General features: G+C 41.7%; 82 protein-coding genes, 2 rRNA genes and 11 pseudogenes. 47 read left to right on the forward strand and 48 right to left on the reverse strand.

Translation table 11 applies throughout. The features are described 5' to 3' along the window. The 3 genes from AAC155_RS13355 to AAC155_RS13365 form a co-directional block, all read left to right on the forward strand. A 23S ribosomal RNA gene (locus AAC155_RS13355) occupies positions 1-168 on the forward strand; the annotation flags it as partial. Positions 169-317: 149 nt separating this feature from the next. After that, positions 318-433, forward strand: a 5S ribosomal RNA gene (gene rrf / locus AAC155_RS13360). 123 nt (positions 434-556) lie between these two features. Next, the gene (locus AAC155_RS13365; RefSeq protein WP_229015627.1) at positions 557-706 is read left to right on the forward strand and encodes a hypothetical protein; all 150 of its coding nucleotides are present in this window, start codon (positions 557-559) and stop codon (positions 704-706) included. Positions 707-739: 33 nt separating this feature from the next. Here the strand turns inward: AAC155_RS13365 and AAC155_RS13370 are convergent, their stop codons facing one another. The 4 genes from AAC155_RS13370 to acs form a co-directional block, all read right to left on the reverse strand. Beyond that, positions 740-1,054, reverse strand: a complete 315-nt coding sequence (locus tag AAC155_RS13370) for a sulfatase-like hydrolase/transferase (protein ID WP_229015626.1) — start codon at positions 1,052-1,054, stop codon at positions 740-742. 205 nt (positions 1,055-1,259) lie between these two features. After that, positions 1,260-2,909, reverse strand: coding sequence for a cation/acetate symporter ActP (actP, locus tag AAC155_RS13375; protein WP_113042724.1), 1,650 nt, complete (start codon positions 2,907-2,909; stop codon positions 1,260-1,262). Next, entirely contained in the window at positions 2,906-3,217 is a 312-nt protein-coding gene (locus tag AAC155_RS13380; protein ID WP_112878428.1) for a DUF485 domain-containing protein, read from the reverse strand. The genes actP and AAC155_RS13380 overlap by 4 nt, the downstream gene beginning before the upstream one ends. A 63-nt stretch (positions 3,218-3,280) precedes the next feature. Beyond that, a complete protein-coding gene (gene acs / locus AAC155_RS13385) occupies positions 3,281-5,236 on the reverse strand; it encodes an acetate--CoA ligase (protein WP_113042726.1) in 1,956 nt (651 codons plus the stop codon). A gap of 373 nt (positions 5,237-5,609) precedes the next feature. On the opposite strand from acs, the gene sodA reads away from it, so the two are divergent. Together sodA and yiiM are read left to right on the forward strand one after the other, a co-directional pair. Next, positions 5,610-6,236 carry a superoxide dismutase [Mn] gene (gene sodA, locus AAC155_RS13390; RefSeq protein WP_112878426.1) on the forward strand — a complete coding sequence of 209 codons (627 nt, stop codon included), beginning with the start codon at positions 5,610-5,612 and terminating at the stop codon, positions 6,234-6,236. A gap of 118 nt (positions 6,237-6,354) precedes the next feature. Then, a complete protein-coding gene (yiiM, locus tag AAC155_RS13395) occupies positions 6,355-7,026 on the forward strand; it encodes a 6-hydroxyaminopurine reductase (RefSeq protein ID WP_112878425.1) in 672 nt (223 codons plus the stop codon). Positions 7,027-7,085: 59 nt separating this feature from the next. Here the strand turns inward: yiiM and AAC155_RS13400 are convergent. Beyond that, a pseudogene (locus tag AAC155_RS13400) lies at positions 7,086-7,286 on the reverse strand (recombinase family protein); the annotation flags it as partial. 191 nt (positions 7,287-7,477) lie between these two features. Here AAC155_RS13400 and AAC155_RS13405 point away from each other — a divergent pair. Together AAC155_RS13405 and AAC155_RS13410 are read left to right on the forward strand one after the other, a co-directional pair. Beyond that, a complete protein-coding gene (locus tag AAC155_RS13405) occupies positions 7,478-8,059 on the forward strand; it encodes an RNA polymerase factor sigma-70 (protein WP_113042729.1) in 582 nt (193 codons plus the stop codon). A gap of 1 nt (position 8,060) precedes the next feature. Then, positions 8,061-8,261 carry a hypothetical protein gene (locus AAC155_RS13410; RefSeq protein ID WP_112878422.1) on the forward strand — a complete coding sequence of 67 codons (201 nt, stop codon included), beginning with the start codon at positions 8,061-8,063 and terminating at the stop codon, positions 8,259-8,261. A 6-nt stretch (positions 8,262-8,267) separates the two neighbouring features. Here the strand turns inward: AAC155_RS13410 and AAC155_RS13415 are convergent, their stop codons facing one another. From AAC155_RS13415 to AAC155_RS13430, 4 genes are read right to left on the reverse strand one after another with little or no spacing between them, the layout of a single operon-like run. Further along, entirely contained in the window at positions 8,268-8,747 is a 480-nt protein-coding gene (locus AAC155_RS13415) for a DoxX family protein (RefSeq protein WP_112878431.1), read from the reverse strand. A gap of 1 nt (position 8,748) precedes the next feature. Continuing rightward, positions 8,749-9,498, reverse strand: a complete 750-nt coding sequence (locus AAC155_RS13420) for an HvfC/BufC N-terminal domain-containing protein (RefSeq protein WP_113042731.1) — start codon at positions 9,496-9,498, stop codon at positions 8,749-8,751. Beyond that, entirely contained in the window at positions 9,467-10,390 is a 924-nt protein-coding gene (gene bufB, locus AAC155_RS13425; protein WP_113042733.1) for an MNIO family bufferin maturase, read from the reverse strand. The genes AAC155_RS13420 and bufB overlap by 32 nt, the downstream gene beginning before the upstream one ends. A gap of 27 nt (positions 10,391-10,417) precedes the next feature. Then, positions 10,418-10,711, reverse strand: coding sequence for a BufA1 family periplasmic bufferin-type metallophore (locus AAC155_RS13430; RefSeq protein ID WP_113042734.1), 294 nt, complete (start codon positions 10,709-10,711; stop codon positions 10,418-10,420). Positions 10,712-11,177: 466 nt separating this feature from the next. Here AAC155_RS13430 and AAC155_RS24510 point away from each other — a divergent pair. The 5 genes and pseudogenes from AAC155_RS24510 to AAC155_RS13450 all read left to right on the forward strand — a co-directional run. Then, positions 11,178-11,333, forward strand: a pseudogene (locus AAC155_RS24510) (SUMF1/EgtB/PvdO family nonheme iron enzyme); the annotation flags it as partial. A gap of 61 nt (positions 11,334-11,394) precedes the next feature. Next, positions 11,395-11,760 (forward strand): formylglycine-generating enzyme family protein, encoded by a 366-nt coding sequence (locus tag AAC155_RS13435; RefSeq protein WP_262405152.1) that lies wholly within the window; start codon positions 11,395-11,397, stop codon positions 11,758-11,760. A 38-nt stretch (positions 11,761-11,798) separates the two neighbouring features. Beyond that, complete coding sequence (locus AAC155_RS13440; RefSeq protein ID WP_113042736.1) at positions 11,799-12,992, forward strand: IS4 family transposase; 1,194 nt, start codon at positions 11,799-11,801, stop codon at positions 12,990-12,992. Positions 12,993-13,181: 189 nt separating this feature from the next. Continuing rightward, positions 13,182-13,490: pseudogene (locus AAC155_RS13445) on the forward strand (formylglycine-generating enzyme family protein); the annotation flags it as partial. Between the two features lie 4 nt (positions 13,491-13,494). After that, positions 13,495-13,870 (forward strand): annotated as a pseudogene (locus tag AAC155_RS13450) (Tn3 family transposase); the annotation flags it as partial. Positions 13,871-13,930: 60 nt separating this feature from the next. On the opposite strand, the gene AAC155_RS13455 reads toward AAC155_RS13450, so the two are convergent. The 18 genes and pseudogenes from AAC155_RS13455 to AAC155_RS13540 form a co-directional block, all read right to left on the reverse strand. Next, positions 13,931-14,812, reverse strand: a complete 882-nt coding sequence (locus tag AAC155_RS13455; RefSeq protein ID WP_113042738.1) for a hypothetical protein — start codon at positions 14,810-14,812, stop codon at positions 13,931-13,933. A gap of 137 nt (positions 14,813-14,949) precedes the next feature. Beyond that, positions 14,950-16,674 carry an AMP-binding protein gene (locus tag AAC155_RS13460; protein ID WP_158536568.1) on the reverse strand — a complete coding sequence of 575 codons (1,725 nt, stop codon included), beginning with the start codon at positions 16,672-16,674 and terminating at the stop codon, positions 14,950-14,952. 11 nt (positions 16,675-16,685) lie between these two features. After that, positions 16,686-19,601, reverse strand: coding sequence for a beta-ketoacyl synthase N-terminal-like domain-containing protein (locus tag AAC155_RS13465; RefSeq protein WP_158536569.1), 2,916 nt, complete (start codon positions 19,599-19,601; stop codon positions 16,686-16,688). A gap of 8 nt (positions 19,602-19,609) precedes the next feature. Further along, the gene (locus AAC155_RS13470; protein WP_158536570.1) at positions 19,610-19,912 is read right to left on the reverse strand and encodes a Dabb family protein; all 303 of its coding nucleotides are present in this window, start codon (positions 19,910-19,912) and stop codon (positions 19,610-19,612) included. Beyond that, on the reverse strand, positions 19,905-22,538 hold the full coding sequence (locus AAC155_RS13475) for a polyketide synthase (RefSeq protein ID WP_158536571.1): 2,634 nt from the start codon (positions 22,536-22,538) through the stop codon (positions 19,905-19,907). Before AAC155_RS13475 ends, AAC155_RS13470 begins: the two co-directional genes overlap by 8 nt. A gap of 58 nt (positions 22,539-22,596) precedes the next feature. Continuing rightward, on the reverse strand, positions 22,597-23,004 hold the full coding sequence (locus AAC155_RS13480; RefSeq protein ID WP_113042747.1) for an ester cyclase: 408 nt from the start codon (positions 23,002-23,004) through the stop codon (positions 22,597-22,599). Positions 23,005-23,285: 281 nt separating this feature from the next. Further along, on the reverse strand, positions 23,286-24,968 hold the full coding sequence (locus AAC155_RS13485) for a non-ribosomal peptide synthetase (protein ID WP_113042749.1): 1,683 nt from the start codon (positions 24,966-24,968) through the stop codon (positions 23,286-23,288). Positions 24,969-25,215: 247 nt separating this feature from the next. Next, positions 25,216-26,784, reverse strand: coding sequence for an AMP-binding protein (locus tag AAC155_RS13490; RefSeq protein ID WP_113042750.1), 1,569 nt, complete (start codon positions 26,782-26,784; stop codon positions 25,216-25,218). A 7-nt stretch (positions 26,785-26,791) separates the two neighbouring features. Then, the gene (locus tag AAC155_RS13495) at positions 26,792-27,040 is read right to left on the reverse strand and encodes a hypothetical protein (protein ID WP_113042752.1); all 249 of its coding nucleotides are present in this window, start codon (positions 27,038-27,040) and stop codon (positions 26,792-26,794) included. A gap of 371 nt (positions 27,041-27,411) precedes the next feature. After that, on the reverse strand, positions 27,412-29,037 hold the full coding sequence (locus tag AAC155_RS13500; RefSeq protein ID WP_191214870.1) for a phenylalanine aminomutase (D-beta-phenylalanine forming): 1,626 nt from the start codon (positions 29,035-29,037) through the stop codon (positions 27,412-27,414). 267 nt (positions 29,038-29,304) lie between these two features. Next, positions 29,305-29,700: a hypothetical protein gene (locus tag AAC155_RS13505; RefSeq protein ID WP_113042753.1), complete on the reverse strand. Its 396-nt coding sequence runs from the start codon at positions 29,698-29,700 to the stop codon at positions 29,305-29,307. After that, positions 29,700-30,521 (reverse strand): transglutaminase-like domain-containing protein, encoded by an 822-nt coding sequence (locus AAC155_RS13510; RefSeq protein ID WP_113042755.1) that lies wholly within the window; start codon positions 30,519-30,521, stop codon positions 29,700-29,702. The genes AAC155_RS13505 and AAC155_RS13510 overlap by 1 nt, the downstream gene beginning before the upstream one ends. A gap of 1 nt (position 30,522) precedes the next feature. Continuing rightward, positions 30,523-30,855 (reverse strand): hypothetical protein, encoded by a 333-nt coding sequence (locus tag AAC155_RS13515; protein WP_158536572.1) that lies wholly within the window; start codon positions 30,853-30,855, stop codon positions 30,523-30,525. Between the two features lie 163 nt (positions 30,856-31,018). After that, the gene (locus AAC155_RS13520) at positions 31,019-33,220 is read right to left on the reverse strand and encodes a beta-ketoacyl-[acyl-carrier-protein] synthase family protein (RefSeq protein WP_113042759.1); all 2,202 of its coding nucleotides are present in this window, start codon (positions 33,218-33,220) and stop codon (positions 31,019-31,021) included. 204 nt (positions 33,221-33,424) lie between these two features. Beyond that, positions 33,425-34,174: an SDR family NAD(P)-dependent oxidoreductase gene (locus AAC155_RS13525; RefSeq protein WP_113042761.1), complete on the reverse strand. Its 750-nt coding sequence runs from the start codon at positions 34,172-34,174 to the stop codon at positions 33,425-33,427. Then, positions 34,167-34,847, reverse strand: coding sequence for a hypothetical protein (locus AAC155_RS13530; protein WP_113042763.1), 681 nt, complete (start codon positions 34,845-34,847; stop codon positions 34,167-34,169). The genes AAC155_RS13525 and AAC155_RS13530 overlap by 8 nt, the downstream gene beginning before the upstream one ends. Positions 34,848-34,964: 117 nt before the next feature. Next, positions 34,965-35,249, reverse strand: coding sequence for an acyl carrier protein (locus AAC155_RS13535; protein WP_113042765.1), 285 nt, complete (start codon positions 35,247-35,249; stop codon positions 34,965-34,967). 199 nt (positions 35,250-35,448) lie between these two features. Next, positions 35,449-35,582, reverse strand: a pseudogene (locus tag AAC155_RS13540) (IS66 family transposase); the annotation flags it as partial. On the opposite strand from AAC155_RS13540, the pseudogene AAC155_RS13545 reads away from it, so the two are divergent. The 3 genes and pseudogenes from AAC155_RS13545 to accA all read left to right on the forward strand — a co-directional run. Beyond that, a pseudogene (locus AAC155_RS13545) lies at positions 35,568-35,711 on the forward strand (ISAs1 family transposase); the annotation flags it as partial. The pseudogenes AAC155_RS13540 and AAC155_RS13545 sit on opposite strands and share 15 nt — an antisense overlap. A gap of 1,072 nt (positions 35,712-36,783) precedes the next feature. Then, positions 36,784-37,087: pseudogene (locus AAC155_RS13550) on the forward strand (transposase); the annotation flags it as partial. A 232-nt stretch (positions 37,088-37,319) separates the two neighbouring features. Beyond that, on the forward strand, positions 37,320-38,279 hold the full coding sequence (gene accA / locus AAC155_RS13555) for an acetyl-CoA carboxylase carboxyl transferase subunit alpha (RefSeq protein WP_113042766.1): 960 nt from the start codon (positions 37,320-37,322) through the stop codon (positions 38,277-38,279). Positions 38,280-38,305: 26 nt separating this feature from the next. Here accA and AAC155_RS13560 read toward each other — a convergent pair. Continuing rightward, positions 38,306-38,559 (reverse strand): annotated as a pseudogene (locus AAC155_RS13560) (ISKra4 family transposase); the annotation flags it as partial. Here AAC155_RS13560 and AAC155_RS13565 point away from each other — a divergent pair. Then, positions 38,514-38,648, forward strand: a complete 135-nt coding sequence (locus AAC155_RS13565) for a hypothetical protein (RefSeq protein WP_262405155.1) — start codon at positions 38,514-38,516, stop codon at positions 38,646-38,648. The pseudogene AAC155_RS13560 and the gene AAC155_RS13565 overlap by 46 nt on opposite strands. A gap of 19 nt (positions 38,649-38,667) precedes the next feature. Here AAC155_RS13565 and trpS read toward each other — a convergent pair whose 3' ends face one another. From trpS to pilM, 11 genes are all read right to left on the reverse strand, one after another. Continuing rightward, complete coding sequence (gene trpS / locus AAC155_RS13570) at positions 38,668-39,705, reverse strand: tryptophan--tRNA ligase (RefSeq protein WP_113042768.1); 1,038 nt, start codon at positions 39,703-39,705, stop codon at positions 38,668-38,670. Between the two features lie 4 nt (positions 39,706-39,709). After that, positions 39,710-40,414 (reverse strand): phosphoglycolate phosphatase, encoded by a 705-nt coding sequence (locus AAC155_RS13575; protein WP_113042770.1) that lies wholly within the window; start codon positions 40,412-40,414, stop codon positions 39,710-39,712. Then, positions 40,404-41,084, reverse strand: coding sequence for a ribulose-phosphate 3-epimerase (gene rpe, locus AAC155_RS13580; RefSeq protein ID WP_113042772.1), 681 nt, complete (start codon positions 41,082-41,084; stop codon positions 40,404-40,406). Before rpe ends, AAC155_RS13575 begins: the two co-directional genes overlap by 11 nt. A 60-nt stretch (positions 41,085-41,144) precedes the next feature. Continuing rightward, positions 41,145-41,957, reverse strand: coding sequence for an adenine-specific DNA-methyltransferase (gene dam / locus AAC155_RS13585; RefSeq protein WP_112878414.1), 813 nt, complete (start codon positions 41,955-41,957; stop codon positions 41,145-41,147). Between the two features lie 84 nt (positions 41,958-42,041). After that, on the reverse strand, positions 42,042-42,968 hold the full coding sequence (locus tag AAC155_RS13590; RefSeq protein ID WP_113042773.1) for an SPOR domain-containing protein: 927 nt from the start codon (positions 42,966-42,968) through the stop codon (positions 42,042-42,044). Between the two features lie 181 nt (positions 42,969-43,149). Beyond that, positions 43,150-44,238, reverse strand: a complete 1,089-nt coding sequence (gene aroB, locus AAC155_RS13595; RefSeq protein ID WP_113042775.1) for a 3-dehydroquinate synthase — start codon at positions 44,236-44,238, stop codon at positions 43,150-43,152. 47 nt (positions 44,239-44,285) lie between these two features. Further along, positions 44,286-44,807 carry a shikimate kinase AroK gene (gene aroK, locus AAC155_RS13600; RefSeq protein WP_011144496.1) on the reverse strand — a complete coding sequence of 174 codons (522 nt, stop codon included), beginning with the start codon at positions 44,805-44,807 and terminating at the stop codon, positions 44,286-44,288. Positions 44,808-45,177: 370 nt separating this feature from the next. Next, positions 45,178-46,212, reverse strand: coding sequence for a type IV pilus secretin PilQ (gene pilQ, locus AAC155_RS13605; protein ID WP_113042777.1), 1,035 nt, complete (start codon positions 46,210-46,212; stop codon positions 45,178-45,180). Then, complete coding sequence (locus tag AAC155_RS13610; RefSeq protein ID WP_113042779.1) at positions 46,205-46,750, reverse strand: hypothetical protein; 546 nt, start codon at positions 46,748-46,750, stop codon at positions 46,205-46,207. The genes pilQ and AAC155_RS13610 overlap by 8 nt, the downstream gene beginning before the upstream one ends. Continuing rightward, positions 46,737-47,288, reverse strand: a complete 552-nt coding sequence (locus AAC155_RS13615) for a PilN domain-containing protein (protein ID WP_113042781.1) — start codon at positions 47,286-47,288, stop codon at positions 46,737-46,739. The genes AAC155_RS13610 and AAC155_RS13615 overlap by 14 nt, the downstream gene beginning before the upstream one ends. A gap of 2 nt (positions 47,289-47,290) precedes the next feature. Continuing rightward, positions 47,291-48,121, reverse strand: coding sequence for a pilus assembly protein PilM (gene pilM / locus AAC155_RS13620; protein WP_113042783.1), 831 nt, complete (start codon positions 48,119-48,121; stop codon positions 47,291-47,293). Between the two features lie 121 nt (positions 48,122-48,242). Between pilM and mrcA the strand changes: the two genes are divergently transcribed. Further along, on the forward strand, positions 48,243-50,771 hold the full coding sequence (gene mrcA / locus AAC155_RS13625; protein WP_113042785.1) for a peptidoglycan glycosyltransferase/peptidoglycan DD-transpeptidase MrcA: 2,529 nt from the start codon (positions 48,243-48,245) through the stop codon (positions 50,769-50,771). 42 nt (positions 50,772-50,813) lie between these two features. Here the strand turns inward: mrcA and nudE are convergent, their stop codons facing one another. Beyond that, the gene (gene nudE, locus AAC155_RS13630) at positions 50,814-51,362 is read right to left on the reverse strand and encodes an ADP compounds hydrolase NudE (protein WP_113042787.1); all 549 of its coding nucleotides are present in this window, start codon (positions 51,360-51,362) and stop codon (positions 50,814-50,816) included. A gap of 351 nt (positions 51,363-51,713) precedes the next feature. On the opposite strand from nudE, the gene AAC155_RS13635 reads away from it, so the two are divergent. The 4 genes from AAC155_RS13635 (at position 51,714) to pckA (ending at position 57,049) form a co-directional block, all read left to right on the forward strand. Then, complete coding sequence (locus tag AAC155_RS13635) at positions 51,714-53,846, forward strand: intracellular growth attenuator family protein (RefSeq protein ID WP_113042789.1); 2,133 nt, start codon at positions 51,714-51,716, stop codon at positions 53,844-53,846. Between the two features lie 57 nt (positions 53,847-53,903). Next, positions 53,904-54,320: a ribosome-associated heat shock protein Hsp15 gene (hslR, locus tag AAC155_RS13640; RefSeq protein ID WP_113042791.1), complete on the forward strand. Its 417-nt coding sequence runs from the start codon at positions 53,904-53,906 to the stop codon at positions 54,318-54,320. 22 nt (positions 54,321-54,342) lie between these two features. Beyond that, the gene (hslO, locus tag AAC155_RS13645; RefSeq protein ID WP_113042793.1) at positions 54,343-55,215 is read left to right on the forward strand and encodes an Hsp33 family molecular chaperone HslO; all 873 of its coding nucleotides are present in this window, start codon (positions 54,343-54,345) and stop codon (positions 55,213-55,215) included. Positions 55,216-55,429: 214 nt separating this feature from the next. Further along, positions 55,430-57,049 (forward strand): phosphoenolpyruvate carboxykinase (ATP), encoded by a 1,620-nt coding sequence (pckA, locus tag AAC155_RS13650; RefSeq protein ID WP_113042795.1) that lies wholly within the window; start codon positions 55,430-55,432, stop codon positions 57,047-57,049. 47 nt (positions 57,050-57,096) lie between these two features. Here pckA and AAC155_RS13655 read toward each other — a convergent pair whose 3' ends face one another. After that, complete coding sequence (locus AAC155_RS13655) at positions 57,097-57,792, reverse strand: pirin family protein (protein WP_113042797.1); 696 nt, start codon at positions 57,790-57,792, stop codon at positions 57,097-57,099. 691 nt (positions 57,793-58,483) lie between these two features. Here AAC155_RS13655 and AAC155_RS13660 point away from each other — a divergent pair. From AAC155_RS13660 to AAC155_RS13695, 8 genes are all read left to right on the forward strand, one after another. Then, entirely contained in the window at positions 58,484-59,848 is a 1,365-nt protein-coding gene (locus AAC155_RS13660) for a sensor histidine kinase (protein ID WP_113042799.1), read from the forward strand. Further along, on the forward strand, positions 59,848-60,474 hold the full coding sequence (locus tag AAC155_RS13665) for a response regulator transcription factor (RefSeq protein WP_113042801.1): 627 nt from the start codon (positions 59,848-59,850) through the stop codon (positions 60,472-60,474). Before AAC155_RS13660 ends, AAC155_RS13665 begins: the two co-directional genes overlap by 1 nt. Positions 60,475-60,581: 107 nt before the next feature. Further along, the gene (locus AAC155_RS13670; protein WP_113042803.1) at positions 60,582-61,073 is read left to right on the forward strand and encodes a GlcG/HbpS family heme-binding protein; all 492 of its coding nucleotides are present in this window, start codon (positions 60,582-60,584) and stop codon (positions 61,071-61,073) included. Positions 61,074-62,042: 969 nt separating this feature from the next. Further along, on the forward strand, positions 62,043-65,315 hold the full coding sequence (gene pulA, locus AAC155_RS13675) for a pullulanase-type alpha-1,6-glucosidase (RefSeq protein WP_113042805.1): 3,273 nt from the start codon (positions 62,043-62,045) through the stop codon (positions 65,313-65,315). Positions 65,316-65,723: 408 nt separating this feature from the next. Then, positions 65,724-67,184, forward strand: coding sequence for a DUF3375 domain-containing protein (locus AAC155_RS13680; protein WP_113042807.1), 1,461 nt, complete (start codon positions 65,724-65,726; stop codon positions 67,182-67,184). 41 nt (positions 67,185-67,225) lie between these two features. After that, entirely contained in the window at positions 67,226-68,143 is a 918-nt protein-coding gene (locus AAC155_RS13685; RefSeq protein ID WP_113042809.1) for a DUF4194 domain-containing protein, read from the forward strand. After that, complete coding sequence (locus AAC155_RS13690) at positions 68,136-71,531, forward strand: ATP-binding protein (protein ID WP_229015720.1); 3,396 nt, start codon at positions 68,136-68,138, stop codon at positions 71,529-71,531. Before AAC155_RS13685 ends, AAC155_RS13690 begins: the two co-directional genes overlap by 8 nt. After that, on the forward strand, positions 71,528-72,724 hold the full coding sequence (locus tag AAC155_RS13695) for a Wadjet anti-phage system protein JetD domain-containing protein (protein WP_113025980.1): 1,197 nt from the start codon (positions 71,528-71,530) through the stop codon (positions 72,722-72,724). Before AAC155_RS13690 ends, AAC155_RS13695 begins: the two co-directional genes overlap by 4 nt. Before the next feature lie 41 nt (positions 72,725-72,765). Here the strand turns inward: AAC155_RS13695 and cynR are convergent, their stop codons facing one another. The 4 genes and pseudogenes from cynR to AAC155_RS13715 all read right to left on the reverse strand — a co-directional run bounded on the left by cynR (position 72,766) and on the right by AAC155_RS13715 (position 74,933). Then, complete coding sequence (gene cynR / locus AAC155_RS13700) at positions 72,766-73,668, reverse strand: transcriptional regulator CynR (protein ID WP_113025979.1); 903 nt, start codon at positions 73,666-73,668, stop codon at positions 72,766-72,768. A 186-nt stretch (positions 73,669-73,854) separates the two neighbouring features. After that, positions 73,855-73,953 (reverse strand): annotated as a pseudogene (locus tag AAC155_RS13705) (transcriptional regulator); the annotation flags it as partial. 243 nt (positions 73,954-74,196) lie between these two features. Next, on the reverse strand, positions 74,197-74,625 hold the full coding sequence (locus AAC155_RS13710; protein WP_113042813.1) for a helix-turn-helix domain-containing protein: 429 nt from the start codon (positions 74,623-74,625) through the stop codon (positions 74,197-74,199). Continuing rightward, positions 74,622-74,933 (reverse strand): type II toxin-antitoxin system HigB family toxin, encoded by a 312-nt coding sequence (locus tag AAC155_RS13715; protein ID WP_113042840.1) that lies wholly within the window; start codon positions 74,931-74,933, stop codon positions 74,622-74,624. Before AAC155_RS13715 ends, AAC155_RS13710 begins: the two co-directional genes overlap by 4 nt. 180 nt (positions 74,934-75,113) lie before the next feature. Here AAC155_RS13715 and AAC155_RS13720 point away from each other — a divergent pair. From AAC155_RS13720 to cynS, 3 genes and pseudogenes are all read left to right on the forward strand, one after another. Beyond that, positions 75,114-75,452: pseudogene (locus AAC155_RS13720) on the forward strand (IS6 family transposase); the annotation flags it as partial. 170 nt (positions 75,453-75,622) lie between these two features. Then, positions 75,623-76,207 (forward strand): carbonic anhydrase, encoded by a 585-nt coding sequence (locus AAC155_RS13725; RefSeq protein WP_387491685.1) that lies wholly within the window; start codon positions 75,623-75,625, stop codon positions 76,205-76,207. A 27-nt stretch (positions 76,208-76,234) separates the two neighbouring features. Then, a complete protein-coding gene (gene cynS, locus AAC155_RS13730; protein WP_113042815.1) occupies positions 76,235-76,705 on the forward strand; it encodes a cyanase in 471 nt (156 codons plus the stop codon). 226 nt (positions 76,706-76,931) lie between these two features. Here the strand turns inward: cynS and AAC155_RS13735 are convergent, their stop codons facing one another. Further along, positions 76,932-77,312, reverse strand: coding sequence for an esterase/lipase family protein (locus AAC155_RS13735; protein WP_228903230.1), 381 nt, complete (start codon positions 77,310-77,312; stop codon positions 76,932-76,934). Between the two features lie 633 nt (positions 77,313-77,945). On the opposite strand from AAC155_RS13735, the gene AAC155_RS13740 reads away from it, so the two are divergent. The 11 genes and pseudogenes from AAC155_RS13740 to AAC155_RS13790 all read left to right on the forward strand — a co-directional run bounded on the left by AAC155_RS13740 (position 77,946) and on the right by AAC155_RS13790 (position 87,728). Continuing rightward, positions 77,946-78,443, forward strand: coding sequence for a hypothetical protein (locus AAC155_RS13740; RefSeq protein WP_113042817.1), 498 nt, complete (start codon positions 77,946-77,948; stop codon positions 78,441-78,443). Beyond that, complete coding sequence (locus tag AAC155_RS13745; protein ID WP_113042819.1) at positions 78,443-78,916, forward strand: hypothetical protein; 474 nt, start codon at positions 78,443-78,445, stop codon at positions 78,914-78,916. Before AAC155_RS13740 ends, AAC155_RS13745 begins: the two co-directional genes overlap by 1 nt. Positions 78,917-79,482: 566 nt before the next feature. Continuing rightward, positions 79,483-80,724 (forward strand): ATP-binding protein, encoded by a 1,242-nt coding sequence (locus AAC155_RS13750; RefSeq protein ID WP_113042821.1) that lies wholly within the window; start codon positions 79,483-79,485, stop codon positions 80,722-80,724. Between the two features lie 1,055 nt (positions 80,725-81,779). Further along, positions 81,780-81,941: pseudogene (locus tag AAC155_RS13755) on the forward strand (IS1 family transposase); the annotation flags it as partial. Between the two features lie 158 nt (positions 81,942-82,099). Then, the gene (locus tag AAC155_RS13760; protein WP_205068561.1) at positions 82,100-83,422 is read left to right on the forward strand and encodes a radical SAM protein; all 1,323 of its coding nucleotides are present in this window, start codon (positions 82,100-82,102) and stop codon (positions 83,420-83,422) included. 63 nt (positions 83,423-83,485) lie between these two features. Further along, a complete protein-coding gene (locus AAC155_RS13765) occupies positions 83,486-83,731 on the forward strand; it encodes a hypothetical protein (RefSeq protein WP_036812610.1) in 246 nt (81 codons plus the stop codon). Positions 83,732-83,816: 85 nt separating this feature from the next. After that, on the forward strand, positions 83,817-84,590 hold the full coding sequence (locus AAC155_RS13770) for a hypothetical protein (protein ID WP_046975491.1): 774 nt from the start codon (positions 83,817-83,819) through the stop codon (positions 84,588-84,590). Beyond that, complete coding sequence (locus tag AAC155_RS13775; protein ID WP_046975492.1) at positions 84,577-84,936, forward strand: tautomerase family protein; 360 nt, start codon at positions 84,577-84,579, stop codon at positions 84,934-84,936. Before AAC155_RS13770 ends, AAC155_RS13775 begins: the two co-directional genes overlap by 14 nt. Then, complete coding sequence (locus AAC155_RS13780) at positions 84,924-85,406, forward strand: SAM-dependent methyltransferase (protein WP_046975493.1); 483 nt, start codon at positions 84,924-84,926, stop codon at positions 85,404-85,406. Before AAC155_RS13775 ends, AAC155_RS13780 begins: the two co-directional genes overlap by 13 nt. 48 nt (positions 85,407-85,454) lie before the next feature. Next, on the forward strand, positions 85,455-86,915 hold the full coding sequence (locus tag AAC155_RS13785) for a radical SAM protein (protein WP_113042823.1): 1,461 nt from the start codon (positions 85,455-85,457) through the stop codon (positions 86,913-86,915). A gap of 12 nt (positions 86,916-86,927) precedes the next feature. Then, positions 86,928-87,728, forward strand: a complete 801-nt coding sequence (locus AAC155_RS13790) for a class I SAM-dependent methyltransferase (RefSeq protein ID WP_046975494.1) — start codon at positions 86,928-86,930, stop codon at positions 87,726-87,728. Between the two features lie 588 nt (positions 87,729-88,316). Here the strand turns inward: AAC155_RS13790 and AAC155_RS13795 are convergent. Beyond that, the gene (locus tag AAC155_RS13795) at positions 88,317-89,537 is read right to left on the reverse strand and encodes a trans-sulfuration enzyme family protein (RefSeq protein WP_202967588.1); all 1,221 of its coding nucleotides are present in this window, start codon (positions 89,535-89,537) and stop codon (positions 88,317-88,319) included. A 482-nt stretch (positions 89,538-90,019) separates the two neighbouring features. Next, the gene (locus AAC155_RS13800; protein WP_113042825.1) at positions 90,020-90,490 is read right to left on the reverse strand and encodes a TnsD family Tn7-like transposition protein; all 471 of its coding nucleotides are present in this window, start codon (positions 90,488-90,490) and stop codon (positions 90,020-90,022) included. 220 nt (positions 90,491-90,710) lie between these two features. Between AAC155_RS13800 and AAC155_RS13805 the strand changes: the two genes are divergently transcribed. The 4 genes from AAC155_RS13805 to AAC155_RS13820 all read left to right on the forward strand — a co-directional run bounded on the left by AAC155_RS13805 (position 90,711) and on the right by AAC155_RS13820 (position 93,520). After that, positions 90,711-90,923, forward strand: a complete 213-nt coding sequence (locus AAC155_RS13805; RefSeq protein WP_113042828.1) for a hypothetical protein — start codon at positions 90,711-90,713, stop codon at positions 90,921-90,923. 36 nt (positions 90,924-90,959) lie between these two features. Continuing rightward, the gene (locus AAC155_RS13810; protein WP_262987501.1) at positions 90,960-92,123 is read left to right on the forward strand and encodes an ATP-grasp domain-containing protein; all 1,164 of its coding nucleotides are present in this window, start codon (positions 90,960-90,962) and stop codon (positions 92,121-92,123) included. A 24-nt stretch (positions 92,124-92,147) separates the two neighbouring features. Continuing rightward, positions 92,148-92,570 carry an MFS transporter gene (locus tag AAC155_RS13815; protein WP_113042832.1) on the forward strand — a complete coding sequence of 141 codons (423 nt, stop codon included), beginning with the start codon at positions 92,148-92,150 and terminating at the stop codon, positions 92,568-92,570. A gap of 125 nt (positions 92,571-92,695) precedes the next feature. Further along, the gene (locus tag AAC155_RS13820) at positions 92,696-93,520 is read left to right on the forward strand and encodes an MFS transporter (protein WP_113042834.1); all 825 of its coding nucleotides are present in this window, start codon (positions 92,696-92,698) and stop codon (positions 93,518-93,520) included. Positions 93,521-93,850 lie beyond the last annotated feature (330 nt).

Consider the following 93,850-nt stretch of genomic DNA (forward strand, 5'->3'; position numbering starts at 1 on the left):
GAGATAACCGCTGAAAGCATCTAAGCGGGAAACTTGCCTTGAGATGAGTCTTCCCTTGACTTGAGGTCACGGAAGGAACGTTTAAGACGAAGACGTGGATAGGCTGGGTGTGTAAGCGCAGCGATGCGTTGAGCTGACCAGTACTAATGAACCGAGAGGCTTAACCTTACAACGCCGAAGGTGTTTTGGCGCTCAGAAGACAGCGGGCAGAAGCCGGGTGTCAGAAGAGAGTAGAGAGACGATTTTCAGCTTGTTGAACAGATTGATTCGGGTGGTTGCGGAAGAAGAGACGCGCCGCCTGGAATAAACCGAATATGCCTGGCGGCGATAGCGCGGCGGTCCCACCTGACCCCATGCCGAACTCAGCAGTGAAACGCCGTAGCGCCGATGGTAGTGTGGGGTCTCCCCATGTGAGAGTAGGGAACTGCCAGGCTTTAAATACCGTAGAAACCCCCAGCGAGCGCTGGGGGTTTTTGCGTTTTTAAGGGATATCCTATGGATTTCAAGATGCATCGCGACGGTAAGGGAGCGAATCCGCGGGGGCATAGCGAACGATGTGACCGGGATGAGTGCGTGCCGCCAACAAAGAGGCAACTTGAAAGATAACGGGTATATTAAGTTTTTATTATCATCGATCACCGTTAGCTCTTTCTGTGATTTGAAACAATTGCTTAATGGTGAACGGCAGTTTTCTGGAGATTTATGATAAATACCTAGCCAATCACTGATAAGGTAATAATTATCTGAAGTTGAGAAAGGGGTGTTTATTATACCAGATAAATAAGGGGATATTATAAGCCTTTTTTCGAGGATGACTAACTCCGTGGTTATAACGGATGTCACTGTTTTTATCTAAACGTTGTAATCCATGATCTGAAAAATAGAGAATAAATGCTTTATAATCTTTGATTTTATTAATAATTTTCTCTATTAGCTGATCTGTATAAACTATTGAGCTGTCATAGCAATTATCATCTTCGTTCGATGAGAAAGACATCAGTTTATTTTCGGGAAATTGGTTACAGGATGGCTCATGATTGCCATAGATATGCATAATAATAAATTTCTTACCTTTCTATTTGAGTAATCGGCCATTTATTTCTCATACAGATTAATAATTTAATTAATAAATTGAAATGAAAGAGTTAATCATTAACCTAGGATTAAAATAAGAGGTTAACTTGTGAAATAGCTCTGAATTCAGGCGGCTTCTAATGAAAATACCTCTCCCGAAGGAGAGGCTGGACATAAAAACGTAATTAGTGTGTTTTTCCTTGTGCGATATCAAGTCCTGTTTGTGATCGAATAAACTGGATTCTAAATTGTTCTCTTTCCTGCATACCTTGTTGTGAATTATCGGTGATAGAAAATAGCCATGAACCAATAAAAGCGATAATCATTGAGAATAATGCGGGATATTCATAAGGATAGATTGGTTTCTCATGACCGAGAATGCTGACCCAAATTGTTGGACCGAGAATCATTAAAACTACTGCTGTAATTAATCCTAGCCAACCTCCGGTTAACGCACCACGGGTAGTGAGTTTACGCCAGTACATAGACAAAAGAATGGTTGGGAAGTTACAGCTTGCAGCAATAGAAAATGCTAATCCAACCATGAAAGCTATGTTCTGGTTCTCAAATAGAATACCTAATCCGATTGTGATAAACCCAAGTATCACAACTGTTATTTTTGATACTCTCAGTTCATCTCGTTCATTGGCTTTACCGCGTTTAATGGCGTTTGCATATAGGTCATGTGATACTGCTGATGCACCAGCCAGCGTTAGCCCCGCAACAACGGCTAGAATTGTGGCAAAGGCGACAGCAGAGATAAAACCCAGAAACAAGTTGCCTCCAACTGCACTAGCGAGGTGAACGGCTGCCATGTTAGTACCACCGATGAGTGTGCCGGTAGCATCTTTAAAGGAAGGGTTTGGACTAACCAGTAAAATAGCACCGAAGCCGATGATAAAAGTCAGAATGTAAAAATAACCAATAAAGCCAGTAGCGTAGAAAACGCTCTTTCGGGCCTCTTTTGCATCACTTACAGTAAAGAAACGCATGATAATATGAGGTAAACCAGCGGTACCAAACATCAATGCCAAACCAAGAGAAAGTGCGGATATTGGGTCAGATACCAACCCTCCTGGACTCATGATGGCTTCACCTCTTGAGTGGACAGCAATGGCTTCTTTGAACAACGTATTGAAATTGAAGTTTACTATTTTCATGACCATAAGGGCCATAAAGGTGGCACCAGCTAGTAATAGGATAGCTTTGATAATTTGTACCCAGGTCGTTGCTAGCATACCGCCAAACAAAACATAAAGTACCATCAGGATACCAACCAATACGACCGCTACATGGTAATTGAGCCCAAAAAGCAATTCGATAAGTTTGCCTGCGCCAACCATCTGAGCAATAAGATAAAGGGCGACAACAAACAGCGAGCCAATTGCAGATAACGTACGGATTGGGCGTTGCTGTAACCGGTAAGAAGCGACATCGGCAAAAGTATAGCGTCCAAGGTTTCTTAATCTTTCGGCAATCAGAAATAGGATAATAGGCCAGCCAATCAAGAAGCCGATAGAATAAATTAGTCCATCATAACCAGACGTATAGACTAAAGCGGAAATGCCGAGGAATGATGCTGCGGACATAAAATCTCCCGCAATTGCCATTCCATTTTGGAAACCAGTAATACGTCCCCCCGCCGTGTAGTAATCAGTACGGGAGCGTGTTTTTTTTGAGGCCCAGTAAGTGATATAGAGTGTAAAACCAACAAACAGGACAAACATGATAATGGCCTGAATGTTGATAGGTTGCCTTTCTCCAGTTTCAGAGATTGCGTTAGCCCAGGTGAGATGAGGAAATAGCACTATTGCTAATAACAGGAACTTTTTCATTTCTTTACCTCACAGAGAATTTGTGAGGTAAGGTGATCAAACTCGCTATTGGCTCTGATTACATATAAGCCGGTTAAGATGAATGAAATAACAATTAAACCAATACCAACCGGTATTCCACGGGTAATACTGGAATCATTATAAAGGGGAGTACCTAACCATTCTGGGGCAAATGCAATGAGAAAAATAAAACCGACATACAGAATTAATGTGATTATTGATAGCAACCATGCAAAACGTCCCCGCTTTTCAACCAATTCTTTGAAACGCGGGTTATTCTCGATCCCTTGGTAAATGTCGTCATTCATCGGAGTATATCCTCTTATATTTATTATATTTTGATTACAGCCGCCATAAGGCGGCATGATCTGTCACGAAATACTCATTGTTTGTTTTTCTTCTAACAATTTTTCTACTACTCCTGGATCTGCTAGTGTTGAAATGTCTCCTAGATTGTTGGTATCGCCGGAGGCTATTTTGCGCAGGATACGACGCATAATTTTTCCTGAACGGGTTTTTGGTAAGGAGTCTGTCCAGTGTAGGATATCTGGTGTAGCAATCGGACCGATTTCTTTACGTACCCAATTACGGACTTCTGTATAGAGTTCTGGAGAGGGTTCTTCACCGTGATTTAAGGTGACATAGGCATAAATTGCCTGCCCTTTAATATTATGTGGGGTACCTACGACAGCAGCTTCTGCAATTTTAGGATGAGAGACCAAAGCAGATTCAATTTCAGCAGTACCTAGACGGTGGCCGGAAATATTCAGCACATCATCAACACGGCCAGTTATCCAATAGTAGCCATCTTCATCACGGCGTGCGCCATCACCACTAAAATACATTCCCTTAAAGATAGAGAAATAGGTTTGTTCGAAACGGTCATGATCGCCAAATAGTGAGCGTGCTTGTCCTGGCCAGGAATCGGTAATAACCAGGTTTCCTTCACAAACACCTTCTAGTAGTTCACCAAGATTATCAACCAATGCGGGCTGAACACCGAAGAAAGGTAGCGTTGCGGAACCTGCTTTTAGTTCGGTTGCGCCTGGCAGTGGTGTGATCATGAAGCCACCAGTTTCTGTTTGCCACCAAGTATCAACAATCGGGCATTTGCTGTTACCAATTTTCTGGTAATACCATTCCCAAGCTTCCGGGTTAATCGGTTCGCCAACTGATCCCATAATACGCAGAGAAGTACGTTTCGTTCCTTCAATAGCTTTGTCACCTTCTGCCATCAGGGCACGAATCGCTGTGGGTGCTGTATACAGGATATTTACCTGATGTTTATCAATAACCTGACTTAGACGGTTAACCGCAGGATAGTTTGGTACACCTTCAAACATTAGGGTAATAGCGCCACAGGAAAGGGGGCCGTAGAGCAGGTAGCTATGTCCGGTAACCCATCCCACATCGGCTGTGCACCAATAAACTTCCCCCGGCTGATAATCGAATACATATTTAAATGTTAGAGATGCATATACAAGGTAACCTCCAGTGGTGTGCAGTACCCCTTTGGGTTTACCGGTAGAGCCTGAGGTATAGAGAATAAACAGTGGGTCTTCTGCATTTATCTCTTCAACTGGACAGTCAGCACTCGCGTCTGCTACCAATTCATGCCACCAAAGGTCGCGGCCAGATTGCCAGTGACCAATATTTCCAGTACGTTTAAAAACGATCACATTGGATACATTGACAACGGCTGCATTATTTAATGCGTCATCAACATTCTTTTTCAGGGGGATTGTACGTCCTGCTCTCAATCCTTCATCGGCGGTAATGACCAATTTGGTGTTTGAATCGATGATACGCCCGGATACAGCATCAGGAGAAAAACCTGCGAAAATAACAGAGTGAATAGCACCAATGCGGGCACATGCTAACATGGCAACCGCTGCTTCTGGCACCATCGGCATGTAAATAGCAACAACATCGCCTTTTTTAATACCCATATTTTTCAATACATTGGAAAACTGACATACATCATGGTGTAGTTCACGATAGGTTATTGCTTTGGATTCTGTTGGATCATCACCTTCCCAGATAATAGCGGTTTGCTCACCACGTTCTTTTAGATGACGATCGAGACAATTTGCGCTTAAGTTTAGTGTTCCATCTTCAAACCAGCGGATATTGATATGTCCAGGATCAAAAGAGGTATTCTTTACCTTGGTGTAAGGCTTAATCCAGTCAACAATTTTTCCTTTTTCACCCCAGAACCTGTCGGGATCTTGCAACGATAATTGGTAGTCTTGTTGATATTGTTGCTCATTCATCAGGGCATGTTCTGCAATGGCGATAGGAATAGGGTGCTTCATTATTTTGGTCATATAATATTCTCCTTACGAATGTTAATATTATGTCAAATCAAAGTTAACTAAAGTGTAAAGAGAATTTTTGTTTTTTTTTTGCGCGGAAGATCACGCAATAAAAAGAATATTTTTCACGTGATTGTCATTTAGTGTGGCGGGTTTATTTAGGTTTAATTGCTAATCAAAAATAGTAATTCAAAATCCTAATCCAATAATAATGTTTAATATAGACAAATTGACTGATAAGTCACTGAAACACAGTTGTATGATAAAACCATAATGAGAATATGGTGTTGATAAGCATTTCCAATAATATTTAATTAACTATAATGATCACGTTGTTCACAAGGTGTGGACTTTGAACCATTCTTATATGACTGGAGTACATGATATGAGCTATTCATTACCTTCTCTTCCTTATTCTTATGAAGCTCTGGAACCTCATTTTGATAAGCAGACGATGGAAATCCACCATACCAAGCATCATCAGACTTACGTTAATAATACCAATAGCGCCCTGGAAGCCTTCCCTGAGCTGGCAGGACTGGATATTGATGATCTGATTCAGCAATTAGATAAGATACCTGCTGATAAACGTACTTTTGTTCGTAATAATGCTGGTGGGCACGCTAACCATAGCTTGTTTTGGAAAGGTCTGAAATTAGGCACAACTCTGCAAGGTCCATTAAAAGAAGCTATTGAACGCGATTTCGGTAGTATAGATTCTTTTAAAGAGAAATTTGAGCAGGCAGCGGCTACCCGCTTTGGTTCTGGTTGGGCGTGGCTAGTACTGAAAGATGATGGCAAACTGGCGGTTGTATCGACTGCTAACCAAGATAGCCCATTAATGGGTGAAGCGATTTCTGGTGCATCTGGTTATCCGATTATTGGTCTGGATGTTTGGGAACATGCTTATTACTTACAGTACCAAAACCGTCGTCCTGACTATATTAAAGCATTCTGGAGCGTTGTTAACTGGGATGAAGCAGCGATACGTTATCAGGAAAAAGTGAAATAACTTTCTGAATAATTTGTCTTTTCTGCTATGCCGGCTGATATGACTGCCGGCATTTTTATTGGTTGAATGTTGGTTTATGATGGTGATGTCAGACTGATTTCAATAAGGAAAGTGAATTATGTATTGTCCGCAGGTATATACGGGTAAAATTGAAATATCAGGAAAACTTTCTGCCAGCGCAATTAACAAACGGATGGTTGATGGTAGCCTGCGTCTGACTTCTCTAGGATTAGAAGGTGATGAACAGGCCGAAACCCGTTTCCATGGTGGCCCTGATCGTGCGCTTTGCCATTATCCCCGTGAACACTACGATTTCTGGAAACATCAATTTCCTGATCAGGAAGATTTCTTTATTGCTCCCGCGTTTGGCGAAAATATTTCCACAACGGGGTTGACTGAAGAAAATGTTTGTATCGGTGATATTTTCAGTTGGGGAGAGGCCATGCTTCAGGTAACTCAGCCTCGTTCGCCTTGTTACAAACTCAATTCTCATTCCGGTATTAGTAATTTTTCTGCCATTATGCAGGGGAGTGGCCGCTGTGGTTGGCTTTACCGAATTATTGCAGCGGGAAATGTTAGCCCGGATGAGCCTTTTGTTCTTGTTTCCCGTAATAGTGATGTTTTGGTTAAAGAAGCGGTAGCGATTGCTTTTAATATGCCATTTGATGAAGAGCAATATCGTCGGTTGATGAGTGCCGCTGGGTTATCTGCCAGTTGGAGCCTGACTATGCAAAAGCGGGTGATGTTTGGAAAGATTGAGGATTTTAACCGTAGGTTGTTCGGGAAATAATAAAATGTGCACGTGGTGAACGTGCACATTAGCATTGACATTACTTCCTACTTCCTACTTCCTACTTTCAGATGTTCAATCACCACTCGTTGTTGTTCCTCATTAAGTACCGAACGGCGTCCCATGTGTTTTCCTACTGCTTTAGCTCGTGCAATACCAGAATGAGTGCGCTCTATTAGTAAGTCTTGTTTAAACTCTGCCATTGCAGCTATTATCTGCATGGTCACTCTCTCGGCAGAACTGGTCAGATTTACTTCTCCATGACGCTATGAAGTTGAACGAAAAATAGGTGGCGCTGGGGAAAAGACACGTCCCCTGCTGTACAAAAAACAGATTTAATTTAGAATTGTCCCCGTTCCCCAAACGGTCCCTAAGTCATGTGAGTGAATTTAAACGATTCCGCCAGTAATACCCGGTTATCCCGAATAATCCTGTTGAGATAGAAACTAAGATGTCCGATATCAATAATCTGCTGCGGGATCCGCAGTTTTTTTCCATGCTGCATAAACAGATGTTGCAGTTTGCCAGCTTGCAGTTGAATGATTTTCATCAGGCGGAAGATGTTGTCCAAGAGGCTCTGGAAGGGGCGATGAAGAATGCCGCTTCTTTTGCCGGACGAGCTGCCTGGAAGAGCTGGGTGTTTACGATCCTGCGCAACAAAATCTCGGACGCCTTGCGTATGCGTTATCGGCACAGCAGCGTGCAACTGACTGATGATGTTGATGAGCAAAATTTCGAAGCGCTGTTTGATGAGTCTGGTCACTGGCCACGAAACGAGCATCCTCAGCGCTGGCATTTACCGGATGAGGCAGCCGAGCAGGAGCAATTTTGGACGGTTTTCGAGCTTTGTCTGACACAGTTGCCAACGCAAAACGCACGGGCGTTTATGATGCGCGAATTTATTGGTCTTGAGACTCAGGAGATCTGTCAGGAGATGGCGCTCTCTGTCAGCAACCTGAATGTGATGCTCTGGCGTGCGCGTATGCGTTTACGAGAATGTTTGTCACAACGCTGGTTTTCCCAGGAGGATTAATATGCTTAGTTGTTACCAAGCTACACGCCTGATGTCTCAGGCGCTAGATGAAAAAATCGTGCTTTCTCAACATGTTCAGCTAATGCTGCATTTGAAAATATGCGACGGGTGCCGAAACTTCAGACAACAGCTTGCCGACCTGCGCACTATCACTTCCGCATTCGCTCGTGGCGAAAATGAGAATCAAAATAAAGTAACGTAGGGAGGATCAGGTACGATGGCGGTAAATCAGGCGATCAAGCGAAAACCTCCCACCGCCATAAGTCACCAGATACAACTGAGCCGTCAGCCAGGTAGCGTGAACAGGCCAGGCATCCGGATAAACAAATATCTGAATCACCAGCGTCATCACCATTAATGCTAGCGCGGAGAAACGTGTCGCTAATCCGACAATCAGCAGCAGCGGAAACAAGTGTTCTGCGGTCGCGGCCATGACGGCAGCAACATCGGGTGGCAGCAGAGGAAGTTTGTACTCGCTGGTAAAGAGTGACACGGAGCTATCGGTAACGCGCGGAATCCCTAATTGCCAGGGTGTGCGTGTCTCCAGAATATCTATGTTTAATCCCACCACTTTGCTTTGACCTGACAGCCAGAATGTTGCGGCAAGGCTAATGCGCGCCAGAAGGGGAATAACACTTTCCTGCGCAATGTGTTGTCCTTTTAACGCTAACATTTTGAGTAATGCCATTTTAGCGCTCCGTGTTGCTGTATAGAGAAAGGATCAGTCCATAGTGCTGCATGCGTTGTAAAACCGACTGAGGTTCAAAAGTTGCATCCTCTCCGGCGGCGATCTCTAAGGCTTCGGTAAGACATCGACCGGACTGGAGCATGGTAATAAACTGCATTTCCGCACGGCTGAGCAACATTATTCGTACGTCGTCGTCAACGCGGCACAGTAGCATATGTTCCGGCTGGAATGGGTTCAGCAGCATCTCGTTTTCACTTTGTTGGTGTGAGGCCCATAGGCTGAAGACGGCATAATCCGAACTGAAGAGCCGTACCGAAGGATGGAGCACCATCAGCAACTGTGCGGGATCGTCAACGGGGGCCGCTTCTGCCGTCTGTTCGGCAGGGTCTGCTGCATGCAGTGATTCGATAAACAACATTTCCAGCCGGGTGAGATCGCTCAGCCAAGGCCAGTCTGCCAACGGCTGAAATGTCGCAATCCAGTCCGGCAATTGTGCGCCATAGTTTGCCAAAACAGGAGAGGGTGGCGGTTGTTGACGTATAAACTCCGCCGCCATCGCACGAAAAAAGCACTCTCCGAGCTGGGCGAGAAGGACAGGGCAGTTTTCGGCCAGTGCGTCGATCAGAGACGCCATGACATTATTACGATAAACCGCAAAACGTACCGCTGGATCGCTATCGTTCCAGACTGTCAGTCCCTCTGGTACTGTGAGGTCGGGGTCAAGAAGTGCTTGATACAGTTGTTGTTGCATTTTTCGTGCTCTCCGTAATGTAACGCTGGGCATGGCCGGCTTCGTTTAGTAACACGTCTAATGGTGGGATATTGCTGTCCCATTCGATCAGGGTGGCGATCGGCCCTGTTTCACTCAGGGTCTCGTTATAAAGATCCCAGACAGGCTCGGTCACATGACTGTCGTGTGAATCAATCAACAGCAGGTCGTTTGCCCCATCGCGGCTTTCCGTATAGCCTGCCAGATGAATTTCACCGACACGGTGAAGTGGCAGTTCGAATAGCATCTGCTGTGGACAGCGATTATGGTTGACGCCACTAATATAGAGATTGTTCACATCCAGCAGTAGTCCGCATCCGGTGCGGCGTATCACCTCGGAGATAAAGTCAGTCTCGCTCATGGTTGAGGCACTGAACTCGATGTAAGTAGATGGGTTTTCCAGCAGAATGGGGCGACGCAGCGCATTTTGTACCTGATCGATGTGTTCGCAGACCCGCGTCAGCGTGACGTCGGTATAAGGCAGCGGTAGCAGATCATTGAGAAATAGATCGTTGTGCGTCGACCAGGCAAGGTGTTCAGAAAAAACGGCTGGCTGGTAGCGTTCAACCAGCGCAGCAACACGTTGTAAATAAGTCTGATTCAGAGGACTTTCTCCTCCGATGGACATGCCCACACCATGAATAGAGAGCGGATAATCTTGGCGAATGGCGGTTAGTGCTTGATGAAACGGACCTCCCACAACCAAATAATTTTCCGCGTGAATTTCAAAAAAACCAATGTCGGGTTTATCGCGCAGGATAGCGCGAAAATGCTCCGGCTTTAACCCGATCCCTGCTCTGGTCGGAAGCCTATTTAGCATGAGACAGTCAGGAGCATCACGAGAGACGCTATGTGAGGGTAAAGAAATTGTCATCGTATGAGCTCCTGCCTGATGCCAGAATTACGCTTCTTTAAATGCGTCCAGTTGACCAAAACCAGTTGGGGAGGTCGGAGACTTCATTTTTACGCAGGAACCCGCCGGTACCATTTTCCAGGCATTACCCTGATAATCCTTTTTTGAGGTACCAGCACAGGTGGTGCCTGCACCTGCTTTACAGTCGTTTTTCCCTTTCAGAGAAACGCCATAGCATTTCTCCATTTTGCTGCCGGAATCCGCCATTGCTGAAGTGCCTACCGTAATCAGTGCGCTGCCTAAAGCCAAGGCCAGTAATGCTTTTGTCGTTTGTTTAGTCATAGAACGTTCCTTTTATATTGGTGTAGAAGGTGAATTACTGCTTCGCTGAAACGAGCATTTGCTTCACTCGATTAGTCGCACCGCACATCAATTTCTTACAGTGAATATGAGAAAAAAATGATTTTTTTATAGTTAACTGATTTTTAATGACTTATTTTTGTGAATCAGATATTGGTCTGTACAAGAAAAGTGATGGAATGCTCACATCCACAGCCGTATGTCAGGGCTGTGTCGACAGGATAGGCTGGTAACCCTCTCGCTAGCCGAATTTTTCCCTACCGAACGACGGTCAGCGAGATCGTTTAAGGTGGACTGATTGCTTACTGTCTTAAATGGAAGAAGCCGTCACTGAAAGTTTTCTACTCAGAAGAAGATTTTTCAATGACGGCTTAAACAGAATTTGGGTTATATTAGCTTAGTAGAACTCAACAAGGGATTTTACGGCAGTGGTTTCAGACACCTTTAACTTAGCTTTGTTGAAGGTGGTGATTTTTACGTTGGTAGTGTATTTGGTACTCAAAATTATGAATCTCATTCTAATGTTAAATTAAATTCTTTTTATATCATGAAGAATGAAGTTACTTATTCAGAATATAAAGAGGTATATGAATGGGCTATATTAAATAGCGTTTCATAATTCTGCTACACATGGCCTTCTTCAACCCATTGTTATATATGGAATTATGAGTGGTATAAGATGTAGTGCTATTTTAGAATCTTATTTAAATGGTTATGATTTTGATGATGGATGTAATGGGGCATATTATGAAGATTGTCTTTCCCCTGAACAGGATGAAGGCAGGCACCCTGTGACGAATATTAAATGGCTAGATACCGTTCTTTTTTCAAATGCATTAAGTGAGAAATTAAAACTCACTCCAGTATATTTTCAAAAAGGAAATAAAATTATTAGAAAAAAAGACAAAAGCTTAGAGGTTTTTATAAATACAAAGGCTAATGGCTATCGTTTACCTACCTTAAACGAATGGCATGTTGCAGCAAGGGGGCTGAGGAATCCCCAGAAAATAGACAGGCATAGCGTTGTGTGATCTACTGATTGTTCCACCAAGTCAATAAGGTCACTGCTATGCCTGCACGTAAAGTATGTCACAACTTCTTCAAAGATGCCTTAGCACCGTTTCATAAATATCGCCAGAATGCATTAATCGATGCCACTATGGCTTTGATTAATGGCGCTTCTCTTACGCTAACCAGTATTGGACGTTTTTTGCCCGGACAGGCTCAGGTCAAAAACAAGATAAAAAGGGTTGATCGCCTGTTAGGAAACACCGCTCTTCACAACGATATTCCTGCGATTTTTAATAATATTACTGCCATGATAACTCGTCAGTTGCCTCTTTGTGTTATTGCTGTGGACTGGAGCGGTTATCCATCGCAGGAGTATCATGTGCTTCGTGCCAGCCTTCTTTGCGACGGTCGGGCAATGCCGTTATTGAGTTGGGTTGTATCCTCGGAAAAACAAAATAACACCTTAATACAAAATCAGTTTCTTGATTCCCTCGCTAAAGCCGTCTCTTCCGATGCCAGAGTCATCATCGTCACAGACGCAGGATTTAAGAGTCCATGGTTTCGACATATTGCCTCATTAGGCTGGGATTTTATTGGGCGGATCAGGAATAACGTTCAATTTCACCTGGCAGATAGTCCTGAAATATGGCTGAAACTCTCTGACTGTCCCGGAACAATAACGCCGAAATACATGGGGGCGGGAACGCTGGTCAAAGAAAAGAAAAACCGTATTAATGGTCATTTTTATACATACAAGAAATTACCTAAAGGGCGGAAAAGTAAACGTTCAAAAGGCAGGCCAATGTATACTAAAACAGACAACGAGTATCGGCAGTCAGCAAAAGAAGCCTGGCTTATTTTCAGTAGTATAGATGATTTAAAGCCACGGGAGATCATCAAGTTAGACAGTCGTCGCATGCAGATAGAGCAAAACTTCCGCGATGAAAAAAGTGAGCGTTTCGGATTTGGTCTTCGTGCCAGCCACAGTCGCTCTGCGGGTAGAATGCGGGTACTGAGCTTACTGGCAACCCTGAGCACAATCGTCCTGTGGCTGATTGGTTATCACGTGGAGAATAAGGGATTACATCTGAGATATCAGGCCAACAGTATCAAATCACGGCGGGTCATCTCATATCTGACGTTAGCGGAGAACGTCTTACGACACTCCCCACTGATTTTAAAGCAAATATCACTGAATGATGCTCTTAACCACTTAACAAGAATCTACCGAAATATGGTGCTGGTTTATTAGCACCGATTTGTGGGGATCCCTCAGAGCAAGGGGGGGAAAACCTGCCTTACGATTAGGAAGATATGGATACTATCCGACATTCCGCACCGCATTCATAATTTGTTGTTTTAATTAAGAATTAATAAATGCATAAATTTTATACAAACGATTTTAAATCAGTATATTACAGATATAGCTGCGGAATGACAGTACTATCACTCTGGGAGCAATGATTCTAAGAAGGTGGCGTGGTATCCAGAGTTTAATACAAGTAATTTTGGAACACAGGTTGTAGGTAAATTATCTCCAAACGACTTAGGTTTATACGATATGAGTGGAAATGTTTCTGAATGGGTCTATGATAGTTATGAGCTTGGTAAAGTTAAATTGTATTATTTTTGTGGTGGAAGTTATCTTTCCCATTCAAACAGCTTGTCCAATTGTGATAACCATAGTTCAGGATACGTGATGCCAGATGTTGGGTTTAGATTAGTTAGGAGTTATTTAAATGAAAAGTAAATTTTACCTCTTGGATTCACATAATAAGCGAAACGTACACCGTTCCCAGAATCGGGTTGAGCCTTATCACCAGTTACGATCAGCCGTTGCCAGAGTGGGTGGAAAGAAGGAATTAACCGGAAAAACTGACATTGAAATCGAAATCAGCAACCAGTGCGGCCGATTGATCGCCAATGCGATCATTTATTACAACTCGGCCATCCTGTCACGATTGCAGCAGAAGTTTGAAGCACAGGGTAATACCAAAGCGCTTGAAGTGCTCATCCGGATATCACCGGTAGCTTGGTGGCACATTTTGCTGAAATGGCCATTACACTTTTCAAAGCAGCAATAAACTCATTGATCTGGATGAGCTTATCGCAGATCTGAAGTTAGGGTGATGGAAAAATCTGGGATTCTGGCTTACTTCCCCTATTAAAGCACAGCAGGGTCAAGAAAGACTATACGTTGAAGCATTGTTCACTTTTCTGAAATATACTTTTTCGAATAACCGCTCGCGGTTTACACATTATGGGATTAGAGTCATCATAACTAATAAGACAATGCTGGGAATCCATCATTTTTTCCGAAACTTCATCTAAAAAACAGTATAAGCTATCACTCAAGTTGCCGGATTCATAAGGGGATATAACATAGTCATAAACAGATAATACTAAGTTATTAATCATTGCTAAATCATTAATAAGAATTCGAGCTACTTCCTTTAATACATCATTATGGTCATCAACGTTATTAATGCCACGGTACATATTAAAATCCAGTTCTCCTTTTCTCAATCTATTCCAGACCAAATAGACAGGTTGGGAGTGTGTTTTATCGACATCAAAAAAATTAAAGCGTTCAGAAATACCATTATAGTCAAGTATTGCTTGGTTTATGGACGGATCACCCAAAATCCACTCTTTTCTATCAAAGCACCAATATTCAATCAATATTTGTTCAGGAAATATATCTTCGATAAAGTAAGTGCAATATGCATACCTCATTCTCGATGGAATTTTTTTATACCGCATAATATCAAGTGCAACAATTGATATGGTCAAGCAGTGACCGATCAGCTTATTTTCAAAAGAAATCGGACTCATTAGTGACGTAACATCAGCTTGATACAATCTCTCAAGTATAATATTAGGTTGACTTATATCAATATCTCGATATCTTTCAGGGCTTATCCGATATTTATTTATACCTTTATAATGCTCTACTATATTTCTTGCAGTTTTAAATATCTCATCGAGAGAATCCGGAATTTCTTCATAAAAATAATCATAATTGGTTTTCAATCGATTAGTATATAATCTTTTAATATGTTCAGATATCAAAATTATCACCTTATTTATAAAACAATTTCTTAACGAACAATAAAATGTAGCCTTGGATTCACATATTAAGATGCTGCAATGGTTCGAGTCGCCGTAAACACCATAAAAGCGGTAAAGATTACCAAGGAGGGTAACAATTACGCGGATTCAAGCTCAGCGATAAGTGTCTGGAAAGATGGTCGTTCGAAGAGTTCATGTAACTCTAAGTTGGGGTAAAGGTCGAGCATATCGATATGAAGAGAGATAGCTTGCATGGACGTTAACCCTTGTTCAAAAAAGTTGTCGTCCTTTGACATCAGAGTGATATCCAAGTATCGACCCAAGATCTTACCCGCCGGATGGGAAGAGAGTTCGGGGCACAGCCCCGCAGGAGCAGTGTCGACGCCTGATGCGGGTTTCGTCAGTTGCACTAAGCTCATCGCTTCAAGCGTGTTTGAGTCCACTTTACCGCTCAGTGTGTAAGGCAGTTTTGGGGTAGTGAAAATATGATGAGGGATCAAGTAGTAGCTCAATTTAGACTCTAGCTCTGACCTTAGCATCGTCTCCGTTATATGAGAGCATTCAACCCATCCGATCAATTTTGAAGAGTCTAAACTTTCGTCATTAATTTGAATTACAGCGGAGCCAGTGACACCCTCTATCGATTCAAAGGCATCCGTTATTTCACTAGGTTCAATTCGATGTCCATTATTCTTAATGAATCCCCCATCCCTATGGAGAAAATTGACAATTCCCTCATCATCAACATACCCAATGTCATCTGTATCGTATAGCGTTTGGATCTGCCCGCCGATGCACACCTCAATGAATTTTCTCGCTGTAAGTTCAGGGTTATTAAAATAGCCCATAGACAAACCGTCTCCACCAATATGAATGCGTCCCAACTCTCCTGATTTACACATTTGTTGCTGCTCATTCAATACTAACAGCTGGGTATGACGTATCGGTTGCCCAATACGCATATCACCAGCTTGTTTAATTACATGCGCGCTGGACCATACCGTTGTTTCTGTCGGACCATAGACGTTGCACAGCCAGTCACTTTTTTCAAATAGTAAAGAGGACAATTGTTGCGACAACGCTTCTCCCCCTACCAGAACGTTTTGGAAGCGCCAACTCTTATCCAGATAAGCCAGAAGCCCTTTAAACATAGAAGGCGTGGCTTGATAGACTGAAGGAGACCAGTGTATCAATTGACTCGCCACCTGCTGCGGTGAAGCAATCTGGTTATCCGCCAGTAAGATCAACGTCCCGCCGCTAGACAGAGGGGCCGCATATTCCAGGAAGAAAATATCAAATGAGATTGAGGTTGAAGATAACCAAGTGTGTTCTGGCTTAGATTCCAGCAACGAGCAAAAATACTCAATTAAGTTGGAACACCCAACATGACTGACCATCACTCCTTTAGGCTCTCCTGTCGAGCCTGACGTATAGATACGGTAGGCCTCTTTAGATGGACGCGCCATCGTTTCTCCATCAAACTGCGAGCCAGCATTCAGGATCTCAGTAACACAATACGTTTTCTGACATGCACTCTTCTGCACATTACTGATGTACAAATAACGAGATTGAGAGAGGATGTGGTTTATTTTCTCTTTGGCCGTTCTGGGATCAACGGGGATATAAGGTATACCAAGATAATGACACGCCAAAATTGTTGCTATGAGCGACTCATTTCTCTGCAAACAGAGCACTATACCCTCCACATCGTCACTCATTGCAGTATGAATACCCACAGCAATACGTTTTGCCATTTGATGCAGCTGAGAATAGGTCATTGAATGGTTTGCTGTAATGAGTGCAATGTTGTTAGGCAACATTTCCGCAGAGGACTCAAATTTTTGAATAAATGTAGAATTCATCATCCCTCCGTTCAGTTTTGGCTTTCTGGATTTAGTAAATAATTGTTTATATTGGACAGAAACATCGACATAAAACTCGCCACAATCTCCTTGGGATAATTCGTCTGGTTGAACATCATTTCGATGGCTAACCCCTCCTGTTCTGGCACCAGGTTGACCGTTAAATTGCAATAGACTGGTTGATATCGAGTGGCATACTCAGGAATAGAGAATTTTCGGTATCTTAAGAGGTTCCCTCTATTTTGGTTCTGATACATAAAGAGAATGTCATACAGTCCTTGACCTTGACTTGTAGCTAATGACGAAATCACATCTAGCGGCACATGAGCATGAGGCATACAGGTTTTTAATGCTCGGTCAGTCTCACTTAGGATCGCGCGAATCGGTCCCGTTCCACAATTCACTACAACAGGAATATTATTAATTCGACAGTCAATGGCTTCTCTATCTGATTCTGTTCTGTTGGCGAGTGTCGTGCCCGTACATACAACAGAGGTATCCAGGAAATTTGCCAGCGTAGAATTGAATAAAGCGTAATAGACGACGAACGGCGTGACTCTATGACTACGCGCCACATTCTGAACCCTAACAACCAGATCAGAAGAAAGTTGGGAGACAAGAAGACCAGGTGCCAATCCCTTTGAACCTGCTGAAATTTTAGAGCCACTCGATAACACCGTGCGTGGGACATGACTCAGCGTATCTCGCCAGAATGAACGACTGCTATCCGAAATCTCCGGATCCGCTTGCTGGGGGATATATATCCTGTTCAGTGCTGAGCTCCCCTCACTAACAGCGGATAATGCGTTCAGTAAATTATGCAGACCCATCCCATCTATCGCAATATGGTGAAAGTTGAGGGTGAGGAATGTCTGTCCGTTGTGCGTCAGAGTCGTCACACGGCACAAAGCCCCACTTTCCAAATCAAATCGTTGTTCAAACGCTGCCTTTAAAGACGCTTCCAGCGAACTTTCCAGCGTCAGCTCGACCGCAGTCATTTCAATCAACTGCGCTCGTCTGGTCGCCAACGTAAGCCCCTCTCTCGTTATTTTGTATTGCTGGCTGAACTGAGGTAACTGCGTAAGTATCTCATGTAAAGTTTGCGTGAACCGCTCTGTTGGGAAGCCCTTTGGGATCTCAAAGCACAAAGGTACATTGTATTGGCTCGCCTCACTGCGCTGTAGTTTTTCCAACAAATAAAATCGTTGCTGATATGGGGAAAGCAATCCATCCTGACGCGTACGATTATTCGCCTGTTGGCTATCCGCTTCTTGCCCTGTCTTTGACGACTGTGCTGTGACTATGGCACTGGCTAATGCTTCGGGAGTCGAATAGTCATAGATGCTTTTTGAGGTCACTTCAATGCCAAGCTCAGATTTAAATAAGGCGATGAGCTCAACTGCAGTAACAGAGTCGCCGTAAAGATCGAAGTAGTCACTGTCCGGGCTGACCTCACTTTCCCCGAGAACCTGCTTATAGAAGGACAGTATATAGGGTAATAAGGACGCTTTGGTCAACACGTTCTGTTGAATGCTGTCTTTCTCCTTAACTTGGTTGCTGACATGGGAGGAGTCGTCCGGGCTTTTGGTCTGAGTAAAGAACGAGTAGATGCTGTTCTGAGCCCCCTTGTTATCAGCCTTCTTAGGCTTCATAGGATGTCCAGTGTTATAGCCCTCAATAACAAGATGGGCATTCGTGCCCCCAACCCCCATAGAGCTGATTGCCGCGATGGCTGGCTTATCTGGATCTAAGGGAACATTGTCCGCTGTATACAACAGATTATGTTGCACCGTATCGCTAAGCAGTTCATTAAGTTGCGTCAAATTTGACGTCCCTGGGTAGATACCTTGCTTAAGCGACAGGACTGACTTGATCATGGAAGCGATCCCCGACGCCCAAAAGAGATGCCCGATATTGCCTTTGACAGAACCAATAACCACCGGAGATAAAGCGTGATCTACCCCATAACTGTCCATTAATTGACTGATGGCCTGAACTTCCAGCGGATCGCCCACTATCGTCCCCGTGGCGTGACACTCGATGAACTGTAGGTTGCGAGGGTTTATCTTGGAAGAGCGATACACTTGAGCAAGCAGTTGGTGTTGACCATTCACAGAGGGAGCGGCGTAGCTGGTTTTTTTGGACCCATCATTGTTGCTCAACGCATTGGAGATAACCGCGTGGATATTATCCCCATTATTTTCGGCATCCTGAAGGCGCCTAAGGATAACCACGCCTCCCCCATCCGCAGAGACAGTACCATCTGCATGATTATCAAATGGTCGACACACACCCGTTTTTGAATAGATCGATCCAGGTTCATACTTATATCCGACTTCTAAAGGATAGGAGATATGTACTCCGCCGCAAATTACGGTATCACAACGTTTTGTTTGCAGCATCCAACAGGCTTCAACAATGGCTGTCAGTGAAGACGAGCACGCCGATTGTAAATTGAAACACGGTCCCTGAAAGTTAAATATATGGGCAGCGCGAGTGGCCATGAAGTCCGTGCCCTTGTTCAGATTCAGGAGTAGGTCATTGGGCGGCTCGGTGAGCCCTTTGGTTACGTTTATTTGCAATTGATCATGGTAAGTATGGTTGCTGCCTTGTGTAGCAATTACCGCGACAGTACCTAACGCGCCACGATCGAGGTGATCGCCGTCAATAAGTGCCGAGTCTATCAGTTCAATGAATTTTCTTATTTGGGGGTCCATAACCATCGCTTCCTTTTCTGAAAGCCGATAGCGATGAGCATCGAATGTTTCCGGATCGGGACATCTTCCCTTAGATCTCACGTGCCCTTCTTCATCGGTATATGCATGGTATGACACTCGACCGCTGCAAAGATTATCCCAAAATTCGTTGTAATCTCTGGCCTCTGGAAATAGTCCTGACATACCTGTAACTGCAATTTTATGTTCCATCATTCCCCCTAAGCTGTAACCATATCGAAGACAATTGCCTCTGAGATAACTGAATTGAGTTTCTCATTGATAAACGCTTGATGATGTGTGTTGATTTGATAAGCGTCCCGATCTTGTTTTGAATCAAATTCCATTACAAAGGCGTACTGATAACCCTGATTATTGAGGTTGTCACTGTCATTGAGACCATAGCTGTACTTTTTTATCTCGGGTATCTTGGCTTTTAATTCACCCAGCTGACGAAGCAAGTCCAGTGCATCAGTTGTTGACAGCGACGCACTAAACTTAAATAAAATGATATGTTTATACATATTGATATAAGAATCCTCGAATACAGTTTGACACTTCATTGATATTTGAATCTGCAACCAGCCCGACATGGTCAGTGTGAATATTGCGAACCGTCATCAATTCATTTACTTGCCAGTTATTGTGGTTCCTTTTCAACGACTCAAATGTTGCCGAAACCTTGTCATTCTCTATCTTTGTTAGAGAACGTGTTGCGACAACATTAAGTATTGGCAAATTGATCTCTGGATCTTGAAAGTCCTTGACCATACGCCTTTCTATTTCAAATATTGTTTTGAGATTTTCTCTCGCTCTGTCGTCACAGCTAAGCGTGTTAGAAAAGTGGTCCAGGGCCATGAAATATGACAGATTCTCATCCGAAAACAGTGGCGCGCTGCAAGGGGAATATTTGACAGAATCTAATAAGATATTGCCCTTTACTGGTAGTTTTCCCGTCAAGAGAGCGGTGATTTTCCTGGCCAATAACCCGCCCAATGACCAGCCTCCAATAAAGATTGGAGTCGTCTTATCTGTTACGTGCCCCAAAATGTCGTCCGCATAGATGGCAGCGAGTTTATCTATCGAAACCACTTTGTTTTTGTTGTATAAATTATATGAATCTATCCCTATCACTTCGGTTACATCAGAAATATTCTTCGACAGATTTTTGTACATTTCCACTCCTGAAATAGAAGCGTGGATCAAGATAAGCGTGGCTCGTTTGGCGGGGTCAGGAAAAAATAAAGGTTTCACTAACGAAAACTGCTTTGTTCTGCTTGTTAGCCTTTGAAGTTCTTGCAGTTGTGCAGAGAAGACGTCAAATTTTTCCACCCAATCTAAAGTCAAAGTGAGGTCAAAAGCAGCGTTAATGTCCGTGACCAACGAAAGTGCTAGTATCGAGTGACCGCCCAGATCTGAAAAACTGTCTTCCTCTTCAACATCGTTCAACATCAAGTTATCAAGCCAAATGGTGCGTAAGATTTCATGACGAACAGCCGGTTCAGATCGGGCGCTGTCCCTTTTTTCAAGTTCGGCGTTCTCCTGCATCATTGCGTGGGACTCGACTTTCACGACAGAATCAGGATCGATTTCGCTTGCTTCAATTAACACTGCTTTTCCAACGTACTCGTTCAGACAAATTGGCCAATGGTGACTGGCAATACCTAAGCGAATTGAGTCTGCGATTTGCTCATGGAGTTCGGAGAGAGATTCAACAGAAAACTTCACCATACACGCTTTCCCCATCGAACGTCTCGCTAAGGTGTAGGTCACATCTTCTAGTGACAGATGATCTCTTTTTATTTCCGCTTGCAACTGGCGCAGCAACGTTTTCAGGCGCTCGTCATTCTCTGCGCCAATCAGCACTTCCACTGGCTCCGATGTCGTCGGCAGCACCGATAAACGAAACTCTTCACTACGAATCACTATGGCGCAATTCGTCCCACCGATACCCAATGAGTTAACTATCCCCGTTAAGTTATTTTTTTCATGGACTTTCGTTGGAATATAGAAGGGGGATAGCTCCAAATTCAAGTTCGGATTGAGTGTTGAGAAATTGGCCGCAGGGTACAGCTTGCTGTTCCACACTTGCAGCACCGACTTTAATAGACCCGCATGACCCGCTGCGACGTCAAGATGCCCAACATTGGCTTTAACCGAAGACAATGCAATTCTGTTAATCTCTAATCCACTATTTTCAAAGGCTTTTTTCAACGCTGCGGTTTCTAACACATCACCGATTTTGGTGCCCGAGCCATGCCCTTCGACAAAATCTATTTCATGGACATCCAATGCAGATTTCGCCAGTACATTTTGAATGTTTCTTGCAATACCCTTAATGGAGGGCGCCATATAACTAGACTTAGCCCGACCATCATTATTAATACTACTCGCCGACAACACGCCGAAAATGGTGTCTTTATCATTGCGCGCTTTGTCGAGTGCCTTGAGGACAAACACCACGCAGCCAAACCCCGGAACCATGCCATCAGCACTGCTAGAGTAGGATGCCAGCACGCCGCTTTGCGATAGGTTCATACCTGGCTGATACTGATAACCTGAATGGAGTGGGTAAGGGAGGCAGGCGCCACCGGCGATAGCCATGTCACAATCACCACTTGCGATCCCTTGCATTGCCATATGGATAGAAAGCAAACCACTCGAACATGCCGATTGGATGCCTACTGCCGGTCCTTTCAGATCAAATAAATAAGCACAACGCAACGATTGCTGCTCTTTGTTCGCGCCAATCTCTATCTCGAAGGGATCATATTTATCCAACGCTAATTCGCTGTCAGCGAGATAGGAAGGGTAATGACTGTCAGAAGATGAGGAATAGACACCAACAGTCTGCTCACAGCGCTTCGGGTTATAACCTGCCTGTTCTAAAGCCCGCCATGCACATTGAATGAACATCCGCTGCTGAGGATCTATTACATAGCTATCGCGAAGGGAAATGCCAAATAACTCGTAATCAAATTGATCAGCGTCGGTCAAATAGCCCGCCCGGCTGACCCAACCGTCGCGGTCGTTAGGGGTATAGGAAGGAAAGGTAAGAGCATCTTGACCTGACTCCAACAACGCTTCTAATTCTAAAATGTTACCTGCACCAGGAAGGCGAAAGGAGAAGCCAGTAATTGCTATATCCATTTTCTTTTTACCTATGTAATAGGCATGAAGGGAGATCTCCATGCCCAGATTTTGGGGGTTATGCTGAGAGCTGATTTAGCCAAATATTGCTGTATATTTCGTCATCAACCATGAACCACAATTCGGCAACTTTTCCGTCAACAAATCGTTTCTCCACCATAATTTCAATGTCACGAGCCCGTTCTTCACCTTTCAATGTCGCCTGACGATTCAAACGTGCATAGGTACGGTCCCCGACGGCAAAGAGCGACTCAATCGAGGTTGAAATCGATGTGTGCTTTTCGACAAACTCCGCCATCCCACCTTTCATTTGTTCAACGAGCAGTGTTTTACCTTTTAAATGACACTTTGCATCATCATGGTAGTAATTATTGACCACTGGACAGTTGCCAGTATCAAACACATCCGTGTACAGGGATTTCACGATTTCAATGTTTTTCAATTCAATTTCATTATAGTTGTGCATAATGTGACTCCTTTTATCAGTTGATTGTTTTTGCTATTTACTCGTCTCGGACGTATAGAAATAGGCATTTATTTTTTTGATAGATGAAATAGCTTTTGTAACGTCAATCCACACGCTCATAGGTGAAGTAATAAATATCTTGCGTTCATTGTCTGAGAAGAATATGCCGACGACAAAAGTCACTAAATCACTGGTTAGCGAAAGGAAGTGATATCGTTATTCGAAGGTCTAAAGGTTGATGTGAGTAACTCATGAAATATAGAACTGGCTTCTGGCTATTTTTATTTTTTAGACATAACCAAATTTTCTACTTCTTCCAATGTCCCTGAAGAGTAAAGGTCAAGTAAGGTAATTTTTATATCAAATGATTTACTTAGGTTATGACTTAATGTGAGCATTGATAGAGAATCAAATCCAATATCAAATAAGCCGATGCTACGATGATTAATACATTTCCCTAGTATCTCTTCGGCGATACTTTTTACCGAATTGCTAGTAGATCTATTTTGACGATTTTCCAATATCTTGATGGTATTATTGATTAAATACTTTGTGTCAACTTTATTATTTTTACTGAGTGGCCATTCATTATTTTCGATAAAAAAGTCGGGGATGGCATAGGCTCTCAGTTGAGAACGCGCTCGTGATATCAGAGACTCTAATTCAAACTCTTTATTTTTGCTCTCTATCAAGGCAACAAGGTGCTCTTGCCACATAAAGCATAACGCTTTAACTATCAGCTCATCATTCTCCAGATTTTTCTCAATATCATCGAGTTCTACTCGATGCCCATTTAACTTAACCTGGCGGTCCTGCCGACCTAAAAAGTAAAATTCACCATTCTCCGTATATTCCACGACATCACCCGTATCGTAATATCGGGTGTTGCCGATGGTACAGAACGCCTTATTTGTTTCGGTAGGATTATTATGATAGCCGGCAGAGAGTCCCTTTCCAGAGACATACAGATGACCCACTCCAGTTTTAAGATAATGCCCAGTATCTTCGTCGTACAGTAAGTAGTCGACACCTTGTACAAGTTTTCCAATTGGAAGGCGTTTCTCTTCTCTTATATTGCTGAGTTTTAACTCAGATATCGTCGTGAACACTGTGTTTTCGGTGGGGCCATAAGCATGGTAGAGCTTTGTAAAAGATGTACTTTCAAGAAATGCAACCGCGGCTTGGTGGTCGACTCTATCCCCGCCAGTAATCAGGTGTTTGAGCTTAGTCAACGCCCTACAGTAACCTGACAACATGTGATTCCTAAACAAGCCAGCTGTCATCCACATGCAAGATATATTATATCGTTCAATGAATTGGACAAGCATCTCTTCGTCAAGCACTGTCATTTTGTCCAACAAAACTAGAGTACCACCTGCTAATAAGGGGCTAAAAATTTCAAACGTTGAAGCATCGAATGATAACGAGGAGTAGGATGCAACGACATCTTCATCACTGAGCGAGATGAACGAAGGACGATACAGCAAATTAAACACGGAGTTAGACCTTACCAACACACCTTTTGGTTTGCCAGTGGAGCCTGAAGTATACATTATCGACATCACTCCCTCATCGCCTAAGCACCTAGGCAAATCCGTGTGATCATGGTGCTCTATAGTTTGCAAAAAGAGTTCACCAGTTTCCAGACATACGTCATTGATTATACGAATCTTAGCAAAGTTATCTGTGATATTTTTTAAAAATGAATCGGGCCGATCATTATCGACAGGAATAAAAGTTACATCACAATCAATTGCTGACAAAATAAGAATTATTGCTTTCAGCCTATCATCGACATTTATCAGAACTGTCGTATCACTACGTGCTATGGCCTTTTTACAAATTTTGATTAATTTATTCAACTCGCTATATGAATATACCACTCCATTCGATACGATGGCAGTTTTCCTTGCATAACGCTCTCTTACAGCACGAAGTGCATCCTTTAGGTTAGCATCTTTCATTAAGTTTCCCTTTATTTAACTTACAATAAATTTAAAATCAATCAAAACAATCACCTGATTAAAAATTATATCGAAGCATAATAAGCCAGAAAAATCACAAACAGCTTAAGTTTTAAATACTCTGTAAGGTATATTTAAACGTAAAAGTGATCCAAATGATTTTTAGATTACTATGTGATAACAACAATTATGCCGGGCACTGCATAATTGGCGAAGCATTAGAGCAACACCATTAAGATAATAAAAACTACTGTATTTTTAGAGTAATAAACTTATTAGAGGGTAAAGTTTTATTTGAGGATTCGATTTTTTCATTTGCTATTGATTGAATTTTACTTCTATCCAATTTCGAATTTCGAAGCCTTGGCAATGACTTGAAAACTAAAAAAATATTAGGAACCATGTATTTTGGTAACAATTTTTCTAAATTAATGAAACATTCATTCGGGTCTACTATCGAATTTTCCTCGTATGATAGAACTAAGTAATCTTTACTATTGGTGCTGTATTTATGCAAAAATATATTACCAACATTAAGTAATTTCTTTATGTTCATTTCAACGTCTTGAAGGTGTACCCTGAATCCATTTAGTTTGACTTCATCATCTGATCTACCTATAAAGTAGAAGATACCATCATCGCTAACCTTAACAATATCATTTGTATCATAGTATTTAACACCATTGTGAAAAATAAATGGATCATCACATTGCGAATGATTTATGTACCCCTTCATTATTTGATTTCCTGAGATTAAAAGCTTCCCTTCTCCAAATTTTGAATATCCATAACTTGTTTCTAAAATATATTCTAATCCTCTAAAGGGCTTGCCAATACTTATATCTCTAGTCATATTATCGCTAGTAATTTCGGAGGAGAAGCAGCACATAGTACCTTCTGTAGGACCATATGCATTTATGACTTTAAGCTGAGGAATGTTTTCCAATAAAGTTTTAATCGATTGTTCATTGGGTTTTTCAGCACCAAGTAAAATTAGATTTAACGATTTGAATTGATTAAATACCCCACCCTCACTGAGTTGTGGGAGCAAAATTTTTAGTACAGACGGGACACAACTAAATCTAGTTATATTATATCTTTCAATAATGTTAGCGAAAATACTGGGTATAAATGGTGGTTTATATAAATATACAGAATGCTCATATAGTGGAGGTAGAATACTATCCAAAATGGTCATGTCAAAATACAAAGGACCAATAGATAAATATTTCTCAGGTTTTTCACTTACGTATTGAGGATATAATGCGTCTATGAATGAATTGAAGTTATCATGAGTAATTTGAACGCCTTTTGGCTTACCTGTAGATCCAGATGTAAAAATAATATACGCGACAGTATCAGTGTAATCCGTGATTAAGCTATCTTCATAGTATATATCATGTTCTAGCGGAGAAATAAATTCCCCATTAGAGACTATACAATCTTTATGAATTAACAGATCTTCTCGAAATGAACTTTCATCACCAATATAAAAATTATCAGCTACAATTAAATCAGGATTAACATCTGATATTATCATTGATAGCCTGTTTGATGGTATATTATTATCCAGAGGGCAAAAAGCCACTCCTTTTAATAAACATGCATAAAAAAGCGAAAACTCTGAAAACGCCTTATCCATAAATGATATTACTTTTTTCCCTTTGGTAATTCCTTTAAAATCAAAGTAATTTAATATGGATTTTATTTCCGAATAAATATATGAAAATGTTTTTCCATTGTTATGATCGTAATAAGCCACGTTATGATTATTTTCAAAACGTTTTATCATTAATATTAAATTGTTTTTTTTCATTTTTATCTTATTTATTTATAGAACTATGAACCCAAGAAACAATCGAATCAAATGTATCTAAGTATTTCTCATCTTCTATTTTACTACCAAAATTCAAATTGTAATCTGTGTTAATTTTGTGTATGAATCGAAGAATATCAACTGAATCTAGATGGCTTTTTAGTTTTGTATCTCCTGAAATTTCAGTGCTTATATTATAATTGCATATTTTGTCAATTTCATTTTTAAGCTCTTTTTCAATCGTCGATTTTTCCACTTTACAATCTCCAAATTATATATTTGTAGTGATTTAAAATATATTATTATATACCGAATGAACTTCAAGATGCTTGAGTCGTCAGATATAAAAACATTTAAATTAAATAACATAATCGTTTTTCAAACATGCACTTTGAAGTATCTTGAGTATATAGATATAACTGTATAATCATGCGAATTTATATTATTAGATAACATGGTAATTAGCGTGGTAAAACAATACACATAGAAAACATCAAAATTAGATAAACCTATTATTAAACCAGAATTCTACAAGATCACTCAGCATTACTTCGCTTGAGAATTTCATAAAAACCGAATAGGTCTATTTAATAGATAATTATGGCTTGGACACTTTATATATATCAATTAAATGTCAGAATTTTTTGTTAGCACGTTTTTCACAATAAATTCAATATAGTCCGTGATTGTTTTATCTTCGTTTAAATAGGGGACTTGATTACGCGTTTTTTCATAGAGAGCTCGGGTAGCTTTACTCAAGCCAGCGTTACCACGAATATCGACTGCCTGACAAGCACATAATAACTCAAAAGCCATAACATACTTTAAGTTCTTCAACTGTTCTCTGACTCGTCTAGCAGACACTAAACCTAACGAAACAATATCCTGAAAGTCACCGGTGCTGCTAAGGGACTGAATAGACATAGGCATACACGATGCTCGGGATTCGGCGGTTATTGACGCAGTCATAAATTGTCCACCCATTAAGCCTAATCTTAATCCTGCATTTTCTGCACATAAAAATGCAGGTAAACCATTGCTGTTGGATTTATCCATAAATCTATCAATCCGACGGTTTGATAAATTCATTATCGTGACAAGTGCAATATTCAGATGATCCATCGCCATTGCGATATATTGACCATGAAAGTGACCGTTATGGAATACTTCCTCAGTGTTTTGATCAATCAACGGGTTATCGCTAGATGAATTCAGCTCATTCTTTAAAGTTTGTTGAATATTCTTGAGATTATCAGCAATAGGCCCAAGAATTTGCGGCGTACAACGAATAGAGTAAGCATCCTCTATCTGATGGCAGCTTGGCTTGACCAAACCATCCATTTCTTGAGAAATTATTTTTTCTATATCATGTTCATTCACCGCCAGAGACGACTCAGCTAATATATTCCATATGGCAGTTGCGACTTCGAGTTGCCCTTTGTGTGGCTTAAGTTTGTGTACGGCTGGGTCAAATGGTTTGGTTTTACCATGTAGTCCTTCAATAGACAGCGCACTGATAGTAAGGTAAGTATCAAACACCTGCTGCACTTCGTCATATAATAACGACCCCAAACCTACCATCGCTGAGGTTCCATTGATCAGCGCTAGCCCTTCTTTAAAGCTCAGTACCATTGGGGAGATACCTGCTTTTTCAAGCGCCTCGATACCACTCATTTGCTCCCCCTGATATCGTGCTTTCCATTGGCCTGTGCAAACAAGAGCAATCGCTGCCAATGGCCCAAGATCACCACTGGTGCCCAAAGACCCCTTTTCAGGAACGCAAGGGACAACCCCTTTGTTATAAACGTCAATCAGCTTACAGAGGTTAGTCACAGAAATAGCGGAGTTACCACGAGACAACGACACAATTCGCGCCAACATTGTTGCTCTGACGGTCGTATCGTCAAAAAATTTTCCTACATTAGTAGCAACTGCGTTAATTAAATTGTTTTGCAACTCACTCGCCTTATCAATAGGAACAATATAATTGACAAAACCCCCCATGCTTGTATTTACACCATAAATAACTCGGTCTTCCTCTACCATACTTTCTAAAATATGACGTGACTTTTCGACTCTAGCGATCACCTCATCATCTAGGGTCACTGGCAAATGATTTATAGCTGCGTATGAAATATCTTCAAGGGAAGTTTCCTTATTAAATTTTATATGGAAACTTTTCAAGCTCAATGAAGCTAAGTTTTCTTCATCACTATTTACGGGTTCGTTAATAACTCTATCTTTTGTTTTCATTTTTTTATCCATTAATGATTTATACTGAGCGTAAATAATGCCCATGAAACTTAATCGAATAATAAACTAGCTCATAACCGAAGGCAGTTTAAAAATAGAACATGGTTAAAAGTAGGAGTAAATCGTCAGATAGAAACAATCCTGACAGAGAGGGAGGTGATCAGAGCCAAAATAGACTTTGCCATAAAAAACCTCTCCTTTTTTGAATTTACTGAACCGGAGAAAGAAACCAACTAAAAATAAGGAAAACTTTATTCACTCTGTAATTTAATTTGAGTTGGACAGTAAAATCCTACAGGTTAAGATAGGGCGATGCATATCACCCATGGCCTCACAATGATACAAGTACTTATTATCAATATTACTTATCATTCTAGCCACCAAGAAGTAATCTTCCATAAGTACATTGGCATTCTCAATATTTAAATCATCCACGCCTACTAAATATCCATTGTAGTTAATATCAAGTTGATTTTTTATATGTATCCCCGCTGCCTGAGCTAAGGATTCTACAATTAAATGCCAAGAATTTTGACAGCACTCTCTATATGTACTCTCAGTAGAAAAATGAGATCGTGCAGTTACTTCATCTTTAGAGATAGACTCAACTGAGTGAACAAAGGAAAAAGGTTCAGCATGTGCACCTTTAATAAAATCTTGCATTATTTATAATCTCTTTGGTAGGGGTGTAAATTAGTAAAGCCGTCAAAGTTAATATTAATATTAGAGATCTCTTTCTTGTTTTCATCTATATTATCAATTAGCACATCAACTAACGTGGGATCATTCACATACTTTCTAAAATCGAAGTAATCCCAATAAAACAACTCTACTTTATTTAAAGCTAAGATATCCTGTAATGTTCTCCACACGAATCGTTCAAATCCAACAATTTTTTTGTATGATTTATGATGTAACTCATCAATATCTAAATCGCCTCGTCTGTAATTCTTCCATAGATCTGTAAATATATTAGATTTCTCTTTAGGTATATTATCAAAATCAAAATCAATAGAAGTCTTGTTTTTTTCAATAATCTCATGAGTGACTGTTGGATCTAAAACCTTCCACGTGTTATTTGAAAAACACCAATACTCAATTACGATGTGTTCAACATATGAGCCTGGTTCAAAATATGTACACAAGCAAAATCGATATCTCGAAGGAATTCCCAATTCACGCATAATTCCTATACATAACAGTGAAATTGTTTGACAATTTCCAATTATTTTTTTTTCAAAAGGATTTTCAGAGTTTAAGTTAAGACCTCGTTTATATGCCTCTTTAAGAACTTCTGAAGCTGTACGAAGCTCATAATCCTTATGTCTAGCTAAGGGGATCTTATGAGCGTTGACGCCACTCTGATGCTCTATAATATTCCTACAGTTTCTCGCTAAACTTAGAGGAGAACTATTAATCGTATTAATACTAAGGAAAGAATCACCCAGTGTCGTATTATATGATTGTGTTGAATAATCTATCATATTAAAGCCTTTTCATAAAACTAGCTTTTAACACCTTACCTTTTTCACTTTTTGCTGTGCAAACAACCTTATTCGATAAATTATTTAACTTAACTGTTATTTTTTCATTTGGCTGAACAGTATTATAGAAACGAGCGTTATCTATGCCATTAATATTTAGCACACCTATTTTGACAAGGTTGTCATATATTGTATCCAATAGCAGCACACCAGGGACAATAGGATTGTTTGGGAAATGTCCATTAAAAAATGAACAACTATGAGGGAATAGTATGGAAAAAGATTCACTCGAAATAGTTTCAACAATAGCTCCATGACTGTTTTTTTTATTCAAAATAAGTTATCTCCGGAGTATAATTATTATTTTTAAAATAATAAAGTGGGTGGATATAAATTTTATCAATGATTAATGAAAATTTATCGTAACGCAACACCCACATAAGAAGTGATTATTTCTTTTAATTTTACTTACTTTTGACCTATTTAAAGATATCTGGTTATGACAATCTCTCTTCTTTAGAGATAATACAAACACCGATATTTGAAGATAAATCTATCGATATCACCAAAACGGTTTTTTTAGAATTGTTTGATATCTTCTCGGTTGCTTCCACAATATTGGTCATAAAGTCAGATGAAAGCCTTTTCTCATTCTGAATCTCAACGAGTAAATTTGAGTTGTATTTGGTCAACACACTTCGAGCACCATCATATATATCATTATCAATCAATGAGCTAGATAAAATACAATGGTCAATTTCTTCATAGCTTATACATGCTTCTTCACAAGAATCAAGAATGAGACGTTCCAAAAGACTATGGAACTTCATGTCATTCCTTAACACTAGTCCGTTATAAGAAGAATGAAGTATACTTCGTACCCACGCTATTGGTTTGCCATTAGTCTTATTTAGATTTTCTCTATTGGACAATAGAATAGCTGCACTCCCATTAGTAAGGTTACATTCGGCATCTTTAAACAAATGGTTTATAACACTTTCTTGTGCAGGCGTTACTTCATCACTTGAACAAGCAATCATATAATCTTGAGTATTGCTCCTTAAAAGATCTACACTATATTCGAAAGCAGCTGTTGGACTGCATAATACCGTGCAATGTCCACTAATTTTATGCGCGATAGACACCTGACCACAGATTGCGCTAACGATATGCCCAGGAAAATGACGAGCACTCGCAAACTTGGGATCACCTTCATAGATAGACTTTAAATAAGTTTCTAAACATTTTTGCGGTCTTTGTGAGTTCCCAGTAATTAATCCGGCTCTAGGACTACTTTGTATTACATCCTCGAAACCATCAATCACATCTCCTACAGATTCTATGCAGAATTTTATCTCCGGTGAATCCCGTTTAAATCTTTTATTTTGTTGATTAATCCTACACTTTTCCCCAAAAACACTTCCTTCGGGTTTTATTATTTTTTTTAATTCACCATCATTAGAGCTCGCTTTTATTATAGGTATAGCTGTTTTTTCATATTTAACCTTTCGATTACAACTGTTTTTGGTTACGATTAGTGCACTGTTACTTCCACCAAAGCCAAAACTGTTTGCCAATATAGTCTTAATTTTCTGGCTAGGGTAGTTTTTGTAATTAAGATTTATAGAACTACAATCTTCTCTGAGTTTTAATACATGATTATTTTCTGGCGTAATACCGGCGTCCAGAAGAGACAAAATACTGATGAGTTCTATAATTCCCGAGGCTCCTAATGTATGACCGTAAAAAGGTTTCATTACGCTCACGGGAATATCGTTACCAAACAGCCTCTCGTAAGCTTGCGATTCTGGTACATCGTTTGCGCTTGTGCCTGTAGCATGAGCAGAAATTAAATCTATATCTTTTCTACTAAGGTCAGCGGCAAATAGAGCTGCATCAATGGCCTGTATGGCTCCTGCCCCATTTGGCTCTGGTGATGTTTCATGATAAGCGTCACTTGACGCACCATATCCCGCTACTAACCATTTACTACTATTTTTGTCATTATTTCTTGCTAGTATCAAAATACCTGCACCTTCACCTAAATTTATCCCTTTAAGTTCTGAAAAAGGTGCACATCTTCCTTCATTTAATGCGCTCAAACTATTAAATCCAGCCAATACCGGCAGATCAACACAGTCACAACCTCCACAAATTACTAAGTCAGCTTTATTAGAGTTTAGTAAATCAGTAGCTATGCCTACAGCGGTTAAACTAGAAGAGCATGCTGATGAAACGACAATGTTTTTTCCTTCGATGTTGTAACGGGATGCAATAGCGTTACTACAATGAGACAACATTGATGACATAAGTTCACTAAGCTTTACTTGTTCTACGTTTCCTTTCAGTACCTTAGAGAACATCTTTGAGTAACTATCTGTCCCAGAGTTATAACTGCCTAATACAACAGAAATCCTACTCTTATCATAATCATCAAGATCTAATCCCGAATTTTTGATAGCTTCTTGAGTTGCTCGTAAAGCAAAAATAGAAGCATTATTAATCCAACCATTTTTTCCAAAAGAATCTGTACATTCTATATCATGAACAGATACAGTCGCATTTTTTATTCCAATAGAATTGTATTCATGGTTATTTATTAGCTTGTGTTTGTCTTCAATATATAATTTTAATTCATCTAAATTAGGAACAGGTGGGGTATATAATCCCATACCAGTAATAATAATTGAATTTTTCATTAATTTACCTTATTAGCAGGGCGGGATCTCACATTTTTTATATGATTATTATGTATAAAAACAATTCTCTGGCTGCATCAATAAATGCGCAGCCGAGATGTCAAAACCTATCAATAAAACGTATTGAATGTGAGAAATTATCTATATCTGAGAAATAGATAATTTTTACACAAAGTAGAATCCCGCTCTGACCTTATTAGATACTTAACAGAACTTTCCACCATCAACATGGAGCACTTGACCAGTCATGTAATTACAATTTTCATCACATAGTAATTTAACTATTGAGCTGACATCTTCCACATTTCCTACACGACTTATAGCTGAAGCACGTAATACATGCTCATAGATACTTTTTGGGATGTCATTTGTCATATCGGTGTCGATATATCCGGGGGCAATAGCATTCACAATGATATTGTATTTTGATAAAACTCTTGCGCAAAGTCTTGTGAATCCATTGACGCCTCCTTTGGAGCTACTATATGCTACTTGACCCGCATTGCCGCAAAGCGATGTGTTTGAGGATATGTTTATAATTCTTCCCATATTGTTGCTAGATGTGGAATTTTTCAAGGATGGGACAGAAGCTAAAGTCATGTTTATAACGCCTTGAAGGTTAGTATATAAAACGTCTTTATTCTCTGCATCATTACAACTGACAAATTGTTTACTCAAAGTTATACCTGCATTGTTTACAAGTATATTTATTGAACCCTGTTTTTTTTCAATTTCCTCAACTATTGATTTGCACATGTGGAAGTCTTTAATATCTAGCATATGGATAGAAGATGATATGTTTCTTTCATCTAGATAATGTTTAACTTCTTCTGCCTTATATGAATTTCTTGTATATGTTAGAGCTACATGGGTATTTTCGGATGATAGTTTCATGCAAATTTCTTTACCGATCCCTCTGCCTCCTCCGGTAATGAGTACTACTTTCTTAGACATAGTCTACAACTCCATTTCCTAGCCGTATCGTAGCCCCACTTAAGGGAAACTCGTTTTGAATCATTGAAATTAGAAACTTAGTTACATCCTCATAGTTGATTGTTTTATATTTCAATGCATAGTTTTTTAAAACTTCTTTACTATTTCGATCAAGTTTCAACTCCTTTAACTCGGGTTGAATTACCAATGTATTAAAAAACATATTGTAACGAGAGTACTCTTTTGCTAAGGATTTCGACATTGCAGTTATTGTCTCGTTGTATACTGGAGAGCTATAGCAGCTGTCTAGATAACCGAATGAATCATCTTGTAACAGGAAGAAGTATTTTCCCTTACCTGATTTTATGTTATCTAATATTAAACCCTTTATCGTTTTCATTACAAATAGAACATTATCAGTTACTGTATTTGAAAAAAGACCATCTCTATTGTTGATATCAGGACTGTCTACTATTTTCTCTAAGTCTTCTTGCTCATTGTATCTCAAATCAACAATGACATTTTCATAAGTATCATTATGATTTTCAATTTTCTCAATCAACTTAACTTTTGAATTTTCTTTAGTGTTATATTTAATATCTACTGAGTGCAAAAGAATATCGTCAGAGTCAAGGTTATTGAGTATATGTTCAACGAGATTTGATTGATAGTTGGTTATAATTAGTGTTTTCATATTCTATAGAAATACTTATAGGTTTAACAACTATTCGCAAATGGATTGACAGGCCATATAAAAATAAATTCAAATGACCCATCAAGTATTATCTAATGGCCATTTATGTTATTTATCTCAATTGCCACTAAGATTATTAATAACCAGTTCAGTTAAGGTTAATGGCGTTCTACAATGTTCTTCCATCATTTCTTTAGTTATGTTACCTAATTCAATGCCATATTTCTGCTGAACCCCTACAAAAATATCAAGTAAATCTACAGAATCCAAAGCCAGTCCATCGTCAGATATTAAAGATGTATCATCTTTAATATCTGATAGTTCATGCCCCCATTCACTGAGTTCAAGATTTTCATAAATAATTTTTTCTTTTATATAAGCGATAACTTCTTTCTTATCCATAATTTTCCTATTTTGTTTATGTTAAATTTACTATGTAACTTATATGGACACCGACTCAATTCAAGTGGGTGGCATATTTTTCTGACAAAAGTAGTCGCAAACATATATTCGGTTTCAAAGAGAGTCGTAAGCGTCCAATTAACCCGTGTGATTAGACTCAATCTCACTGAGATTAACATTCCACGGTAGAAGATCAAGTCCAGTTTTTCCGCCCCGTGGTAAAGGGCGAATATCCCGCTCAGTGACATTGTTATCAATACTGGTATCTCCGTCATCCAGATAGGTCAGCAGCTTCGGCCATTGATTCAGGGTATAGCTGATGTAAGCACCCAAATGGCGTTCTTTAACCTGATTGCGTTAAATGTGATTAATCAAGATGCCAGTATTAAAGATAGTCATAAAGCTAAACGTCGAATAGCAACGTGGTCAGGTGAATTCCGTAGCCAGCTTATATTTGATTAAATTAACGGCAAAGAATCCCACTCTGATTGGGTGGGGCTTTTATCCTATTTGAGTACGCTACCGCCCTTAGGTTTGGCTCCTACAAGCAATCAATCAATGATATTAAAATTTGTTTTTAGAAAATAACCTATTAGGATCCTCTTTTATCCCTTTATCTCAAAGATAATAAGGATGGGAACAATATTTTTTTCCTAAATTTTTACTGGTACGATCATGAGTAGTAAATCCCAGGTCATTATCAATGGTTATATACTCAAGATACTTCAAAGTGCATGTTTGAAAAACGATTATGTTGTTGAATTTAAATGTTTTTATATCTGACGGCTCAAGCATTTTGAAGTTCATTCGGTATATACCCTTCATCTTTCAAGTTGCTGCTTTGTTGGCTGCGTTCACTTGCCGCCGCGCTGCAACTTGAAATCTATTGGGTATAGTTCTAATTTTTAGTTTTAAAAAGATAAGTACTTTGTTGCTGCTTTTGCGAATGAGCCTACAATTTTTTTAATCACTGTAAATAGCGATTTTCGTTCAATAAATGTAAATAATGCATTTTCCTTTGGCTAAAAAGTCGCCAGCCATAATAATTGACCGGCTGTCTTAGTAATTTAACTTATTATAAGAGAATCTAAGATTCCTTTTTGTGATAAATACCATACTTTTATTTCTTAACGTGTATTCATAATATACAACATTAAATTAGACTCCACGCTGTGATTAATTCAAGAAAATATAATCCGGCTGCAAAATTATTACATCAAAGTTCCTATTCTAAAAATAATTTCATTTGATGTAATATAGTTCATATATAATATCTAATTTATATTTTTAATAAAATGACATGTGGTTAATTTTATTCTATTTTATTAATTAACTTATTATTCATTACGTTTAGTTACAATCTTTCAATATGGTTTTCATTTGTTTTTATATTTTTTAGTGTTTTTTATTTTTTATCTGTTAATATCCAAAATCGTAGTATACCCGTGCTCATTGAAACTGCTTGATTTTCCCCAAAATGAGGATCATGGTATCAGTCATGAAAATATTCATTACCGATGAACAAAAAGCCGAACTTGAATACCTCCATCCCACGCAGGGGACGAAACTCGCTTATGGCTGGATGTGCAAAAGCCAGAAAACCGCGGTGAAAACAACGGGAAACCGTCCCCGTCTGAACCTGATGGGCGCCCTGAATCTGGCCGATATCAGTAAAACGGGGGGACGCGAGTATGACCGTATCGACAGTTAATCATATCGCCGAATTCTTCATTGCCATTCGTGAAACCTATCCGGTCAGTCAGAAGGTGCATATTATCCTTGACGGAGCCGGTTACCATCGGAGTGAGTTGGTGAAAGACTGGGCTTATGTGATGAATGAAAAGGTCAGAAATAAATAACAAACTTCACTCTGTATACCTATACGAGAGCATAAAATCTATGGTCACCAAGATAAAACAACGCGATGGTTATAGACTTATAATCACGAACTCCCTAACATGGGATTAGCGGGGAATAACCCCTATTCAAAAATTGACGCTGTCACAAAACAAAAATTCTACTGCTAATAACCTCCATTAAAAATGGGATGGTTACCATGTTAAGGATTCTATGTCTACTCATTTTCTCGCATTTGAAAAACCAATCGTCGAATTGAATGAAAAAATCGACGCTTTAGTGACCTTTAAAGAAAATAGCCATCTGTCGGATATTAAGATCGACGAGGAAATCAAATTACTTGAGAAGAAATGTCTTTCATTAACGAAAACCATTTTTTCTCAACTTGGCGCTTGGGAAATCGTCCAACTTGCCAGACACCCCATGAGACCTTACACCCTCGACTATGTTTCTTTGATCTTTACTGAGTTTCAAGAGCTAGCGGGTGACCGAGCATTTGCAGATGATAAAGCCCTTGTTGGCGGTTTAGCTCGTCTTGATGACCAACCTGTGATGGTAATAGGGCAGCAAAAAGGCCGTACCACGAAAGAAAAAGTGATGCGCAACTTTGGCATGCCTTCCCCTGAGGGTTATCGCAAAGCATTACGCTTAATGAAAATGGCCGAGCGTTTCCATATACCAGTGGTGACTCTTATTGATTCTGCGGGCGCTTATCCAGGTATTGGTGCTGAAGAGCGGGGACAAGCCGAAGCGATTGCGCGAAACATTATGGAAATGTCTTGCTTAAAAACACCAATCGTCTGTGTGATCACAGGAGAAGGTTGCTCTGGTGGCGCGTTAGCGATAGGGGTTGGCGATCGCATTAATATGTTGGAATACAGTACCTATGCGGCAATTTCACCGGAAGGTTGCGCATCTATTCTTTGGAAAGATGCACAAAAAGCTCAGGTTGCCGCTGAAGCGATGGGAATGACGGCGAAACGACTTAAAGAGCTTGGTATTATCGATACTATTATCCCAGAACCACTTGGTGGTGCTCATCGTGATTATCTGATCGCGGGTGAAAATTTAAAACAACAGCTACTCGCCGATTTGTCAGCATTGAAAAAGCTCGATATTGAAACATTACTGGCGGAACGCTACCAAAAAATAATGGCAATTGGTTATTGTTAAGGAGAACATAAAAAAGTCAGGGGCACTTATGCGGTAACCACCTCTGTTAAATTATGATCCGTTTCTTCACATAATTTTATGCCCGGATACCAATGCTCGAATCGGGCTTTTAAATTATCATTGAGTACCGCTGCGCATGTCTGGAGTTAGTAATGCACACTTTGTTGGCTCCATTGCATCTGCTGCTTTTCACCATGCGTTTAGCGATGACTTCATTGATCGTCGATTCAACAAATGAAGAAGCAATCGGCTCACCATATCGGTACATTTCGCCGTAATTCAGGTGGTGTGATTGCTTACTGCCTTAAATGGAAGAAACCATCACTGAAAGTTTTCTACTCAGGAGAAGATTTTCCAATGACGGCTTAAACAGAATGCAGGTTAATTATTAAGGATGAGCAATAAAGCCAACAGCTTCATACACTTTATCTAGCGTAATCTGAGCGCGGGCTTTTGCCTTCGCTGCACCTTCTGCCATGATTTTGTTCAGCAGGATTTCATCATTACGGAAATAGTGGAAACGCTCTTGTAACTCAGTCAACATACCGGAAACTGCATCAGCAACAGCACTTTTTAAATGACCATACATCTGGCCTTCAAATTCTGCTTCCAGTTCAGGAATGGTTTTGTCAGTAACACCCGCGAGGATATCTAATAAATTGGAAACACCCGGTTTTTGTTCCAGATCATAGCGAACACGAGGAGGTTCTTCTGAATCTGTGACTGCGCGTTTTATCTTTTTAGCGGCTGATTTTGGATCTTCCAACAGAGCGATAACGTTGTTACGGTTATCATCTGACTTGGACATTTTCTTTTCTGGGTCTTGAAGGGCCATAACACGGGCACCACCGGTTGGGATAAACGGCTCTGGTAAAGAGAAGATATTGCCGTAGATGGCATTAAATCGTTGAGCAATATCACGGCTCAATTCAAGATGTTGTTTCTGATCGATACCTACAGGAACCTGATTTGTTTGGTATACCAAAATATCCGCCGCCATCAGTACAGGATAGTCAAACAAGCCTGCATTGATGTTTTCGGCATGACGGGCTGATTTGTCTTTAAACTGAGTCATGCGGCTGAGTTCACCGAAATAGGTATAACAGTTTAGAACCCAGCTTAACTGAGCGTGTTGTGGGACATGAGATTGGACAAAAATAGTACTTTTCTCTGGGTCAATGCCACAAGCCAAGTAGAGAGCTAGTGTATCCAGAGTGCGTTTTCTCAACTCTTTTGAGTCCTGGCGGACTGTAATTGCATGTTGGTCAACAATGCAATAGATGCAGTCATAATCATCCTGCATTTTAACCCACTGACGTAACGCCCCCATATAGTTACCGATGGTTAATTCACCGGAAGGCTGTGCGCCGCTGAATACAATAGGTTTTTGGGAGTTTAGTGTTTCAGATACAGTGGGTTTATTCATTTTATTATGCTTCCTGAAGTTTTAAATATGGGAGTCCAATTATGGATAGCAGATCCGAAAAATTCGTTAATATGCAATCTGGATTGCTTAATGCAATAGATTCACCGTAGTTATATCCATAAGTTAAACCAACACACGGGCAACCAGCCGCTTGTGCTGCTAAAATATCATTACGGGAATCACCGACAAAGAGCAGTTCTTCCTTACGCAGTCCGAATGTACCCATTGTTAAATAAATAGGTGCCGGATGTGGCTTTTTCTCTTTAACATCATCACCACCTAACACTAATGAGAAATATTCACTGATGCCTAAAGAAGCCAGCAGAGGAGCAATGAAAGGTGTTGGTTTATTGGTGATGATACCCATTGGCAAATTGTGTTTTGCCAGTTCAGCCAATGTAGCTTTGACTTCTGGGAACAGTTGACTGCCTGTTGTTACAGTTGTTTCATAGAATCGATCAAATAGCTCACGGGTTTCTTTATGCAGTTGCGCGGTCAATTTGACTCTGGCCCATGTCAACGCCCGTTCGACCATAATGTCTGCACCATTACCTACCCAAGCAGCAACCCGCTCTTTTCCCGCAGCAGGGAGATCTTTGGCTAACAGCGCTTGATCCAGTGCATCAGCTAAACCATCGGCGCTGTCTACCAGTGTGCCGTCCAGATCAAAAGCGATAGCACGAATACCTTTTAATACCTTACTTACCATGAGATACCTTTGACAATTCACTACGCATATTATCAATAACAGTTTTGTAATCAGGCTGACTGAAAATAGCTGAGCCAGCAACAAACATATCTGCCCCCGCGGTTGCTGCCGCGGCAATGTTGCTAGCTTTAATGCCACCGTCTACTTCAAGACGAATATCATAACCGCTTTCATCAATGATTTTACGAACCTGACGCAGTTTCTCTAGTGTTCCAGGGATGAAAGATTGACCACCGAAACCGGGATTTACCGACATCAATAGAATGATATCCAGTTTATCCAAGACATAATCAAGATAACTCAATGGAGTTGCAGGATTGAATACCAAACCAGCTTTACAACCATACTCTTTGATCAGTTGTAAACTGCGGTCAATATGCTCGCTGGTTTCTGGGTGGAAGGTAATGTAAGTTGCTCCTGCTTTGGCAAAATCAGGGATAATGCGGTCAACCGGTTTTACCATCAAATGAACATCGATTGGTGCAGTGATACCATAATCTCTTAGAGCCTGGCAGACCATAGGCCCGATAGTCAGGTTAGGGACATAATGGTTGTCCATCACATCAAAGTGAACAACGTCAGCCCCTGCTGCCAGCACCTTAGCTGTATCTTCACCCAGCCGCGCAAAATTTGCAGATAAAATGGATGGGGCAATCAGAAAGTCTTTCATTATCTTCTCCAAATCGTTTCTATCATCCCTTAATTGCCAGGCAAAAGGGGAGTGGATAAATCAGCGATATAATGCCAAAAGTTCGTCTACCTTACTGCGGGCAAGGATATTCCTGCTGATAGTACGACGTGCTTTGACAATATGAAGTGAAGCCTGATAGTACCATTTTCGCGTCATTGGCGTATCGTGGTTGGATATCAAAACAGGAATTGCACGTTCTGATGATAACTTAAATGCAATATTTGCCAGATTTTCCTGATCTGCAACGTTAAAACTATTGGTGTGATATGCCGTAAAGTTCGCTGTTGCTGACAAAGGAGCATAAGGAGGATCGCAATAGATAACTGAGCCTTTATGTGCTTCGTTCAACGTGTGTTGGTAGTGCTCACAGATAAAAGTCGCATTTTGGGCTTTTTCAGCAAACCAGTGTAATTCTTCTTCGGGAAAGTAGGGTTTTTTATAACGGCCAAAAGGTACGTTAAATTTACCATGAGAATTATAACGACAGAGGCCGTTGTAACAATGGCGATTGAGATAAAGGAATAACACGCTGCGATGGAACGGGTCAGTGCTTTGGTTAAATTGCTCTCGTAACTGATAAAAATGTTCGGCTGTATTGTATTCTTGGGTAAACAGAGGCTGTGTGTGGACGATAAACTCATCAGCCCTGAGTTTTACTGTGTTGTACAGGTTAATCAGGTCACTGTTGATATCAGCGAGGATATAAGAATCGTAGTCTGTGTTCAAAAAGACAGAACCTGCGCCAACAAATGGCTCTATCAGACAACTACCGGCTGGCAGATGACGTTTGATATCATCTACCAACGGGTATTTTCCACCGGCCCATTTTAAGAAAGCGCGTTTTTTTTTCATGCTGTCAATTAATTACTCAATCATTCCAGAGCCGCAGATTGTACTCTGTTTAGGACAGCATATCAGCGCCTAATAAATATTGTTTTATTTTCTTAGGTCTTGTTGCACTTGCTGCATCGTTCTAACCCAAGGTTTTTTCGCCTGAATCTCGGCTGGTAGAGATGAAACGGCCCGTTTGGCTTCAGAAACGGAACGGTAATCACCATGAATTAAAACAAACCAAACTTTTCCATTACGTTTAGTTTCATAAACTTTGTAATGGGTAAGATTATGCTTTTTAGCAAAAGCGGTCAGTGTATCTGAGCGGCTGGCACTACTTAATTGCAAAGTGTAATGGTTTGCCGGGGTTTTTAATTGATCACTACTGGTGCTACTGACCACATTGTTTTTACTGCTAGCATGACTTGTCGATGGTTTTGATTTAGCTGGTGTTTCTGATTTCAGTGGACGGATATTTTCTGATTTCTGCTGTACCACCGGTGGTGGTGTTACTGGCTGTGATTGTTGGGTTTGATTCAGATTCTGTACTGCGTGATTTATATTACTTTGTTGTTGAGTCAGTGCATCAGGAATATTTCCTGATAATTCAATGCGCTGATTTTGGGTTTCGCCATTGTTAGTTTGAAGCTGATGAGGTTGAGTTGAAGTACCACTGACAGGAGGAACATTGATTTCCTGTGGTCTGTTGATTGTCTCTGTAGTGGTATTCTCTGATGTTATGGATTTATTGTCATCGTTGTTGGATGATGAACTTGATAAATCAATATTCTTCTTGGCAACATTTGGCGATTGCTGTTTTTCATGTTCAGTTGGGGCTTTTAAGGCAGAACTGATAGCAATAATCAGCAGTAGCAGCACTAAAATCCCAATGCCAAGCATCATTTGCTGACGTGAAACCGCAAATTTGGGTTTGTTTAATGGCTGACGCGAGCGTGAAGGACGGCGATCTGAGGTATCTGGCCTAAACTCGTTATTTGCTCTTTGTTCATTTTCTGATTTGAATTCGTCCATATGCCCTCCAAACAGAGCCAATACTGCCAATTGCAATTGAAGTCAGTCCGGCAGGCTGACTTAACGAAGATAGAAATTTGTCTGATAGAGTCGTTATTTTATGACATAACAACCAGATGGATGCAAAAAAACATTTAATTTAATGCTATAAGTATACAACTTACTTAAAATTTACACACTTTCATAGTAAACACTGACGGATAGCGTCAAGAACACAGTTGTGTTCAATATCTGAGCGGAGATCAGCTTTACCTATTTTTGTTGGAAGAACCAGTCGTAATTTACCTGCTATAACTTTCTTATCTCGCATCATATGTGGGAGGTAGGCTTCTGGTGGCATGTTTTGTGGCCCGTGTACAGGCAGATTTGCCCGCTCCAACAATCGGATAATACGTTGAATATCCTGTTCAGAGAAATTATCAACAAGTTGAGCTGTTCTTGCTGCCATGACCATTCCGGCGGCAACGGCTTCCCCATGTAACCAGACACCATATCCCATTTCTGTTTCGATGGCGTGACCGAAGGTGTGACCAAGATTCAGTAGGGCACGTAAGCCACTCGATTCTTTCTCATCTGCTGCGACAACTTCAGCTTTCAATTCGCAGCAACGACGGATGCAGTAAGTCATTGCTTGGCTGTCAAGAGCCAGGAGTTTATCCATATTATCTTCAAGCCAGCTAAAAAATACGCTGTCGAGAATGATACCGTACTTGATGACCTCAGCCAGACCGGAAGAGAGTTCGCGGGCTGGAAGCGTTTGCAGGCAATTAAGATCGACCATCACAGAGACTGGTTGATAGAATGCACCTATCATGTTCTTGCCAAGGGGATGGTTTACTGCGGTTTTTCCTCCGACAGAGGAATCAACCTGGGCAAGAAGGGTGGTAGGCATTTGAATAAAATGGACACCACGTTGATAACAGGCAGCGGCAAAACCAGTTAAATCACCGATTACGCCGCCACCGAGAGCGATAAGCGTTGTGTCCCGGCTATGGTTATTTTCCAGCAAGGCAGAAAATACGTCATTTAATACAGAAAGAGATTTGTACTGTTCACCATCAGGTAGAACCACTTCATCTACCCGAATCCCGGTTTGCTGCAAGGTGGCTTTTACTTTTGCCAAATACAGCGGAGCTAGGGTTTGATTCGTCACCAGCATAACTTGCTGGCCTGCTTTCAATGGTGCAAAAGCAGAAGGATCGTCAAATAGCCCTTTTGCAATGGTAATTGGGTAACTACGTTCCCCTAAAGTGACAGTGATCTTTTCCATAAGCAGCCTTCGCCTTAATTATTTATCGCTGTACAGACTTGCTTGAATCAGTTTTTTTCCAGTAACTCAATGATTTGGTTAGCGACAACTTTAGCGCTCTGTTCATCGGTACGGATAGTGACATCAGCAATTTCCTCATACAGAGGATTACGTTCGTTTGCTAAATTTTCTAAAACTTCACGTGCTGGTGCATCAACTTGAAGTAAAGGACGTTTTTTATCGCGCTGAGTGCGTGCTAACTGTTTTTCAATGGTGGTTTCCAAGTAGACCACGACCCCACGGGCAGACAGACGATTACGGGTTTCTCTGGATTTCACAGAACCTCCGCCAGTCGCCAGTACAATGCCTTGTTTTTCAGTGAGTTCGTTAATCACTTTTTCTTCGCGTTCGCGGAAGCCTTCTTCGCCTTCCACATCGAATACCCAGCCCACGTCAGCTCCGGTACGTCGCTCAATTTCTTGATCGGAGTCGTAAAACTCCATATTGAGTTGCTGAGCTAACTGACGACCAATAGTGCTTTTGCCGGCACCCATAGGCCCAACCAGAAAGATATTACGTTTCTCTGCCATGTTTTTGGTATTACTAAGACTATTCGTTAATGATAACCCGCCCCGCTAATCAAAATCAGCAGCGGGACCTAAACTGAAACCTCATGAGCGGTAATGTGAGATCAGATAACAAAATTATCTCAGTACATCAGCCAGTTTTGCAACTATATAAATCAACGACGAGCTTTTTGTGACGGAAGCTCTGGTTTCATTGGCTGATTATTGTGATGTTAAACCCGACCACTCAATTAGTTAACTCTTGTATGCTAAATCGGACTCAGCGTCAAATCTATAAACAGGATTAGTTGGAAAAATCTGCGCATCATCATACGGAACAGTTAAATTTTTTATATCCAACTCACTGATATAACGGTTATATTTTTATTTTTGATCAAATGTCCATCAATTGAGGTGTAATAAATATGACTAACTCACGTCGGCTGTGTTTATGACCTTTTTGGTTGAATAATGAGCCGATTAGTGGGATGTCCGATAGATAAGGGACCTTCTGGGTTTGCTCGCCTTTTTTCTGTTGAAAAATTCCACCGAGAATAAGTGTTTCACCATTTTTTACAGTAACTTGAGTTATTATTTCCTGTTTGTCGATGGTTAAATTCTCACCTCCTCCTTGACTTATTGAGATCCCTGGCATGTTTTGACTGATTTTCAGAGAGAGCCTGATTTTGTTTTTTCTCAGTATATGGGGTGTGACTTCCATTCCTAGTACGGCTTCTTTAAATTGCACGGTACTTTTCTCTTTTTCTTGGCTGATGTAAGGAATATCAGAGCCTTGCTTGATGCTGGCTAACTGTTGATGAGAGGCGGTTAGTCTTGGGCTAGCGATAATATCTAGTTGGTTTTCTTGTTCTAAGGCACTGAGCTCCATTTCCAGCAAACTGGTGTGAATGCGGGCAATATTGAACGCAAATCGATGCATGTTATCGCTGGCTGCTTGGTTGATATTGAGTCGGTTTATACCAGTTGATGTATTAATCTGCTCTCCTATCGGCATACCCCAGTAAATGCCGAGTTCATGTAATGCTTCTCGGCTACTGGTCACGATATGTGCAGTAATCTGCACTTGCTGCTGTGGTGTATCTATCTCTTTCAACCAGCTTTTTATCTGTGCGATGGCGATGGGGGTATCCTGTAAAATTAAACTGTTAGTTTCAGGATCAAAATCAACTTTACCTTCTTTTGTTATCAGTGCGGGCGTATTTTGCCTGAGATTCATGGCGATTCTTTCTGCATCTGCATATTGTAATACGGTTGAGAGGGACTGAATTTCGGTCTCATTGACTGATTGATCAAATAACTCAACCGATTGCTCTTCTGTCTCTATCATCGGGGGAGTAAAAGGATTTCTTATTTCTGCAACAACAATAGCGGGCAGAAAAAGGATAAACAGAATAAATTTTTTAGTCATAAAATTCCTCATGTGAGGTTTCTGACAGGGTGATTTTGACGTTTAGGGATTCACCTGATGGTGAAATGGAAAGCTGTTTAATCAGCAGCGGTGGATATAACGCTTGTAACGCCTCAAGAAAACTTAGCATCTGTTCGTAGTTCAAATAAATTGTGATTTGCCAGAGCGTTTTTTCCCCTTCTTTTTTACGTTGCCACTCAAGAACTTGTGCGCCAGAGTTTATCAATGGCTGTTGTAATTGTTTTATTGCGGTAATTTTTACCTCATTTTGTCGCGGCTTACTGAGTCCATTTTCTATTTGGTTGATGTGTTGTTGTATATCTTCCAATAGCGGTAGCTGATTTAGTCGTTCATTAGCTGCTTTGGTATTGATTTGTTGAGCTGCTATTTTTTGTGTCAGGCTACTTCGCTGTTCAGCTCTTTCTTGCCAGAAGAAGAGATAAAACAGAATCAGAAATGGCATGATAATAGCTTGCTGCCAGATAAAGAGCAGCCAGGTTGGTTTGGCAAACCACCATAGATAGTCACTTTTTATCATCGGATATCTCCGTCTGCCAGTTAGCGTCAATAATAAATTGTCTAATTTGTTGTTCGGTAGTGGTCATCTTTTTTAGTTGAATTTCAGACAATTGCCCGTTGTTTTCAAGATTATCCAGCAGAGACGTCATACTGGAATAATCCAGACTATTAGCAACCAGTTTTAATTGACCTGCCTGATCATCGAAAGCGGTTAACCAACTTCCTTCCGGTAATAATTCAGGTAATTCATTGAATAATTGCCAATGTTGTTGGTTCTGTTTCAGCCACGTTTGTTGTTGTTTTAATTTATAGGCCAGTTTGTTGTGAAGATTAACCGCCTCCTCTGTCTGAGTTATCTGTTGTTGCAAATATAATTGTTGCTGGTTGAGTTGCTGCCATTGTCTTTGATACTGGTTAATCGTTTCCTGTTGTTTTAATAACATCCAGACGAGCATTGTCAGCCACAATATCAATTGCAATAAGAGAAGAATCGCCCACCAACGATAACGATGTTTTAGCCGGGTTTGGCGCCAAGGTAGAAAATTAACCTGATACATCGTTACTTATCATCCGGTCTGAGTGCTAAACCACCAGCTATCACATATTTCATCAGTTGGATTGGCAGTGGTGGTTGATAGTGACGAAATGCTGTCAACATATCCCAAGAGTAAGTTCCTTCAGGTAGGGCTTCTTGTTGGTAGCTACTGTAGTAAACAGGCTGTTCAGCCATAGATGAAGTAAATAATTGACGGATAATCTGCTGTGGAGAAACAGCCGTATTTGCTGATACTAGATCATAAGCGAAGGGGACATTGGCAGGAGATACCCATAGCCAGCCAGATTGTTGCCTGTGTAACAGCCAACTATCAGCGGGAACGCCAGCATATTGCGCTATATAGCGTAGGGCACAGGGGGCAATATCAATGGCGTCTGGAAATATTCCTGCTTGTGCAAGACATTGTAGCCAGAGGTTGAGATCTTTCTGGCGAGCGGCGCTGATGTAGGCGTTTTGTTCAATAATACGGTAATCCAGCGCTAGTTCTCGGGTGTTAAAGGGAAATTGTTTCTCGGCACTGGCGTTGATAAACCAGCCTTGTTCCGGCTCTTTAAGATTGATATCTGGAGGTAAAATCAGACTCTTCTGCAATGTTTGTTGTACAGGTAGGGCGAGTCTGAAACTGATTTTTTTAGGTAATTCTTGGCGCCATTGATTTAAAATATCACATAATATTTCTGGCCGTTGTAAACGGCCCTCTGGCATGACCGCGTCAGATAAAAGATATTGCCAGCAGTGGCGAAGCTGCCAGCCATCTCGGCGTTTTATAGCTGCGACGGCGCGAAGGATGCCATTTTGGATGTCCAATCCGACATACCATTTTGGTGAATACATAACTATCGATCTCCATATCAGTAATTTTAATAAAAGACCATATTCAAGGTGCTGTGTAACCTTTATACTACGCGCCGATTGTTTATAAACCACCCGACTAACATGGCATGGGAAATTTCAGGTGAAGTTCGTAAAGTATTTTCTAGTCTTTGTCGTGAGTTGCATTTTTCTGGGAACAGCCTCGATTTTTGGTATGTACAAATATATCGAGCCTCAGTTACCTGATGTGGCGACATTAAAGGATGTTCGATTACAGACACCAATGCAGGTGTTCAGTGCAGATGGCGAGCTTATTGCCCAATATGGTGAAAAACGCCGTATGCCTCTTGAGCTGTCCGAAATTCCATCCATTATGGTGAAGGCGTTCATTGCAACGGAGGACAGCCGTTTTTATGAACATCACGGGGTTGATCCTGTAGGGATTATCCGGGCAGCCTCTGTCGCGATGAGTTCAGGTCATGCATCACAAGGGGCAAGTACCATTACTCAGCAACTGGCGAGAAATTTCTTTCTCACTCCTGAGAAGACGTTGATGCGTAAAATCAAGGAAGCTTTTCTGGCCATCAGGATTGAGCAATTGCTGAATAAAGATGAGATCCTCGAACTCTATCTCAATAAAATTTACCTTGGTTACCGGGCTTATGGTGTTGGGGCTGCGGCTCAAGTTTATTTTGGTAAGAGTGTCAATGAGTTGACACTGAGTGAAATAGCCATGATTGCTGGTTTGCCAAAGGCACCTTCTACGTTTAACCCGCTTTATTCTTATGGCCGAGCGATTAACCGCCGTAATGTGGTTCTGAGCCGTATGCTCAATGAGGGCTATATTACTCAGCAGCAATATAATCAAGCTAGAAGTGAAAAGTTGGTTGCTAATTACCATGCACCTCAGATTGCTTTCTCTGCGCCCTATTTGTCCGAGATGGTGCGTCAGGAGATGATTGAGCGTTATGGTGAGAATGCTTATACCGACGGTTATAAAGTTTATACCACGATTACCCGTAAGCTTCAGTTAGCTGCCGTGGATGCGGTTCGTAATAACCTCATTGATTATGATGTGCGTCATGGCTACCGTGGGGCGCAGGAAGTTTTGTGGAAAGTGGGCGAACCTGCTTGGGATCGAGAACAGATTGTCAAGAAGCTTAAGACTTTACCAAATTATGGGTCGTTAATGCCGGCAGTAGTGACCAAAGCGGGTAGTGATCAGGCGATAGTGATGTTGCCTGATGGCAGCAGTGTAGAATTGTCCATAGCGGGTGTCCGTTGGGCCAGAAAGTTCAAATCTGATAGTGCTCAGGGTGCGATTCCTCGTAGTGTGAATGAAGTGGTTCAAGTTGGTGAACAGGTTTGGGTTCGGAAAGTAAAGGATATTTGGTGGTTGGCACAAGTGCCGGAAGCTAATGCTGCTTTGGTCTCTATTGATCCGAATGATGGTGCTGTGAAGGCGCTGGTTGGTGGGTTTGATTTCAACTTGAGTAAATTTAACCGTGTCACTCAGTCATTACGTCAAATTGGTTCTAATATTAAACCATTTCTCTATACCGCAGCGATGGATAAAGGGCTGACATTGGCTTCACTGCTGAATGACTTACCAATTAGCCGTTGGGATGCAGGAGCCGGTACTGATTGGCGCCCGAAAAACTCACCACCGACTTATGTTGGGCCAATCCGTTTGCGTCAGGGATTAGGGCAATCGAAGAACGTCGTGATGGTTCGAGCAATGCGAGCAATGGGAGTCGATTATGCCGCTGATTACCTGCAACGGTTTGGTTTCCCGGCACAAAATATAGTACGAACGGAATCTCTGGCTTTGGGCTCGCCATCATTCACACCAATGCAAATGGTACGAGGGTATTCTGTTATGTCCAATGGTGGCTATCTGATCGATCCTTACTTTATTACTAAGATTGAAAACGAAGATGGCGATGTTCTCTTTGAGGCTAAACCTAAAATTGCATGTCCGCAGTGCGATATTCCAGTAATTTATGGGGATACGGTACGTTCAATCGAACTGTCTGAAAACTCGATTGAGAATGTTGCTCAATCTCATGTCAGCCAACAAGAGATATTGCCGTTACCTGAATTGGAAAGAGCTCCGGTAATTGATAGCCGTGAAGGTGCGCAAGAATATGCTCCTCATGTTATCAGTACTCAGTTGGCATTTTTGATCCATGATGCTTTGAATAGCAATATCTTTGGTGAGCCGGGTTGGTCAGGTACGGGTTGGCGTGCTTCACGCGATCTGAAACGTCGTGATATTGGTGGCAAAACTGGGACAACTAATAGTTCAAAAGATGCTTGGTTCTCAGGTTATGGGCCAGATATTGTCACGACGGTTTGGATTGGTTTTGATGACCATCGTAGAAGCCTTGGCCGTACAGCAGCCAGTGGCGGTGAGGCGGGTGCTAAGAGTGCACAGCCAATTTGGGATGATTTTATGAAAATTGCGCTGGAGGGGGTTCCTGAAAAAGAAGTTACACCTCCTCCGGGGATTGTTTCTGCCGTGATAGATCGTAAAACAGGTAAACTTGCTGGTGGCGGCGGAGATACCCGTAGTGAATACTTCATTGACGGCACTCAACCTACAGAGAGTGCGGTGCAAGAAGTTGGCACAACTTTAATTGAGAATGGTGAAAGTCAGGAGTTATTCTGATGATAAAACAGGCACAACGAAGCGCTGTTGTGCCTGTGAACTTCAACGGTGTGTTAAGTATCTTTGTGCCAGAAATAGGGCGCAGACATTGCGTGCTTCGTTGAAATCAGCGTGATCCAGTAATGACATCATATCTGCTATCGGCCAACGTATTTGTGGTAGTGGTTCAGGTTCGTCCCCTTCCAGGCTTTCTGGATAGAGATTTTCGGCAATAACAATGTTCATTTTGCTGGAAAAATAGGATGGGGCCATAGTGAGTTTGGCTAATTGTTCTATTTTTCTGGCACCAAAGCTGACTTCTTCTTTTAACTCACGGTTAGCTGCTTCGAAGATACTTTCCCCAGGGTCAATCGCGCCTTTAGGAAAGCCCAATTCGTACTGTTCAATGCCGACTGCATACTCACGAATAAGTAGCAATTCATCCCCAATGACCGGGATTATCAGAACAGCTTCCCGATTGGCCGGACGCATCCGTTCATAAACGCGTTTTACGCCGTTACTAAATTCGAGATCAACTGACTGAATATGAAATAAACGTGAATGGGCAATGTCCTCTATGTTTAGGATTTTAGGGTTTTTCAGGTCATTCATAATTGCCCCTGATGATTTAATATTGGTTGAGTTGAGTGCCTGTGCATTATTACGTCATAAATTATTTCATTAACCTTAGATTTTATGATGAAATTAGGTACACTCCATAGCTTGACTAAATATGGCCGATTATTTTGATAAATGATAGTGATTATCGCTGGTTATTGTTGTTACTGTTATCTTTATTCTCTTTGGAAATAGATCTATGTTGTATATAGTTTAGTGCGTTATTATGTAACTCATTGTAAAATAAATTAAAAAAATAAATAGAAATAACCTAATTCAGAACTTAACGTGTAGTTGCTAATTTGCAAACAACAATAGCAAGATTGTCATAGGTATAGGGATAAAATGAGTGTAACAGTCGTTATATTGGCTATCTTGATAATTAGCCTGGTTGTCATGGCTTCCTTTCTGATTTTCAAATGGAAGCTACATGATAGCGCCCGTTATCTGCCTTCTGTTGCTGAACCAACTTATCGTAAACTTAATGCTGATGAATACCAGGCTATTGAATGTTATTTGAATCGAGTGTTGCCGCCAGTTGTAACAGACCGTATTAATAAAACAAGTTGGCCAATTCTGATGGGTAAAAATGATATGGTTTATACTATCTGTCATTCCATTACCCGGTTTTCTGTTGCCTCAGATGAACGACATAGCTGGCGTTATTATATTGATATGGCAGAAATTCATTTGCCGTTTTTCCTTGAGCCTTTTATTAAACAGCAGAATATTATTGATGTTGTTCACACTGCGACAATACCACTGGTTGTTTCGATTAATGGTCACTTTCTGAAAGATTTTCAACAGGATTTTCCTTCTGCTCCGGTAATCTCAGATATATCTCATCAGCAGGCATCGATCCAAAAAAATGGTGAAACCAGCGTAAAGTTACAAAATATTCGTAAAGAGACATTGGAGGAATACCGGTTGAATCACTCATCGGGTATTTGGGAGGGGGGATTTTTGTGTTTCGGATTTTTCATTTGGTTTCTTGCGTTACTTTCACCGGCACTGCTTTTGCCGTGGCTGATGTTGATTGCAGGTAGTTTAGTCGTTGTCAGTTTTTGGCCATTACTTTGCCCACTTTCAATATGCAGGCGCCAGGATATTCACTGTCTTACCGGTATACCAAAACGATGGGGATTATTTGGCGAATTTGAACAAGGACAAATGAGTAATATTTCTCTTGGTGGGATTGATTTAATCTATCCTCCTCATTGGGAGCCCTATGTTGCTCACTATTTTGATCAGAAAACCAATATTGATATTTACACTAACGGTCAGGTAGTCAGGCAAGGGCATTATCTCTCTTTGCATGATGAAGAGAAAAATTACCCTTATCGTCGTTATGGAAAAAATCTCATGATGATCGTTAGCTGCTTGCTTATTATGTTACTACTCTATTTTTATCAGCCGGTTAGTGTACCGATGAAACTCAGTTTTGCTTGGTTGCGTGGCAGCATCACAAAAGTTATCACTGACGTTGATATGATAGAAGGGATGGAATTGCGAGTTGGGGATATCCTAAAAGCAAAAGGGATTGGTATGTGTTATATGCCCCCAAACAATATGAACGGTAAAGGCGACACCTATTTTTCTCCGTTAGATTGTTCGGGGATATATTGGAATAGGGTTAATCCACTGCCAATACCAGAATCAGAAATTATAGAAAATGCAGCTAAACTGATCGCGACTGTTAATAAACAATTACGTTTACAGGAAAATGACGATGTAATAAATCCAGACCTTACTCAGGAGATTTTCAAATCTAGTATGATCTTATTGGAAGATTTCTCTGATATTGTATTGAAAACTAAAAAACTATGTGAAAAAGAAACAGACTGTTTACGATTGAAAAATGCTTTGGTTAACCTGGGTAGTGCTATTGATTGGCTAACTTTGTTAAAGAATGCAGAAAGTGGCAAACTGGATGGCATTCATGTTTTATTGCGCCCGGCAGGTGCTGAAGCTTTAGGGAAATTGGTTGATGCGACGACATCATCATTTATCTACCGGGAAATAGATAAAGTTGCAATGCTGCTTAATAGCCCTTCTCCTGGCGGTGTTCTACTTATCAGTGATGAAGGCAAACAACTGGTTGAATATATAACGCCAGCCATCATCTCTTATGACCATAGTGTGTTGGAAGATCATAGTGCGTTGGAACAATGGCGTGAGTTACAGCGGTTATCGGATATGGTATTGCAAACACCCTTTGAGACAACGGGAATTGTCATGGAATTGTCCGTAGATAGTAATGGAACCCGCCGGATTGTGCTGCATAGTGAACTAGATACCATGACACTTGCTCGTTGTATTGGTACCACTATTTTATTCTTGGCTCTTTTTACGACCTTAATCATTAATTTTGTGCTGGTTATTAAGAAAAATCGGCAGAATAAACAACGTATAAACAAAATCAGTCAATATTACGATAACTGTTTTAATACACTTTTTCCGCCTACGCATTGGCGATAATCGACAATGGCATGTTAGGATTTATTTTATTTGCCGAAGCTGATAGTGAGAGGAAAAATGAAGGGTAATTCAGACTCCGATCAAGCTGTCCGTCTGGATAAGTGGCTGTGGGCGGCTCGTTTTTATAAAACACGGGCTATTGCACGGGAAATGATAGACGGTGGTAAAGTTCACTATAATGGTCAAAGAAGTAAACCGAGTAAATTGGTTGAACTAGGGGCTGCAATTAAACTGCGTCAGGGTAATGATGAACGTATAGTTGAAGTTCTTGCACTAAGCAATCATCGGCGCGGTGCGCCGGAGGCGCAACAACTTTACCAAGAGACGGAAGCGAGTATTACTAACCGGGAAAAAATGGCAATTGCTCGAAAAATGAATGCATTAACTATGCCTCATCCTGATCGCCGGCCGGATAAAAAAGAAAGACGCACGCTGATTAAGTTTAAAAACGATAAATTAAGTGGGCAGGAATAACCTGCTCGAATGAGAGAGAGATATGTTTAAACAAGACCAATTACACCGCTTTTTATTTGAGAATTATTCTGTACGTGGTGAGCTGGTTTTAGCCAGTGAGACTTACCAGAATGTTTTGGATAATCATGATTACCCGCAGCCGGTACAGCAATTATTGGGAGAACTGTTGGTAACAACTAGTCTATTAACTGCAACCCTGAAATTTGATGGCGATATTACGGTTCAGATTCAGGGAGATGGCCCGGTCAAATTAGCCGTTATTAATGGTAATCATCAGCAACAAATGCGTGGTCTCGCTCGTATTGATGGATTAGTGACTGAAAATAGCAGCTTGAAACAGATGGTGGGTACAGGCTATATGGTTATTACCATTACACCGACTCATGGTAAGCGTTATCAGGGAGTGGTTGCGTTGGAAGGTGAAACACTGGCGGATTGCCTTGATGATTATTTCAGACAGTCTGAACAGCTACCCACTCGTCTATTTATCCGTACAGGCATTCAGGATGGAAGAGTTGCTGCTGGTGGTATGTTGTTACAAATTCTGCCAACAGCGGAGCAGGGGAGTGCAGAAGCTTTTGATCATCTGGTGCAACTTACCGCAACCATTAAAGGTGAAGAGTTATTTTCATTGGAAGTTAAGGAGATCTTGCACCGCCTTTATCATGAGGAGGATGTCATATTATATGAACCACAAGCGGTTGAATTCCGTTGTACTTGTTCTCGCCAACGTTATGCTGACACATTAGTCACACTTTCCGATGAGGATGTTAATCATATTTTGCAGAAAGATGGCGCCATTGATATGGCGTGTGAGTATTGTGGCACGCACCATATTTTTGATGCTGATGATCTTGCTGCAATCAGAACAGAAAAAAAGAATCAGCTCCATTGATATTCTATCTAAACAAATTTTCTCACCTTTTAAGGCGCGGATTCGCGCCTTTCTAGCAATATCCATAATACTCAAAACTGCTTTTGTGCCTTTGGCCCCAGATTAAACTTAAAAAAATAGTGGGTTTTCAATTTTTTGATAACTATCGCTGTTAATTAATCATAACTATTTATTATTGCTCACAGAAAAAGCGTGACTACCCAGGAGCAATAACATGAGTGTTAAAGGTATTACCCCGCAGGAACTCGCGGACTATGGAATCCATGATGTTAATGAAATTATTTATAATCCAAGCTATGAGTTGTTATTTTCAGAAGAAACCAAACCTTCACTCGAAGGCTGCGAGAGTGGCACTCTGACCAACCTGGGGGCTGTGGCTGTCGATACAGGGATCTTCACGGGGCGTTCCCCCAAAGATAAGTACATTGTTCGTGATGATGTCACCCGTGACACCGTATGGTGGGCTGACCAGGGAAAAGGTAAAAATGATAACAAGCCATTACAGCAGGAAACATGGACATACCTGAAAGGCTTGGTAACTAAACAGCTTTCAGGCAAACGTTTGTTTGTAGTTGATGCTTTCTGTGGTGCTAATGCAGATACACGATTGAAAGTCCGCTTTATCACAGAAGTTGCGTGGCAGGCCCACTTTGTTAAAAACATGTTTATCCGTCCGTCAGATGAAGAGTTGGCTGAGTTCAAACCAGATTTTATTGTGATGAACGGTGCAAAATGCACCAACCCGCAATGGCAAGAGCAGGGTTTGAACTCTGAAAACTTTGTCGCGTTTAACCTGACAGAGCGTATACAGCTTATTGGTGGTACCTGGTACGGTGGCGAAATGAAGAAAGGGATGTTCTCTATGATGAACTACCTGTTGCCACTGAAAGGAATTGCTTCGATGCACTGTTCTGCCAACGTGGGTGAAAAAGGGGACGTTGCGGTTTTCTTCGGCTTGTCTGGTACAGGTAAAACCACACTTTCTACTGATCCAAAACGTAAGCTGATTGGTGATGATGAGCACGGTTGGGATGATGACGGTGTATTCAACTTTGAAGGTGGTTGTTACGCGAAAACCATCAATCTGTCCAAAGAAGCGGAACCTGATATCTACAATGCGATTAGACGTGATGCGTTGCTGGAAAATGTTACTGTACTGACAGATGGCACGGTTGATTTCCATGATGGTTCAAAAACTGAAAACACCCGTGTTTCTTATCCTATCAACCATATTGAAAACATTGTTAAGCCGGTTTCCAAAGCGGGCCATGCAACTAAGGTCATCTTCTTGACTGCGGACGCATTTGGTGTGTTACCTCCGGTATCTCGTTTGACACCCGAACAGACTCAATATCACTTCCTATCTGGTTTTACGGCAAAATTGGCAGGTACCGAACGTGGTGTGACTGAACCAACACCTACATTTTCTGCTTGTTTTGGTGCCGCATTCCTGACTTTGCATCCAACCCAATACGCGGAAGTCTTGGTAAAACGTATGCAGGCCGCAGGTGCTAAGGCTTATCTGGTGAATACTGGCTGGAATGGGACGGGTAAACGAATCTCGATTAAGGATACCCGTGGGATCATTGATGCCATCTTAAATGGTGATATTGAAAAAGCTGATACCATTACATTACCTATTTTCGATCTAGCGGTTCCGACAGCGTTACCGGGTGTGGATACCGATATTCTTGATCCACGTAAGACTTATGCAGATAAATCTCAATGGGAAGAGAGGGCGAAAGATTTGGCTCATCGCTTTGTCGACAACTTTGATAAATATACCGATACACCGGCGGGAGAAGCTTTAGTGAAAGCAGGTCCTAAACTGTAATTGTGAATTTTTTAGCCTCATCCGTTAGGGTGAGGCTTATTTGATATTTATATTGGAGGAAGGTCAAACAACAATATTTCACTATCACTGCTGCTGCTAAGTTGAATATTGACTTCATCTCGAATAGCCAGACCATCGCTGGTGGTGGCTTTGACGCCATTAACCGTCACTTCGCCACGAATGACTTGTATCCAAATATAACGGCCTTTTTCTGCGACATATTCGGCGGTTTCGTGATCCTCAAGTACCCAACGCCATAAAGTCATATCCTGAAATACTTTTAGTGAACCACCCCGCGCATCAGGCGAGAGCACCAGTTGGCGGCCTTGTACATCATCAAAGCGACCTTGTTCGTAGCGCGGTGTTAAACCCGTTTTACTTGGGATGATCCAAATTTGATACAGATGCAATTGGCGATCACTGTTCGGATTGTATTCTGAGTGGCGAATGCCGGTACCTGCGCTCATAATTTGGAATTCACCAGCAGGTACTCGCTCTTTATTTCCTATACTATCCTGGTGTTCAACGGCGCCAGAAAGAACATAGGTCAGTATTTCCATATCCTTATGCGGATGGGTACCAAAACCTTGACCTGCTTTGATGAAATCTTCATTAATGACTCTCAATGCTGAGAAATTCATAAAATTAGTATCGTAATAGCTGGCAAATGAGAAGGTATGCCAACTAGTTAACCAGCCATGATCGGCATGGCCGCGATCTGATGCTTTGCGTAAATGGATCATATTTAAATCTCCTCAATGGTTTTTACAGTCTAATTGAGAAGAGATAGCATTAAAGCTTAAAAATCTGACTTAAAAATTCAAATATTTTAAACAAAGGGTGACTGGATTAATTAATAAAAAGAAGCCAGCACTTGGCTGGCTAAAGTAAACACTGGAAGCAATGTGAGCAATGTCGTGCTTTCATCTGTACCCTGAAGGCAGTTCATCTGAAAGCGATACGAATGATAATAATTATCACTATCGATTGTAAAGTGTTTTTTCTGGTCAAATATAGAATAATGGTGAGGATTTATCTTAACTATTTGATAAATATTGCTATTTTTTTAGATATCGGTGTGATGTCCAAGGGAAAGAAAACCCTTTCATCGAGTCGATTTATTAGGTGATTACCTTAGATTATTCAGTAAATTTGACATGATATTAAGAGCCTTGACAGGGGTCACCGAAACTCTTATCTGGGGTCTATCTATCGAAATAATTTGATCAGGGGCATGAAACATGCTTAGACAAAATAAGCTAGAGCTGGAGTTTCATTTACCATAGGCAACTATTTATTTTAAGAAATGTTTTGATGAAATAATTACGCTATAACGAATTTTAATATGCTGCTCGATGCCAAATGTTCTCTAAAATTCAACTCATTCTGTTTAATAGCCGTTTCTTTTATATATTCTGACTGTACTTTAACGTCATGAAAGATATCTTTTCAGGTAATCATATGTGGCATTTTTTAGCGTGGGTTGTGTTAACAGGTTTGACTATTTTGGGAATGATTAATCATTCACTAAATCAGAATTATCAACAACAAACAGTTTCATTTAATATTCTTTATCGAGAGCTGAGTGAAAAGCTGGCACAACATGACGCGATTGTATCACTAACGGATACTAATATCGAATTAGATCAGCTACAGGAAAATTTTCCACAAATCGTCGGATTACAAGAGATGCCAATGAATGTATTAATATTCCCTATAATCAGTGAAGAGGGAGAGGGAAGATATTGGCTTAATAGTAAACGCGATAATATCCGGTTATTAATAGATCTTAATATCTTAATGAAAGATCTATCATTATTTTCACAATTTCGAATGGTACAACTGGATTGGAATAATCGCCCATTGATTACGTATGGACTGGAGAAAGAGCACTATTTTTGGAACTGGGAGAAAAAGTTAACCAATCGTTTTCAGCCTTTTGTGCTTAAAGTGGGTAACGATCAACAATGGTCTAAAATTCCGTGGGGTTATATTGCTTGTCTGAGTTTTTTATGGGCAGTGATTATCTGTTTTATCTTTTTAATTCAGAAGAATAAAAGATTGAGGAAAATTGCTGATTTACGAGCACATTTCTTTGAATTTACTCGCTTAAATACAATGGATGAAGTGGCAACAGGTGTTGTTCATGAATTAAATCAGCCTTTGACGGCAATTATGAGTTATAACCAAACCGCATTGCGGTTAATGAAAAAGCAGCAATATGATAAAGTAACGTTAATACTGGATTCATCAATTTTGCAAACTCAACGAATCGCAAATTTATTAACGCAGTACCGTCAAAAACTGACGACGGGTAGTATTATTTTACAATCTGTAAATATTTTACCGATATTAGGTCGAGTTGAGATATTGCTCGAAAATGAAATTAAGGCGGGTAAGATTAAGATAATAAAACATATTTGTGATGAATTGCCAATGATATCTGCCGAGCCATTGTGGATTGAGCAAATATTTCACAATTTAATCAGTAATGCTATTCAGGCGCAGCAAGGTCAAAGTCGGTCAGAATATCAAAATTGGATCCGCATCGATATCGCCTATATTAATGAAATGATAAAAATCATGATAACAGATGGTGGTCCTGGACTAAGTGATGAAGCTTTAAAAAACGTATTTATTCCATTCTTCACAACACGTCAACAAGGTATGGGGCTGGGAATGACGTTAACAGAAACATTAATTCATAAACTTGGTGGTGATATTAATGCTGAAAATTGTGAAACAGGAGGAGCGCGTTTTATTATTTGGTTACCAACTAATAAAGGTAAGGAGAAGTAATGGCGGCAGTGATTTATCTTATTGATGATGATGAAGCGATCCGTGACTCATTATCTATGTTATTAGAAACAATGAATTGGCAGGTAATTTCATTTCCTGGTGCGCAAGAATTTCTTGATGAAATTGGCAGTAAGAATATTGCAGCGCTTCAGGGGTGTATTTTATTGGATATTCGTATGCCGGGAAAACCTGGATTGGCATTGCAGGACGATCTTTTAAAACTCAATAGTACATTACCGGTTATTATCATGACAGGACACGGAAATATTGATATTTGTCGTCGTGCTTTTAAGAACGGTGCTTTCGAGTTTTTAACCAAACCTATTGATGCAGATTTACTCATTGAAACAGTATCAAGTGCATTATTATTTCATCAGAAAGTATTTAAGCAACGTCAGATATATGAGCAGTTAAAAGCTAAATTTAGCCAGTTATCTGAACGTGAAAGGGAGGTGATGAAAATTATTTTGGAAGGTAAAACCAGCAAACAAATTGCTCAACAGTTATCATTATCACCACGTACTATTGAGGTTCATCGAGCCAATATATTTCATAAATTGGATATACATTCTTTACCGCAGTTAGTCAAAGAGTATGAATTATTTAAGTCATTTTCTTATGACTAAGTATTTCTACTGAGTCGAATAAGTAATTGGACGAATAGCTATAGCCGATAAATCTCATTAAGTTAGAACAGGATAATTCATCAACTTAAACTTAATGAGGTTTACCTATGAAACATTCTCTTTTCTATACTGTCCTGGCAGCAGGTTTATTCGCTCAATCTGCTTTTGCTTCATCATTAATTACTGAACGTAATATTACTCTTGAGGTAGCGAATAAATTAGCTTCTGAGGCAATTCAGTCCTGTAAATCGAATAATTATAACGTGGCGGTTTCTGTTATTGATAAAAGTGGGGTTTTAAAAGCGGTTCAGCGTATGGATAAAGCCGGGTTGCATACCGTTGAGGCGAGCAAAATGAAAGCTTATACTGCGTTATCTACTCAGAGAACATCAGAGGACGTAATGAAAACCGCACAATCAAATCTTGGTGCTCAATATTTAGGGGATATTCCAGGTTTCCTATTACTCGGTGGTGGTGTTCCTGTTAAATCTGGTGATGAAGTGATTGGTGCAATTGGTATTGGTGGTGCACCGAGTGGTTCTTTAGACCAACAGTGTGCTCTTGATGCAATTCAGAAAATTTCATCAGAGTTATCTTAATCATAATGATTTATAAAATGTACGGGATAACGATAATGAATTAAATATCTATTTCTACTTATGATTAAAATATTCGTTATGTTGATATTAGGAATATGGAATTTAGGTTTAATATCTTTCATTATCGTAATTTGCATAGAGGCAATAACTGGAATTAAATTATTGCCTTTCATTGATTTTGTTTATGGTTAATAGGTCATATTTAGCCTCATTTTTATTTTAAAATAGCAATTTTATAATAAATATATTCTTGGATAATATATATAATTAGTTCTGTTGTTGATTTTATAATAATATTGCAAATTAAAATATTGTAATAGGCATTTGGAAAATTTATTGAATTGAATGTTATTTCAATTTAGTTAGCTCTATAGATATTCTTCTAGATTATCATTCTATACCCTATGGATTTCAAGATGCATCGCGACGGCAAGGGAACGAATCCCCGGGAGCATAGATAACTATGTGACCGGGGTGAGTGAGTGCAGCCAACAAAGAGGCAACTTGAAAGATGACGGGTATATAACACTATAATATCGCTATCTCTATAGTTCATATCCTGTCATTTAAGTTGTTTATAAAACCCTATTATATTACGATTCTAAATTATAATGGAAAACCAATTTTAATCTTAACAGCTTCTCATAGTGATGAGTTTGGCTTTAATTGGGATGAAAATATAAATGGACGTAGAAGGACAAACTTTACGCAGGTGTAGGTCCTGTAACAAGTTACACTTATATCTAATGGAATAATACAAATAAATTCACACTAGGCTTATGTAATAAAAGATTATTACATTATTATCGTGCGCAATATCACGAAAAAGTATCTCCTCCTAACGTCTCCTCCCTCTTAGTATCAAAACTAGGAGGATGCTGACTCATCTGAGACATTATTTAATATTTCATTCCTATTTTATTAACAATAATATCGGCGACGATTTATTTCTATTAAAAAGGTCTGATTATGGTAGCTCCCTTCTGGAAAAGGGCTTACCTAGCCCTATTAAGCAGCACATTCGTTTTGCTACTGGCTAGCTGTGATAACAATCGTTCTTTACCCAAAACCCCGGAGGAACCGATGGCGCATATCCCTAATAAAATACCCAGTGAAGCTGCTACTGCTGGCAATTTTCAGGCAGTGATCCACTTGGTGGACATTGCTAAATTAAGTCAAAGCCCAACAACGAACCGTGACTACAGTACCAACACCCTCTACTTATGGAACGATAAAAATTGTGATGCCTTGGCTTCCCCTTCATCAAGCTGGAACGACACCAGTGCAACTCCCACGGGTAGCGATAGTTATGGGCCTTACTGGGTGATACCGTTAACCAAGAACGAGGGCTGTATCAATTTTATTGTGCGTGATGGTAACAACAATAAATTGATCGACAGTGACCTGAAAGTCTCCTTCTCCGATTTCAGTAATCGTACCGTTTCTGTGATACCCGGCAATTATCAAATTTATGGCAGTCGTGCAGCAGCCTTTAATTCTGTGTTTGGTGTTTCTCAGGCTTCGGCACATTGGGTCGACAACCAGACGTTGTTATGGTCGGGTGGAGCGGATAAGCCTGATGTCCGCTTATATTACAACCGGAATGGCAAGGTGGAAGCTAATGATGAAGGGAACTTCATCGATAGTTATCTAACGTTAACGCCGACGACCCTGAGCCAGAAGACGGCTGAGCGATTCCCGCATTTGAAGAAATTAACAGCGTTCCGCCTACCAGAGGATACGGATGTTGATACACTGCTTACCGGTGATCTGGTGGCGTTGGCTACCAATGAAACTGGCTTGCTCTTGTCGGCTACTCAAGTACAAACGGCTGGTGTGTTGGACGACCGCTTCGCTAACGCTGCTGACACACTGGAATATGGAGCGTTAATCAACGATACCGGTGTTACCTTCCGTTTGTGGGCGCCTACTGCTCAACATGTTGGGTTGGTTATCTATGATGCAAATAAACAGGTCATTGCCAATCATGCAATGAATCGTGATCCTGTTAGTGGTTCCTGGTCATGGCAAGGTGATAAAGAGCTGGTTGGTGCTTACTACCGCTATGCTTTAACGGTATACTATCCATATTTCCGTAATGTGGAGCACTACGAGGTTACCGATCCCTATTCCCACAGTTTGTCTACCAATTCGGAGTACAGTCAAGTCATCAATTTAAATGACGAGGCACTGAAACCACAAAATTGGGATAGCCTGATCATGCCGCGTTCGCAAAATACACCGGCGGACATTGCGCGTATGACCATATATGAAGCTCATGTTCGTGATCTCTCTGTTGCAGATGGCACGGTACCAGAAACTTGGCGTGGTAAGTATTTAGCTCTCACCGCTGACAACAGCGATATGTTCAAACACCTTAAGACATTGAGTCAGGCTGGAGTCACTCATATAGAGCTGTTGCCAGTATTCGATGTGGCTTCCATTAATGAATTCAGCAATGAAGTGGCTGATCTGAATCACCCGTTTAGCCGTTTGTGCCAAGTCAACCCAAAGGTGAAGAGCAGCCGTTTCGCTGGTTATTGCAATAGTTCACAGACTGTGGGTGAAGTGTTGCAGGAGCTGAAGAGCGGTGACAATGCTAATAACCCGCAGGTACAAGAACTGAATGCAATGATTGCAGAAACTGACTCCTACAACTGGGGCTACGATCCGTTTCATTACTCGGTACCGGAAGGTTCTTATGCTACAGATGCGGAAGGTTCGGTACGTATAAAAGAGTTTCGCGCCATGATTCAGGCCATCAAGCAACAATTGGGGATGAATGTGATCATGGACGTGGCGTATAACCATACCAACGCAGCCGGGCCGACGCCCCGATCCTCAGTATTGGATAAGGTCGTGCCTTGGTACTATCATCGTTTGGATGAGATTACGGGCAATGTTGAATCTAACACTTGTTGTCACGATACGGCTCCAGAGCACCGCATGTTTGCTAAACTCATTGAAGATTCGTTGGTGACTTGGGTTAAGGACTATAAAATCGACGCGTTTCGATTTGACTTAATGGGCTATCATCCCAAGGCCCAGATTTTATCAGCACTAGCAAAAGTACGTAGGATTAATCCATCGGTCTACTTCTTCGGTGAAGGTTGGAATTCCGGGCAGGATGACCGTTTCGAGATTGCTTCACAGATTAATCTTAAAGGCACTGGAATTGGTACTTTCTCTGATCGACTGCGCGACGCGGTACAAGGTGGTGGGCCGTTTGATTCCGCTGACACTATTCGTATTAACCAGGGAGTGGGCAATGGCGCGGGAACGTTACTGAACGAAATGGCTTGGTTAGATGCTAATGAGGTGCGTCATCTGGCGGATCTGGTACGTCTTGGCATGGCGGGCAATTTGGCTGATTTTGTGATGATCGATAAAGATGGGACGGTAAAAACGGGTAGGGAAATTAACTACAAAGGCGCTATAGCCGGTTATGCCGCTGATCCCATTGAGGTGATTAATTATGTCTCTAAGCACGATAACCAAACGCTGTGGGACATAATCAGCTACAAAGCTGCACGTGAGGCGAATCTGGCAACACGAGTTCGTATGCAGGCAATATCCCTCGCCACGACATTCCTTGGGCAAGGATTGGCCTTTGCTCAACACGGATCGGAATTACTACGTTCAAAATCTTTTACCCGCGATTCCTATAATTCCGGCGATTGGTTTAACCGTGTTAGCTACACCTACCAGGATAACAACTATGATGTTGGTATGCCGGATCAGCGTGTTGATGGCGAAAATTATGCATTGATTGAAAAAGTGAAAAATGTGGTAGATAAACCGGGCCGGACTGAATTATTACAGATGGCGGCTTTTTATCAGGAATTGTTGCGCTTGCGTCAATATTCACCACTGATGACTCTTGGTGATGGTGCATCGGTTAAACAACGTGTTGATTTCCGTAACGTTGGGCCGCATCAGCAGCTTGGGTTGCTGGTGATGACCATAGATGATGGTAATACTACTGGTGATGACCGTGATTCGCGATTTGACGGTTTGGTGGTGATGATTAATGCGGCTCCACATCCTGCCACAGTAAGAGATATTAACGTCAAAGGGTTGAAGTTGAATAATATTCAAAGGGAACTGGGCCATACATCTCTGGCGGCGGGTACCAGAATTGCGAAAGATGGCGCGGTCACGCTGCCGGCTTGGTCAGTAGCGGTGCTGGTTTTGCCGCAAGATGGGAAGCGCGGTACTGGTTTGCCTGTTCGTAGAAAGTAACGCGTAGGCGTTTTCCATTGTTTGTATCGGGGCGGTTTGTCCAGACCGCTCATTTTTACCTTGAAAGGGTACTCCCACCGCTTTTCTTGTTGATGATAATTAAGACATTGTTTATCTTCTTATTATCTGTCTGCGCTAGCAGTTTTTGTTTTTCACCATCATGTTGCCGCTATTCTTCAAAAATAGGTGAGTTTAATAAGTTTAATTCTCCCATTGGTCGCAACGCTGAATAGTTTAAAAGTCAGTAATTTGTGTTGACATAATAAAAAAATATGATGATATGGTTTTATTTGATTGTATCGATTGTAAATTATACAAAATTCTTGGTGGTGGCTTTTTGGAAAGAATGGCAGTGGGCCAATGCTCATCTAATCGCTTTTTATTCATCACCACACAGAGGGAGGCAAGTTGAATTTCCAAGGGTTGCAGGCAAAGTACCGCCGTCTATTTCAGGAAAGTGCTGCCTGGAAACTGTTAAGAGCTGATAATGCTCCTATAATTTTGGCATTTTTGGGGGAGTTATTTTCCGAGGATAGTGAAGTCCCTTTTAGTCGTGCCCGCGTGTCACTTGATGCAGAGTTGGTACGCTGCCGTGAACTTGGCCTTTGGGAAACTGAAACGGGAGCGGGTACTTATCTCAATAAATGGATTCGGGAAGGCTGGTTGCGTGAGATGGATGACACATTAACTAAAACGGATGCCAGTGAAATTGCACTCCGTTTTAGCCAGGGGCTTGATGAACGCAATTCAGGAACCACTGCGTCTCATCTTCGAATTGTACAGGAAGCGGTTAGGGACTTCGCAGTAGCGATTAGCCCAAATGCCGATGAGCGTGTCGCGCTTTTGGAAGATAGAAAATCCGAGATTCAAAGAGAGATTGATGCTCTGAGAGCTGGCATCGTGACCGAATTAACCAAGGCTGAGCAGCGGGAAAGAATTCGTGAAATTTACCAACTGGCTTCTGTTTTAACGGGTGATTTTCGCCGTGTTGAAGATGAAATTCGTCAGTTGGATCAGGAAATTCGTATTCAAATTATTGAGGGGGATTCCACCAGAGGAGATATCCTTCTTTCTGTTTTAGAAAAAGAAGCATTACTGGCTAAAACGGATGCCGGTAGTGCGTTTGAAAGTTTTTTTGATTTGTTATGTGATCAAAATAGAACTATGGAGCTACGAGATCAGCTTCGAAGTATTTTAAGTCGTCCGGTCGCAGAACACTTAAGTACCCAGCAGCGGCAATTCTTAAGTCAGCTTATGAGAGAACTGAGTCGCGAGAGTGACAGAGTTTTTCAAATCAGGCGAAGAACGGAAGAGAGTTTGCGTGCTTACATAGAGAGTGGTACTGCTCAAGAAAATCGTGCGGTTGATAGATTGCTTGGTCAATTGGAACGACTCGCCATTGAATTAAAGAACTCAGGTTATGACTTACAAACGGCAACAACTCTGTCACTACCCGTTGGCGCGGCAAGTATTAGCTCTCCTGAAAGCATGCTGCTTAAATCACCTGATGAAAAGCTGGATACTTCAGGTGCTGAAGAACAGCTCAACTCTCGGGAACCGAGTATGCAAATGCTGGATTGCCTTGATGTTGTTCAAATTCGATTAATTGCTGAGAGGGCGTTAGCAACGTTAAAAGAGTTTGGTCCAATGACGATTGCGTCTATTGCAAATTATCAGCCGATTAATTCAGGGTTGGAGGAGTTAGTTGCCTATTTGCGGGTGGCCAAATCTGTCGGGGCTGCATTATTGGAAGAAAAGGAATCAATTGAAATCAGTGATAAACGGGGAGTTCGCTTGCGGGCGTCTATACCCACTTTCTTGCTGAGTGCTGACCTGTTTCCAGACAGTTTGGATGAATTGGTTCTTTAGAGTGAATAGAAAATGGTTGTATATATATAGTGAGGGCTGTAATGCATGTAGGTAAAAAGTTGAATAAAGATAATGGTGCCCTCGCTACCTCTGGGAAGTCTCATTCCGATCCTCAGGAAGAACAGAAAACAGGGTTCTTCGATCAGTTGATAAAACACCATACTCAATCAGAGTATGATCCGCTTACAGATACAGCCGGCGTTGAATCTGATGTTGCTTTTTCGGTTGTCAACCAAAGCCCATCCGGTGAAGTTGATGATGTATTAGTCAGTAAGCACGTTGAAAACTCAAACAGTGATATGCCGCCTGATGCGCGCCGGGTGCTGGTTAGCTTGCTGCGTCAGGGCGTTATTTTGTCTTCGCAGAAAGCTAAATTGTTTGAATTACTTTGTCGATACCAATGTGCTGTGCGCAAACATCTGTCAGAAGTCTATTTGAAGTTAATCTTAGATGAAAAAGCAGGTGTTGCCTTTATAGCTGGCTTTCAGAATGAGGAAGATACTGAATCATTGGGTATAGATGATGAAGAGGTTGTCTCTCTGATTAGCCGAAGAACGCTCTCTTTATACGATACATTGTTGCTGTTGGTGCTACGTAAACATTACCAGGACCGGGAAACATCGGGAGAGCAAAGGGTTATCATTGATATAGAACGTATAGAATCCCATCTGACACCGTTTTTACCGCTGACAAACAGTACTAAATCTGACCGGAGAAAACTCAAGGGTGCTCTTGAGAAAATGGTGACGAAAAAAATATTGAGTTCGGTCCGAGGAAGCGAGGATCGCTTCGAGATTACGCCGGTGATCCGCTATGTAGTCAGTGCTGAATTTCTCGAAAGTATGCTCAATGAATACCTGAAAATGGCGGGAGAGAAGGGTATTGAGCTAAATAAAAATGGCAGCGATGCTGTTGATTATCAAAATGAAGGGGAAGAGACAGGAGATGAAAATGACTGATCAAACTCTTTCGGCTAATTCATTATTTCATGTTGGTCAAATCAGATTAGCTGAACTCTCAGTTTATAACTGGGGGTCATTTAATGGCTTGCATACCGCGTTGATAGATCCTATGGGAACGTTGGTCACTGGAGATAATGGCGCCGGAAAATCGACATTCATTGATGGCCTTATGGCTTTGCTGCTTCCTGCCGGAAAGGCAACTTTCAATGTAGCTGCGGCACAGGGTGATCGTTCTGACCGGACTTTACTTTCCTATATGCGGGGAAGTTTTGGATCTGCCCATGACGGAGCGGGGACGAGAGTCAGAAGTAAGCGTGAGTCTGGCGTAGTGACTGGGCTTAGAGCCTTATATCAGGGTGATGATGGGTCAAAAATCACGCTTGCGGCGCTTTTCTGGATGACTAAATCGACGAATGTGCTCGCGGATGTGACACGAGTTTATGTTGTTGCCAAAAGAGACCTGACTCTTAAGGAAATGCTTAATGCTTTTGGGAACGGTAATGCTCGGGCATTCAAGCAATGGCTTCGTGATGACCCGACGATTACGTGCTGTGATGATAATTTTTCTGATTATCAAGAGTTGTACCGAAAGCTCCTGTATATGGACAATAAGAATGCGCCTGCACTTTTGTCGCGGGCGTTAGGTCTGAAAAAAATTGATGATTTAACCGGGTTGATTCGTGAATTGGTACTGGAACCGAGTACGGTCAAGGATGATGCTAAAAAGGTCGTGGAAGAGTTTGCTGATTTGGTGGCAATTCATAGTCAATTAGTGGATGCAAGAGCACAAAAAGTGCACTTATCTAGGTTACCTGAACTCAACGCAATTATCGAAAAAACCACGAAAGAATTTGCGGAGCTGATAGCTGAGAAAAATAGTCTCCCGGTCTACTTTGGGGAGATTTTCGCACAATTGTGGAGTGAAAAAATTGCCGATATTGAGGCTGAACTGGAAGCGCTACTCCTCAAAATTAGCCAAGCTGAAGAGCAAAAAGTGGATGCGAATAAGTTGGTTGAGCGAAGGCACGAGGAATATCTTCAATTTGGTGGGGATAAAATAGAGTCGCTGAGAAAAGAGGTTGATCATACCCAAGCTCAATTGAATCGGGTGGTTAGAAATTCATCGCAATATCAAACTCATGCTAACGAGCTGGCTCTTCCTTCTGTATTAGAGGAGGCGATATTTCTTAAAAATCAATCCGTAGCATCAACCCGGCTTGCCAGTATTCAGCAAGAAGAAGGAGAGTATCAGGACAGGTTTGCCACCATCAGTGCTAAATTCAGTGAGCTGCAAGCCAATATCCATGATATCTCTCAGGAAATTCGTGAGATCGAGGCAAGACCCGATTCCAATATTGATGTGAAATATCAGCAACTGCGAGATGAACTGGTTAATTCGTTAGAATTAAGTAAGGACCAATGTGTATTTATCGGTGAGCTTATCGATGTCGAAGATCGTGAAAAGAGCTGGCAGGGCGCGATAGAGAGGGCGTTAGGCGGGTTACGAACCACACTTGCTGTGCCACATCATTGTTATTCGATGGTGACTCGCTGGTTGAATACCCGACATACCGGTTTACATGTCCGTGTTCAAGTTGTGAATGATTCTACAACTCAAGGCCAATCGGTGGTGTTTAAGTCTGATGGTTATCTAAGGAAACTGGTATGGCGTAATCACCCTTATCGAGAGTGGCTCAAGCACCATTTGCAGCGATTTGACCTGCAATGTGTTTCAAGTACGGAAGAATTGGATCAAACCCCGTTTTCGATGACACAGCAGGGGTTGATGCACATGGATAAGGGGCGCTTTGAGAAAAAAGATCAGCACCGGATAGACGACAGAAGGCGTTGGTGTCTGGGTTTTTCGAACAAGTCACGTTTAGCCATTCTTAATAACGATAAAAAAGAGTTAACTCTGCAACTGGCAGAAACCGAGAAAAAGGTGAGTCAAGCCCGTCAAGATTTGAATTCTGTTTCTGATCGTAAAATTCTTTGGGAGAAGATCCAAGGTTACCGCTGGGATGATATTAATGCTCCTTACTGGCACGAAAAGCTTTCTGATTTGCAGGCTGACCTCAAGGTGTTGGAACAGTCAGGGGGTGATCTTGATAAGGCCAGAGAGCGTTGGGAGTCGGCTAAAGAGCAGCTAGCTCAAATTCAATCGGTATTAAATCAGCTCAACTCTGATTCTGGTGGCGTTAAAAATACGCTGAAAAATGCAAAAGAAGAATGGAACAAAGCGCAGGCAAAAGCGTCGAAAGGATTACCTGATTCAGCCCGGCAATTACTTGCGATTCGAGTTGGCGTACTGAATACAAACGATTTAGGCCGGATGTCTGAATTGGTGTTGAAAGTTGAAGAAGATTTAGAACGTCTGTTAGATATTAGCCGAAACAGTAAAGACAAAGCGGAAAGATTAGCCATTAGCATTATGGTCTCATTCAGGTCTAACGATAAATGGCAAGTCTTCACAGTTGACTGGCAAAGTAATATTGATGGCTTACCTGATTATCTTAATCATTTGCGACAACTGGAAGAGGAAGGGCTTCCCAACCTTGTGGAGCAGTTTATTGAGCGGTTGAATAAGCATGCAACGCAGTCACTGGCTCGGATTAAAACTAAGCTTGAATCTGAGCGGGAAGATGTCCTTGAACGGATTGGTATCATTAACCGGGTCCTCAAGCGTACAGAGTTTCGATCAGGGACACATTTAAAGCTGGGTTCAAAGAGAGAGAAATTCCCACATGTTAATGAGTTTGAACAGCATTTGCGTAAGGTGCTGAGTCAGGTAACCAGTGATGACCATGAAGCACGGTTCCGTCAGTTGGCTAAAGTAGTTGAAATACTTGGGAAAGCAAGTGCGCCAGGCTCCTCAAATACATTAGAAAGTTTAAGGTTGCTTGATCCTCGTTATCAGATGTCATTTTATGCCGAAGAGTTGGATAGTAATACCGGTGAGATTCGTGATGTCTTGGAGTCATCCAGTGGAAAGTCAGGTGGCGAGAAAGAGTCATTTGCGGCGACTATTGTCGCGGCAAGTTTGGCCTATGTTTTGACGCCGGATGGCTATGATCGTCCGGTTTACTGTACTGTTTTCTTGGATGAGGCATTCTCAAATACGGCTGAAACGGTAAGTCGGCGGGTGCTCCGAGTATTTAGAGAGCTTCATATTCACGTTAATTTGATTACGCCTTATAAAAACCTGAATCTGGCAAGGGAATCTGCTCGTTCACTGCTCATTGCGGAAAGAGATCAGGAAAACCATGACAGCCATTTATGTGAAGTGACTTGGGAAGAGATTGACCGGAGAATGGGCGAAGAGAAGGAGAAAAAGTTGCCTGATGAGGCGGCTGATCTGGGTATTGAGTTTGAGAAACTGACATGAAAAGAGGGCAGTATGAGGTGAGTTGGGGGTTATTACCAGCACAAGTTAAAAGCATCATTAGGCAGCGTGAGTGGGATAGCCTTCCTTCACTAAAAGCCCGGTTACTGGGCATCAAGGCATTCCCTATTCGCGTTGGCTTGAAACCACCCAAAGGGAATTCTGCCATATTAGATATAGTTCATTTCCAACGGTTTATTGATGAGTGGAAATCATTTCCCCATCAAGATGTTGTGGAGTGGTCTTCTAAGAATTTCAGGGAGCTATCTGAGCAACGCATTCCAACTTTTGTTGTCATTGAATCGATGCAATGTCTGATTCAATTTTTAGGGAGTGATGCCCTTTCCCGAAGTAAGGTATGGGAAAGAAATATGAAGCCATTTTTGTGGGTTAATAAAGATCTCTATCCTGCATTGGTTAAGTGCATAGATATTGTGGAAAAACTCTCGTTGAGAGATGCGGAATTATTAGCAAAGTTGCTGCCACAATTAAAGCAAGGCTTAGGGGAAGGGCAATATCTAAGAGCACTGCCACTCATTGGGATTGATACTAAGTTTCTTGAGAATCACCAAATCCTGATCGAAGAGCTGGCCGATATCATTCACAAGGGAGCTGTTTCGGCATCAGGTGGTCTTATTGCCTGGTTGGGGTGTTCAATAAATCCCAAAGGTTGGTTAACTATCAGGCCGCTTTGCCGTGCTGCAATGGCTGCATTTGGTGGAATACCGATACTACAAATACCCGGCGAATTACTTAGACAGTACGAACTTCCAGCATCGAATATATTAGTAGTGGAAAACCTACAGTCTGGTCTGGCATTACCCGAAATGCCTGACACCGTAGCGGTGATAGGCGGGGGGAAAAACATTGCCTGGATGAATGCAGCTTGGTTGAAAGGTAAGCGTGTAGGATATTGGGGAGATATTGATACTTGGGGTTTGTCTATTCTCAGTGACGCCAGAGACAAGTTTATGGATATTGAGCCTTTGATGATGGATGTTGAAACTGTTAAAGCCCATGAAGATAGAATGGTTCCTGAACCAAATCCAGTTGAATCCAATCCTACATTGCTAAATGAGGATGAAGCAAAGTTGTTTAATTATCTCATTTCTGGCCGGTTCCAATCTTCACGTTTAGAGCAGGAGCGTCTTTCATCTGATTACATTAGAAACAAACTTATGAATTGGCTGTCCTAACACAGAAGGGAAGCCGCTAGACACGATATTTTTTCCATTTATCAAAAATCGTCACTTTCTTGGTGTACATCGAAACGGTGCGTAATTAGATTGGCGAATGCCTGGCTTGCAGCGCTTCGATATGCACCACGGCGCCACAACAGTACTGCACTGCGTTGCGGTAACGTAGGTCGAATTGCAATGGAATAAAGCCCGGCCAGCTCGTGGGCGATGACATCAGGTAACAGAGTTGCGAGTCGTCCCCGACGGACAATTTCTACGATTGCACTGATGGAGTTGGCTTCAATTGCAATGCGTGGTGTTATCCCCTGTTTCTGGAAGTACAAATCAATATGGCTCCGTGTTGCAAAGTCTTTACTTAATAGTGCTAGCCCTTCATGTTCCAACATTTTCGCCGTCAATGATGTTTGTTGACCAATGAATCGATGCGATTGACCAACGATCAGGCTGAGTGTTTCGATGAATAATGGTTCGCTATCAATGTCGGGGGAGCGTATGTCTGAGAACGCGATGCCGAGATCGAGCTGGTTCTCCGCTAAAGAGACTTCTATTTGATCTTGCGTCATTTCCTTGATATTCAACGCAATTCCTGGATAGAGTGCGTTGAAACGTTCTACCCAATGGCCGATGAAGTAAGTGGTGAAGGTGGGTGTCATTGCTAGCCTGAGCAATCCGCGGCTTAAATCCTGCACATCATGAATCGCACGTTGCCCAGCATCCAGATCCTGTAATGCACGACGGGCGTAACTTATGTATACCTCGCCAGCGTCAGTGAGTCGTACAGTCCTTCCAGAGCGGTCGAACAGTTGCACGTGCAGTGACTCTTCAAGTTGTCTGATTTGTTGCGATAGGGTTGGTTGCGAGACATGAAGTTCTTCTGCGGCGCGTGTGAAGTTCTGATGTTTGGCAACTGCCAGCAGATAACGAATGTGTCGTAGCAGCATATCAATTAACTATTTGAAAATAATATGGAAGTAATGACATCCTGATCTTTGAGACTATAGAAATATTCGCTCATTTTTCACCTGTTGGCTGTCTTATCGGCCACGATGGGGTGAAGACTATAAGGGCTTCCTGAACATGTCAACCGCCGAACTGAATGCATCATGTAACGGGTTTTTCATCCGTGCAGCAAAGCGTTCATTGTTGTTTTCATACTCAGCGATTTTAGTGGCTAGAAAGTCAATCAGTGGATTTTCATCATCGTGCTCAATGAGGTAATCCACCATTGGAGAGCATAAAAATGTGTGGGGCACTATATTGGTGTTTATGCCGTTATAGCCGGGAACTATCAACTGTACTGCCGACTAGTCCATTAATTTTGATGCTGAGATACCAACGTCCAAATTGCGCCTTTAGCTCGCCATTCAGAACGGCCATCCGGGGGAAGCATTTAAATGATTGCCCCACACATTTTTATGCTCTCCATTTTTTAATGACCACGGCTGCCGGTTATGTCGTTTTACTATCAATTAATCAATAAAAACGCTAACCGGTACACCAAAACGAACTGAGAGTTTACGCATAGCTTCAAGCGTTAATGAACGTTCACCTTTCAAAATACGACTAACAAGAGAACGCTTCCCAATCTCGTCCTCAAAATCAGTCTGATTCAGGCCGTACTGATCCATCAATGTACGTAGAATTGCTACACCGCTTTGTGTGCTAGCAATACGTTCATTGAACTCTGTAAACTCTGGCGCACTACTTTCGTAGGTGTCAATTTTAGCCGTAAGCATATCAACCAGCGGACTATCTGGATTGTGCTCGACCAGATATTCTACAAGTTTCATTGCCTCATCATAATCTTTGCGGGAAGTGCTGCCCCCTAAGAGAGGGACAATGCTCACTAGGCTGCTCACCAGGCTATTTGCAGCATGAATTGCTTCGTTGATCATCATTCTTTATTCCTCCGGTAATAATCCGTCAATTTGTCATATTCTGCATGGGTTGATATGTGCTTGATAAAAATTTTCCCACGCTCAAAATCTGCAAAAAACATCACTCTTAAATTATTGCCGCCAACATCAATGACCCACCATTTTTCCCGATATTTCATCCAATCCAGACTAGGGAATACGCACTTCATTTCATCTGGAGAACTGAACTTTAAGCGCCGCAACGACTTATATAGATCATCAAGTGCAGCGAAACTATTTGGGTAGCGGCGTGTAGCTAAATCAAACGGCTCCCTTGAAATAACATGCATTTTCATACCTATTGTTTCCAATATGGAAACAGCATGCCACAGCTTTATCATGTTGACAACATGGAAACAAATTATGTTTCCGAAAAAGATTTTCTTTAGACCGAGCAGCCTAACAGAAGGGTTCTGTCGCATTAAGCGGTCATCAGGTAAGCTTCCCTGTTTTTGAGCGAGTCCAGAGTGATGTCCCTTATCCGAAAAGCGTTCAAACGTCTGCATTATCCGGTCGATATCATTGCCCAATGTGTTCGTTGGTACCTCGCTTATGCCTTGAGTCTGCGCAATCTCGAAGAGATGACAGAGCGCGGCATTGGGGTCGACCATGCCACGATACATCGCTGGGTGTTACGTTTGGTGCCCCTGCTCGGCAAGGCTTTCCGACCTCGCAAAAAGCCCGTTGGCTCCCGGTGGCGAATGGATGAAACGTACATTAAAGTCAAAGGCCAGTGGAAATGCCTTTACCGGGTGGTCGATACCGACGGTCAGACGATTGACTTCCTGCTGACCGCTCGCCGCGATGCAACGGGAGAGCATAAAAATGTGTGGGGCACTATATTGGTGTTTATGCCGTTATAGCCGGGAACTATCAACTGTACTGCCGACTAGTCCATTAATTTTGATGCTGAGATACCAACGTCCAAATTGCGCCTTTAGCTCGCCATTCAGAACGGCCATCTGGGGGAAGCATTTAAATGATTGCCCCACACATTTTTATGCTCTCCAACAACAAAAACAAATACGTCGCCGCAGAACGACAATCAACTATTGGAAAATACTATAGCGATGATAGTAATCCGATCTTTGACGCTATAGATAAATTCGTTCATTCTTCATCCATCCGCTTTCTTATCGATCACGATGGAGTGAAGACATGCAGGATATTATTGAAGGCTTTTTATAATTCCAGCGCGAGGTATTTCCAAAGTGTTGCGAGCTTTTCAAGCGGCTTGCTGCCGGCCAAAATCCTCGTACTTTGTTTATCGAGTGCTCTGGTGGATTCTGCGAAAGCGATTAATCAGGCACGTGCGCACGTTAGTGAGATTGCCCGACTTGATTCGATGGTGCGTGAAAACGTCATCGCTCAAATTGCTAATATCAAAACTCACCCGCCCGCGGCGCTCGGGCTGGAACAGGGACACTTGAATCTACACGGCTGGATTTACGACATAGAGGCTGGTTCGATCGATGCTCTAGATGGCTTGGTCGGCCAATTTGTTTCGCTTGCGGACTATCCGCATGTTTCTGCAACGCAATCCGTGTTTCACCACGGCATTTAAATAGCTTATTAATCCAAAGGAATCATTATGACACAATCTCAATACTCCCAAATTCCCCGGCTGGCCCTTACTGATGCTATCATCGACGCCAAGACACGCAAGAATTTGACGTTTGAGGATATTGCACAAGGAACGGGTCTGAGCCTCGCATTCGTTACTGCTGCACTGCTCGGCCAACATCCTTTGCCCGCCGATGCTGCGAGGATTGTGGTTGACCGACTTGAACTCGACGAAGATGCCTTCCTTCTGCTGCAAACTATCCCTGTACGCGGTAGTATACCCGGAGGTGTGCCGACAGATCCGACTATTTACCGATTCTATGAAATGGTGCAGGTTTACGGTTCAACGCTTAAGGCGCTTGTCCACGAGAAGTTTGGTGATGGCATTATCAGTGCAATTGACTTTAAACTTGATATCAAAAAGGTCGATGATCCGAATGGCGGTTCACGAGCTGTAATTACGCTAGATGGGAAATATTTGCCGACTAAGCCGTTCTAAAACAATTGCAATTGTTGGCATCGGCAAGAGGTTTGAATTTGAGAGATAAACTTCTTGCCATTTCAAATTAAAGTTTATTAACTAGCCACTTCGGTTTTTGTATAAGGTGTATAGGGAGTAGATCGAAATTGCCGTTTCGCTCCCTGAATGGCGCCAAACAGAGCTTTGCTGTGGCGGATGGGCATCATTTGATCATGTGTACAGCCAATAATCAGTGTTGTGGCTTTTATCGTAGGAACAATTTGACAGAAGCAGTAACGACAGCTCCTAACAAGTAACCTATCAGTGTGACAGTCTCTCCCAACGCTGCTGCTTCAATAACGGCTTCGACCTGTTTTTCAAGCTGTTCGAGGGGAAGCGTTTCGTTTGCTTTTACTGGTTGAGAAAAATCCGGGGATATAACTCGATTTTCCGAGGCAAGCAGTTGAAGGAGATAACTGAAATGTATCTCTGTGCTGCCGCCAGTGCCATGTACCAAGACGATAGGATTTCTTTTGGTGCTATTCTTATTTGGATCGAGAGGTTGGGATGTGAAGAACTTTACATCTTTTCCATCTACGTTTATGACATTTTCGTTGATATTAAATTTTTGCTCGGATTTATTCATGATAATGAAATATCTCCTGATAGATATGGGTTATATAGAAGCCAAATATAGGTAATTAAACAATGATCTTGTTAGTTGCTTAATTAAATTAATAACTCAGTATAGAGTTATTGCCAAATTATAAAATTAAAATAGTGTTATGATTGAATATTAATATTATTATAAATCCCAATATTAGATCTTATTTATTGTGTTTTTGCTATATTGCAGGCAGGGAAAATAAGTTTCAACCTATTAATTAGGCTGAAAGTTTTTTTCTTGGCTGAATGGAGGGAATATCAAAATATTAAAAAAATCATATGCTGGATTGTCTTATTAATTTCTTATTTCACATTGACAGAATTTCATCCTCATACCATAGTGATTACATCACTTTTTTATATATGATTGCATTGTTAAATAATTTTATTCATCTATTGTTTGAATATTATTGATTTATATGATTAAGAATTACCATTAATACACACAGATCATTTTTCTAAATATTTTATAAAGTATTTTTTCACTCTGACAGCATTCTGCTATAACGCCTGACTCAGTTTATACAATTCATCAGCGTGTGAAGTCTGCTTTAGAGGGATAAAACTGAATGGCATCATCAGATATTTAACACATCTGTTCAGGAGATGAAAAATGTCTACTCGAATCGTGAATGAACAACATCAACAATATGCGATAGCAGAAGGTGAGAAACGTGCTATACGCACGATTAAGCTATTTATTTCTCTGGGCTTTATCGCAGAGGCTGGATTTCTTTTAATGGGGCTTATTTTATTTCCCGGCAATGGCCCTCTGGTATGGCGTCTCGTATGGGCGCTTGGTTTATGTGGTATTGGCATGGGGGCCGCTGTTGGGGGACTGACTTACCTGGTATCAGCACGTTTCACACCAGGAAGTGCCGGCGCTTATATCATGACCGCCGTGAGTAGCGTTCTGTTATTCAGTGTTTGCCAAACACTTTGTTGGGGCTTGGACCACAACGTGGGGCTGAATTATTGGGGTTCAATAGAAATGCCGTTGCTATTCCTGATTAAAGGATATACTGCCGCACTTATTGCTGGCATTTTGGGTAGTTTTCTTCTTAACTCAATAACTGGTGCGAGATTCCTTGCTCGTCTCAAGGTCTTTTAGTGAATAAGAAATTAACTTTGCCTAACAGTTTCGCTATTTCCATATTTCTGGCTGTGTTGGCTGCATGCCTGAATCTTATATTATGGAGCGCTGATATTTTGGAAATGGCACATAGCGTCCCGCTAAAGGGGTTAATGATTATTTGGTATCTCTTGGGATGGGGTTTTGCTCCGGGTTGCCTGACTGCGCTCACCATCAATTCAATCAGGGGAAGATTACCTCAGAGGGTGGGTTCGGTGGTTGCCATGTTTATAAGCTTTCTGTTGGTTACAGGGATTTGCGGTTTGGTTTATGCTTACCTGACAAACTCCGCTTTTATGCAAATTGCTATGGGAGGCATGGCTAATCATCATTCTTCGGTGAATCACGGAACTATTCTTGGTTTTATTACGCAACTGCTGCCCAGTTTATGTGCAACTGTTATTTCAATCATGAATGCTTTTTCGATAAAAATGGGGAAGCAGTTTAGGTGATAAGGTCCAAATAAATTCTTGGTGGTTAAACCGCTATTATTATGTTGACAATTTATTACTTGTGAATTCGCTTCCAAAGCGTAGCTAGTCGACGGTTCTTCTCCCATCTTATCATGGTGCTCAGTCCCCCCGTCATAAAGCGAAAGATATTAGGCCCCAGTTTTGCGAATGCAAGATTGGGGTTTTTTCACGATACAGCTTTACTGTAAGCTTTTTAAGTCCGCTGGCGTTCCTTATCCTCTCTGTGTGCTGGATACAGAGTTCACTGGCGTCGACTCCTCTACTGTCTGATATTGTTAGATTTATTCCTCCAATTACTCTAGCTTTTCGTTACAGTAGTGCCTTTAAGCCCAAAGGAAAAGTTTTGACTGACGTGTAAGAACGTCATAAATCGACAAATAGACGAAAAGGAAACCAGCAAATAGACGCTATGAAAACCAGCATTTGGACGATGGAATAGCCAGCAAATAGACGCTGTACAAACCAGCATTTAGACGATAGCATAGCCAACAAATAGACGGAGCAATTTAAACTTCATTCTCCACATTGAACATAAAAGAACAACCTTGAATAACGCACTACACCCAAGATACATAGCACCACAGCTCAAGGCAGCATTGGCTGATACACCAGTGGTGTGCTTGCTTGGTCCTCGCCAAGTCGGCAAAACAACGTTGGCGAAATCTCTAGAGCCTGGGCGGGCTTACCTAACTTTCGATGACAGCACTCTGCTTAACACAGCTAAAGCCGATCCCACTGGATTTGTACAAAGCTTGCCAGAACGTGTCACACTGGATGAAGTACAGCGTGTGCCAGAGATCCTGCCTGCCTTAAAAGCAACTATAGACATTCATCGTCGACCAGGGCGGTTCATACTAACTGGTTCAGCTAATTTGCTGTTGCTGCCTGGACTACAGGAATCACTAGCAGGTCGCGTCGAAGTAATCTTTTTGCAGCCACTTTCTGAACAAGAAAAGCAGCATAGTCCAACATCGCTACTCGAACAGCTGATCACTAACAAAATTTCTCCTTCAATCAAAGGGGAACAAATCCTCATTGAAGGCGTAGCAGAAGCTATAGTACAAGGAGGTTATCCAGAGCCGAATATGCGCAGTGAGGCGCGAGCTCGTCAGTGGCATAAGCAGTACCTCAACGCCATTATTCAACGTGATGTGAAAGACATTGCCGCGATTCGAGATGAAGACGAATTACTGAGACTCATTAAGATCCTCGCATTGCGTACTGGTAGCCTTTTGAACATCAGTGGATTAGCGAAAGATGTAGGTCTTCAGCGAGAAACCGTTGATAAATACATCACCATTCTAGAGCGCTTGTTCTTAGTGAGACGCTTACCGGCTTGGCATAAAAACCAAGCCAAACGTTTAATAAAAGCCCCTAAAGTTCATGTAGTAGACTCCGGTTTAGCTTGTGCTTTAAACAATATGAGAGTCGACGATTGGCATAACCTTAGTAATGACTTTGGTGCAGTACTCGAAAGCTTTGTGGTGCAACAATTGATCTGCCAATCGGGTTGGGGAGAACATGGACTGCACTTCTCCCACTATCGTGATAAAGATCAGGTTGAAGTTGATCTTGTTATTGAAGATGGTCGAAGAATCTGGGGGGTTGAAATTAAAAAAGCGGCCAGTATACAGCCGAAAGACGGTATGGGGTTGGCAAGATTAGCTTCACTGGCTGACAGAGATTGGCAGGGAGGCATCTTACTTTACACAGGTAACAATTGTCTGCCAATTAGCCACGTACCAAACACATTTGCAGTACCAATGAATGCTCTTTGGGGGCATTGATATCTACCACGTCCTAAAGGACGTGGCTCCCTACAGTCACTACCGCTTCGATCTTTAATAGAAATTTACCGCTATCTTTGAGGAAGCCAGCATTCTCACTATTATCATATGACTAGATATGTATAACATCATCTGACTGCGAGATCTTTCTATTGCTATTTCATAATAGTATTTAAGATTACATATCAACGAACGCCGTCTAGCGCCCCATGTAGAATGATTAGAGTTTTCTTTTTTTAACAATCCTGTAGGTATAAGATCAATTATAGTCATATGGGCAGAGTTCTTCATTGAAAAAGATATAATTAAAAATAGCGTCCTTAGCACAGACTGCAAAGTATAAGTTATTTAGAAAAAGGGGAATTATCATGTTCAACTGCCCTCCAAGAAACTAAGCTACCAGCTACTGACTTCTTGCCCTTAATAGCTTCTCTCGTCTCGTTTAATGACAATCTATTCTCTACAACATTAAGTTGCTCATTGTGAATATGGCAACCACTAGATTTAAGCCAATCAGCTTTGAAGTATGCATATCCTAAGTTATATAACTGCTTTTCAATACACTTTTGGCAATAGCAAATTTAGACATGCTGCCCTGAGTAGCTTTTCTGTTTCTCCGGGTAAAAAACATCAATAAAAAGGGACCTTAGTGAAAAAGGGGAGGAAAAGTAAGTGCGATTAACATATTTGTTTTTTTCATATAGGACGAATAAATCATTAGGATTAAAAGTCTCAAATTCACTTCTTGCTTGATAGGGAACACTAGGCTTATCCCCCCAACCTCCATTAGTTAAAACTATATCCAGTCCGTTTTAAAACTCGAAAAATAAAGCTCTGTCATGATTCACCTAACGCCAGGCCAAAACCGTTTTTCCTTTTACTCATACCAACCTTCCCCCTGATTTTAGCGCATTCAGAAAAACCAGATTAAGTAGCCTTCTTTGCAAAGGCCGGCGCACAACGCAGTGGCCAATATTAAATATTAGTTGAACACTACATACCAGAAATGAGCATAACTTGTAAGAATTAAGTGAACACAACCAAGACTATTGGAGCATATTGTTGGAAAACGTTACACACAGAGGATAGAGCGAACCAATCTCACCCTACGGACACGGTTAAAGAGGTTAGCGAGAAAAACGATTGGCTTTTCCAAATCAAAATCTATGCACGACAAAGTGATTGGTACGTTTATCGAAAGAGAGTATTACTATTGAATCAATTAGTTGAAGAAATAATTCATTGCATTCAGTTTGACTAATTAAGGATACACTGCTTTACTTAATTACATTCGGCATACAAGTTGATTGCATCCGAGTAACAACACACTCATGGCAAGACATTCATTCATAATTTATAAAAATAAGGTTGTGATATGTCTCTGAATAAAATCGTCTATCAAGACAATGTCGGCGGTATTGTTGCTCTTCTTCCCACGGGGAAAGTGGCTTATTTTCATCCCTCGGTGAAGCCTTATATCGAACAATTTAACCGGGGCGACATGCCGAAAGATATGGCTTTCTTTGAAGATTTTATTCTCGAATCTCCTTTTGTCGCGCTGGATAATTTTCACCTTTCCGCACCTGCGATCGCTTTTATTGAAACCACCAACCTCTGCAACCTGCGTTGCCAGCATTGTTATGCCTGGTCGGGGAAAAAGCGGGACAACGAACTTTCCACCGAAAGAATTAAGGCGCTCATTGATGAGTTCGAGGCCTTGGGGGTCTTGCAAGTCTTTCTGACTGGGGGCGAATTGTTTGCCCATAAAGATGCTATCGAGATCATTCAGCACGCCCGGCAAAAGCCATTTAGTACCCAAATTTTTAGTAATGGCCTGCTCATTACGGAAGAAAAACTCAAGCGCATCCCCAAAGGTCAGTCGTTTTTTGTCAGCTTTGATACCGCCGTACCGGAACGAACCGTGCGAGGAAAAATGAACTTCCCGAAATTAAGAGAATGCTTCGAGCTCATGAGTCAGTATGGCCATGTCGTCCGCACCGCCGTGTCTGTCCATAACCAGAATATCAATGATGTTGAAGAAATCTTCCAGTGGTGTGTGGACAACGGCTTTCCCCGCCCGCAATGGCTGGAAACACATCCCATCGGCAGGGCATTGCTCAATCCACATATCATTTTACAACCTGAACGGCTTGATGAAGTCTTTGCGATTTACGAACGTTGTATGGATCGCTTTCAGGGAGATGATGCCGATTCCCCGCATGAGTCCCTGATGGGGAAAAAGACAGGCGCGTTCACCTCCGATGACATTCACGGCGTTGAGACCATTAAGTTTTGTCAGACCTTGGAGTGGGCGACCCAACAAGAAAAATGTGGCCGTTCAACGGCTTATGTGAATAGCTCTGGGGAAGTGTTTCCTTGCAGTAACTGTATGAGTAACAAGATGTATGGTGCCGGAAATATTAAAGATCGGTCCTTTCAGGAGATATGGGAGACAGGCTTCTCAGATTTCAGGGGCAAGACCTTTGCCAGACATACCGTCTGTCAGTCCTGCGATGTTCAGCAAAGTGGCGTCTGGTGTCAGTTTCGCTGTCCTCCGCTTGCGAAAAATGTGTCCGGGGATGAAGCGGGCTGTGGCGCAACCGAGTATCTGCGGCTGTTTATGATTAAATCGCATCAGTATTGGACGTTAAGAAGACGCCAGGGTTTGAAGCTCAAATTGATCGCACCGGACAATTAAGTCGCGGCTCATTCTGGCAGTGGCTTTTTTGTTGTTTCACTCACAGCAATAGGAGCAAAAGCAATGAGTAAAAAAAGAGTTCTCGATATGATCCCGGATGAAGGGGCATCGATTGTCGCCTCTCCCGGAAAGAAATTTACCCGGATCCATATGGATCTATCCGCAGATGATGGCATTACTCTAGCGATGGTCGGCGCTGCAACGTCTTTAGCCAATAAAGAGAATCGCCATTCCATTACGCTCAAACCGACGAAAGAAGGGATTACCTTAGCCATGGTAGGGGCAGCCTCTGCGGCCTTGAAAAAGTAATCACAGGTGTTGCGTATGTGCATTCTCAATTCTGTACATACGCACACTTTTTGCGAAGACGCGTTTTGCAGACAGGTCCGGGACGATGAACCCTACTTCTCAGCACTATCATTTAAAAGATGCGGATCACCAGCCTTTTCGAGTGCATATGACGGTGCCCGATACCCCATCATCTCCGCTTTGCTGTGTGTTCTTGCATTCCGGTCACATGACGGCATTTGATGCCCCCGCCCGGGAAAATGAATTCTTCTCCGCACTGCAACGGAATTTAGCAGCGCTTGGTATCGCGACCCTTGATTTTGATTTGCCTGATAAAATGCAAGCGGACGAAATCGCCTGCGCGACGGATATCCAAAAACGATATGAACGCTTCAATCAGGTGATTCAGGCCCCACTTTTTGAACCATTCAAGCGCAACTACTGTGTGATCGGGCTGTCCTTAGGCGGACAAATCCTATTAAAGCTGCTTGAAGATTCAAATCATGCCCATGCTCACTGCCGACAAGTTTTTTTACTCAGTACCGTGGTTGAACAACCTGTGTATGTCTATGCAAACCCCGATGCCATTCATCTAATTTATGGCAGCCGGGACTGCATTGCCTATTGTGATGAGACAACCGAGACCGTCGAACAAGTCTGCTCCCCGGACACTTATTCAAAAGACAGCGCTGACTATGTGGTGACACGCAAATCACAAGAGAAACACATTCATATTCTTCAAGGTGTTGGACACTTGATGGATATGCAGACGACAGACAACCCGCCCTGCGATCCGGCCGATTATCTTGCGGCTCTGATCGCCGGCGAATCCAAATCTCCATGTACCGCATCTGTTGAGGCGAATCATGCCAATCATTGAATACCTCTCGCTGGAACCTGCACCGCCAGAAGCATTTTTGAAAACTATCTGTGACCGGATTCAGGTGATCTTGCAGCTCGCGCCCAATCATGTGTGGTCGTTCTGGCACCCGATCGATCCGGCTTGTTTCTTCAAACCGGACTGGGAAACCGCGAGCGCTTCGGCCCCGCTGGTCAAAATTCGCTGTAAATCCACGTACTCCAACCAAGCCGTGCAAGACATCATCACCTGTGTTGCCAATGGCATTGTTGAGGTATTTGGCGTCAACCGGGATGAGATCTATATCGTTGTCGATCGGGTACATCCTGACCATTTATTCGTAAGAGGGCAGCTATGGAGCCAGTAGATACCACTATATTTACCCTACACCCGATTGGCTGGGTGAGAAATGAGAGAACGACCACTCAAGACGATTTCTGGGGCAGCGTGATCTCAACCATCACGCTCGATAGCAACCAGTTCACCCCGGCAGCGACGCAAGGTTTGAGTGAGTTTTCTCACTTGGTAATTGTGTTTGCGATGCACAAAGTCCCTGCTGAAAAAATCGTCACCGGTGCAAGGCACCCGCGGGGTCAGACGGAGCTGCCGCTAGTCGGCATCTTCGGGCAACGGGCCAAAGCGCGCCCCAATCGGCTGGGGGTGTCTTGCTGTGAACTGCTGGCCTGTGATGGGCTGACCTTAACCGTCAAAGCCCTTGATGCCATTGATGGCACACCGGTGATCGACATCAAACCTTATATGCAAGCCTTTGAGCCACAAACAGAAATACGTGAGCCTGCATGGATCTCGGCCATTATGGCACAGTACTATGACTAACGAGTGATTCATGCCCTGAATCATTACTGACATTCGAGGAGCATCATCATGATGCGCATGGCCCATCCGACTGTTTTAGAAACATTGTTACATGACAATCCAGAACTCAATATTCCGGTTCACGAGTACAATATTAATGTGACCTCAAATCACGGGGATATTCTCAATGATGTAGACACCTTTCAGGCCTACAAAGACTTTGATGGTGCCGGCAAAGAGACCCATCTCTACCTGCACTTGCCTTTGTGTGATTACATCTGTCACTACTGTAATTACGTCAAACGACGGATCAAAGCCAATGACAAAATGCATGAGCTGGAGATTTGGGCAGATTTGCTGATTCAGGAATCCAATTTGTATCTGACGCAGGTGCCGTGGGTGCGTCAGGCGCAGATTAAGTCATTCTACATCGGCGGCGGCACTGGCGCATTATTACTCAATAATCCGGTGGCGATCACCAAACTGATGACCTATATTCGCGAGAATTATCAGCTGGCGGATGACTGTGAAATCAGCATTGAAGGCAACCCGGAAAATTATCTCCCGCAGCATGTCGAACTCGCCCTGTCGCTAGGATTTAACCGCTTCAGCATCGGCATTCAAAGCCTGCAAAATGAGGTGAATGACTTCACCAATCGTCGTCATACAAAAGAAGACGCCCTGAATGCCATTCACGTTTTAAAACAAACGGGGAAACCCTTCAGTACCGATATGATGTTTGGCCTGCCGCACCAAACCATCGACACGGTCACGCAAGATATCCGCACGCTGGTCGAAATTGAGGTACCGGCGATTACCATCTATCGGCTGAGAAATTCTGATCGGGAAAGTATGGGCATTGGCAACGCGTCGGTATGGAATGCAGATCGGCAGAAAGAAAAGCTCGATGCACAACACTTGCTGCCGGGTGTGATTGACACCTACAAAATGCGGGATGCGATTACCAAGATCCTTTGGGCCAATGACTATCACCCCAGTCCATGTGGCTGGTGGAATAAAAAAGGCACCTACAAGGATAGCAATATTCCCCGTGTCTCTAAAGATAAGTGGGAAAAATACAACACCATGATTGCTTTAGGGCCGGGCGCGTATGGCTGGCTCTCCGGCGGCAATGACACCATCATCCAAACGCACAATCAGACCAACATCAACCTCTATATGACCTACATGCAAAGCAACCCGACTGCGCCCCCACTCGCATTTGGCCGTGTTCTTGAAGGCAATGTCGCCATCGGGACTAAGCTCGCCTTCGCTTATAAAGCCAATCAGCCGATTCGGGTGCAGGATTATCAGACTCAGTTTGGGGTTCACATTCTTAAAGAAGCGCCTTACAAGCAAGTCTTTGATACCTTGATTCAGAAGGATCTCATCACCCTATCCGAGGACCAGTCTTATCTTTTACCGACATGGAAAGGCGAAGAGCTCCACGAAGAAGTCATGTATGTCTATTTCCATCAGATGATTGGCGGTGCGGATCAGATTCTGTGTCGGCGGGTTTCCAGTGCATAAGGGCGAATGACCATGGTCAGCAAATCCGTGACTCAGGCGGCCCCGACATCGCCCAACGAGGCCGCGTTTAAGGATTTTTTCTCTGAGCAGGCCGCGGTGTATCAGCAGTTTCGCCCGCAGTATCCGGCTGCCCTATTCGAATATTTACGGTCATGGGTGACAGGCGATCCTCCTGTTTGGGATTGCGCGACAGGCAACGGACAGGCCGCTCAAGGCCTTGCCACCTGCTTTTCGACGGTTATCGCCACCGATGCCAGCGCGGCACAAATCAATCTTGCTAAAGCCTGCGCAGGGGTGATTTATCAGGTCTGCCCGGCTGAGCACCCGCCATTTCGTGATCAGTCCATCGGTTTAATCACGGTTGCAGAAGCCATGCACTGGTTTGACCTGCTCCGCTTCTATGCAGAAGTTGCTCGGGTACTCCAACCCGGTGGGGTGCTGGCCTGTTGGAGTTATGGTCACTGCCATGTGTCTGATACCATGGACGCTGTGATTCATACGTATCGACAGACCACGTTGCAAGACTATTGGCCCACCGAAGCCAAACAAGCGGACGTCACCCACTACCCACTGCCTTCAGGATTTGAAGCCATACCATCCCCCACCTTTTATATGCAGGCGGAATGGAGATTCGAGCAATTAATGGGCTACTTATACAGTTGGTCCGCCACCCGGCGGTATCAACTGGCTCGGCATCACAATCCGCTTGATGCTGTTGAACAAGCTTTGCTACCGCTGTGGGGAGATGCGCATCAATCCCGGATGATTCAATGGCCGATGCAGCTTCGCATCAGTAAAAAGCCTGTCCACTGATTTGCTTAATTTAGATGCTGGATCTGGTTTGGTGCGCGGTGACGTTTCTCGATCAATTTGACATTATCGAACACGCCCCACATGCTTTTGGAAAGACCCAAAAGCATGGAAAAGGTCTTCTTTCATACGCTTGCCAGAATCGGATTTTCAAGCACATCCCTGTACTCAAAATCCTCAATCCCGACTCCTGCGGGCTTTTTCTTCATTTGAATGGGTGCTCGTTTTTTGAAGAAATCAAAAGATGCACTGGTAGATGATTTGAACTCGGAGTGAGGGAAAAAATTCAAGGAAGAATTTTTAGGTTTCTCAACTCAGGAGGAGCTTAGAAACCGATCCCGTTTTGCTATGATAATGTTGAATCAAAAAGAGTTTTTCGCCTGTCTTTGAGCCCTCAAAAACAGGCTGGGGCGCACACGATGCAGTAAAAGGGAGCGGTGAAGGTTGGTGCGTAACATACCTGAACCGATTCAAATGGATACATCCCAAAAGAGTCAATGTAGCGAGTTCAATGTAATCAAAAGAAGCGATAAAGGTGAGCACGCAACATACCGAAAGCAGACTCAAAAATAGACATAGAACGATTCATCCTCACATATTCTCATAAAAGGCTTGCGCTAAATCCGCCACAATATCCTGCACATCTTCCAGCCCCACAGACATTCTGACCAAAGATTGGTGAATCCCATACGCCTGTAAGGCCTCTTCCGGGTAAGCCGAATGCGTCATCGAGGCCGGATGCTGAATCAGCGTTTCAACATCCCCAAGGCTCACAGCCCGCTTCACCAACTGAAGTCGATCGAGAAACGCCTGCGTTGCAGCCTGATCTCCTCGGTATTCAAACGAGATCAACCCGCCATAGAGATCCAGCAACTGGGTCGCCAGCGCGTATTGGGGATGAGTGGCTAATCCGGGATAGTACACCTGTTTGACCATGGGATGATCCTCGAGAAAGTGGGCGACCGCCAGCGCATTGAGACTATGCCGTTGCATTCGAATGCCTAGTGTTTTCAACCCACGCAACACAAGAAAAGCCGACAAAGGCGACAGTGTGGCACCCGTCAAACATCGCAAGCCATGCATCCGAACCGTTTTCATCGTCTCTTCACGGCCCAGCACCACCCCGCCAAGGACATCCCCATGGCCGCCGATGTATTTGGTCAGGCTATGAATCACCATATCTGCGCCGTGCTCAATCGGCCTGAGCATCATGGGCGAGGCTAAGGTGCTATCGACTACCATTTGCGCATGGTAAGGTTGGAGAAGAGATGCCACCGCCTGAATGTCAATGAGTTCCAGTAAAGGATTGGAGGGACATTCAAAAAACACCAGTACTGTCTTGTCAGACAGCACCTCCCTGAGCTGTTGAAGATCAGTCATGTCAATCAAAATCACCTGCACACCAAATTTCGGTAATTCCTGAGTCAGCAAATTATAACTGTTGCCATACATCTTATTGTGCGCAATCACAACATCCCCGGACTGAAGTAAACTCCAGACAACGCTGCTGAGCGCCGCCATCCCAGATGCGAACGTCACTCCGGCTTCTGCGCCTTCCAGATCAGCCAGTCTGGATTCTAATAACGATTGGGTTGGATTATGGACCCGGCCATACACATAGCGCTGTTTTTCACCCGCAAACACCATGGCGGCCTCTTCACAGGTCTCAAAGGTATAAGAGGCGTTCACATACAGTGGCGGGGAAATCGCCTGATATGGGTCTTCAAATTGTTCTGAAGCACTATGAATGGCCCGCGTTTCCAGTTGCATCGTTCTGTTTGTATTCTTTTGAGAGATATCGCTTTGAGACATATTGCATCCGCCATTGAATTCATATTCTTTCAAAGTATAGCAGTGAACCCTTTTGCAGGTGCTGTAATACTCTGTAATAGTTTTTGTTCCGGCTGAAAAATAGACTCTCCCAATATTTCAATCAAACGCAAGAACTCAGGCCAGTTAGCCAGCATGCCAATCAGGGGCATCAATCAAGAGACTGGGTGACACAAACAGAATAAGGAACAGCAATGGAGATGGATTTATCAGGTGTGTGGTGTTGTGACGACGGGTTGACCTATCAGTTCAGACAACATCAGGATGGCAGTGTGTTTATTTGCGGGAGCGACACAACATGCACACATGTCGGCGTCGGAAAAGTCATCGATCAGTGCCTACCATCTGTAAACCTCTCATAAAATAGGGAGGATTACAATGTATAACAATTAATCATGCACAATAAGAGCAGTCACTCTGAGGTGTAAATTAGATATAAAAAGTGCAGATGTTCACTTTATGACTTACTTTGCTCTTGGGCTTTGGTGTAGCGGAGTAGGCTCGCGCAAGTTTATCTCTAGCCACTCTCTTTCATGTTTATACAGCCAGAAGAATGCCGCATTACAGTCAGACTTTATGTCATGTCGGATGGCTTCTGGGTGGTATTGACGATAAAGAAGAATCTGAAGTTGATAGCGTCGCCTTTTTGATTCATGTTTACACTGTTTACGCCAATTTACCAGTCCATCCGTAGTAGAAACGATCGGCTCAACACCCCCGGTTGAAATAGACAACCTTCGCGCGATTTCTTTACGGTGAAAGCCTTTCGTAGCAAGTTCAATTGCAATTTGGCAAACCAAAGGGGTTGGCTTAATAGGCTTTAGTCGCGTACTTATTTTTGCCCCAAGAGCAACAGCTTTTACAAAGCAGCGACTTTTGCCTATTTCCCTGCTAATGCTTGCAATTGAGTTACTTTTTTTAGGAGTGTTAAACACTTTGCTTTCTTCTGATCATTACGTGTTATGTAGTTAAATTCGGTGGTTCCAAAACCCTCTACCGACTTAGCTTTACTCAATCAATAGCTGAACAAATGTTCTGTCTTACTTCTCCGTTAATGTGACAAAAATATTTTTTCTTGGCTATCAAAAAACACTTGAAAATAATCATGTAAATAATAAGTTTTAATTTCAAACATTCTAGGCAAGGAAAATAAAAATGATAAATAAACCGATTGTCTATGATTTTCATGGTGATAAACCATTAAATACACCTTTTACTGATATAAAGCTTCAAGATATTCATATTTATCTTGATGAAATTAACGATCTTGTTAATAAAAGATTAAACGGTGTGTTAAAGAATGGGTGTTTTTCTCGTGAGCTAATGAATAACCTCTCTAGTAGATCGATAGAGATTAAAAATGTCTAATAGATTATTGGTAATAGAAAAAAACCATCCGGTTCGATTGGGTTAAAAAAAGCAAAAGAGCTGGGCGCTTATATTATATTCATTGGATCAAGGAAGTACTATAATAAAGTATCTGATAATGATTTACTCTATATTGATGAATTCTTCGAAGCAGATACTAATGACGATGAACTTGTTCTAAATATGGCTGAGCATATCAATGCTAAGAAAAAAATACAGGGTGTTATTACATTTATGGAGTTCTATGTTCCCCTTACGGCTAAAGTATCAGAAGCATTAGGTCTTAAGGGAATAACATATGAAAATGCATTGAAAGCAAGAAACAAACACCTAATGAGAGAATCTTTTGGGCAAAAAAATGTTCCTATCCCTAAATACGCTCTAATTTCGAATGTTGATAGTGCAAAAATAGAAGCAGCCAAAATTGGGTATCCAAACATTATAAAACCTATTAACATGGCCGGAAGTCGAGGTGTTTTACGTAATGATAATGTCATCGAATTGGAAAGGAATTTCCGTGAAGTCTGTGAAATAACTCCTCCATTTGGAGTAAAAAGATCTTCTTTACTTTTGATAGAAGAATATCTAGAAGGACAAGAATACAGTATTGAATCTATTTCCTTTAATGGTGTTGTGAACATTATCACAATTACTAAAAAATACGTATCAAATAATGGTTATTTTGTTGAATTAGGGCATACATTGCCTGCTAATCTACCATTACAACAAAAAATTGAAATAGAAAAAGTGGTAACACAAGCCTTGCTCGCGTTAGGTATTTATAATGGAGGAGGACATACCGAGGTTAAGGTAACAAGTGATGGTGTCAAAGTCATTGAAGTAGGCGCTCGGTTAGGAGGAGATCATATTCCTGAATTAGTGGAAATGGCTACCGGTATTGATATGTGGAAAGCAGTTATCCAAGTTTCGTTAGATATTTCACCTGACTTGAGTAAGAAGTTCAATAGATATGCCTCTATTTCTTATATCACAGCACCTTCTGGCATTGTTAAAAAGATAAATTACACCAAGAATGGCTTTGTCCATTTTGATGTTAATGTTGGAGAACATATTGAATCACTGAAAAATAGCTCTCAACGATTAGGGTATGCTATTGCGTGTGGCGTAACAGCGGAGCAGGCTGAATTTGATAGTCACCACCTTAAAGAGAGTGTTATTATCGAAATAGAGTTAGAGTAACTTAATACGTATCCTGGTGAACCAATGGCATCTCTATTCAGATTATCTTTATTAAAACATTTACCTCCCCCAATTTTTATCATGTTACTGGGGACACTGTTAACAAGAGCCGCCTATTTTATGGTTTGGCCTTTTTTAGCGATGATCCTTTATCGGCAGTTTAACATGTCAGCGACAGGGATTGGCGGATTATTGGCGCTGTCGAGTATCTTAGGCTCAGTGACAGGCATTTATACCGGATATTTGTCTGATATTTTTTGCCGCAGAACAATAATGCTTATCGGGGTGATGATAAGCATTATCTCATTCATCATGATGTCCTTCTCATCTTCACCTATCTTATATTTAATCGCTATATCCGGAATTAGTATTGGGCGTGCTCTGTTAGAAGCGTGTAGCAAAGCCTTACTGCCTATCTCAATAGGGCTATTTTATTTGCCATTTTGAACCTGGGTAGTGCTCAAAATCCTCACGTACTACGTGTACGCTCCGGTTTTTCCGCGCTGTCCGTGTTCACTGTTCATTGATAAGAATGGCCTGCAACAATTACGCCTATTGAGATAGGCTCTTAATTGGCGATTATATTGACTCTCCTAAAGAGAGAGTCAATACAATACTATCGATATTATTTGGTCAATGTTGGCGCTGCAATTGGTCCTTATATTGGCTTAGCCTCTGGCCTATCGGCACAGAGAGAAACTTTTCTAATTACAGCCATTGTTTATTTTGTTTATGGTATTATATTGCGTGTCTTTTTATTATCTTCAAAAAAGGAAGAGAAAATAAAAAAATTCAGCAATGACATTAGCTTTACAAAAACATTGAACATAATTATTTCTCACCGAACATTCATGATACTTCTATTATGTAATGTTCTTGTTATGTTTGTTTATGCTAACTTTGATTCTACGCTTGTTCAATATTTATCTAGATCAAATATCAACAATGTTACCAATTTTATTGCTTTATTAGTTATTGTCAACTCATTGACAATTATCACTTTGCAAATACCAACTTTAGTTTTATTAAGAAATTTTACACCAAGAATAAAAATATTAATCGGTATCATGTTAATTGCCATAGCTCAAATCATTTTTGCATTCTCACCTATCAATACAGTTTATTATCTCTGTGTCGCAACTGTCATTCTGAGTTTTGGGGAAATAATTGCCATACCTACGTTTAATGTCGAAGTTGATAGGCTCACACCTCACCATTTAAGGGGAGCTTTTTTTGGTGCTTCCAATATGTCAAGTATCGGATCAGCTTTAGCACCTATTTACGGAGGGATCATGCTTGATTTATTTAATTCTACTCTACTGTTTTCATTATTATCCCTAATTAGCTTGATAACTCTATTGATTTATTATACTTTTTTAATCAAAAAAAATAATTAATGGTGGATGTATGAATTTCAATTTTGATGTTGTATTCGATCGTTCTGTTTTTTCATCCACTAAATGGACATACCCTCAAGACTCACTGTATACCGATAACAAGCCAACACCATTATGGGTAGCAGATATGGATTTTCAGAGTCCTCCTTCTGTCAGAAAAGCGCTTTTGAACATCATTGATTATGGCATATTGGGTTACACTAAGAGCCTATCCCAAAAGGAATTGTCATATTGTATAATATTCTAGAACGGATAATTTCTGAAGGTATAGAGAGTATGGCAAACAACAAATGGCGGCTCAGTGATGAACTTTGGGGAAAAATGGCGCCA

The sequence above is a fragment of the Photorhabdus sp. HUG-39 genome (assembly GCF_963878365.1).
GTDB classification, from domain to species: domain Bacteria; phylum Pseudomonadota; class Gammaproteobacteria; order Enterobacterales; family Enterobacteriaceae; genus Photorhabdus; species Photorhabdus kayaii.

Coding starts and splice junctions, on each gene's coding strand:
- AAC155_RS13785 (WP_113042823.1), top strand. CDS start 85,455: ATGATGCGCATGGCCCATCCGACTGTTTTAGAAACATTGTTACATGAC.
- AAC155_RS13790 (WP_046975494.1), top strand. CDS start 86,928: ATGGTCAGCAAATCCGTGACTCAGGCGGCCCCGACATCGCCCAACGAG.
- AAC155_RS13715 (WP_113042840.1), bottom strand. CDS start 74,933: ATGCATGTTATTTCAAGGGAGCCGTTTGATTTAGCTACACGCCGCTAC.
- AAC155_RS13465 (WP_158536569.1), bottom strand. CDS start 19,601: ATGGAACATAAAATTGCAGTTACAGGTATGTCAGGACTATTTCCAGAG.
- AAC155_RS13480 (WP_113042747.1), bottom strand. CDS start 23,004: ATGCACAACTATAATGAAATTGAATTGAAAAACATTGAAATCGTGAAA.
- AAC155_RS13380 (WP_112878428.1), bottom strand. CDS start 3,217: ATGAATGACGACATTTACCAAGGGATCGAGAATAACCCGCGTTTCAAA.
- AAC155_RS13760 (WP_205068561.1), top strand. CDS start 82,100: ATGTCTCTGAATAAAATCGTCTATCAAGACAATGTCGGCGGTATTGTT.
- AAC155_RS13520 (WP_113042759.1), bottom strand. CDS start 33,220: ATGAAAAATTCAATTATTATTACTGGTATGGGATTATATACCCCACCT.
- hslR (WP_113042791.1), top strand. CDS start 53,904: ATGAAGGGTAATTCAGACTCCGATCAAGCTGTCCGTCTGGATAAGTGG.
- AAC155_RS13655 (WP_113042797.1), bottom strand. CDS start 57,792: ATGATCCATTTACGCAAAGCATCAGATCGCGGCCATGCCGATCATGGC.
- dam (WP_112878414.1), bottom strand. CDS start 41,957: ATGAAAAAAAAACGCGCTTTCTTAAAATGGGCCGGTGGAAAATACCCG.
- aroK (WP_011144496.1), bottom strand. CDS start 44,807: ATGGCAGAGAAACGTAATATCTTTCTGGTTGGGCCTATGGGTGCCGGC.
- AAC155_RS13670 (WP_113042803.1), top strand. CDS start 60,582: ATGAAACATTCTCTTTTCTATACTGTCCTGGCAGCAGGTTTATTCGCT.
- AAC155_RS13775 (WP_046975492.1), top strand. CDS start 84,577: ATGCCAATCATTGAATACCTCTCGCTGGAACCTGCACCGCCAGAAGCA.
- AAC155_RS13525 (WP_113042761.1), bottom strand. CDS start 34,174: ATGTCTAAGAAAGTAGTACTCATTACCGGAGGAGGCAGAGGGATCGGT.
- AAC155_RS13430 (WP_113042734.1), bottom strand. CDS start 10,711: ATGACTAAACAAACGACAAAAGCATTACTGGCCTTGGCTTTAGGCAGC.
- AAC155_RS13665 (WP_113042801.1), top strand. CDS start 59,848: ATGGCGGCAGTGATTTATCTTATTGATGATGATGAAGCGATCCGTGAC.
- accA (WP_113042766.1), top strand. CDS start 37,320: ATGTCTACTCATTTTCTCGCATTTGAAAAACCAATCGTCGAATTGAAT.
- AAC155_RS13735 (WP_228903230.1), bottom strand. CDS start 77,312: ATGAATAAATCCGAGCAAAAATTTAATATCAACGAAAATGTCATAAAC.
- AAC155_RS13575 (WP_113042770.1), bottom strand. CDS start 40,414: ATGGTAAGTAAGGTATTAAAAGGTATTCGTGCTATCGCTTTTGATCTG.
- cynR (WP_113025979.1), bottom strand. CDS start 73,668: ATGCTGCTACGACACATTCGTTATCTGCTGGCAGTTGCCAAACATCAG.
- AAC155_RS13470 (WP_158536570.1), bottom strand. CDS start 19,912: ATGTATAAACATATCATTTTATTTAAGTTTAGTGCGTCGCTGTCAACA.
- AAC155_RS13405 (WP_113042729.1), top strand. CDS start 7,478: ATGTCCGATATCAATAATCTGCTGCGGGATCCGCAGTTTTTTTCCATG.
- AAC155_RS13710 (WP_113042813.1), bottom strand. CDS start 74,625: ATGATGATCAACGAAGCAATTCATGCTGCAAATAGCCTGGTGAGCAGC.
- AAC155_RS13690 (WP_229015720.1), top strand. CDS start 68,136: ATGACTGATCAAACTCTTTCGGCTAATTCATTATTTCATGTTGGTCAA.
- pilM (WP_113042783.1), bottom strand. CDS start 48,121: ATGTATTCACCAAAATGGTATGTCGGATTGGACATCCAAAATGGCATC.
- AAC155_RS13565 (WP_262405155.1), top strand. CDS start 38,514: ATGAAGAAGCAATCGGCTCACCATATCGGTACATTTCGCCGTAATTCA.
- AAC155_RS13415 (WP_112878431.1), bottom strand. CDS start 8,747: ATGGCATTACTCAAAATGTTAGCGTTAAAAGGACAACACATTGCGCAG.
- bufB (WP_113042733.1), bottom strand. CDS start 10,390: ATGACAATTTCTTTACCCTCACATAGCGTCTCTCGTGATGCTCCTGAC.
- AAC155_RS13610 (WP_113042779.1), bottom strand. CDS start 46,750: ATGATAAAAAGTGACTATCTATGGTGGTTTGCCAAACCAACCTGGCTG.
- AAC155_RS13805 (WP_113042828.1), top strand. CDS start 90,711: ATGATAAATAAACCGATTGTCTATGATTTTCATGGTGATAAACCATTA.
- AAC155_RS13440 (WP_113042736.1), top strand. CDS start 11,799: ATGCCTGCACGTAAAGTATGTCACAACTTCTTCAAAGATGCCTTAGCA.
- pilQ (WP_113042777.1), bottom strand. CDS start 46,212: ATGACTAAAAAATTTATTCTGTTTATCCTTTTTCTGCCCGCTATTGTT.
- AAC155_RS13685 (WP_113042809.1), top strand. CDS start 67,226: ATGCATGTAGGTAAAAAGTTGAATAAAGATAATGGTGCCCTCGCTACC.
- AAC155_RS13535 (WP_113042765.1), bottom strand. CDS start 35,249: ATGGATAAGAAAGAAGTTATCGCTTATATAAAAGAAAAAATTATTTAT.
- AAC155_RS13505 (WP_113042753.1), bottom strand. CDS start 29,700: ATGCAAGATTTTATTAAAGGTGCACATGCTGAACCTTTTTCCTTTGTT.
- sodA (WP_112878426.1), top strand. CDS start 5,610: ATGAGCTATTCATTACCTTCTCTTCCTTATTCTTATGAAGCTCTGGAA.
- trpS (WP_113042768.1), bottom strand. CDS start 39,705: ATGAATAAACCCACTGTATCTGAAACACTAAACTCCCAAAAACCTATT.
- AAC155_RS13765 (WP_036812610.1), top strand. CDS start 83,486: ATGAGTAAAAAAAGAGTTCTCGATATGATCCCGGATGAAGGGGCATCG.
- pulA (WP_113042805.1), top strand. CDS start 62,043: ATGGTAGCTCCCTTCTGGAAAAGGGCTTACCTAGCCCTATTAAGCAGC.
- cynS (WP_113042815.1), top strand. CDS start 76,235: ATGACACAATCTCAATACTCCCAAATTCCCCGGCTGGCCCTTACTGAT.
- AAC155_RS13530 (WP_113042763.1), bottom strand. CDS start 34,847: ATGAAAACACTAATTATAACCAACTATCAATCAAATCTCGTTGAACAT.
- acs (WP_113042726.1), bottom strand. CDS start 5,236: ATGACCAAAATAATGAAGCACCCTATTCCTATCGCCATTGCAGAACAT.
- AAC155_RS13725 (WP_387491685.1), top strand. CDS start 75,623: ATGATTGCCCCACACATTTTTATGCTCTCCAACAACAAAAACAAATAC.
- AAC155_RS13460 (WP_158536568.1), bottom strand. CDS start 16,674: ATGAATTCTACATTTATTCAAAAATTTGAGTCCTCTGCGGAAATGTTG.
- hslO (WP_113042793.1), top strand. CDS start 54,343: ATGTTTAAACAAGACCAATTACACCGCTTTTTATTTGAGAATTATTCT.
- actP (WP_113042724.1), bottom strand. CDS start 2,909: ATGAAAAAGTTCCTGTTATTAGCAATAGTGCTATTTCCTCATCTCACC.
- AAC155_RS13435 (WP_262405152.1), top strand. CDS start 11,395: ATGAGTGGTATAAGATGTAGTGCTATTTTAGAATCTTATTTAAATGGT.
- AAC155_RS13635 (WP_113042789.1), top strand. CDS start 51,714: ATGAGTGTAACAGTCGTTATATTGGCTATCTTGATAATTAGCCTGGTT.
- AAC155_RS13695 (WP_113025980.1), top strand. CDS start 71,528: ATGAAAAGAGGGCAGTATGAGGTGAGTTGGGGGTTATTACCAGCACAA.
- pckA (WP_113042795.1), top strand. CDS start 55,430: ATGAGTGTTAAAGGTATTACCCCGCAGGAACTCGCGGACTATGGAATC.
- AAC155_RS13475 (WP_158536571.1), bottom strand. CDS start 22,538: ATGGATATAGCAATTACTGGCTTCTCCTTTCGCCTTCCTGGTGCAGGT.
- nudE (WP_113042787.1), bottom strand. CDS start 51,362: ATGAATGACCTGAAAAACCCTAAAATCCTAAACATAGAGGACATTGCC.
- yiiM (WP_112878425.1), top strand. CDS start 6,355: ATGTATTGTCCGCAGGTATATACGGGTAAAATTGAAATATCAGGAAAA.
- AAC155_RS13815 (WP_113042832.1), top strand. CDS start 92,148: ATGGCATCTCTATTCAGATTATCTTTATTAAAACATTTACCTCCCCCA.
- AAC155_RS13590 (WP_113042773.1), bottom strand. CDS start 42,968: ATGGACGAATTCAAATCAGAAAATGAACAAAGAGCAAATAACGAGTTT.
- AAC155_RS13795 (WP_202967588.1), bottom strand. CDS start 89,537: ATGTCTCAAAGCGATATCTCTCAAAAGAATACAAACAGAACGATGCAA.
- AAC155_RS13615 (WP_113042781.1), bottom strand. CDS start 47,288: ATGTATCAGGTTAATTTTCTACCTTGGCGCCAAACCCGGCTAAAACAT.
- AAC155_RS13770 (WP_046975491.1), top strand. CDS start 83,817: ATGAACCCTACTTCTCAGCACTATCATTTAAAAGATGCGGATCACCAG.
- AAC155_RS13780 (WP_046975493.1), top strand. CDS start 84,924: ATGGAGCCAGTAGATACCACTATATTTACCCTACACCCGATTGGCTGG.
- AAC155_RS13660 (WP_113042799.1), top strand. CDS start 58,484: ATGAAAGATATCTTTTCAGGTAATCATATGTGGCATTTTTTAGCGTGG.
- AAC155_RS13510 (WP_113042755.1), bottom strand. CDS start 30,521: ATGATAGATTATTCAACACAATCATATAATACGACACTGGGTGATTCT.
- rpe (WP_113042772.1), bottom strand. CDS start 41,084: ATGAAAGACTTTCTGATTGCCCCATCCATTTTATCTGCAAATTTTGCG.
- AAC155_RS13490 (WP_113042750.1), bottom strand. CDS start 26,784: ATGAAAAAAAACAATTTAATATTAATGATAAAACGTTTTGAAAATAAT.
- AAC155_RS13500 (WP_191214870.1), bottom strand. CDS start 29,037: ATGAAAACAAAAGATAGAGTTATTAACGAACCCGTAAATAGTGATGAA.
- AAC155_RS13485 (WP_113042749.1), bottom strand. CDS start 24,968: ATGAAAGATGCTAACCTAAAGGATGCACTTCGTGCTGTAAGAGAGCGT.
- AAC155_RS13410 (WP_112878422.1), top strand. CDS start 8,061: ATGCTTAGTTGTTACCAAGCTACACGCCTGATGTCTCAGGCGCTAGAT.
- AAC155_RS13740 (WP_113042817.1), top strand. CDS start 77,946: ATGTCTACTCGAATCGTGAATGAACAACATCAACAATATGCGATAGCA.
- AAC155_RS13420 (WP_113042731.1), bottom strand. CDS start 9,498: ATGCAACAACAACTGTATCAAGCACTTCTTGACCCCGACCTCACAGTA.
- aroB (WP_113042775.1), bottom strand. CDS start 44,238: ATGGAAAAGATCACTGTCACTTTAGGGGAACGTAGTTACCCAATTACC.
- AAC155_RS13370 (WP_229015626.1), bottom strand. CDS start 1,054: ATGCATATCTATGGCAATCATGAGCCATCCTGTAACCAATTTCCCGAA.